This window comes from Ruegeria sp. CDSC045, assembly GCF_059610725.1.
The window spans coordinates 229,724-339,492 of sequence record NZ_JBXWOE010000002.1 but is presented as its reverse complement, the minus strand read 5'-3'; the positions used below and the strand labels follow the sequence as shown (position 1 = coordinate 339,492).

124 protein-coding genes (1 of these 124 cut by a window edge) are annotated in these 109,769 nt (G+C 57.9%); 58 read left to right on the top strand and 66 right to left on the bottom strand.

Translation table 11 applies throughout. The features are described 5' to 3' along the window. Positions 1-84: 84 nt before the first annotated feature. Positions 85-291 carry a 30S ribosomal protein S21 gene (gene rpsU, locus AC2FH6_RS06860; protein ID WP_005614280.1) on the bottom strand — a complete coding sequence of 69 codons (207 nt, stop codon included), beginning with the start codon at positions 289-291 and terminating at the stop codon, positions 85-87. A gap of 111 nt (positions 292-402) precedes the next feature. On the opposite strand from rpsU, the gene AC2FH6_RS06855 reads away from it, so the two are divergent. Then, positions 403-1,095: a COQ9 family protein gene (locus AC2FH6_RS06855; protein WP_496701815.1), complete on the top strand. Its 693-nt coding sequence runs from the start codon at positions 403-405 to the stop codon at positions 1,093-1,095. A 62-nt stretch (positions 1,096-1,157) separates the two neighbouring features. Beyond that, positions 1,158-2,144 carry an NAD(P)H-quinone oxidoreductase gene (locus tag AC2FH6_RS06850; protein ID WP_496700990.1) on the top strand — a complete coding sequence of 329 codons (987 nt, stop codon included), beginning with the start codon at positions 1,158-1,160 and terminating at the stop codon, positions 2,142-2,144. Between the two features lie 9 nt (positions 2,145-2,153). Here AC2FH6_RS06850 and AC2FH6_RS06845 read toward each other — a convergent pair whose 3' ends face one another. Then, entirely contained in the window at positions 2,154-3,011 is an 858-nt protein-coding gene (locus AC2FH6_RS06845) for a DUF2189 domain-containing protein (protein ID WP_496689066.1), read from the bottom strand. A gap of 195 nt (positions 3,012-3,206) precedes the next feature. Here AC2FH6_RS06845 and AC2FH6_RS06840 point away from each other — a divergent pair, with 195 nt between their 5' ends. After that, complete coding sequence (locus tag AC2FH6_RS06840; protein WP_496701813.1) at positions 3,207-4,190, top strand: quinone oxidoreductase family protein; 984 nt, start codon at positions 3,207-3,209, stop codon at positions 4,188-4,190. Positions 4,191-4,234: 44 nt separating this feature from the next. Here AC2FH6_RS06840 and AC2FH6_RS06835 read toward each other — a convergent pair whose 3' ends face one another. The 10 genes from AC2FH6_RS06835 to AC2FH6_RS06790 form a co-directional block, all read right to left on the bottom strand. Further along, positions 4,235-4,768, bottom strand: a complete 534-nt coding sequence (locus tag AC2FH6_RS06835; protein ID WP_496701811.1) for an outer membrane protein — start codon at positions 4,766-4,768, stop codon at positions 4,235-4,237. Between the two features lie 261 nt (positions 4,769-5,029). Further along, positions 5,030-5,506: a YHS domain-containing (seleno)protein gene (locus AC2FH6_RS06830; protein WP_142635340.1), complete on the bottom strand. Its 477-nt coding sequence runs from the start codon at positions 5,504-5,506 to the stop codon at positions 5,030-5,032. Between the two features lie 216 nt (positions 5,507-5,722). Continuing rightward, positions 5,723-6,559 carry a fatty acid desaturase gene (locus AC2FH6_RS06825; protein WP_496701809.1) on the bottom strand — a complete coding sequence of 279 codons (837 nt, stop codon included), beginning with the start codon at positions 6,557-6,559 and terminating at the stop codon, positions 5,723-5,725. A 65-nt stretch (positions 6,560-6,624) separates the two neighbouring features. After that, positions 6,625-7,167 carry a GbsR/MarR family transcriptional regulator gene (locus tag AC2FH6_RS06820; protein WP_496689062.1) on the bottom strand — a complete coding sequence of 181 codons (543 nt, stop codon included), beginning with the start codon at positions 7,165-7,167 and terminating at the stop codon, positions 6,625-6,627. An 81-nt stretch (positions 7,168-7,248) separates the two neighbouring features. Further along, positions 7,249-7,857 (bottom strand): glycerol-3-phosphate 1-O-acyltransferase PlsY, encoded by a 609-nt coding sequence (gene plsY, locus AC2FH6_RS06815; protein WP_142635346.1) that lies wholly within the window; start codon positions 7,855-7,857, stop codon positions 7,249-7,251. Next, entirely contained in the window at positions 7,857-9,137 is a 1,281-nt protein-coding gene (pyrC, locus tag AC2FH6_RS06810; RefSeq protein WP_496701807.1) for a dihydroorotase, read from the bottom strand. Before pyrC ends, plsY begins: the two co-directional genes overlap by 1 nt. Next, entirely contained in the window at positions 9,134-9,520 is a 387-nt protein-coding gene (locus AC2FH6_RS06805; RefSeq protein WP_142635350.1) for a hypothetical protein, read from the bottom strand. Before AC2FH6_RS06805 ends, pyrC begins: the two co-directional genes overlap by 4 nt. Further along, the gene (locus tag AC2FH6_RS06800) at positions 9,505-10,023 is read right to left on the bottom strand and encodes a hypothetical protein (RefSeq protein ID WP_496701805.1); all 519 of its coding nucleotides are present in this window, start codon (positions 10,021-10,023) and stop codon (positions 9,505-9,507) included. Before AC2FH6_RS06800 ends, AC2FH6_RS06805 begins: the two co-directional genes overlap by 16 nt. Further along, on the bottom strand, positions 10,020-10,955 hold the full coding sequence (locus tag AC2FH6_RS06795) for an aspartate carbamoyltransferase catalytic subunit (RefSeq protein WP_142635354.1): 936 nt from the start codon (positions 10,953-10,955) through the stop codon (positions 10,020-10,022). Before AC2FH6_RS06795 ends, AC2FH6_RS06800 begins: the two co-directional genes overlap by 4 nt. A 74-nt stretch (positions 10,956-11,029) precedes the next feature. Beyond that, positions 11,030-11,689, bottom strand: a complete 660-nt coding sequence (locus AC2FH6_RS06790; protein WP_496701803.1) for a scavenger receptor class F, member 2 — start codon at positions 11,687-11,689, stop codon at positions 11,030-11,032. Positions 11,690-11,729: 40 nt separating this feature from the next. On the opposite strand from AC2FH6_RS06790, the gene AC2FH6_RS06785 reads away from it, so the two are divergent. The 6 genes from AC2FH6_RS06785 to AC2FH6_RS06760 all read left to right on the top strand — a co-directional run bounded on the left by AC2FH6_RS06785 (position 11,730) and on the right by AC2FH6_RS06760 (position 19,222). Further along, positions 11,730-12,494 (top strand): uracil-DNA glycosylase, encoded by a 765-nt coding sequence (locus AC2FH6_RS06785; protein WP_496701865.1) that lies wholly within the window; start codon positions 11,730-11,732, stop codon positions 12,492-12,494. Continuing rightward, positions 12,494-13,090: a metallophosphoesterase family protein gene (locus tag AC2FH6_RS06780; RefSeq protein WP_271948518.1), complete on the top strand. Its 597-nt coding sequence runs from the start codon at positions 12,494-12,496 to the stop codon at positions 13,088-13,090. The genes AC2FH6_RS06785 and AC2FH6_RS06780 overlap by 1 nt, the downstream gene beginning before the upstream one ends. Beyond that, positions 13,090-13,710 carry a LysE family translocator gene (locus AC2FH6_RS06775; RefSeq protein ID WP_496701801.1) on the top strand — a complete coding sequence of 207 codons (621 nt, stop codon included), beginning with the start codon at positions 13,090-13,092 and terminating at the stop codon, positions 13,708-13,710. The genes AC2FH6_RS06780 and AC2FH6_RS06775 overlap by 1 nt, the downstream gene beginning before the upstream one ends. 6 nt (positions 13,711-13,716) lie before the next feature. Continuing rightward, entirely contained in the window at positions 13,717-14,259 is a 543-nt protein-coding gene (moaB, locus tag AC2FH6_RS06770; RefSeq protein WP_496691833.1) for a molybdenum cofactor biosynthesis protein B, read from the top strand. 104 nt (positions 14,260-14,363) lie between these two features. After that, entirely contained in the window at positions 14,364-15,818 is a 1,455-nt protein-coding gene (locus tag AC2FH6_RS06765; RefSeq protein WP_496701799.1) for an efflux RND transporter periplasmic adaptor subunit, read from the top strand. A 5-nt stretch (positions 15,819-15,823) separates the two neighbouring features. Beyond that, positions 15,824-19,222: an efflux RND transporter permease subunit gene (locus AC2FH6_RS06760; protein ID WP_496701797.1), complete on the top strand. Its 3,399-nt coding sequence runs from the start codon at positions 15,824-15,826 to the stop codon at positions 19,220-19,222. On the opposite strand, the gene AC2FH6_RS06755 is transcribed toward AC2FH6_RS06760, so the two are convergent. Beyond that, complete coding sequence (locus tag AC2FH6_RS06755; RefSeq protein WP_282027236.1) at positions 19,219-19,638, bottom strand: NUDIX hydrolase; 420 nt, start codon at positions 19,636-19,638, stop codon at positions 19,219-19,221. The two genes, AC2FH6_RS06760 and AC2FH6_RS06755, sit on opposite strands and share 4 nt — an antisense overlap. Positions 19,639-19,642: 4 nt before the next feature. Continuing rightward, a complete protein-coding gene (locus AC2FH6_RS06750) occupies positions 19,643-20,455 on the bottom strand; it encodes a protein-disulfide reductase DsbD domain-containing protein (RefSeq protein ID WP_496701795.1) in 813 nt (270 codons plus the stop codon). Between the two features lie 145 nt (positions 20,456-20,600). Between AC2FH6_RS06750 and AC2FH6_RS06745 the strand changes: the two genes are divergently transcribed. Next, positions 20,601-21,155 (top strand): YqgE/AlgH family protein, encoded by a 555-nt coding sequence (locus AC2FH6_RS06745; RefSeq protein WP_496700966.1) that lies wholly within the window; start codon positions 20,601-20,603, stop codon positions 21,153-21,155. Here AC2FH6_RS06745 and AC2FH6_RS06740 read toward each other — a convergent pair whose 3' ends face one another. Next, positions 21,156-22,106: an L-threonylcarbamoyladenylate synthase gene (locus tag AC2FH6_RS06740; RefSeq protein WP_496701792.1), complete on the bottom strand. Its 951-nt coding sequence runs from the start codon at positions 22,104-22,106 to the stop codon at positions 21,156-21,158. Positions 22,107-22,244: 138 nt separating this feature from the next. On the opposite strand from AC2FH6_RS06740, the gene AC2FH6_RS06735 reads away from it, so the two are divergent. From AC2FH6_RS06735 to AC2FH6_RS06705, 7 genes are all read left to right on the top strand, one after another. Next, the gene (locus tag AC2FH6_RS06735) at positions 22,245-23,951 is read left to right on the top strand and encodes an acyl-CoA dehydrogenase (protein ID WP_496701790.1); all 1,707 of its coding nucleotides are present in this window, start codon (positions 22,245-22,247) and stop codon (positions 23,949-23,951) included. Next, on the top strand, positions 23,951-24,997 hold the full coding sequence (locus tag AC2FH6_RS06730) for an MBL fold metallo-hydrolase (protein WP_496700961.1): 1,047 nt from the start codon (positions 23,951-23,953) through the stop codon (positions 24,995-24,997). The genes AC2FH6_RS06735 and AC2FH6_RS06730 overlap by 1 nt, the downstream gene beginning before the upstream one ends. Positions 24,998-25,002: 5 nt before the next feature. Beyond that, positions 25,003-25,452 carry a DUF6173 family protein gene (locus tag AC2FH6_RS06725; RefSeq protein WP_496691825.1) on the top strand — a complete coding sequence of 150 codons (450 nt, stop codon included), beginning with the start codon at positions 25,003-25,005 and terminating at the stop codon, positions 25,450-25,452. 63 nt (positions 25,453-25,515) lie between these two features. Continuing rightward, complete coding sequence (locus tag AC2FH6_RS06720) at positions 25,516-27,354, top strand: glycerophosphodiester phosphodiesterase family protein (protein WP_496701788.1); 1,839 nt, start codon at positions 25,516-25,518, stop codon at positions 27,352-27,354. Next, the gene (locus AC2FH6_RS06715) at positions 27,341-27,901 is read left to right on the top strand and encodes a hypothetical protein (RefSeq protein ID WP_496691823.1); all 561 of its coding nucleotides are present in this window, start codon (positions 27,341-27,343) and stop codon (positions 27,899-27,901) included. The genes AC2FH6_RS06720 and AC2FH6_RS06715 overlap by 14 nt, the downstream gene beginning before the upstream one ends. Before the next feature lie 68 nt (positions 27,902-27,969). Next, positions 27,970-28,104: an aa3-type cytochrome c oxidase subunit IV gene (locus AC2FH6_RS06710; RefSeq protein WP_142635378.1), complete on the top strand. Its 135-nt coding sequence runs from the start codon at positions 27,970-27,972 to the stop codon at positions 28,102-28,104. A 21-nt stretch (positions 28,105-28,125) separates the two neighbouring features. Then, the gene (locus AC2FH6_RS06705) at positions 28,126-28,758 is read left to right on the top strand and encodes a hypothetical protein (RefSeq protein WP_271948503.1); all 633 of its coding nucleotides are present in this window, start codon (positions 28,126-28,128) and stop codon (positions 28,756-28,758) included. Here the strand turns inward: AC2FH6_RS06705 and AC2FH6_RS06700 are convergent. Together AC2FH6_RS06700 and AC2FH6_RS06695 are read right to left on the bottom strand one after the other, a co-directional pair. Further along, a complete protein-coding gene (locus AC2FH6_RS06700) occupies positions 28,747-29,079 on the bottom strand; it encodes an AzlD domain-containing protein (protein ID WP_142635382.1) in 333 nt (110 codons plus the stop codon). The genes AC2FH6_RS06705 and AC2FH6_RS06700 overlap by 12 nt on opposite strands. Beyond that, positions 29,076-29,786, bottom strand: coding sequence for an AzlC family ABC transporter permease (locus tag AC2FH6_RS06695; protein WP_142635384.1), 711 nt, complete (start codon positions 29,784-29,786; stop codon positions 29,076-29,078). The genes AC2FH6_RS06700 and AC2FH6_RS06695 overlap by 4 nt, the downstream gene beginning before the upstream one ends. Positions 29,787-29,835: 49 nt before the next feature. Between AC2FH6_RS06695 and AC2FH6_RS06690 the strand changes: the two genes are divergently transcribed. From AC2FH6_RS06690 to AC2FH6_RS06670, 5 genes are read left to right on the top strand one after another with little or no spacing between them, the layout of a single operon-like run. Then, the gene (locus tag AC2FH6_RS06690) at positions 29,836-30,723 is read left to right on the top strand and encodes a formate dehydrogenase accessory sulfurtransferase FdhD (protein ID WP_496701047.1); all 888 of its coding nucleotides are present in this window, start codon (positions 29,836-29,838) and stop codon (positions 30,721-30,723) included. Next, positions 30,720-31,256, top strand: coding sequence for a hypothetical protein (locus tag AC2FH6_RS06685; protein WP_496701786.1), 537 nt, complete (start codon positions 30,720-30,722; stop codon positions 31,254-31,256). Before AC2FH6_RS06690 ends, AC2FH6_RS06685 begins: the two co-directional genes overlap by 4 nt. Continuing rightward, entirely contained in the window at positions 31,253-31,897 is a 645-nt protein-coding gene (gene mobA, locus AC2FH6_RS06680) for a molybdenum cofactor guanylyltransferase MobA (RefSeq protein WP_496701784.1), read from the top strand. Before AC2FH6_RS06685 ends, mobA begins: the two co-directional genes overlap by 4 nt. After that, positions 31,894-32,385, top strand: coding sequence for a molybdopterin-guanine dinucleotide biosynthesis protein B (gene mobB, locus AC2FH6_RS06675; protein WP_271948498.1), 492 nt, complete (start codon positions 31,894-31,896; stop codon positions 32,383-32,385). The genes mobA and mobB overlap by 4 nt, the downstream gene beginning before the upstream one ends. Further along, entirely contained in the window at positions 32,382-33,647 is a 1,266-nt protein-coding gene (locus AC2FH6_RS06670) for a molybdenum cofactor synthesis domain-containing protein (protein WP_496701782.1), read from the top strand. The genes mobB and AC2FH6_RS06670 overlap by 4 nt, the downstream gene beginning before the upstream one ends. Here AC2FH6_RS06670 and AC2FH6_RS06665 read toward each other — a convergent pair. The 3 genes from AC2FH6_RS06665 to AC2FH6_RS06655 all read right to left on the bottom strand — a co-directional run bounded on the left by AC2FH6_RS06665 (position 33,644) and on the right by AC2FH6_RS06655 (position 35,743). Then, positions 33,644-34,636, bottom strand: a complete 993-nt coding sequence (locus AC2FH6_RS06665; protein ID WP_142635394.1) for a hypothetical protein — start codon at positions 34,634-34,636, stop codon at positions 33,644-33,646. The genes AC2FH6_RS06670 and AC2FH6_RS06665 overlap by 4 nt on opposite strands. A gap of 17 nt (positions 34,637-34,653) precedes the next feature. Continuing rightward, on the bottom strand, positions 34,654-35,124 hold the full coding sequence (greA, locus tag AC2FH6_RS06660; protein WP_142635396.1) for a transcription elongation factor GreA: 471 nt from the start codon (positions 35,122-35,124) through the stop codon (positions 34,654-34,656). A 238-nt stretch (positions 35,125-35,362) separates the two neighbouring features. Beyond that, positions 35,363-35,743, bottom strand: coding sequence for a VOC family protein (locus AC2FH6_RS06655; protein WP_142635398.1), 381 nt, complete (start codon positions 35,741-35,743; stop codon positions 35,363-35,365). Positions 35,744-35,829: 86 nt separating this feature from the next. Between AC2FH6_RS06655 and soxR the strand changes: the two genes are divergently transcribed. From soxR to AC2FH6_RS06635, 4 genes are all read left to right on the top strand, one after another. Further along, positions 35,830-36,285 (top strand): redox-sensitive transcriptional activator SoxR, encoded by a 456-nt coding sequence (soxR, locus tag AC2FH6_RS06650; RefSeq protein ID WP_142635400.1) that lies wholly within the window; start codon positions 35,830-35,832, stop codon positions 36,283-36,285. 136 nt (positions 36,286-36,421) lie between these two features. Then, positions 36,422-38,068, top strand: a complete 1,647-nt coding sequence (locus AC2FH6_RS06645; RefSeq protein ID WP_496701780.1) for an electron transfer flavoprotein-ubiquinone oxidoreductase — start codon at positions 36,422-36,424, stop codon at positions 38,066-38,068. Positions 38,069-38,075: 7 nt separating this feature from the next. Further along, complete coding sequence (locus tag AC2FH6_RS06640; RefSeq protein ID WP_496701778.1) at positions 38,076-39,884, top strand: tetratricopeptide repeat protein; 1,809 nt, start codon at positions 38,076-38,078, stop codon at positions 39,882-39,884. Next, positions 39,874-40,695, top strand: a complete 822-nt coding sequence (locus tag AC2FH6_RS06635; protein WP_496701776.1) for a 4-(cytidine 5'-diphospho)-2-C-methyl-D-erythritol kinase — start codon at positions 39,874-39,876, stop codon at positions 40,693-40,695. Before AC2FH6_RS06640 ends, AC2FH6_RS06635 begins: the two co-directional genes overlap by 11 nt. On the opposite strand, the gene AC2FH6_RS06630 is transcribed toward AC2FH6_RS06635, so the two are convergent. Next, on the bottom strand, positions 40,688-41,686 hold the full coding sequence (locus AC2FH6_RS06630; RefSeq protein ID WP_496701774.1) for a polyprenyl synthetase family protein: 999 nt from the start codon (positions 41,684-41,686) through the stop codon (positions 40,688-40,690). The genes AC2FH6_RS06635 and AC2FH6_RS06630 overlap by 8 nt on opposite strands. 56 nt (positions 41,687-41,742) lie before the next feature. On the opposite strand from AC2FH6_RS06630, the gene AC2FH6_RS06625 reads away from it, so the two are divergent. The 3 genes from AC2FH6_RS06625 (at position 41,743) to AC2FH6_RS06615 (ending at position 43,014) form a co-directional block, all read left to right on the top strand. Continuing rightward, the gene (locus AC2FH6_RS06625; RefSeq protein ID WP_142635410.1) at positions 41,743-41,958 is read left to right on the top strand and encodes a putative signal transducing protein; all 216 of its coding nucleotides are present in this window, start codon (positions 41,743-41,745) and stop codon (positions 41,956-41,958) included. Further along, positions 41,955-42,728 (top strand): tRNA1(Val) (adenine(37)-N6)-methyltransferase, encoded by a 774-nt coding sequence (locus AC2FH6_RS06620; RefSeq protein WP_496701772.1) that lies wholly within the window; start codon positions 41,955-41,957, stop codon positions 42,726-42,728. Before AC2FH6_RS06625 ends, AC2FH6_RS06620 begins: the two co-directional genes overlap by 4 nt. A gap of 121 nt (positions 42,729-42,849) precedes the next feature. Further along, complete coding sequence (locus AC2FH6_RS06615) at positions 42,850-43,014, top strand: YdcH family protein (protein ID WP_142635414.1); 165 nt, start codon at positions 42,850-42,852, stop codon at positions 43,012-43,014. On the opposite strand, the gene yddG is transcribed toward AC2FH6_RS06615, so the two are convergent. The 11 genes from yddG to AC2FH6_RS06560 all read right to left on the bottom strand — a co-directional run bounded on the left by yddG (position 43,011) and on the right by AC2FH6_RS06560 (position 51,374). After that, positions 43,011-43,877, bottom strand: a complete 867-nt coding sequence (gene yddG, locus AC2FH6_RS06610) for an aromatic amino acid exporter YddG (protein WP_496701771.1) — start codon at positions 43,875-43,877, stop codon at positions 43,011-43,013. The genes AC2FH6_RS06615 and yddG overlap by 4 nt on opposite strands. Next, positions 43,874-44,821 (bottom strand): transcriptional regulator GcvA, encoded by a 948-nt coding sequence (locus tag AC2FH6_RS06605; RefSeq protein WP_142635418.1) that lies wholly within the window; start codon positions 44,819-44,821, stop codon positions 43,874-43,876. The genes yddG and AC2FH6_RS06605 overlap by 4 nt, the downstream gene beginning before the upstream one ends. A 301-nt stretch (positions 44,822-45,122) precedes the next feature. Beyond that, complete coding sequence (gene phbB / locus AC2FH6_RS06600; protein WP_271948478.1) at positions 45,123-45,845, bottom strand: acetoacetyl-CoA reductase; 723 nt, start codon at positions 45,843-45,845, stop codon at positions 45,123-45,125. Between the two features lie 113 nt (positions 45,846-45,958). Further along, the gene (locus tag AC2FH6_RS06595; RefSeq protein ID WP_496701769.1) at positions 45,959-46,345 is read right to left on the bottom strand and encodes a hypothetical protein; all 387 of its coding nucleotides are present in this window, start codon (positions 46,343-46,345) and stop codon (positions 45,959-45,961) included. A gap of 7 nt (positions 46,346-46,352) precedes the next feature. Then, complete coding sequence (locus tag AC2FH6_RS06590) at positions 46,353-47,528, bottom strand: acetyl-CoA C-acetyltransferase (RefSeq protein WP_142635424.1); 1,176 nt, start codon at positions 47,526-47,528, stop codon at positions 46,353-46,355. A 179-nt stretch (positions 47,529-47,707) separates the two neighbouring features. Continuing rightward, positions 47,708-48,541, bottom strand: a complete 834-nt coding sequence (locus tag AC2FH6_RS06585; RefSeq protein ID WP_496701767.1) for an EAL domain-containing protein — start codon at positions 48,539-48,541, stop codon at positions 47,708-47,710. 85 nt (positions 48,542-48,626) lie between these two features. Continuing rightward, positions 48,627-48,815 (bottom strand): hypothetical protein, encoded by a 189-nt coding sequence (locus AC2FH6_RS06580; RefSeq protein WP_496691815.1) that lies wholly within the window; start codon positions 48,813-48,815, stop codon positions 48,627-48,629. Between the two features lie 88 nt (positions 48,816-48,903). Beyond that, positions 48,904-49,875: a sterol desaturase family protein gene (locus AC2FH6_RS06575; protein ID WP_271948469.1), complete on the bottom strand. Its 972-nt coding sequence runs from the start codon at positions 49,873-49,875 to the stop codon at positions 48,904-48,906. Next, positions 49,872-50,258 (bottom strand): hypothetical protein, encoded by a 387-nt coding sequence (locus AC2FH6_RS06570; RefSeq protein WP_271948467.1) that lies wholly within the window; start codon positions 50,256-50,258, stop codon positions 49,872-49,874. Before AC2FH6_RS06570 ends, AC2FH6_RS06575 begins: the two co-directional genes overlap by 4 nt. Before the next feature lie 117 nt (positions 50,259-50,375). Then, positions 50,376-50,741 carry a dihydrodipicolinate reductase gene (locus tag AC2FH6_RS06565; RefSeq protein ID WP_496701765.1) on the bottom strand — a complete coding sequence of 122 codons (366 nt, stop codon included), beginning with the start codon at positions 50,739-50,741 and terminating at the stop codon, positions 50,376-50,378. Positions 50,742-50,807: 66 nt separating this feature from the next. Beyond that, positions 50,808-51,374, bottom strand: a complete 567-nt coding sequence (locus AC2FH6_RS06560; protein ID WP_271948463.1) for a TlpA disulfide reductase family protein — start codon at positions 51,372-51,374, stop codon at positions 50,808-50,810. A 21-nt stretch (positions 51,375-51,395) separates the two neighbouring features. Between AC2FH6_RS06560 and argH the strand changes: the two genes are divergently transcribed. The 5 genes from argH (at position 51,396) to AC2FH6_RS06535 (ending at position 57,110) form a co-directional block, all read left to right on the top strand. Next, positions 51,396-52,784, top strand: coding sequence for an argininosuccinate lyase (gene argH / locus AC2FH6_RS06555; RefSeq protein ID WP_496701763.1), 1,389 nt, complete (start codon positions 51,396-51,398; stop codon positions 52,782-52,784). Then, positions 52,784-52,966, top strand: a complete 183-nt coding sequence (locus AC2FH6_RS06550; protein WP_496700927.1) for an argininosuccinate lyase — start codon at positions 52,784-52,786, stop codon at positions 52,964-52,966. The genes argH and AC2FH6_RS06550 overlap by 1 nt, the downstream gene beginning before the upstream one ends. An 82-nt stretch (positions 52,967-53,048) precedes the next feature. Continuing rightward, positions 53,049-53,204 (top strand): hypothetical protein, encoded by a 156-nt coding sequence (locus tag AC2FH6_RS06545; RefSeq protein WP_185956656.1) that lies wholly within the window; start codon positions 53,049-53,051, stop codon positions 53,202-53,204. Positions 53,205-53,269: 65 nt separating this feature from the next. Beyond that, a complete protein-coding gene (gene lysA / locus AC2FH6_RS06540; RefSeq protein ID WP_496701761.1) occupies positions 53,270-54,535 on the top strand; it encodes a diaminopimelate decarboxylase in 1,266 nt (421 codons plus the stop codon). Positions 54,536-54,572: 37 nt separating this feature from the next. Next, on the top strand, positions 54,573-57,110 hold the full coding sequence (locus AC2FH6_RS06535) for a TIGR02302 family protein (RefSeq protein WP_496701759.1): 2,538 nt from the start codon (positions 54,573-54,575) through the stop codon (positions 57,108-57,110). Here AC2FH6_RS06535 and AC2FH6_RS06530 read toward each other — a convergent pair whose 3' ends face one another. Next, entirely contained in the window at positions 57,111-57,845 is a 735-nt protein-coding gene (locus AC2FH6_RS06530) for a zinc-ribbon domain-containing protein (RefSeq protein WP_496691808.1), read from the bottom strand. A 182-nt stretch (positions 57,846-58,027) separates the two neighbouring features. Between AC2FH6_RS06530 and AC2FH6_RS06525 the strand changes: the two genes are divergently transcribed. The 5 genes from AC2FH6_RS06525 to AC2FH6_RS06505 all read left to right on the top strand — a co-directional run bounded on the left by AC2FH6_RS06525 (position 58,028) and on the right by AC2FH6_RS06505 (position 62,080). Continuing rightward, entirely contained in the window at positions 58,028-58,705 is a 678-nt protein-coding gene (locus AC2FH6_RS06525; RefSeq protein ID WP_142635446.1) for a cell division ATP-binding protein FtsE, read from the top strand. Next, positions 58,702-59,604, top strand: coding sequence for a cell division protein FtsX (locus AC2FH6_RS06520; protein WP_496691807.1), 903 nt, complete (start codon positions 58,702-58,704; stop codon positions 59,602-59,604). The genes AC2FH6_RS06525 and AC2FH6_RS06520 overlap by 4 nt, the downstream gene beginning before the upstream one ends. Next, on the top strand, positions 59,604-60,344 hold the full coding sequence (locus AC2FH6_RS06515; RefSeq protein ID WP_496701757.1) for a lysophospholipid acyltransferase family protein: 741 nt from the start codon (positions 59,604-59,606) through the stop codon (positions 60,342-60,344). Before AC2FH6_RS06520 ends, AC2FH6_RS06515 begins: the two co-directional genes overlap by 1 nt. After that, complete coding sequence (locus AC2FH6_RS06510; protein WP_496700916.1) at positions 60,331-60,936, top strand: pyridoxamine 5'-phosphate oxidase family protein; 606 nt, start codon at positions 60,331-60,333, stop codon at positions 60,934-60,936. Before AC2FH6_RS06515 ends, AC2FH6_RS06510 begins: the two co-directional genes overlap by 14 nt. Before the next feature lie 91 nt (positions 60,937-61,027). Further along, positions 61,028-62,080, top strand: a complete 1,053-nt coding sequence (locus AC2FH6_RS06505) for a sterol desaturase family protein (protein ID WP_271948450.1) — start codon at positions 61,028-61,030, stop codon at positions 62,078-62,080. A 102-nt stretch (positions 62,081-62,182) separates the two neighbouring features. Here the strand turns inward: AC2FH6_RS06505 and AC2FH6_RS06500 are convergent, their stop codons facing one another. Next, a complete protein-coding gene (locus AC2FH6_RS06500; RefSeq protein ID WP_142635456.1) occupies positions 62,183-62,776 on the bottom strand; it encodes an NAD(P)H-dependent oxidoreductase in 594 nt (197 codons plus the stop codon). Positions 62,777-62,875: 99 nt separating this feature from the next. On the opposite strand from AC2FH6_RS06500, the gene AC2FH6_RS06495 reads away from it, so the two are divergent. Then, on the top strand, positions 62,876-63,454 hold the full coding sequence (locus AC2FH6_RS06495; RefSeq protein ID WP_496701755.1) for a TetR/AcrR family transcriptional regulator: 579 nt from the start codon (positions 62,876-62,878) through the stop codon (positions 63,452-63,454). A gap of 17 nt (positions 63,455-63,471) precedes the next feature. Here the strand turns inward: AC2FH6_RS06495 and lpdA are convergent, their stop codons facing one another. The 13 genes from lpdA to mdh form a co-directional block, all read right to left on the bottom strand. Continuing rightward, positions 63,472-64,860, bottom strand: a complete 1,389-nt coding sequence (gene lpdA / locus AC2FH6_RS06490; RefSeq protein ID WP_496701753.1) for a dihydrolipoyl dehydrogenase — start codon at positions 64,858-64,860, stop codon at positions 63,472-63,474. An 84-nt stretch (positions 64,861-64,944) separates the two neighbouring features. Further along, complete coding sequence (locus AC2FH6_RS06485; protein WP_496700912.1) at positions 64,945-65,334, bottom strand: MAPEG family protein; 390 nt, start codon at positions 65,332-65,334, stop codon at positions 64,945-64,947. A gap of 43 nt (positions 65,335-65,377) precedes the next feature. Next, complete coding sequence (locus AC2FH6_RS06480; RefSeq protein WP_142635953.1) at positions 65,378-65,647, bottom strand: hypothetical protein; 270 nt, start codon at positions 65,645-65,647, stop codon at positions 65,378-65,380. A gap of 2 nt (positions 65,648-65,649) precedes the next feature. Next, positions 65,650-67,152 (bottom strand): 2-oxoglutarate dehydrogenase complex dihydrolipoyllysine-residue succinyltransferase, encoded by a 1,503-nt coding sequence (odhB, locus tag AC2FH6_RS06475; RefSeq protein WP_496693571.1) that lies wholly within the window; start codon positions 67,150-67,152, stop codon positions 65,650-65,652. 2 nt (positions 67,153-67,154) lie between these two features. Further along, positions 67,155-70,112: a 2-oxoglutarate dehydrogenase E1 component gene (locus tag AC2FH6_RS06470; protein ID WP_496701751.1), complete on the bottom strand. Its 2,958-nt coding sequence runs from the start codon at positions 70,110-70,112 to the stop codon at positions 67,155-67,157. A gap of 37 nt (positions 70,113-70,149) precedes the next feature. Then, positions 70,150-70,848: a sulfotransferase family 2 domain-containing protein gene (locus AC2FH6_RS06465; protein ID WP_142635468.1), complete on the bottom strand. Its 699-nt coding sequence runs from the start codon at positions 70,846-70,848 to the stop codon at positions 70,150-70,152. A gap of 57 nt (positions 70,849-70,905) precedes the next feature. After that, positions 70,906-71,448, bottom strand: coding sequence for a DUF805 domain-containing protein (locus AC2FH6_RS06460; protein ID WP_142635955.1), 543 nt, complete (start codon positions 71,446-71,448; stop codon positions 70,906-70,908). 10 nt (positions 71,449-71,458) lie between these two features. Continuing rightward, positions 71,459-71,851 (bottom strand): hypothetical protein, encoded by a 393-nt coding sequence (locus tag AC2FH6_RS06455; protein WP_282021640.1) that lies wholly within the window; start codon positions 71,849-71,851, stop codon positions 71,459-71,461. Between the two features lie 48 nt (positions 71,852-71,899). Continuing rightward, the gene (gene sucD, locus AC2FH6_RS06450) at positions 71,900-72,781 is read right to left on the bottom strand and encodes a succinate--CoA ligase subunit alpha (protein ID WP_496691799.1); all 882 of its coding nucleotides are present in this window, start codon (positions 72,779-72,781) and stop codon (positions 71,900-71,902) included. 72 nt (positions 72,782-72,853) lie between these two features. After that, a complete protein-coding gene (locus AC2FH6_RS06445) occupies positions 72,854-73,102 on the bottom strand; it encodes a hypothetical protein (RefSeq protein WP_496701749.1) in 249 nt (82 codons plus the stop codon). Between the two features lie 214 nt (positions 73,103-73,316). Continuing rightward, entirely contained in the window at positions 73,317-74,510 is a 1,194-nt protein-coding gene (gene sucC / locus AC2FH6_RS06440) for an ADP-forming succinate--CoA ligase subunit beta (protein WP_496688984.1), read from the bottom strand. Between the two features lie 215 nt (positions 74,511-74,725). Next, positions 74,726-75,574 carry a putative nucleotide-diphospho-sugar transferase gene (locus AC2FH6_RS06435; protein ID WP_271948429.1) on the bottom strand — a complete coding sequence of 283 codons (849 nt, stop codon included), beginning with the start codon at positions 75,572-75,574 and terminating at the stop codon, positions 74,726-74,728. A 69-nt stretch (positions 75,575-75,643) separates the two neighbouring features. Then, positions 75,644-76,606, bottom strand: coding sequence for a malate dehydrogenase (gene mdh, locus AC2FH6_RS06430; RefSeq protein WP_142635480.1), 963 nt, complete (start codon positions 76,604-76,606; stop codon positions 75,644-75,646). A gap of 161 nt (positions 76,607-76,767) precedes the next feature. Here mdh and AC2FH6_RS06425 point away from each other — a divergent pair, with 161 nt between their 5' ends. Continuing rightward, complete coding sequence (locus AC2FH6_RS06425) at positions 76,768-77,523, top strand: sulfite exporter TauE/SafE family protein (protein WP_496700902.1); 756 nt, start codon at positions 76,768-76,770, stop codon at positions 77,521-77,523. Here the strand turns inward: AC2FH6_RS06425 and AC2FH6_RS06420 are convergent. After that, on the bottom strand, positions 77,520-77,819 hold the full coding sequence (locus tag AC2FH6_RS06420) for a hypothetical protein (RefSeq protein ID WP_271948426.1): 300 nt from the start codon (positions 77,817-77,819) through the stop codon (positions 77,520-77,522). The two genes, AC2FH6_RS06425 and AC2FH6_RS06420, sit on opposite strands and share 4 nt — an antisense overlap. Before the next feature lie 171 nt (positions 77,820-77,990). On the opposite strand from AC2FH6_RS06420, the gene AC2FH6_RS06415 reads away from it, so the two are divergent. From AC2FH6_RS06415 to sdhA, 8 genes are all read left to right on the top strand, one after another. Further along, the gene (locus AC2FH6_RS06415; protein WP_496700898.1) at positions 77,991-78,848 is read left to right on the top strand and encodes an HpcH/HpaI aldolase/citrate lyase family protein; all 858 of its coding nucleotides are present in this window, start codon (positions 77,991-77,993) and stop codon (positions 78,846-78,848) included. Between the two features lie 6 nt (positions 78,849-78,854). Next, positions 78,855-79,409 (top strand): NnrU family protein, encoded by a 555-nt coding sequence (locus tag AC2FH6_RS06410; RefSeq protein WP_496688977.1) that lies wholly within the window; start codon positions 78,855-78,857, stop codon positions 79,407-79,409. A 12-nt stretch (positions 79,410-79,421) separates the two neighbouring features. Beyond that, positions 79,422-79,628: a DUF1737 domain-containing protein gene (locus AC2FH6_RS06405; protein ID WP_142635490.1), complete on the top strand. Its 207-nt coding sequence runs from the start codon at positions 79,422-79,424 to the stop codon at positions 79,626-79,628. Further along, entirely contained in the window at positions 79,628-80,656 is a 1,029-nt protein-coding gene (locus AC2FH6_RS06400) for a MaoC family dehydratase (protein ID WP_496701747.1), read from the top strand. Before AC2FH6_RS06405 ends, AC2FH6_RS06400 begins: the two co-directional genes overlap by 1 nt. A gap of 50 nt (positions 80,657-80,706) precedes the next feature. Next, positions 80,707-81,369, top strand: a complete 663-nt coding sequence (locus AC2FH6_RS06395) for a DUF1194 domain-containing protein (RefSeq protein WP_142635494.1) — start codon at positions 80,707-80,709, stop codon at positions 81,367-81,369. A 199-nt stretch (positions 81,370-81,568) separates the two neighbouring features. Next, positions 81,569-81,952, top strand: a complete 384-nt coding sequence (gene sdhC, locus AC2FH6_RS06390) for a succinate dehydrogenase, cytochrome b556 subunit (protein WP_142635496.1) — start codon at positions 81,569-81,571, stop codon at positions 81,950-81,952. A gap of 11 nt (positions 81,953-81,963) precedes the next feature. Next, complete coding sequence (locus tag AC2FH6_RS06385; protein ID WP_142635498.1) at positions 81,964-82,335, top strand: succinate dehydrogenase, hydrophobic membrane anchor protein; 372 nt, start codon at positions 81,964-81,966, stop codon at positions 82,333-82,335. A gap of 25 nt (positions 82,336-82,360) precedes the next feature. After that, the gene (sdhA, locus tag AC2FH6_RS06380; protein ID WP_496701746.1) at positions 82,361-84,169 is read left to right on the top strand and encodes a succinate dehydrogenase flavoprotein subunit; all 1,809 of its coding nucleotides are present in this window, start codon (positions 82,361-82,363) and stop codon (positions 84,167-84,169) included. Positions 84,170-84,247: 78 nt separating this feature from the next. Here sdhA and AC2FH6_RS06375 read toward each other — a convergent pair whose 3' ends face one another. Next, positions 84,248-85,114: an FkbM family methyltransferase gene (locus AC2FH6_RS06375; RefSeq protein ID WP_496701744.1), complete on the bottom strand. Its 867-nt coding sequence runs from the start codon at positions 85,112-85,114 to the stop codon at positions 84,248-84,250. Further along, positions 85,107-86,174 (bottom strand): glycosyltransferase family 4 protein, encoded by a 1,068-nt coding sequence (locus AC2FH6_RS06370; protein ID WP_496701742.1) that lies wholly within the window; start codon positions 86,172-86,174, stop codon positions 85,107-85,109. Before AC2FH6_RS06370 ends, AC2FH6_RS06375 begins: the two co-directional genes overlap by 8 nt. Positions 86,175-86,332: 158 nt before the next feature. Here AC2FH6_RS06370 and AC2FH6_RS06365 point away from each other — a divergent pair, with 158 nt between their 5' ends. Beyond that, positions 86,333-87,112, top strand: coding sequence for a succinate dehydrogenase iron-sulfur subunit (locus tag AC2FH6_RS06365; protein WP_142635506.1), 780 nt, complete (start codon positions 86,333-86,335; stop codon positions 87,110-87,112). Between the two features lie 136 nt (positions 87,113-87,248). Next, positions 87,249-87,389 (top strand): hypothetical protein, encoded by a 141-nt coding sequence (locus tag AC2FH6_RS06360; protein WP_185956642.1) that lies wholly within the window; start codon positions 87,249-87,251, stop codon positions 87,387-87,389. A gap of 287 nt (positions 87,390-87,676) precedes the next feature. On the opposite strand, the gene deoD is transcribed toward AC2FH6_RS06360, so the two are convergent. The 3 genes from deoD to AC2FH6_RS06345 form a co-directional block, all read right to left on the bottom strand. Further along, positions 87,677-88,387 (bottom strand): purine-nucleoside phosphorylase, encoded by a 711-nt coding sequence (gene deoD / locus AC2FH6_RS06355; protein ID WP_496701740.1) that lies wholly within the window; start codon positions 88,385-88,387, stop codon positions 87,677-87,679. A 17-nt stretch (positions 88,388-88,404) separates the two neighbouring features. Beyond that, positions 88,405-88,722 carry an H-NS histone family protein gene (locus tag AC2FH6_RS06350; RefSeq protein WP_281995213.1) on the bottom strand — a complete coding sequence of 106 codons (318 nt, stop codon included), beginning with the start codon at positions 88,720-88,722 and terminating at the stop codon, positions 88,405-88,407. Between the two features lie 125 nt (positions 88,723-88,847). Beyond that, positions 88,848-90,830, bottom strand: a complete 1,983-nt coding sequence (locus AC2FH6_RS06345) for a protein meaA (RefSeq protein WP_496701863.1) — start codon at positions 90,828-90,830, stop codon at positions 88,848-88,850. A 129-nt stretch (positions 90,831-90,959) separates the two neighbouring features. Between AC2FH6_RS06345 and AC2FH6_RS06340 the strand changes: the two genes are divergently transcribed. The 6 genes from AC2FH6_RS06340 to AC2FH6_RS06315 all read left to right on the top strand — a co-directional run bounded on the left by AC2FH6_RS06340 (position 90,960) and on the right by AC2FH6_RS06315 (position 97,871). Beyond that, the gene (locus tag AC2FH6_RS06340) at positions 90,960-92,345 is read left to right on the top strand and encodes a 1-acyl-sn-glycerol-3-phosphate acyltransferase (RefSeq protein WP_142635515.1); all 1,386 of its coding nucleotides are present in this window, start codon (positions 90,960-90,962) and stop codon (positions 92,343-92,345) included. A gap of 115 nt (positions 92,346-92,460) precedes the next feature. Continuing rightward, positions 92,461-93,747, top strand: coding sequence for a crotonyl-CoA carboxylase/reductase (gene ccrA, locus AC2FH6_RS06335; protein WP_142635517.1), 1,287 nt, complete (start codon positions 92,461-92,463; stop codon positions 93,745-93,747). Between the two features lie 364 nt (positions 93,748-94,111). After that, on the top strand, positions 94,112-94,831 hold the full coding sequence (locus tag AC2FH6_RS06330) for a helix-turn-helix transcriptional regulator (RefSeq protein ID WP_496701739.1): 720 nt from the start codon (positions 94,112-94,114) through the stop codon (positions 94,829-94,831). 82 nt (positions 94,832-94,913) lie between these two features. Beyond that, positions 94,914-95,552, top strand: a complete 639-nt coding sequence (locus tag AC2FH6_RS06325; RefSeq protein WP_282021634.1) for an acyl-homoserine-lactone synthase — start codon at positions 94,914-94,916, stop codon at positions 95,550-95,552. A gap of 61 nt (positions 95,553-95,613) precedes the next feature. Then, positions 95,614-97,146, top strand: coding sequence for an ATP-dependent DNA helicase (locus tag AC2FH6_RS06320; RefSeq protein WP_142635525.1), 1,533 nt, complete (start codon positions 95,614-95,616; stop codon positions 97,144-97,146). Beyond that, positions 97,143-97,871 carry an SDR family oxidoreductase gene (locus AC2FH6_RS06315; RefSeq protein ID WP_282021633.1) on the top strand — a complete coding sequence of 243 codons (729 nt, stop codon included), beginning with the start codon at positions 97,143-97,145 and terminating at the stop codon, positions 97,869-97,871. Before AC2FH6_RS06320 ends, AC2FH6_RS06315 begins: the two co-directional genes overlap by 4 nt. 4 nt (positions 97,872-97,875) lie before the next feature. On the opposite strand, the gene AC2FH6_RS06310 is transcribed toward AC2FH6_RS06315, so the two are convergent. From AC2FH6_RS06310 to trpS, 13 genes are all read right to left on the bottom strand, one after another. Then, entirely contained in the window at positions 97,876-98,643 is a 768-nt protein-coding gene (locus AC2FH6_RS06310) for a TIGR02186 family protein (RefSeq protein ID WP_282021632.1), read from the bottom strand. 2 nt (positions 98,644-98,645) lie between these two features. Beyond that, complete coding sequence (locus AC2FH6_RS06305; RefSeq protein WP_142635531.1) at positions 98,646-99,566, bottom strand: sulfite exporter TauE/SafE family protein; 921 nt, start codon at positions 99,564-99,566, stop codon at positions 98,646-98,648. A 356-nt stretch (positions 99,567-99,922) separates the two neighbouring features. Then, positions 99,923-100,891, bottom strand: a complete 969-nt coding sequence (locus AC2FH6_RS06300; RefSeq protein ID WP_142635533.1) for an ABC transporter permease — start codon at positions 100,889-100,891, stop codon at positions 99,923-99,925. A gap of 3 nt (positions 100,892-100,894) precedes the next feature. Then, positions 100,895-101,986 (bottom strand): ABC transporter permease, encoded by a 1,092-nt coding sequence (locus tag AC2FH6_RS06295; RefSeq protein ID WP_142635535.1) that lies wholly within the window; start codon positions 101,984-101,986, stop codon positions 100,895-100,897. Position 101,987: 1 nt separating this feature from the next. Continuing rightward, positions 101,988-103,517, bottom strand: coding sequence for an ABC transporter ATP-binding protein (locus AC2FH6_RS06290; protein ID WP_496701737.1), 1,530 nt, complete (start codon positions 103,515-103,517; stop codon positions 101,988-101,990). Between the two features lie 92 nt (positions 103,518-103,609). Then, positions 103,610-104,608, bottom strand: a complete 999-nt coding sequence (locus tag AC2FH6_RS06285; RefSeq protein ID WP_142635539.1) for a BMP family lipoprotein — start codon at positions 104,606-104,608, stop codon at positions 103,610-103,612. A gap of 159 nt (positions 104,609-104,767) precedes the next feature. Then, positions 104,768-105,181, bottom strand: a complete 414-nt coding sequence (locus AC2FH6_RS06280) for a GNAT family N-acetyltransferase (RefSeq protein WP_282021630.1) — start codon at positions 105,179-105,181, stop codon at positions 104,768-104,770. Then, complete coding sequence (tsaB, locus tag AC2FH6_RS06275) at positions 105,178-105,765, bottom strand: tRNA (adenosine(37)-N6)-threonylcarbamoyltransferase complex dimerization subunit type 1 TsaB (protein ID WP_496700869.1); 588 nt, start codon at positions 105,763-105,765, stop codon at positions 105,178-105,180. Before tsaB ends, AC2FH6_RS06280 begins: the two co-directional genes overlap by 4 nt. Next, entirely contained in the window at positions 105,755-106,318 is a 564-nt protein-coding gene (locus AC2FH6_RS06270) for a NifU family protein (RefSeq protein WP_271948391.1), read from the bottom strand. The genes tsaB and AC2FH6_RS06270 overlap by 11 nt, the downstream gene beginning before the upstream one ends. A 75-nt stretch (positions 106,319-106,393) precedes the next feature. Continuing rightward, positions 106,394-106,981, bottom strand: a complete 588-nt coding sequence (locus tag AC2FH6_RS06265; RefSeq protein ID WP_496701734.1) for a 2-hydroxychromene-2-carboxylate isomerase — start codon at positions 106,979-106,981, stop codon at positions 106,394-106,396. Between the two features lie 10 nt (positions 106,982-106,991). Next, positions 106,992-107,447, bottom strand: coding sequence for a universal stress protein (locus tag AC2FH6_RS06260; RefSeq protein WP_142635548.1), 456 nt, complete (start codon positions 107,445-107,447; stop codon positions 106,992-106,994). A 60-nt stretch (positions 107,448-107,507) separates the two neighbouring features. Then, positions 107,508-108,371, bottom strand: a complete 864-nt coding sequence (locus tag AC2FH6_RS06255; protein ID WP_496701732.1) for a branched-chain amino acid aminotransferase — start codon at positions 108,369-108,371, stop codon at positions 107,508-107,510. Between the two features lie 60 nt (positions 108,372-108,431). Continuing rightward, positions 108,432-109,460 carry a tryptophan--tRNA ligase gene (gene trpS / locus AC2FH6_RS06250; RefSeq protein ID WP_142635552.1) on the bottom strand — a complete coding sequence of 343 codons (1,029 nt, stop codon included), beginning with the start codon at positions 109,458-109,460 and terminating at the stop codon, positions 108,432-108,434. A gap of 86 nt (positions 109,461-109,546) precedes the next feature. On the opposite strand from trpS, the gene AC2FH6_RS06245 reads away from it, so the two are divergent. After that, a protein-coding gene (locus tag AC2FH6_RS06245; RefSeq protein WP_281995206.1) for a rhomboid family intramembrane serine protease crosses the window boundary here: on the top strand, positions 109,547-109,769 show its 5' portion. Its footprint extends 464 nt past the window's final position; the window shows 223 of its 687 coding nt (coding positions 1-223); the start codon lies at positions 109,547-109,549; its stop codon lies off the right edge, out of view.

Below are 109,769 nucleotides of genomic sequence, written 5' to 3'. Positions count from 1 at the left end.
ACGTCACCCTGAAAACGACAAACCCCCGGGCGATGCCTCGGGGGTCGTCAAATAGTGTCATCCAAAACTGGACGAGGAAGGTGCTTAGAGCAAACCTTCGCGCTGTGCTTTCTTACGTGCCAGTTTACGGGCACGGCGGATCGCTTCAGCTTTCTCGCGCGCTTTTTTCTCGGACGGTTTCTCGAAATGTTGCTTAAGCTTCATCTCGCGGAACACGCCTTCGCGCTGCAGCTTTTTCTTCAGGGCACGAAGCGCCTGATCGACGTTATTGTCGCGAACACTAACCTGCATGTGGTTGTCACCACCTTTCTAGATAGAGTTGCAAGGAAATTGCAGGAATTGGCCGTATAGCAAAGCACCTCTATCTTGTCTAGTACTGGTCCTGATAACCGGAGAACCGCCATGACCACCACCTATGAAGACGCCAAGCAGCAGCTTTTGGATGCGATGCTGACACATGTTCCCTTCGATGGCTGGTCGGAAACCAGCTTTCGCGCGGCGATTGAAGAATGTGGAATGGATGACGTTCTGGTGCGGGCGATTTGTCCGCGTGGTGCCGTTGACCTGGCGTTGGCATTTCATGCGCGCGGGGACGCAGTGATGGCAGATCGCCTTAAAACTGAGGATTTGGGCGATATCAAATTCCGTGACCGGATCGCCGCTGCCATCCGGTTCCGGCTGCAGGCCGTGCCGGATAAGGAACTCGTGCGCCGGGGTATGACCATGTTTTCGCTGCCAAGCCACGCGGCTGATGGCGCAAGGGCAGTATGGCAAACCTGTGATCTGATCTGGGACACGTTGGGAGATACGTCGGACGACGTGAACTGGTACACCAAGCGGGCGACATTGTCGGGGGTCTATTCCTCGACCCTGTTGTTCTGGTTGGGGGACGATTCGCCCGGGAATCAGAAAACGTGGGAGTTTCTGGACCGTCGTATCGACAATGTCATGCAGTTCGAAAAGCTTAAGGGGCAGGTGAGGGACAATCCTCTGTTCAGACCGTTTCTTGCTGTTCCGAATTGGCTGGCCGGGCAGGTGAAGGCTCCGACTAAAACCCACGGCACGCTTCCCGGATTCCTGACACCGCGCAAGTAGTCCTCTTGCTACTGGGCCTTGACGTTTCAGCCTGCTAGGCATTGGCCAAAGGAGATCTACCCATGACTCAGATGATGCGCGCCATTGAAATCACCGAACCCGGCGGTCCGGATGTTCTGCAACTGACAGAACGCCCGATGCCCCATGCATTGGCCGGTCAAGTGATCCTCAAAGTCGCCTATGCGGGGGTGAACCGCCCGGATGCTCTGCAGCGCGCCGGTGCCTATAATCCACCTCCGGGTGCCAGTGATCTGCCGGGTCTTGAGGCCGCGGGTGAGGTCGTGGCCGTCGGGGCGGGGGTCGAAGACCTATCTGTTGGCGATCAGGTCTGTGCTTTGCTGCCGGGCGGCGGCTATGCCGAATATGTGGCCACACCTGCGGCACATTGTTTGCCGGTGCCAGCGGGGATGGGCCTGAAAGAAGCCGCCTGCCTGCCAGAGACCTTCTTTACCGTCTGGTCCAACGTCTTTATGCGCGGCAGCCTGAAGGCCGGTGAGCGGTTTCTGGTGCATGGTGGTTCCAGTGGTATCGGCACAACGGCGATTCAGCTGGCGAACGCCTTTGGAGCGCGGGTTTTTGCTACTGCAGGCTCGGCTGAAAAATGTGAGGCCTGTGAAAAGCTGGGTGCCGAACAGGCGATCAACTACCGTGACGCGGATTTCGTAGCCGCGATGCGGGCCGAGGGCGGGGCGAATCTGATACTGGACATGGTGGGCGGCGACTATATCCCACGCAACGTCAAGGCGCTGGCCGAGGATGGGCGGCTGGTGCAGATAGCCTTCCTTCAGGGGCCCGTGGTCGAGCTGAATTTTGCGCTTATGATGGTCAAACGGCTGACCTTGACTGGCAGTACCCTGCGCCCGCAAAGCGATCTGGCCAAGGCAAAAATCGCTTCGGATCTGCACGAAGCGGTCTGGCCCTTGCTCGAGGCGGGAAAAGTTGCCCCTGTTATGGATAGTGAGTTTGATCTGGCTGATGCGGCGGCGGCCCATGCCCGGATGGAAAGCTCTGGCCATATTGGCAAGATTGTTCTGAAAGTTGCGGGATAAAGCTGTGTTTCAGGCCACGGCACGCCGATAGAGATGCCAGGTGGCGTGGCCCAGTACCGGCATCACGACGATCAGGCCCAGCAACATCGGGATCGCTCCGATGACCAGCAGCGCAGCAACGATGAATCCCCAGCTCAGGATGACGCCCGGATTGTGACGCAACACCCGTACGGATGTCACCACGGCGACCGGAACGCCCACTTTGCGGTCCAGCAGCAGCGGAAAGCTGACGACGCTGATTGCCAGGGCGACGAGGGCAAACAGAAACCCAACAGCGTTCCCGAACAAGATCATGGTCCATCCAGCGGCGGTGGTGAACACTTGGGTTAGAAAGGCACCCAGCGACGCGGGCAGGTCAGGGCCGAGTGTCTGAACATAGATGCTCTGCGCGACCATCAGCCAGACCAGAAACAGCATGACCATGTAAAACGCCAAAGCCAGAATTGCACCCAGGGAAGGGGACCGGAACACGCCAAACGCATCCAGCCATCCAGCCTCGCCACCTTGTTCTCGTTTGCGGCTGATTTCGTACAGGCCAAGGGCGGCTACCGGACCCACAAGCGCAAAACCACCAACCAGCGGTGCCAGCAGTGGAACCATGTTTGTGTTCAGCCCAATTCCGAACATCAGAAAACCTGCGATCGGATAGATGAGCACCACGAAAATCGCATCGGCCCTTGTATCCAGAAAATCGCTGTATCCTGCCCTCAGGCAGGCCCAAAGATCATCCATCGTCAGCGTACGAACCACTGGCAGGTGTCGTGTATCCGCGCTGCCGATATGGCTGATATTTTCAGCTAGGTGATCCCCGGTTGCACCTATGTTCCGTGCCGCCCAGGTGATCGGATTGCCAATCGTTTTGTCCATTGCCGTCCCCTCCTGCATTGCGATGTTGCGCAGCGGGGTCAATCCGGCGACTTGTTGCTTTTGGCCGGACCAGCCAGCAACGCCTTGGGCATAGTATAGCACAAATTTTCGCGTTTGGGTTGCGCCTCGCGTAATCGTGTCGATTGCCCTGCGTCACAGGCATGTTAGCTTGGCCTGAGGCTAGAGGAGGACAACATGCAGAAAACGGCACGAACCGTCGTCATCCATGAACACGGCGGCCCCGAGGTTCTGAAAATCGAAGATCGCCCACTTGGTGAACCCGGCCCCGGTGAGGTTCGTATTCGTCATCATGCCTGCGGGCTGAATTTCATTGATGTATATCAGCGCACTGGGCTGTATCCGCTGGATCTGCCTCAGGCTTTGGGCATGGAGGCCGCTGGCGTGATCGAAGCCGTTGGGGAAGGTGTAACGCATCTGGAACCCGGGCAGCGCGCGGCCTATGCTGCCTCTCCGCCCGGAGCCTATTGCGAGGCACGGGTCATGCCCGCCGCACAGGTGTGCCCGCTTCCGGATGGAATTTCTTTTGATGCGGCGGCCGCGATGATGCTCAAGGGGATGACAGTCGAATATCTGTTTCATCGCACCACACCGCTGAAACGCGGGGATACCGTGCTGTTTCATGCAGCTGCCGGGGGTGTTGGCTTGATTGCCTGCCAATGGGCCAAATCCGAGGGGATCACGTTGATCGGTACTGCCGGAACCGATGAAAAATGCAGTTTGGCGCAGTTCAATGGTGCCGCGCATTGCATCAATTACCGGACCGAGAACTTTGCCGAGCGCGTCGCGCAGATCACCAAGGGCAAAGGCGTAGACGCGGTGATGGATTCCATCGGGTCGGACACGTTTGACGGATCGCTCGACAGCCTGAAACCGCTTGGCATTATGATCTCGTTCGGCAATGCCTCTGGCCCGGTGCCTCTGATCGACATTGGCATTCTGGCCAAGAAAGGATCGCTCAAGATAACGCGGCCAACGCTCTTCACACATATTTCGGACCACGCGGTCTGTCAGGCCATGGCGCGGCGCCTGTTCAACAAGGTCGAAGGCGGCGAGGTCAAAATCCACATTGATCAGAGGTTCCCGCTGGATCAGGTGGCCGAGGCCCATCGCGCACTTGAGGCGCGCCAAACCACAGGCAGCACTGTTCTTGAGCTGTAAATGAAAGGAACCCGGCGTTTGTGCCGGGTTCCGTCACTGTTTTCTTAGAACCGGTAGGTGGCGCGGGCCTGGATTGTGGTCGCGTCCACATCAATTCCGGTCGAATCGAAATCGTTGAATTCGTGATACAGGATTTCGCCTCCAACGCTGACATTGGGGGCGACAATCTGTTCATACCCAGCGCCGATGAACCAACCATCGTCACTGCCAAGATTGTCCGTACTCGCCTCGGCATAGCCCCCGATACCATATAGCAGCCCCACCGGAGTCACTTTGTATCCGGCGCGTGCTTTCAGACGCCAAACATCTTCGACCTCGACGCCGGGGGTCAGTTCAATGCTGGTCCAGTCATAGTCAAAGCCGCCACCGACAACCCAATCCCCCAGATCATAATCATATCCCAACACGATACCGCCAATCGCGCCATCACCGTCGACGCCCGAAACATTGGTGTCGATATCGGCATAGCCGACCTGAAGGCCGCCGTAAAAGCCCGTCCAGTTACCCGAGGATTGCGCCGAGGCGCCTCCGGCCGCAATAGAGGCGATAAAGGCCGCAATAATAAATCTACCTGTCATTCTGTTAACCTTTCTTTCGAATTGGTCTTCAGCAAACCTGTGCTGCTCATTTGTACGTGGTATTGCCAGGGCCCGGTCTGACGACCGGATCGCTGTTTTTTGGCTGTTTCCGTACCTGATCTCTGTGCCGCCGCTTCGGGGCACTGGCCCACGTTTTTTGGGCTCGTTCCTGCTTGAACAACTAGGGTGAAAAATGGCGGTTTCAAATGGTAATCGGCGGCAGGGTGAACTGCCGCCGATCCGGTGTTTTTCTTGGGCGGATTATTGCGCCTGCAATTCCGAAGGGCTCTTGTCGGCGATATCTTTCCAGTTGGTGTCGGCGCGCTCGTTAAAGCCGGGGATGTCGCCTTCCCAACGTTCCTGAATATCTGCGGACAGATTCAGGTACAGCTTGTTGTCGACGATTCTCCAGTAGTTCGGGTCGCCGTCAAACTTGAAGCCCATCGCGGTGCCGAATGCGCAATAGCCACCATATGCAGGCAGGTAGGCATCGGGGTTTTCTTCAAACGCGACTTTGTTTTCTTCCGAGGCAAAGCGGTACAAGGCTTCGTTGTGCAGCGCAGTGATGCGGTAATCGCCCTTGGTGGCTTCGCCAGCGGTGAAGTAAGCGACCGGGTCATAGCCCTGCAGCGCCAGACCGGTCGAACTTGCGTTCAGTTCGACGCCTGCAGCCAGGGTTGAGCTTGCGATGGCAACAGACAGCGCGACGCCGCCGATAAGGGATTTGATCTTGTTCATTGTTTTCACCTTTCGTGAATCGGACTGCCGGGGGATTCCGTAATTGAGTCTGGGCAACCCTGATTGTTTTGTTCCGTGCGGTCGGTAATTGGCCGCCACGACCCCGAAGTGGGCAGCGTATTGATCACGTTCAAAACAACTAAAGGTGATTGTGTGCTGGCAAACGGATCCTGTGCGTTTCCGCTCAGGATCCTTGGGTGCGCGTACCAGCAAGGATTAGGGTTCAACCCGGAACCGGCGGGGTTCCAGCCAGCCGATGACCGGCTTGCGACTTGCGGCATATCCCGCAACCGAACGTTCCAGCCGATCCGCAAGAACGGGCAACCGGCTGACAGGAACCTTCGGGAACAGATGATGTTCGCGGTGGTAGAACATCAGATAGGCCAGCCGCGCCAGCACCCCGCGCTGACTGCGCGCGGCAACGCCACTGTCATGCGTGCCCTGATGGGTTATCCAGACCGCAAACAGGGCGGCAAGGCATTGGGCTGTGCTCATCGCAGCCACGTGCAGTAGCAGGGTTTGCGATCCGCTCAGCACAGCAGTGGCGATCACGGCAAGCACCAGCCCCCAGTCGATCAGGATGCGGCGACGGGCCTTGGCCTTGGCGACCCGCCAGGCCGCACGGTTGATGTCGAAGGGAAACCGGGGTCCGTATACCAAGACCTGCGCCAGGGTCATGTGCCCGCAATTCCCCTCGCAATCGCCCGGACCCATGGCGTGTTTGTGATGCAGCAGGTGGCATTGGCAGAAAGCGTGATTAGAACCCAACATAAGCGCGCTGAGCACATGCATCACCAAGGAATCCTGCCGCCGCGACAGCCCGAGATTGCCATGGATCGCTTCGTGGTTCAGGCGCAGGGCGCACAGAAAGAACAGAAAGCTGGCCATAGCACCAAGTGGCCAGAGGGCAGTACTGTAGAGCGTCAGAGAAAGCAGCAGCCAAGGCAGCGGTAGCATCAGTTCCTTGATCTTGTCCCAGCGGTTCAGGGGAACCAGGTCGGCCCATTGGATGCCTTTCGGGGCGCGTTCGGGCGGGCGTTTGGGCTGGATCATGTCATGCTCCTTATTACATCATATTCTGAGATTTCTGTATTGAGAGAAATTTGAGGGTAAAATTTTTAGGGCGACTTGTCCCCTTGTCCCTTGGGCAGCAGCCGGGCGATGCGTCCGCCAAGTTTGACGATTGCCAGTTGAACGCGGCGAGGTAGACGGTTTACATCGACATACCAGTCGTCGAACATTTGCATGGTTTCTAGCGTCTCATCAATCCGCTGGCGCACTTTGGGCGAGGTGCCGTCGCTCTGGGCCTCTTGGGCAACGATACGCAGTGCGGCCAGAGTGGGCGCATATTCACGTTCGCGGCGGCCTTCGACCACAGCTTTGGTCAGGTCAAACATGTCCCGGATCGAATGAAAGTGATCGCGCCGGTCACCCAGGTTTCGGCTGGCTTTGATCAGCTTCCAGCCTTGCAGTTCCTTCAGCCCGGTCGAGACGTTCGAGCGGGCCAGCCCGAGCGTTTCACAGATCTCATCCGCAGTCATCGGTTCGGGCGAGATGTGCAATAGCGCATGGATTTGCGCGACCGAGCGGTTTACACCCCACTTGGTACCCATTTCCCCCCAATGGAGGATAAAGTCGCGCATGGATTCAGTAAGGTGCATGATTGTATCCAGTAATTTCTGTAATGACAGAAATTACAGATAGAAATGATTCGATCAAGAACCAATTAACTCAGGCGGATATCAGGTCTTGGACCCGATCCTGGGTTCGGTGCCAGCTTTGATGCGCGAAATATTGGCGGCATGGCGCCAGTACACAAGCAATGTCAGGACGATTCCCAGAATAAACGTCGACCCGTCACTCAAAACCATGACCCAGGTTGTAGACAGGGACGCTGCTGCAAGGGCCCCAAGCGACGAAATCCGCCAGATGGCAGCGGCCACCAGCCAAGTTATGCAGCAGGCAATGCCCACGCCCCAGTCAAGCGCTAGCCAGAGGCCCAGAAAGGTCGCGACACCCTTGCCACCTTTGAAGCCCAACCAGACTGGAAAACAGTGGCCCAGAAACGCGGCCAATGCGGCGACCTGTACGGCGTCTTCCCCGGCCATGGCACGGGCGAGCAAGACGGCAGCGGCCCCTTTCCCGGCGTCAAAGATCAGAGTCAGCGCGGCGGCGGCCTTGTTACCGGTGCGAAGTACATTGGTCGCCCCAATATTGCCCGACCCGATATCGCGCAGATTTCCCAGTCCCATCACCTTGGCGATGATCATGCCAAAGGGGATCGACCCCATCAGGTATCCAATCGCGGCCCAGAGGATCAGCTGGGTCATCGTACTGTCGATCAGGGGCATCAGGGTCTCCGGTATACTTCTTGGCCTGCCACAAAGGTTGCGGTGACCTTACCTTGCATCCTCTGGCCGTCAAATGGCGTATTCTGCGATTTGGATCTAAGCGTGAACCGGTCCAGCACAAAGGGCACATCCGGGTCGAACAGAACTAGGTCGGCCGGCGCGCCCTCAGACAAGCGACCGCTGTCCAGACCCAGTCGTTTAGCTGGGTTCAGAGCCATCGCGCGGAACAGAGTCGGCAAGTCCAGTTGATCAGAATGGTACAGGCGCAAAGCCGCAGGCAGCAAAGTCTCCAGCGCCACCGCGCCCGAGGCCGCCTCTTCAAACGGGAGGCGTTTGCTTTCTTCGTCCTGTGGCGTGTGCATGGAACTGATCGTGTCGATCAGACCTGCCCGCAACGCTTCGATGACAGCCTGCCGGTCATCTTCCGACCGCAGCGGAGGTTTGACCTTGAAGAAGGTGCGATAGTCGGCCACGTCCAGCTCATTCAGCGTCAGATGGTGGATCGAGGTGCCAGCAGTGATGTCCAGCCCGTTCCGCTTGGCCCGTTCCAGCGCGGGCAGGGCGCGGGCGGTGGTAATCTGATCGGCGTGATAGGCCGCACCGGTCATTTCCAGCAACGCAATGTCGCGGTCCAGCCCCATTCGCTCGGCCATTGGGGAAACGGCGGGCAATCCGCGCAAGGCGGCGAATTTGCCGCTGGTGGCGGCGGCGCCAGCGCTCAGCCCCGGTTCCTGAGGGTGGGCGATCACCAGCGCACCGCAGGATTTCGCATAGGTCAGCGCGCGGGTGAACACTTTGGTATCTGCAATAACATGATCACAGTCGGTAAAGGCGACGGCACCGGCATCCAGCAGAAATCCGATCTCGGTCATCTCGCGCCCCTCGCGCCCTTTGGTCAGGGCCGCCATGGGCAGCACGTTGACCGGGGCATCCGCCTGTGCGCGCCGGGTCGCAAATTCCAGCGTTTCCGGCGTGTCCACGGCGGGTAAGGTATCGGGGCGCGTCACGATCGTGGTCACACCCCCTGCCGCCGCCGCCAGGCCTGCGGATTTATAGCTTTCCTTGTGCCGCTCGCCCGGCTCGCAAACCTTGACGCCGAGATCGACGATGCCCGGTGCCAGGCAATGCCCGCCGCAGTCGATGACCTGCGCGTCAATCGACGGGGCCGCACCTTCGCCCTTGGCCACGATACGGCCATCAGCCACATGCACCCATCCCGGTGCGTCCGCGCCAGTTTCGGGGTCGATCAGGCGGGCGTTGGTGAAGATCAGATTGCTCATGCCATGGCCCTTTCAATAGCGGTTTTGGTAGCGGCGGGATCTGCCTGATACTTGATCAGGTGCTTGTCCCCGCCTTTTGTAACGATTTGAACAAAGCTACCCATGGTTTTGACAGCCTCGATCTGGTTCAGCGCCACTTTGCGCGGGCCAGGGCCGGTCAGAGTAGTGTCTGTCATTTCCCATGCGGCCGTCAGCTCTTCTGAGGCCAGATACCACGCACGAATGCCGATTGCAGCAAGGCCCGCAGGCGCGCCGGTCCACACATAGGGATTACCGATCAGCCAAAGGATGATCATGGCCCCTGCCATAGCCGCGGCTGCCATCCACGTGTTGGTGCGGATATAGGCCCCTTTGTCGGGTGGAAAAGTCACAGGATCAGCCATAGGGCACCTCCGATAACCAGAAGGATCAGCAGCACCAGAACCGCAGAGCCCATGCGACGCGGTCTGTCATTTTGCGGTGCGGATTGCGGCGCCGAATACGGTTTCGCGCTTTCCGTCTCAATCCGGCCACCTGCCCAGCTTGTTGCTTCTTCGGTGTAGAGGCCGATCAGGCGCAGCCTGCGGTCGGGGCGCAAAGCGGCTGCACGACCGCGAAATGCGGCGCTGCGGACCACCAGAACCCAGCCGTCAATCGCATCCAGCGCTGTGTGGTCCAGCTGATCTGCGGACACGTCGCAGCCCACGGTCAGATAGCCATAGAGGCCAAGGTCTTCGAGGTCCGAGACGGGAAAGACGTCAACCTGTTCGGGATCCAGCCCCGCTACCCCTAGAATCTGATCGGCGGCTCCGGGTTCGCGCAGAAACTTGGCCTCTTCCGGGCGCATGTCGAGTGCGAACAGGCGGATAACGCCGTGTTCATGGGATGTGACGACCAGATCGCTCATGCGGCCTCGCGCAGATTGCGGGCCAGCAGTTCCATCGCAGCCATGCGGACGGCGACACCCATCTCAACCTGCTCCTGAATGACCGAGCGGTTGATATCATCAGCTAGCGTTCCGTCAATCTCGACCCCGCGGTTCATTGGGCCGGGATGCATTACAATGGCATCGGGTTTGGCCTGCGCCAGTTTGGCGGCATCCAGCCCGTAGCGATGATAGTATTCACGTTCCGAGGGGATGAACCCGCCATCCATCCGCTCTCTCTGAAGGCGCAGCATCATCACGACATCGACGTCTTGAAGGCCTTCGTTCATATCGTCATAGATCTCGGCTCCAAACTCGGCAAATTGGCTGGGGACCAGCGTTGGCGGGCCGATCAGGCGAATGCGGTTTTCCATCTTGCCGAGCAGGATCAAGTTCGACCGCGCCACGCGGGAATGGGCGACGTCGCCGCAGATCGCGATGTTCAACCGGTGCAGGCGACCCTTGGCGCGGCGAATGGTCAACGCATCCAGCAGCGCCTGTGTCGGGTGCTCATGCCGCCCGTCGCCTGCGTTCAGTACGGCGCAATTCACCTTCTGCGCCAACAGATCAACCGCGCCGGAATGCGGGTGCCGCACCACCAGAAGGTCGGGATGCATTGCGTTCAGCGTCATCGCCGTGTCGATCAGCGTCTCACCCTTTTTGATCGAGCTGGCCTGCATTGCCATATTCATCACATCCGCACCCAGCCGCTTGCCTGCCAGTTCGAAACTGGCCTGCGTGCGGGTCGAGTTTTCAAAGAACATGTTGATTTGCGTCAGCCCCGCCAGCACATCCGAGTGCTTGTTCGGTTGCCGGTTCATCTCGACATAGGTCTCGGCCAGATCAAGAATGGCAGTAATATCGGATTGGGACAGGTGCTCGATGCCAAGAAGGTGACGATGGGCGAAACGCATGGGCGGACTCCTGTCTGACAATCGGCCCGCTTATAGAAAGCCGCGCCACGCAAGGCAACCTTGGGATCAAGGCGTTAGGGCAGTTTCTCACACCCACCCTCGGGCAAGCACTGTTCGCCGGGTTTGCACCATTTGCCATAGCCGCAGTCGATCGCCTTAACCGGCACACATCCTTGGTGGTTCGAACATTTGAATCCAGGGCGGCATTGTGATCCGGTTTTCTCGCACAAGAACCAACCGGGCTGTGCGCATCCTCCGCCTGGCAGGCAGGATGATCCGGCCGCACAGGTCAAGCCGTCGTCACAGGTGATGGGGCTGCCGCTGGTGGCTGAATCCGGGTCGAATTCGGGGGTGTTTCGCTGGCATTCCCCGCGCGCGTTGCAAAAGCTGTCGCCGGGGCAGTCCAGACGCGTGGTGCATGCGTTGGCTCCTTTGGGTGCGCAGCGCAACCCGCCTGCCACGCAGCGCTCGAACGGCCCGCAGCTGCGGCCGCCGCCGCAATAGGTGCCGCCCAGCGGGATGCAATGATTGTCGAAACTGCATCTTTGCCCACCGGAACAGCACCGACTGCCACAGGCGAACTGCCCCGCGCGGCACTGATCGTTTCGATCAAACAGCTGCGCCGAAATAGGCCCGCTGACCAAGGCCAGAAGCGCCCAAATTGAGAGGAATCGAAACAGGATCAGCATGATTGCCCCAATGGTCGGTGCGACCGAGCGCGCAATCAAGGGCAATTCGCTTTCCCTCGGTCAAAAGGAGGTTAGATTGAGTGTTATGGAATCGGCTTTGGACTTTCACACAGCGCGGGCTCTGCTGGACTGGCAGATTGAACTGGGCGCGACGGATGCGATCGGGGATATCCCGGTGAACCGCTATACGTTGCCCGACACAGCGCCCAAATCCAAAAAGCCCACAGCGGTACAAACGGCGCCGGAAAAGCCCAAGCCGGTCGATGCGTTGGCGATTGCCGATTCAGTCGCCAAGACAGCTGGTTCGCTGGACCAGTTGCGCGCTGCGATGGATGCGTTTGATCATTGCGAGTTGAAACGTGGCGCGCGCCAGTTGGTGTTTGCCGACGGGACGCCGGGTGCGCGGGTGATGATTATAGGCGAAGCTCCGGGCCGGGATGAAGATCGCGAGGGCAAGCCCTTTGTTGGCCGGGCCGGGCAGTTGCTGGACAGGATGTTGTCCGCGATTGAGCTGAACCGTGCCGAAAACGTCTATATCACCAATGTTCTGCCCTGGCGGCCCCCGCAGAACCGGGATCCCAAGCCCGAAGAGATCGGCATGATGAAGCCGTTTCTGGAGCGCCACGTCGCATTGGCCAAGCCCGAGGTTCTGGTCGTGATGGGCAATATCAGCTGTCAGGCGGTGCTGGGCAAACGCGGTATAACTCGGTTGCGCGGCCAGTGGGATCAGGCTTGGGGGCTGCCGGTCATCCCGATGTTTCACCCTGCTTACTTGCTGCGGCAACAGCCAATGAAACGGCAGGCCTGGGCAGATCTGTTGGAGTTGAAGGCCCGGTTGGAGGGCAAGTGATGCGCATCCTGGCCTTTTCCGACCTGCATATGGCGCGCAGCCGGGCGGTCGAATTGGTTGCCGCCAGCGCCGAGGCGGATCTGGTGATCGGTGCTGGTGATTTCTGCAATATGCGGCAAGGGCTGGATCAGGCGATGGAGATGCTTGCGGGCATTTCGGCCCCTCTGGTCCTAACCCCCGGCAATGCCGAAAGCGTCCAAGAGCTGACAGCGGCTGTGCCCGAAGGTGTCCACGTGCTGCACGGTACCGGGATGACTGTGGACGGGGTGCGCCTGTTTGGTCTGGGATATGGTGTGCCCGTGACGCCTTTTGGCGGTTGGTCCTGCGATCTGACCGAGGCCGAGGCCGCCGAGTTGCTGGATCGGTGCGACGCTGCCGATATTCTGATTACGCATTCTCCGCCCAAAGGGCATGGCGATGTCACGTCGATGGGCGGCGCCGTCGGTTCGGTCGCGGTGCGCGACGCGATCGAGCGGGTGCAGCCGCAGCTTTCTCTGCATGGCCATATCCATGACAGCTGGGGGTATCGCGGGGCAATCGGGCGCACCCAGGTGGCCAATCTGGGGCCCAGACCAAATTGGTTTGAGCTGCATTGATGATCGAAACTCTAACCCTTCTGGCGTTTATCCCGGCTGCGCTCGCTCTGAACCTCACACCCGGAGCTGATATGATGTTCTGCTTTGGGCAGGGCCTGCGCAAAGGCGCACGGCCCGCGCTCGCGGCCAGCGCCGGTATTTCTGCAGGGTCGATGGTGCATGTCCTGCTGGCTGGGCTTGGGTTTGGCGCGGCGGTATCCACGCTGCCCTGGCTGTTTGATGTGATCCGTTGGTTGGGGGTGGCCTATCTGCTGTATCTGGCCTGGCGTTCGATCAAAAACGGTGCTGCGCCGACCGAGGCACCGGCACATAGCGGGAAACTTGCGTTTCGTGATGGGCTGCTGGTCAATCTCACCAATCCAAAGGTCATCCTGTTCGTGCTGGCCTTCATCCCGCAATTTGTGGACCCGGCCTTGGGGCCAATCTTGCCGCAGTTCCTGACCCTTGGCCTTATCATCGCGCTGGGCGGCTTTGTGGTGAACGGGATGGTCGGCATGTTTGCCGGTGGCACGGGCCGAGTCTTGGTCTCGAACCCGCGTGCGTCGCGTTTCATGGGCTGGGTGACCGGAGGGATTTTTACGGCGCTCGCCATTCGGCTTGCGATTATGGAAAGGGCCTGACGTCATATGTCACGCATCGACGAAAGCAAAGAATTCATTCCAGTTCGGATCGCCGTCCTCACTGTCTCGGATACGCGGACGCTGCCCGAGGACAGATCGGGACAGACTTTGGTGGATCGGATTCAGGCGGCGGGCCATTGGGTCGCGGACCGCAAGATCCTTCCGGATGAGCGCGCCCAGATTGCAGAACAGCTGCGCGTGTGGATCGCAGATCCTGAAATAGATGCCGTCATCTCGACCGGGGGTACCGGCCTGACAGGGCGCGACGTTACAGTCGAGGCGCATCGGGATGTCTACGAGAAGGAAATCGACGCATTCGGCACGGTTTTTACAATCCTGTCGATGCAAAAGATCGGCACCTCTGCCGTCCAGTCGCGCGCCACAGGTGGCGTCGCCGGGGGCACCTATCTGTTTGCATTGCCCGGCAGCCCCGGTGCCTGCAAGGATGCCTGGGATGGAATATTGCTAAAACAGTTCGATTATCGTCACCGGCCCTGCAATTTCGTGGAAATTATGCCCAGATTGGACGAACATCTGCGACGGAAGTAAGATGGTTACACGTTCAAATGTGTATTACCGCTTTGTGGCTTGGCATTTTTCGGGGCAAAGCTACCTTCTGAAATGCCAGCCTGATGCGAACGGGGTGATAGTAAATGCGCTTTCTGAGGCAGAGCCTTGCCGGAGTTTTCCTGACGTCCTTGACGTTGGCACTCTTGTTTGTGGCGGTTCAGATGATCGCGGGTGCAGTGCAGGATGTTCTGACGCGCGAGGATGCCGCTCCGCAGGCGCGGGAGCGCATTTTTGCGGTTACTGTCCGGCATGCCGAAGTGGAAACCGTAACGCCTTATCTTGAAGCATTTGGCGAGGTGCAAAGCCGCCGCCGCCTGGAACTGCGTGCAGCGCTTGGTGGCCGTGTGATTTCCTTGTCCGAAGATTTCGAAGATGGCGGTGCTGTCACTGCAGGAGAGGTTCTGGTCGAGCTTGATCCGGCGGATGCACAATCGGCGCTGGATCGCGCCAAGTCGGACCTGCTGGATGCCCAGTTTGAGGAACGCGATGCCGAACGGTCGCTGCTGCTGGCGCAGGATGAGCTGAACTCGGCCGAGGCGCAGGCCGAATTGCGGGGCCGTGCCCTGCAGCGTCAAAAAGACTTGAAAAGCCGGGGAGTGGGCGCGGCGGCATCCGTGGAAGAGGCGGAACTGGCCGAGGCATCGGCACAGCAATCTGTTTTGGCCCGGAGGATCGCGCTGGCACAGGCGGAATCGCGCGTCGATCAGGCAACGACTTTGCTGGCCCGCGCCCGTATCGCGCTTGCCGCTGCCGAACGTGATTTGGAAGACATGACCATCCACGCTCGGTTTGGGGGAACATTGACCGACGTGACTTTGGTTGAGGGTCGCCTGGTGTCAGCCAACGAAAAACTGGCCGAATTGGTTGATCCTAAAGCACTTGAGGTGGCCTTTCGCGTCTCGACCGCGCAATTCGTGCGCCTGCTGGATGCTGAAGGGGATCTGATCAATTCCCCGGTCACTGTATCGCTAGAGGTCACAGGAGCAGATCTTGCGGCACAGGGCCGCATAAGCCGCGATAGCGGCTCGGCCGGAGAAGGGCAAACCGGTCGCCTGCTTTATGCCTTGCTCGAGGATACTTCGGGATTCAAGCCCGGTGATTTCGTGACAGTCTCGGTTCAGGAACAGCCGCTTGAGAACGTGGTGCGCCTGCCGTCCTCGGTTCTGGATTCAGCAGGGACGGTTCTGATTCTGGGCAAGGATGACCGGCTTGAGGTTCTACCAGTGCAGTTGATCCGCCGTCAGGGTGATGAGGTGCTGCTGCGCGGGCGGGGGTTGGAAAGTCGCGAGGTTGTCATTGGTCGAACGCCTCTGCTTGGGGCCGGTGTCCGGGTCAGGCCGCTGCGGGATGAGGCCAGCGCAGGGGGCCAGACGGATATGGTCGAGCTGTCCGAGGAACAGCGTGCCCAGCTGGTGGCGCAGGTCGAAGCCAGTGATGCATTGCCTCAAGATGTCAAAGCCCGCGTGCTGGGCCAACTGGGCGAAGCCAAGGTTCCCGCGTCGTTGGTGCGCAGCATCGAAAACCGAGCCGGAGGTTAGGCGCGATGATGCGCGAAATTCCCGGCGCGGCTGGGGGGATACTCAGCTATTTCACGCGCCACAGGACGGTCGCCAACCTGCTGCTGCTAGTTATGCTGGTGCTGGGCGCAGCTGCCATCCCGAATATGCGGGCGCAGTTCTTTCCCGATGTGATCCTTGAACGGGTGGATGTCAGCGTTAGCTGGGATGGAGCTGGCCCTGAAGATGTCGATAATGGCATCGTTCAGTTGTTGGAGCCGGCCCTTCTGGCCGTTGAAGGCGTATCCAGCACCTCTTCGACTTCGCGCGAGGGCACAGCCCAGATCCGGATGGAGTTCGAGCCGAACTGGGATATGTCTCGCGCGGTCGAAGAGGTCAGAACAGCGGTCGACAGTGTCACCAACCTGCCAGACGACGCTGATGAGCCGACCATCCGACGCGGTGCCTGGCGCGATCGCGTCACGGATGTTGTCGTCACCGGCCCTGTCGATCCTGAACAGCTGGCCAAGTTCACCGATGAGCTGATCAACCGTTTGTTCGCTGTTGGCGTGACCCGCACCACGATCCGGGGCCTCGCCGCGCCGCGCGTTGTAGTCGAGGTGCCCACAGCACAGCTGATCGCCAACGACATCACCCTATCCGAGATCGCCTTAGCCATCGCTGCCGAGGTCAACGCCAATCCGGCAGGGGATGTGACAGGGGCCAATGCGCGCATTCGCACGGGCACCGAAAAGCGCAGCCCGGAAGAGATCGAAGGGATTACGCTGCGCAATTTCACCGATGGCTCAAAGCTGTTGATCGGTGATGTGGCGCAGATCCGGATCGAGGGGGTTACCCGAAACCGCAGCTATTTTGTTGGCAAGAACCCGGCAATGTCCGTCCGTGTGGACCGGTCAAATCTGGGGGACGCGATTGAAATTCAACACACGGTCGAAGATGTCGTCTCGCAGATGCAAGCCAGCCTGCCCGAGGGCGTAAAGGCCGAGCTGATCCGGACACGGGCGCAAGCGATCACCGACCGGCTGGATATTCTGGTCGATAACGGGCTGGTTGGGCTGGGTCTTGTGGTCTGCCTTCTGTTTCTGTTTCTGAATGCGCGGATTGCCTTTTGGGTTGCCGCGGGTATTCCGGTGGCAATGTCGGCGGCGATTGCGTTCATGTATATTGGTGGCCTGTCGATCAACATGGTGTCGTTGTTCGGCTTGATTATCACTCTGGGTATTGTCGTGGATGACGCCATCGTTGTGGGTGAACATGCCGATTTTCGCGCGCGACGGCTGGGTGAGCCACCAATGGTGGCCGCCGAACGCGCCGCACGTCGCATGGCGATGCCGGTCTTTGCTGCGACGCTGACCACGGTTATTGCCTTTTTTGGCCTGACTGCGATTGGTGGACGTTTCGGAGAGTTAATCCGCGATATCCCCTTCACGGTGATAGCGGTATTGATCGCTTCGCTGATCGAATGCTTTCTGATCCTGCCCAACCATATGGCCCACGCGATTGCGCACTCTGCCAAGGAACATTGGTATGACCTGCCGAACCGTGTGGTGAACAAGGGGTTTCGCTGGGTGCGCGATACGCTGTTCCGACCGCTGATCGCCTGGGTAATCTGGGCACGCTATGTGGTGGTGTCGGCGATGATCGTCATTCTGGCCAGCCAGATTTCCCTGTTCATCCGCGGGGACGTGAACTGGCGGTTCTTCAATGCGCCCGAGCGTGGATCGGTTACAGGCAATTTTATCATGGCCGAGGGCGCAGGCCGCGCGGATACGTTGGCCATGATGCACCAACTACAGACCTCGGTAGAGGCGCTTGGCCAACGCTATGAAGAGCGGCACGGGCGCAACCCCATTGATTACGTGCTGGCCGAGATCGGGGGATCCGCGGGCCGTGCACTTTCGGCAGCGGATGGCAAGGACACGGATTTGCTGGGCGGGATTTCGATCGAGTTGATAGATGCCGACCTGCGCCCCTATTCGAGCTTCGAGTTTGTCGGAGAGTTGCAGGAAATGGCGCCAAGCCATCCCAAACTTGAGCTGCTCAGCTTCAGGGGCTGGCGGTCTGGTCCGGGAGGAGATGCGATTGACGTGCAGCTCTACGGCGCCGATGTGAACACGCTTAAAACGGCTTCCGAGGACTTGCAGGTCGCGCTTTCGAAATACCCTGAGGTTTCAGCGCTGGAAGACAATCTGGCCTATGACAAGGAAGAATACATTTTGGATCTGACCGCGCAGGGACAGGCGCTGGGCTTTCGGATCGAAACATTGGGCCGGGTGCTGCGGGACCGTCTGAACGGGATCGAGGCCGCGACCTTTCCTGATGGCCCGCGCAGTGCCGAGATCCGGGTTGAATTGCCTGAAGGAGAACTGACCGCCGATTTCCTGGAACGCACACTGATGCGCACGCCCGATGGAGTCTATGTCCCGTTGGCCGATATCGTTTCGGTTCAGCGTAAATCCGGATTCTCGACCGTGCGGCGTGAAAACGGGCTGCGGGTGATTTCGGTCTATGGCGATATCTCCGAGGATGATCCAACACGCGCGGCCGAGATCGCCCGTGCGATGAGCGAGGAAATTCTGCCCAATATCGCAGCCACACGTCAGGTCGAGTGGACCATGGCAGGTCTGAGCGAGCAGGAAGAAGAGTTTCTGTCCGAAGCCCGTACCGGTCTGATCCTGTGCCTGACGGGCATCTATCTGGTGCTGGCCTGGGTCTTTGCCAGTTGGACCCGACCATTGGTAGTGATGGCGATCATTCCGTTTGGTTTGGTCGGAACCATTTGGGGTCATTATATCTGGGAGGTTCCGCTCAGCATGTTCACGGTCGTTGGCCTGCTTGGGATGACCGGAATCATCATCAACGACTCGATTGTTCTGGTGACGACGATTGACGAGTATCAGCAGACTCGTGGGCTGGTGCCGTCCATCATCGAGGGGACATCGGACAGATTGCGGCCAGTAATGCTTACGACGCTGACCACGGTTCTGGGCCTGACCCCGCTATTGTACGAAGGATCGCAGCAGGCACAGTTCCTCAAACCGACCGTGATCACGCTGGTCTATGGGTTGGCGTTTGGTATGGTGCTGGTATTGCTGCTCGTTCCTGCCCTGCTGGGGATCCTGAACGATCTGTCGCGGCCTATGACGGCCATGCGTCGCGCAATTCGGGCGCCGGATCGTGTGGTGCAGGGGGCGCTTGTTGTCACCGGGTTTGCCTTGATGCTCTGGTTTGCGTTGACGATGATCTGGCCTGCGGTGACCGGGGCTCCACCGGGCCTTGTTTCGGGGCTTTATGCCGGGCCAGAGGGCCCCTCAATCCTGCGGATGGGGTTAGGAGCTTTTACTGCCGGCGCCATGGTGATTCTGGTGGTGAGCATTGTTTTGTCGGGCCTGTTGTACGCCCGTCTCAAAGGACGCACTGCCTAGCCCTGACGCAGGGCGGTTTCCAACAGGTTTGAGACTCGGTCGCTCATGGGCAGTGCGCCTTGTCGGATCAAGTCCAGTGGGAACCAGCGTGCATCCATTGCGTCATCCCCCGCAACCGGTTGCCCGGTCTGATACTGGCAGGCCACGCCAACCAACAGGTAATGAGACAGAACAGCGCCCTGGGCGTCACGGCGTAATAGGTCTAGATTATCCAGATAACGCAACGGTTCGGCGATGACCGAAGTTTCTTCGCGCAGTTCCCGCTGTGCCGCCTGAAGGACGGTTTCGCCCCATTCAACATGACCTCCGGGAAACCCCCATAGCCCCTTATCCGGTTGCTTGCTGCGCTGAACCAGAAGGACGTGCCCGTCATGAATGACGACCGCAAGCGCACCGATTTTCGGAGTTTGCATCATGGGGTCAGCCAGCGCTGCACCCCAGAATTTCCACCGCGTGATTGGCACCCAGAACAGTGATCCGGATCTTTGAGCGATCCAGCGCAAACGGACCGCCCGAGGCGTTGATCACCTCGGATGTGGCGACCAGAGTACCGCCCTGCCGCTTGGTGTCGGTTTGCGAGGCCCACAGCTCGGGGTTGCCGGGCTCGATCACGGCAACCTCGCGGCCACCGGCGGAAGGCATGGTGACGCGCGCCTCGATCTGCATTCCGTCAGATGTCGGGGTCAGGTGACAACGTGAGTTCGCTACTTGGGCCTCTTCGGCGGAATATGGGCGCTTGGCCAGTGCCGCCGCGATCGTCGGGTTGCGCTCTGCTTCGGCGTTCAGGGTGTGATCGAAGCCCAAACGTTCCGGGATACAGACGTCTTTGCAGACCCCCAGATCCACCGTGCCTTTCAGCCGCACGGGTTTGGCCGGGTTCTTCGGCGAAATCTCGACCGGCAGGACCATTTGATTTTCGTATCCAATCGACCGCAGGCCATTCTGGTCAAAGACATCCGGCGCGGGCCATGTGATCGACACGCTGCCGACATTGGTTGATCTTTTCCAGTCGAACTGTGGCGGAATACCCGCATCGCCCGGCGCCCGCCAATAGGTCTTCCAGCCGTCCTGCAGGGTCACCCGCAGCGCCCCAAGATAGGCTCCATTTGCTGTGCGCCCGCCGTCCAGGATATCCAATTCGGCCACCGAGCCGACCACTTGTGCAGATGCCGGTCCAATCGCGCTAACGGTCACGGCAAGGGCGGCTGCCAGAAATGTCTTGTGAATGTTCATACTCTATAAATGCGTGGTCTCGAGGCGAATTCCAAGTCACGTTCGGGTCACTCGAATGAAATCTAGCGAAATCGCCGCTGGTCCCTTGCCAATACCGGGACTGCGGGGGCATTGTTGATGGGAGCTCAGCAAGAGATGTCGTCTTATGGATCTGACCGGTAAACTGTTGATTGCGATGCCTGGGATGGGCGATCCGCGTTTCGATCATTCGGTTGTCTATATTTGCAGCCATGGCGACGATGGCGCGATGGGTCTGATCATCAACAAACCATCGGATTTACGCATAAAGACGCTGCTGGGTCAGTTGAACATCGCTTGCCGTATCCCGATCGTGGGTGAGCGTCTGGTGCATTTCGGCGGCCCGGTCGAGATGTCGCGCGGATTCGTCCTGCACAGCGCCGATTATGACGCGAACCTCCATTCCCTGCAGATTTCGGACGATTTCAGCATGACAGCAACGTTGGACGTGCTTGAAGACCTGGCCTCGGGGCAAGGGCCGCTGAATTCTATGCTGACGCTAGGGTATTCAGGCTGGGGACCCGGGCAGCTTGAGGATGAGATCGCGATGAACGGATGGCTCACAACCGATGCGGATTCGAAGCTGGTGTTCGATGTCCCCGATGATCAGAAATGGGAGGCGGCGCTGGCAACGCTGGGCGTCGATCCTCTGACTTTGTCGGCCAGCGCAGGGCGCGCCTGATCAACTGTCACGTGGCGCTGCGGCCCGGCGCAACCGGTCGTTGATAGCGGCACCCAATCCGTGGTCCGGAATAGGGGACACGGCAATCGGGCGTCCGGTGCTGTTGAGCTTGTGCAAAGCGGCAAACAGATTGGCCGCCGCCTCGGTCAGGTTGCCATCAGCGGACAGGTTCAGGTCGCATTCGACCGGCCCAAATCCCAAGAGAATCTCGTCACCATGTGTAGTCTGCGCGTGCAACCGGACCGCCACGTCCGGGGCGTAATGCGACAGCATCTGTCCGGGTGCTGTTAGCGTGTCGCCCGATTGGTGTAGATGCAATGCCGAGCCGAGAGCTGCCTCGATCTGGTCCAAAGCCACCCCTCCGGGGCGTAGCAGAGCAGGTTCTCCAGCGAGGCCGACAATGGTGGATTCCAGCCCGACACCACAGGGACCGTCATCCAGAATGGCAGCGATGCGCCCGTCCAGACCGGCGCGGACGTGCGCGGCTGTTGTCGGGCTGATCTGTCCCGAAGGGTTGGCCGAGGGCGCAGCGACCGGCCCGTCGAACATCTCGAGAATAGCCCGGGCAGAAGGATGCGCAGGCACCCGAACCGCCAATGTATCCAGCCCGGCAGTGACAAGCGACGATACACCGTGCCCTTCCCGCAGCGGCAGAACCAGAGTCAGCGGGCCGGGCCAGAACGCCTGTGCCAAAGCCTCGGCCTGATCTGACCATTCAACAAACCTGCGCGCGGACTCTACCGATGCGACATGCGCAATCAGAGGGTTGAAACTGGGCCGGCCCTTGGCGGCATAGATGCTGGCGACAGCCTCTCCGTTGCGGGCATCCCCACCCAGCCCATAGACCGTTTCAGTCGGGAAAGCGACCAGCTGTCCCTGCCTCAAAAGATCCGCAGCCTGAGCAATTCCCGCCGGGTCGGCTGACAGTTCGAGTGTACCGTTAGAGATCATTGTGAGTGACGCCGCGTTTTGATTGCTTGTAGCATAAGGATGGGTACGTAATCGTTCAAACCCAGATGAATAACGGCGAGTCAGCGGATTTCCAACCCCGGCGTCGCGGACCGTTCAAGACAGCCCCGAGGTAATATTATGCCCTATCGCGCACCAGTTGCAGATTACGAATTTCTGTTCCGTCATGCGGTTGATTTTGATCGTATTGCAGCGACCGACAAGTTCGCGGAAGCAAGCGAAGACGTCGTAAGCGCCATCCTGACCGAGGCTGGAAAACTCTGCGAAGAAGTCATGGCGCCGCTTCAGCGGAACGGAGACCTAGAGCCCGCGCGTCTGGAAAACGGCGTGTTGCGTACCTCGCCAGGATTTAGCGACGGTTGGAACGCTATTGCCGAGGGGGGCTGGATCGGCATGAGCGCTGATCCCGAATATGGCGGTATGGGGCTGCCGATGACCTTGACCACTGCCGTCAACGAGATGATGTCTGCGGCCTGCCTGTCACTGCAACTGGCGCCGCTGATGACGCAGGGCCAGATCGAAGCACTGGAGCACCACGCAAGTGATGAGCTGAAGAACCTATACCTGCCCAAAATGATCGCTGGTGAATGGTCGGGCACGATGAACCTGACCGAGCCTCAGGCCGGATCGGATGTGGGTGCGCTGACGTCGAAGGCAGAATCGAATGGAGATGGCACCTATTCGGTGTCTGGTCAGAAGATCTTCATTTCCTGGGGTGACAACGATTTTGCTGAAAACGTGTGCCATCTGGTGTTGGCACGCCTGCCCGATGCTGTTCCCGGAACCAAGGGAATATCGCTGTTTCTGGTGCCCAAATACCTGCCGGACGAGAATGGCAATCCGGGTGTGGCCAATGACCTGAAGGTGGTCTCGCTTGAACACAAGATGGGCCTGCATGGTTCGCCGACCTGCGTGATGCAGTATGACGGCGCCAAGGGCTGGCTTGTGGGCAAGGAACATGGCGGAATGGCCGCGATGTTCACCATGATGAACAACGCGCGACTGGGCGTTGGTGGACAGGGTATCGGTGCCGCCGAAGGCGCCTATCAGCATGCGCTGGAATATGCGCTTGAGCGAAAGCAGGGCAAAACGCCCTCGGGGACAATCATCGACCACGCCGATGTGCGCCGGATGTTGATGAGCATGCGTGCGGACACCTTTGCCGCCCGCGCGATCATGCTGGCCAACGCGGCTGCGATCGATATGGCCACAGCAACAGGCGACGCGGACTGGGTCTCGCGCGCGGCCTTGCTGACGCCGATAAACAAGGCCTTCGGTACCGAAACCGGTATGCGGGTTTCGGAAGAAGGCGTGCAGGTCCATGGCGGTATGGGCTTTATCGAGGAGACCGGCGCGGCACAGTTCTATCGCGACGTCCGTGTGACCGCGATTTACGAGGGCACCAACGGCATTCAGGCCATGGACCTTGTCGCACGCAAGATGATGGATGGCGGCGAAGCGGCGTCCCGTTTGCTGGACGAAATCGAGGATCACGCCGAACGTGCGCGTGGGTCGATGCCGGAACTGGCGGGTCCTGTCTGGGAGGCCACGGAAAGCCTGCGTGAAACGACCGAGTGGCTGATATCGCAGTCCGACATGAACACGCGATTTGCTGGCGCCGTGCCCTATCTGAAGGCATTCGCCCGCGTTCTGGGCGGTCACTATCACCTCAAGGCGGCCCTTGCCGAGCCAAACGGCACCCGTTTCAAGCTGGCACGCTTTTATATCAATGCGTTGTTGCCTGAGTTTTCGGGGCTTTTGGTTCAGGCGCAGAACGGTGCAGATGACGTCTTTGCTCTCAGCGCCGAGGAAATGGTAGCTGCCTGATGGACGGTGATACACATTTGACGATCCGCTATCCTTGGCCCGAGGCTCCGGCCCTGGGCGAGGCCGTTGAAATTGCCGAAGGCGTGCTTTGGATGCGGTTGCCGCTGCCTATGGCGCTGGATCACGTCAATATCTATGCGCTGGATGATGGCGACGGATGGACGGTGATCGACACTGGCATGTCCTCGAACAAGACGCGCCGTATTTGGGCGGACCTGATGGCGGGACCGCTGGGGGGCAAACCCGTGACGCGCGTGGTGGTGACCCATCACCATCCCGATCACGTTGGCAATGCCGGTTGGTTTCAATCTGAACACGGGGCCGAGCTGGTCACGTCGCGTACTGCATGGCTGTTTGCACGGATGCTGACGCTGGATGTGCAGGAAAACTGGCCGCAGGAAACGCTGGATTACTACCGAAGCGCCGGGATGGATGCCGATTTCCTTGCCAAAAGGATGACAGAACGGCCCTTCAATTTCTGCGACACGGTCTATCCGATGCCGCTGGGCTTTACCCGGATCAAACAGGGCAGTGTCATTCGTATGGGTGGGCGCGACTGGGATGTTCATATGGGCAATGGCCACGCTCCCGAACATGCAACTTTTTGGAGCCGTGACGATAATCTGGTGATCACGGGCGACCAGGTTCTCAGCTCGATCAGCCCCAATCTGGGCGTCTATGTTACCGAGCCCATGGCGGATCCAGTGGCGGAGTGGATGGAAGCCTGCGAGCGCCTGCAAGACCTGGCGCGCCCGGATCATCTGGCGCTGGGCGGGCATAAACTGCCCTTTACCGGCCTGCCGGTCAGGATGAGGCAGTTGATCGACAACCACCACAGCGCGCTGGACCGTCTGCAGAATTATCTGGATCAGCCCAAAACCGCTGCTGAATGCTTTGTGCCCTTGTTCAAACGCCAGATCGGTGAAGGAGAGTATGGGCTTGCTCTGGTCGAAGCAGTTGCACATCTGAACCATCTCCACCACATTGGTGCTGTTACCCGAACGCGGCGCGCGGACGGGGCGTGGGAGTTTCAGCGCAAAGGGTAGAAGGCATGGACAAGATCGAAACCTCAGCCGAGGCAGCGGAATCAGCAGCATTGCCCCGATGTTACGAGGTGCATGCCAACCCGGATACGAAATCCGGCGCCAAGGATCTGCCCGGCCAGTTGCAAAAGCCCGTAGCCACCAAAAGCTCGGCGCAATGGGCCTATGAACGGTTGATCCTGTATATCCAGAATTTCGAGAATACGCTGGATGCGGATCATGAGGTCGCCATGGGATTTACTGGCGGCGATGCCGGGGTAATGCGGATCGAAGGAATGGGCTATTTCGACCCTGATATCATCACTTTTTACGGCGCAGATGGGTCCGGGGCGCGAACCCAACTCGTGCAGCATGTCAGCCAGTTGAATGTGATGCTGCGAGCGCTGCCCAAGTCGGTCGAGGATAAGCCCGCCAATCGCATCGGATTCCGGCTGGCGGCTGATCTCGAAGAAAACTGATAGCCTGACTTGCAATTCACGTCTGCGCAGCCTTGAATGAATCAATCATTTGGGGGGCGCAACGTGGCCACTTTCTCTGCCGTTACAAAAGCATACAAGGGCGCGTGGGCACGCCGCCGGGTCTTTGTGCCGATCTATGTCGCCGTGCGCCTGTTGCTGATTGCGCTGATTGCGCCGGGCGTGGCGATTGCGGTGAACCTAGCAGTTTCGCTCTCCAGCCAGACCGCCCTGACGGATCAGGATATTGCCGCGTTCATCCTGTCTCCGCTGGGGTTTGCGGTCGCAATCGCAATGCTCAGCCTGTTCCTGCTGGCCGAGGTCTTTGTCTTCTCGGTCATGGCCGGGTCGCTGAGGATGGGCGAAAGCGATCCGTGGCGCGCGGGGAGCGCGGCGATCAAGTTGATCCTGTCGCGCCTGCCTGCGCTGTTTGGATTTGCTGCACGCCTGGTTCTGCGGATCATCCTGTTGATCCTGCCTTTCGCCGCTATCGCTGCTCTGATCGCCTGGTGGACGCTGACCGAGTATGACATCAACTATTACCTGACCTTCCATCCGCCGTCTTTCTGGATCGCCGTTGCGCTGATCGGAGCTGTGGTGCTGGTCATGGCATGGGTGCTGATCCGAAAGCTGTCCGCATGGGCGCTGGGACTGCATCTGGTTCTGTTCGAAAACCTGCCACCGGCTGATGCTTTCCAGGTCAGCGCGGATCGGATGGAGGGCAAGCGCGGGCGGCTCAAGATCGCACTGGTGTTCTGGCTGGGGCTGAGGGCAGTTCTTGCCGCGCTGATCGCTTGGGGCGCGGGATCATTATTCGCGTTGGTGCCCCTGCAGGGGGCAGAGCATCTGCGGCTGGCGCTAGTTTACAGCCTTCTGGTCGCCGGGCTCTGGTCGTTGGCCGGGCTGGTTTTGGCAGCCACCGCGCTGGGAGCACTGGCGGTTTTGCTGGACGGTTTTTTCGAGATCCGGACCTCTGAACCACCACATCCCGCGCCAGGCAATCTGCGCATTGGTCTGCTGAGTGCTGTTGGCATTGCGGCGGTGGCGGTATTGGTCGGGCTCTGGTTCGGTCAATCCCTGCTGGAACGCGTTCAGGCCCCTGACAGGGCCGAGGTGATCGGCCACCGTGGTGCCGCTGCGTTACGGCCGGAAAACACCATGGCCTCGGTTCTGAAGGCGATTGAGGACGGGGCGGACTGGGTTGAAATCGACGTGCAGGAAACGGCGGATGATGAGATAATCGTCGCCCATGATAGCGATTTCATGAAGCTGGCCGGGGTGAACCTGAAGGTCTGGGATGCCACGATGGAAGACGTGGCCGAGATCGATATCGGCAGTTGGTTTGGCCCGGAATACGCAGATGAACGCACGCCAACACTGCGCTACGTACTGGCTGCGGCCAAAGGCAGGGCCAAGGTGATCATCGAGTTGAAATATTACGGTCATGACGTCGATCTGGAAAACCGCGTTGCGGCCTTGGTCGAGGAATTCGGCATGGAGGATGACATCGCCACCATGTCGTTGAAATATCCAACTGTGCAAAAGATGAAGGCACTGCGCCCTGAATGGCGAGCGGGGGTTTTGGCGGCAACCGCTGTGGGCGATCTGTCGGGTCTCGAAGGGGATTTTGTGGCTGTCAACGCCGCCATGGCCACGCCGGGGCTGGTACGTTCGGTGCAGGCCGCGGGCAAGGATATCTATGTCTGGACGGTGAATGACCCGTTGCAAATGTCGGCCATGGCCTCGATGGGGGTGGATGGGCTGATCACGGACCGACCGGCAATGGCCAAAGAAGTCTTGCGTATCCGCGCTGAAATGGGGCCGGCAGAACGTCTGATGCTGTGGCTGGCAACGGTGCTCGGCATGGCCGTTGATACCGATGCGATGCGCGATGAAAGCCCGTAATCTGGCCGTTTCTCTGGCGCTGATCGCGGCGCCAGTCGGGGCGCAGGACTTTATGCGCAGTCTTGAGATGCCCGCCCATCGCGCGCTGATCGCACAGCGGAGCGCTGCGGAATTGACGCCATTTGAAACGGATGGCTGCTCGGGCGGGTTGTCAGCCAGTTGGCGCTTTGTGGCCGACACGTTTCCCAGCTTTCAAGCCCTGTTCGAGGCGCATCCCCCATGGGAGAGTTGCTGTGTCAGCCATGATCGGGCCTATCACCACGCGGGCGGAGGCCTGCGCCCCGAAGACAGTTATGACGCGCGCCTGTCAGCCGATGACAGCCTGAGAGCCTGCGTGCGGCAACACGGGGATGAGAACGCCGAAATTTACGCCGAACGCTATGACATGACTTCGGATCAGATACGATCCGCCCATGCCATAACCGCCGAGGCCATGTATGGCGCGGTGCGATTGGGCGGGGCGCCCTGTTCGGGCCTGCCCTGGCGGTGGGGGTTCGGATATCGCGGGTGTTCGGTCTTTGATTCCGTGTCACCTGCGCCCGAATGACGTGGTGACAGGCCCGGGATTTTCGACTATCCAACGTATCAAACACGCGAATTAGGATTCTGAAAATCATGGCTGAACATAAGCACGGCGAAATGGACATCACCGTTCAAACCAAAACCTTCAACGGTTTCGTAAAAGCGACCACATGGTGCGTGGTGGCGATTGCTTTCCTTTGCCTGTTTCTGGCGGTTTTCGCCGCTTAATCCCGGGCGAGGCTGACCGCCGTGATCAGATTTGTGATTGCCTGCCTGCTGGCAGCAACAGTGGCTGGCTGCGCCGGTTCGCAGCGTCCGCAGGCCGATCAGACCGAAGTTGTGGCCCGTTCCTATCGTGATCCGGGACCATCAACACTGACGCTCTATACCATGATCAGCACCCGGACCGGTTCGGGGGCGCATACCTCGCTGATGATAAGCGGCAGCGAGAGGGTAATCTTTGACCCCGCCGGATCGTTTCGCGCCGATGTAGTGCCGATCCGGAACGATGTTCTGTATGGCATCACGCCGAATGTCGAACGCGCTTATCGCAGCAGCCACGCGCGCGAAACGCATTATGCGCGTATCCAGACGATTCAGGTGACACCACAGCAGGCCGAAATTGCCCTGCAACTGGCCAAGCAGATGGGCCCTGTATCCGAAGCGTTTTGCGCCAACTCGACCTCGCAGCTTTTGCAGCAGGTGCCGGGTTTCGAGCAGATCAATACGACCTTCTACCCGGTCAAGCTGTCCGATCAGTTCGGTGAACTCCCCGGCGTCGTGACCACCGAATACCGCGAGAATGACGATGCTGACCTGCAGGCCGGTTTGGCCTCGAACAATGCGCGCCTGAACCAGTTGGAAGCGGCCTCAACCCAATAGGTACAGCAAGCCATAGAGCGTGCCCGCCCCGGCAAAGATGGCAATGACCACGTTTTTTGTGATGACACCAACCGCCAAAGCAACCGCTGCGGCGGCCATGCGCGGCACGTCGGGCTGACCATCCGTTGCGGTTGGCCAGACCACCAGCGGCGCAATCAGGGCCGGGACGATGGCAACGGCGGTATAGCGCAGATGGCGTAACAACCAGGGTGGCATCGGGCGGTCTCCGACGATGCCTATAAAGGTAAAGCGTAGGGCAAAGCTGCCAATCGCCAAGCCAACGATAATGCTCCACATGGTCACCGGATCAATCTGTGTCATGGCCTATTCCGCTCTAACATCAATTCGGCCTGCGCCCCTGCGATCATCCCGGCGGTCCCGGCGATCAGCAGGCCCAGGTTGAACGGCACGCCTACGGTCAACAGAGCAACGGTTATGGCGACTAAGGCGGCGATGACATGGGCAAGCGTCCTCATCATCGGCCCGATCATTGCCAGGAATGTGATCGGAAGTGCAAAATCCAGCGCCCAGCTTTCTGGAATCTGTGCGCCCAAAACTGCGCCCAGATAAGTTGCCAAAATCCAAAGCGGCGTGATCGGTGTGACCGAGCCAAAGAAATAGGCCATGCGCTGCGGCACGGTCATATCGGGCTCTTTTTCGAACTGTACAATGGAGCAGGCATAGGACTGATCGACCGTCAGATAGGCGGCGCAGGCCCGTTGCCACAGGGGGGCCGCCCCAAGATAAGGTGTCAGTGAGGCCGAATACATTGCCACGCGTAGGTTTACCGCCAGGGCCGATGCCAGAACGATCAGGCTGGGTGTGTTGTCCTGCAACAGCTGCAGGGCGGTGAACTGGGCCGCCCCGGCAAAGACAGCCGCCGAAAAGGCGATTGTCTGGATAATATCCAGCCCAGCCTCGGTCGCAAATACGCCGAAAAGGGTGCCGAACGGAATTGCCACAAAGATAAACGGCGCTCCATCACGAAAACCCTTCCAGAAGTATGACTTGGATGTGGTGTAAGCCATGGCAAATTCCTATGGTATCGCCAACAGCAGTAGCGATCTTGGGAAAGGGTTGCAATTGGCCACGAAACGGGATGCCACCGACTACATCATCGCCCCTGATCCTGGCGCGGTCCGCCTGACCCGTGCGGTCGAAGGCATCGACCAGAATGGCGCGGTCAGCCGGATCTCGGTTGTCGAGGAACGCCCCCTGACGATTTTCCTCAACGCGCAGGAAATCGTGACTGCAATGACAATCGGCGATTACCCTGAATATCTGGCGCTGGGGTTCCTGCGCAATCAGGGGATGCTGTTAGCCGATGATGACATTACCGGCGTGGATTACGATGACGATCTGGAAACCGTGGTGGTGCGCACCGCGCGCGAAACCTCATATGAGGACAAGCTGAAGAAAAAGACCCGAACCAGCGGCTGCGCGGTCGGCACTGTGTTTGGTGACATGATGGAAGGGCTGGAGGACGTGCGCCTGCCGCAGGTTCAGGTCCGCACCTCATGGCTGTATGATCTGGCAGCCAAAATCAACCGAACCCCTTCATTGTATCTTGAGGCTGGTGCAATTCACGGCACGGTCCTGTGTCGGGAAAACCGGCCGTTGGTCTATATGGAGGACGTGGGCCGCCACAACGCGGTCGACAAGATTGCAGGCTGGATGCTGTCCGAAAGTGTAGGGGCCGAAGATAAGATCCTCTACACCACAGGTCGTTTGACCTCGGAAATGGTGATCAAGACCGCGATGATGGGCATCCCGGTGCTGGCGTCACGGTCAGGCTTCACCGCCTGGGGTGTCGAAATCGCGCGTGAGGTTGGCCTGACCCTGATCGGCCGCATGCGGGGGCAGCGGTTCGTGTGTCTTGCGGGCGAGGACCGGTTGGTGCGCGACGTCGACCCGTCGACAGTGGCGGTCGAAGATAAAAAGCATAGACGGAAGAGTGCGGAATGATTTTGGAAGTCTTTGGTTTATCTATTTTATTCGTCGCGACATTGGGCTTGCTGCCATTGATGGTCTATGTGTTCTGGCTCCTTGAGCGGTCGAAACGCGCGATCATTGAGGGTATGGCGCAATTGGACGTCAACCTGCGTAACCGTCTGGGGTGGGCGCCAGAGGAATACATCAGCATTTGGAACATCGCTGCCCCCTTTCGGCTTGGTTGGCAGGCATGGGGGGAGTTGTCTCAAAAACAAGCACTCGTGCTTCAGCGGGTTTTGATGCACGGTCTGCCAGAGTTTGCCAGGATACCAGATGAGGTCAGAAAGGCGGTGCGCACGTATCGGTGCTGTTTTGCTCTTATCTTTGCTGTTGGGGCCGTCTTAGTGTTTTTGCCAGCCCACTATAGCCTGAGTCACAAGGCGGCCGAATTGACGGGGTGGCCTGCAATTATTTGGTTTACAGCATTCGGATTGGCCGTCTGTCCATTGCTTTTCCTGCCCACCCAGAAATTCAGGAAATGGCCCGCGCTTGAGGAGATCAAATGACCCGCCCCCTCGGCATCATCCTCGCAGGAGGCCTTGCCACTCGGATGGGTGGTGGCGACAAAGGCTTGCTGACCGTCGGTGGGCAGAGCCTGCTGTCTCATGTCATTGACCGGTTTGGCCCGCAGGTGGTCGGTCTGGCGCTGAATGCCAATGGTGATCCCGAACGGTTCGCCGAACTGAACCTACCTGTTCTGCCCGACACGATTGAAGGTTTCGCCGGGCCTCTGGCGGGTGTGCTGGCGGGGCTCGATTGGGCAGCAGAACAGGGCGCCGACAGTATCGTCACCGCCGCTGCCGACACGCCGTTTTTTCCGCGCGATCTTGCGGCGCGCCTAATGGATGCTGCTCAAGGACAAACCCATCCGCTGGTGCTGGCGACTACGCCTCGAACCGGGGATGAAGCACTGAAATCCGGCGGCGGCAAACGGGTCAACCGGCATCCGACATTTGGCCTCTGGCCTGTCGCGTTGCGAGATGATTTGCGGGACGCCTTGAATGACGGGCTGCGCAAGGTTGTGCTGTGGACCGATAAACATGATGGGCGTGAGGCGCTGTTTCCGGCTGAGCCGTTTGACCCCTTCTTCAATGTCAACACGCCCGACGATCTGGCGCGGGCGCAAAAGCTGCTGGAGCAGGCATGAAGGTCTATGGCGTCACCGGCTGGAAAAACGCGGGCAAGACCGGCCTGATGGAGCGTTTGGTGGCCGAGATCACCGCGCGTGGCTTTTCGGTTTCGACCGTCAAACATGCCCATCACGCCGTCGATGTCGACCAGCCCGGCACGGACAGTTTCCGCCATCGAGAAGCCGGTGCGTCCGAGGTGCTGTTGGCGTCCGGCAAGCGCATTGCGATGATGCAGGAACTGCGCGGCGCACCCGAGCCGCCTCTCTCTGATCTGCTGGCACGCTTGGCTCCGGTTGATCTTGTGCTGATCGAGGGGTTCAAACGCGAAGCCCACCCCAAGGTCGAGGCGTATCGGGTAGCCGCAGGAAATCCGTTGATTGCGGCCGAGAACGAAACTGTGCGCGCGGTTGCCAGTGACACAGAGCTGAACTTCGACCGTCCGGTTTTTGATCTGGACGACACCGCAGCCATCGCAGGGTTCATTCTGCAAGAGGTAGGATTATGAGCAAACCGGACATTGCCCCACCGCCCCTGCGCAACGATTGTTTTGCCTTGCCTGCGGGCGTGAGCTGGACGCCGGTTGACGAGGCGTTGGCCCTGCTGCGCGACCGCCTTTCGGTCGTGATGGGGGCTGAAACCGTTCCGTTGGCACAAGCCGCAGGTCGGATTTTGGCCGCCGATGTATATGCCCAACGATCGAACCCGCCGCAGGCAAATACGGCGGTAGATGGCTATGGCTTTGCCGGTCCGGTTCCGGATGGGCCGCAGGTGATGCCGCTGCAAGACGGGCGTGCGGCGGCTGGTGTTCCCTTTGATGGTCAGCTTGCGCCCGGCCACGCCATACGGATTCTGACTGGTGCGGCCCTGCCCGATGGGGTGGACACCGTTATTCTGGAAGAGGACGTGACAGTTCAGGATGGGTATATCGCCTTTCGCGGCCCCCTGAAACAGGGTGCCAATACCCGCAATGCGGGCGAAGATGTGGTTGGAGGTGATCTGGCTTTGCCCGCTGGACGCCGGTTGACACCTGCCGATCTGGCCCTTCTCTCCGCGACGGGTGCTGGTGATCTGCTGGTTCGCAAAGCTCTGCGGGTGGCCGTCCTGTCAACGGGGGATGAGCTGGTCGAGGCCGGCGAGGTTGCTGAGCCAAGGCAAATCTACGATGCCAATCGCCCAATGTTGCTGGCTCTGATCCAGCGGATGGGATTCCAGCCACTGGATATGGGCCGCGTTGCCGATGATCGTGAAACCCTGCGCGAGCGGCTGAACGAAGCTGCGAAAGAGGCGGATGTTGTTCTGACTAGCGGCGGCGCGTCGGCAGGGGACGAAGATCATGTCTCCGCTCTGTTGCGGCAGGCCGGAGCGATGCAGGAATGGCGTATTGCCCTGAAACCGGGGCGACCTCTGGCTTTGGGGATTTGGGATGGAGTGCCGGTTTTCGGACTGCCCGGCAATCCAGTAGCGGCATTGGTCTGCACCCTAATCTTTGCCCGCCCGGCGCTGGGCCTGATGGCTGGCGAGGGCTGGCGGGACCCGCGGGGGTTCGATCTGCCTGCCGCCTTTGATAAGCGCAAGAAACCCGGGCGGCGGGAATATCTGCGGGCCCGTATCCGAGACGGAAAAGCCGAAGTTTTCAACTCGGAAGGGTCCGGGCGGATCAGCGGGCTAAGCTGGGCCGAAGGGCTGGTCGAGATCGAAGACGGCGCGCGCCACATCCAACCGGGTGATCTTGTCCGGTTCATCCCCTATGGAAGTTTCGGAATCTAGTCGAAGGTTCCGGCCACACGCCCCAGCAACATGAAGGCCCGCGCGGTTCTTGTATCACCCAAAGCGGTCAGCTCTGCATCGCTGGCACGGGGTTCAAACTCGATGATCATGTGATCGAACCGGCGTAGAAAGTGATGGGCGGCGTCCCGGAAAATGGGATCCTGCTTCATCCGGGCCGAAGTCAGCGCCAGCGAGGAGCGGTCGCGAATGCCGCCCAAGGCCGCGACAGCCCGTCCGCGCCCACCCTGCGCAAATTGCCGCCAGATCTCGGGGCGGGCCATGTCAGGGCGCAGGTCATCCATATAGATGCCCTCTTGGCTAAGCAGAGTCAGCACGTCCTGAGAGGCCTGTACAAGCTTGGCTGTCTTGCGGTCCTTGAGCGCCAGCCGTAGGGCATCAAAGCCTTCGGTATCTTCCTGTGTTTCCGGAAAATTCAGCGCACGGATAAAGATGTCGGTGCCAAGCGGGGGCACGATATCCCCAGCTTGTGTACCCAGTTCCAGCGAAGTCTGATCGCCGTTCCCCACGGCTGTCGGTTGCTGTGCGGGTTCCCTGCGCTTGGTTGAAAACGTGGCCAGCGCGCTTTCGGCTTTCTTGGCCGTTTCCGCGATCTGATCCAGCTTTTTGGATACGGCTGGCTCATAGGTGCTGGAAGATCGCTGTTGCTGAGCGATATATGCGTTTCGGATGGCGTCAATCGAGGTTTGTAGTCGTGCGCTTTCCTCGCGCATGATCCGGCTGGCGCGCATGGCCATTGCCGCGACCCAGATCATCGCTACCGGCATGAAGACCGCCAGCAAGGTCACGACAAAGCCTCCGCCGTCGACCTCGTCGGGCAGCACCAGAAAAACAACCGAGACGATCAGCCAGATCACGCTGAGGGCGACGGCTGCAATTTCGATCTCGGTTATCGAAGGCTTGGTTGGCCTATCATATATGCCCAGTGAGGTTGGCCGATTGGCTTCCTGCTCTGGCGTGGGCTCGGACATTGGGAACGCTCCGGGGCTCAGGCGTAGGTGATACTCAGGACTTCATAAGAACGTACACCGCCAGGTGTGCGTACTTCGACACTGTCGCCTTCGTCCTTTCCAATCAGGGCGCGGGCAATAGGGGATTTGATGTTCAGCAGGCCGGCTTCGATATTGGCCTCATATTCCCCTACAATCTGCCAGGTCTTTTCCTCGTCAGTGTCTTCGTCAACAAGCGTGACCTTGGCGCCAAATTTGATAGCACCGGACAGTTTGGCAGGGTCGATCACATCGGTCAGTGAAAGGATGCCTTCCAACTCTTTGATGCGGCCTTCGATAAAACCCTGCTTTTCCCGGGCCGAATGATATTCGGCGTTTTCTTTCAGGTCACCCAGTTCCCTGGCCGAGGCGATGGCTTCGATAATAGCTGGCCGCTCGACGGATTTTAGGTTCTTGAGTTCGGCCTGAAGCGCAGCATTGCCCGCAGGCGTCATGGGAATTTTTTCCATATTCTTGTCGTCCACGCTGAAATTGTAACGCCCCGCCGCATGGAACCAGCGTCGGGGCGATTTGATGGGTTGGCAAATACCTGACCCAAATGATGCGTGAAATGCAAGAGGTCAAAGAAGACAGCAAGCTGGATTTGCGACTTAACGCCGTTGGATTGGGCGCCGTGGGCACCTGTTACGCTGTCCAAACAGCTGACCGCGCTGCCTTTTCCAGGTGGTTGAGGCCATCCAGAGTGTTTCAAGCATATTGTACCACCTCAAACTCGATGCCGTTCTCATCATCGAAATAGAACCGCCTGCCGGGCTCGTAATCTGCATGCGACTTGGGGGTGAAACCTGCTTTGACCACCTTGTCTTCGGTTGCGTCGATGTCTTCGACCAGAACGCCGACATGATTCAGCCCCCCGATGATGTCATAGCTGCTTTCACCCGAGGGTTTGGGATCGCTGGGTGCATAAAGCGCCAGGTAGGTATGTGCGCTACCGACATGCACGGTATAGCCACCCGCGATTGCAGGGCCTTCCCAGCGGGTTTTCCAACCGAAGACGTCCTGCATCCATTTTGCCGAAGCTTGCGGGTCGCGGACGGTGAAATTGGTGTGTTCAAGTGTCGCCATCATGGGATCTCCTATTCAATTTGAGGCTTGTCCCGACTCACCGTAATTTCTAAACCTAACTTTAGGTCAAGGAATTTTTTGAGGGCGAGATGGCGATTTCAGAGGGGCTGGCAATAGGCGCTTTGGCCCAGCGCACCGGGCTGGCGGTTTCAGCGATCCGATATTACGAGGCGCAGGGTCTGATCGCCCCATGGCGCAATGCGGGTGGGCAGAGGCGATATCAGCGCGCCGACATAAGACGGTTGAGTTTTGTGATGATAGCGCAGCAATTCGGACTAACCCTGCCCGAAATCCGAGAAGTCCTGTCCGGCTTGCCCGGAAATCGTACACCAACGCCGCAGGATTGGAAAAACATCAGCAAGGATCTGCGGTCGCATCTGGATCAGCGAATCGATACGTTGATGCGCCTGCGTGACAATCTGGACGGATGCATTGGCTGTGGGTGCCTTAGTTTGCCCAAATGTGCTCTTTACAATCCTGATGACCGTGCCAAATCCAAGGGAAGTGGCCCCAGATACCTGATGGGTGACACTCCGGACACGTGATCTGCCGCATAGCGGCATAGTTACGCCGTGTTTCGATTGACCTGTGGCTTTCCCAGCATGTAATCAGCCGTGAAACAAAATTGCGCCGACCGTGCGTTAGATGCGCCAATTCGGAAAGTTAGCGAAGGAGCCCGCAATGGCCGAGATTGAACGCGAAGCGATGGAATATGACGTGGTGATCGTGGGCGCCGGCCCCGCGGGACTGTCGGCGGCCATCCGTCTGAAACAGCTGGATGCCGATTTGAACGTCGTCGTTCTGGAAAAGGGCTCGGAGGTGGGTGCGCATATCTTGTCAGGTGCGGTGCTGGACCCGTGCGGCCTGGATGCGCTGATACCGGACTGGAAGGAAAAAGGTGCGCCGCTGAACACGCCGGTCACCGAAGATAACTTCTATATGCTGGGTGAGGCCGGAAAAATCCGCATTCCGAACTTCCCGATGCCGCCGCTGATGAACAACCACGGCAACTATATCGTGTCGATGGGCAATGTCTGCCGCTGGATGGCTGAACAGGCCGAAGAGCTGGGCGTGGAAATCTTCCCCGGCATGGCCTGTTCCGAGCTGGTCTATGGCGACAATGGCGAAGTCAAAGGCGTTGTTGCCGGTATCTTCGGCCTTGAGGCCGATGGCTCCTACGGCCCGAACACCGAGCCGGGCATGGAGCTGCACGGCAAATATGTCTTCTTGTCCGAAGGTGTGCGCGGGTCGCTGTCCAAGGAAGTGATCGCGAAATACGATCTGCAAGCCGGAAAAGAAGTCCAGAAATACGGCGTCGGCATGAAAGAGATCTGGGAGATCGACCCGGCCAAGCACAAGGAAGGCACCGTCACCCATACGATGGGCTGGCCCCTGGGCAGCAACGCGGGCGGCGGGTCGTTCATCTATCACCTGGAAAACAATCAGGTCTATGTCGGGTTTGTGGTTCACCTGAATTACAAGAACCCGCACCTGTACCCCTATATGGAATTCCAGCGCTTTAAGCATCATCCGATGGTGGCCGAGCTGCTGAAAGGCGGCAAGCGCGTGGCTTATGGCGCTCGTGCGATTACTGAGGGTGGATATCAATCGATGCCCAAGCTGGTCGCGCCAGGCGTGGCGCTGCTGGGCTGTTCGGCGGGCATGGTCAATGTGCCGCGCATCAAGGGCAACCACAACGCGATGCTGTCCGGCAAAGCTGCGGCCGAGGCGGCATTTGATGCCATCAAAGCCGAGCGTTCGGGCGATGAATTGACTGTCTATGAAGCAGATGTTCGCGAAGGTGCCATCGGAAAAGACCTCAAGAAAGTGCGCAATGTCAAACCGATGTGGTCAAAGTGGGGTCTGATGCCCTCGCTGGCGCTGGGCGGTTTGGACATGTGGACAAACACTCTGGGCTTTTCGCTGTTTGGCACTCTGGGCCACGGCAAGAACGACGCGGAATCGACTGAAGAAGCCAGTAAACATAAACCGATCGACTATCCAAAGCCGGATGGCACGCTGTCCTTCGACCGCCTGACCAACGTCTCGTTCGCGATGACGAACCACGAGGAAAGTCAGCCTTGCCATCTAAAACTGTCGGACCCGGCGATTCCGGTCAGTGTCAATCTGCCCGAATTCGACGAACCGGCGCAGCGCTATTGCCCGGCGGGCGTGTATGAGATGGTCGAGGATGAAAATGGTCCGCGATTCGTGATCAACTTTCAGAACTGCGTTCACTGCAAGACCTGCGACATCAAAGATCCCAGCCAGAATATCACCTGGACCACGCCACAGGGAGGGGATGGTCCGAACTATCCCAATATGTAAGCGAAAAATGGGCAATGGCGGCGTCGTGAAGGCTCTGCCATTGCCTCTTTCTGGTCAAAGCCCTAGCTTATTGCGCAACCGACAATCGCAAGGCAGGAATTTGGTGACTTTTCTCATTCGTCGCACAGCGCTAGCTGTGCTGTTTACCACGTCATTCGCCATTCCGGCTTATGCCGACACTGGGTTCGGTGCGTATCTTGCCGGGCGTCAGGCGATTTTTCAGGACGACTATACGGCGGCTGAGAAATACTTTGCGCAAGCATTGCGCGCAGATCCTCAAAACGACCGGTTGCTGGAGAATGTCGTCGTTGCGCGCTTGTCGCTGGGCGAGGTTAAGCGCGCTTTGCCGATTGCCCAAACCATCGAAGAGTTGGGCCTGCCCAACCAGCCCGCGAAAATGGCGATTGCCGCTAATCTGGTGGCTGAAGGCAAGCTGGATGAACTGCTGGCCCGCGACCCCGAAACGCAAGGCGTCGGGCCGCTGGTTGACGGGTTAATATTGGGCTGGGCCCATATGGGCCAGGGCGCGATGACCAGCGCGCTGGAGCAGTTTGACCAAGTTGCAGCGCAGGAAGGTCTGCGCGAGTTCGCGCTTTACCACAAAGCTTTGGCACTGGCCTCAGTCGGAGACTTTGAAAGCGCCGAGGCAGTCTTTGCGGCCGATAACGGTGTTGTGGCGCGATTTACCCGCCGCGCAGCGCTGGCACGGACCGAGGTTCTGTCGCAGCTGGACCGCAATGAGGATGCGCTGCAGTTTCTGGATGACGTGTTCGAGTCGGGCTCTGATCCCTCGATTGAAGGGTACGAAGCGCGTCTGAGCGCTGGCGAAACGCTGCCCTTTACTCATGTCCGCACATCGCAGGACGGTATCGCAGAAGTGTTCTTTTCCGTGGGAGCCGCGCTCAGCAGTGAGGCGGCTGAGAATTACGTCCTGCTTTATGCGCAGGTCGCAGCTTTTCTGCGCCCGGATCACGTGGACGCAATCTTGTTGAGTGCCGAACTTTTGGACGAGTTGGAGCAATACGATCTTGCCGTCGAGGCCTATCGCAAAGTGCCCGCGAGCAGCAGTGACTATCACGCTGCTGAACTGGGCCGGGCCGAGGTGCTTGTCACGGCAGGCAAAACCGATGCGGCGGAAGAAGTCTTGCAGACCCTTGCGACGCAGAGACCGGATCTGCCAAGTGTTCACGTGGCGCTGGCTGATTTGCAAAGACGTGAAGAAAACTATGCTGCGGCTGTCGAAACCTATGGCACAGCGATTGAATTGATTGATGCTGATGGTGGCGGTAACTGGTTCCTGCACTACGCCCGTGGTATCTCGTACGAGCGACTAAAGCAGTGGGACAATGCTGAGGCCGATTTCCGCCGTGCGCTAGAACTTAACCCCGACCAACCGCAGGTCCTGAATTATCTGGGTTATTCGCTTGTAGAACGGCGCGAAAATCTGGACGAAGCGCTTGGCATGATCGAACGCGCCGTCGCCGCGCGCCCTGGTAGCGGCTATATCGTCGACAGCTTGGGATGGGTTCTGTTTCGACTGGGCCGCTATGAAGAGGCGGTCGAGCATATGGAGCGTGCCGTCGAGCTGATGCCGGTAGACCCAGTGGTGAATGATCACCTGGGTGACGTTTACTGGGCCGTGGGCCGCGCACGCGAAGCCGAGTTCCAGTGGAAGCGGGCATTGTCTTTCATTGACCTCGAAGACGCCGATGGTGAGGCCGACCCCGAGCGTATTCGTCGCAAGATCGAGGTCGGGCTGGACGAGGTTCTGATCGAAGAAGGTGCCGCGCCGCTGAAGGTCGCCAATGAAGGCTAAGGCTTTCGCGCCCGCCAAGATCAACCTTACCTTGCACGTCACCGGCCAGCGCGTGGACGGCTATCACCTGTTGGATTCGCTCGTGGTGTTTGCCGATCTGGGCGATACGCTGCATTTCACCGCAGGTGAGGCGCTGTCGATCTCTGTCACCGGCGAACATGCGGCGGGTGTGCCAAGCGATAGTCGCAATCTGGTGTGGAAAGCCGCCGAGGCTGCAGGCTGGACTGGGCATATTGACCTGAACAAAGTGCTGCCGCATGGGGGCGGGATCGGCGGCGGTTCTTCCGATGCCGCCGCAACCTTGCGGATGATAGAAGATGAGGGTGGGCACGTCCCGCCAGAAACAGCACTGCGCCTGGGTGCGGATGTCCCTGTCTGCTTGGCAGCCAGATCAAGCCGTATGCGCGGGATCGGAGAGTGTCTGAACCCGGTCACCCTCCCACATCTATCAGCCTTGCTGGTCAACCCGGGTGTAGAGGTTCCAACGCCTGCGATATTCGCGGCTTTGGAATGCAGGGAAAACCTGCCCATGGCAGAGGATATCCCGGTATTTGAGGGGCCTCAGGATTGTGCCGAATGGCTGGGGAAACAGCGAAACGACCTGGAAGGTCCAACCACATTGCTGGCCCCCGAAGTCGCGCAGGTGCTGGATGCGCTGAGCGATACAAAAGCGGCGTTGTTGGCGCGCATGTCGGGGTCAGGATCGACCTGTTTCGCGCTGTATCCGACGATGAAAGCTGCCCATTTCGCCGCCTATGAGATTGGAGCAGCCCATCCCGACTGGTGGTGCCGTGCGGTTCAGCTTAACTAAGGCGCGCGACAACGAAGTCTGCCAAATCGCTCAGCAGGGTGCGGATCTCATGGTCGGGCAGGATGCGTAGCGACGCCTTAGCCTTGTTGGCCCAGCCAAGCGCATCTTTTCGCGTCGCCGCAAGCGTGCCGTATTTGCCCATAAGGCCAAGAGCGGTTTCGAGATCACCGCTTTCCTGACGACCCTTACCGATGGTGCGCTGCCAGAAGGCGCGTTCTTCGGGGGTGGCCTGCGCCACCGCCTTGATCACTGGCAGCGTCAGCTTACGCTCGCGAAAGTCGTCGCCGACATTCTTGCCGGTCGCTTTGCTGTCACCCTGATAATCCAGCAGGTCATCAGCGATCTGGAAGGCAATCCCCAGCGCATCGCCATAATCGAAGAGCGCCTTGACCTGGGCCTCTGACGCTTGGGCGATGACCCCGCCCACCTCGGTTGCGGCTGAGAACAAGGCTGCGGTCTTGCCGCGCACAACCTGAAGATAGATGGCCTCATCCGTGCCCAGATCGGTTGCAGCAGTCATCTGTAGCACTTCGCCCTCGGCGATTGTTGCAGACGCATTGGCAAGGATGTCCAGAACCCTAAGAGACCCGGTCTCGACCATAAGCTGGAAGCTGCGTGAGAACAGGTAATCCCCAACCAGAACGCTGGATTTGTTGTCCCAAAGCAGATTCGCTGTTGGCCGTCCGCGCCTTTGTGCGCTTTCGTCAACAACATCGTCATGCAACAGGGTCGCGGTGTGGATGAACTCAACCGTTGCCGCCAGACGCAAATGATGGTCCCCGGCATAGTCGAACAGCCGCGCCGCGGCCAGTGTCAGCATCGGACGCAGGCGCTTGCCACCCGCTTCGACCAAATGTGCGGTGACTTCGGGAATGCGAGGCGCGTGTTCTGAGGCCATGCGCGTGCGTATCAGGTCATTGACCGCGTCCATTTCACCCGAAAGAATCTCGGCCAGCCGCTCATGCGGTTTTGAGACTGTGCTGATGTTCATCACACTCCTGATACAAGGCTCGACTTCCGCCTCACCTTGCCCTTACATCCATCCCCATGAAAGAACTTTTGCGCAGCACTGATCCGACGATCCTGGCCTTTGCATCCGCCCTACTTCAGGGCGAGGATATAGACTGCTTTCAGATGGACGTAAATATGAGCATCCTAGAAGGCGGCATCGGTATTTTCCCGCGTCGCCTTATGGTGCGGACCGATGATTTGACCCGCGCTGAACGGGTGATGCGCGACAACGAGATCCCGCTGGGCCGATGACGCAATTCACTGACCCAGAGCTAAGTTTGAACGACTTTCTGAATGGGCGCGTTCGGCTTTGGCAGCCCCTGTCCGGCTATCGCGCCGGGGTCGATCCTGTCTTGCTGGCGGCAGCGGTGCCGGCCAAGGCTGGGCAATCCGTGCTGGAGCTGGGATGTGGCGCTGGTGCCGCCATCTTGTGCCTGATGGCGCGCGTGCCGGGATTGAACGCCACGGGTGTTGAGCTGCAATCGCCCTATGCCGATCTGGCCACCCGCAACGCGGATCAGAATGCGCAGGCGCTGACAGTGGTGCAGGCCGATCTGAGCAAACTGCCCGCTGAACTGAAACAACAGCAGTTCGATCATGTGATTGCGAATCCGCCCTATTACTTGGCCGGTGCCCACAGCCCTGCGGCGGACTCGGGTCGCGGAATTGCCTTGGGCGAGGATACACCGTTGCGCGATTGGTTCGATTGTGCGGCAAAGCGCCTTGCACCGCGGGGCTATCTGCACATGATCCAAAAGGCCGATCGGTTGCCAGACATGCTGTCAGCCTGTGCGGGGCGGCTTGGCTCAGTCGAGGTTCTGCCTCTGGCCGCGCGGGCTGGTCGGAAGGCTGAATTGATGATCCTTAGGGCCAGAAAAGGCGGTCGGACTGCGTTTCAACTGCATGCCTCGCTGATTTTGCACAAGGGTGTGCGCCACGAAAAAGACGGCGAAAGCTATACCTCTCAGATATCGTCCGTTTTGCGCGACGCTGCTGCGCTGAACGGGTTTTCGGATCAATAGGCGCCAACCAGCCGAATTTGTCAGATTTATTATAGAATCTGTGCGTCTGCAGCGTGACAGGCTGGAAACGATGTGCTCAACTTCCTACGTTATTCAGAGACACCAATGAAGGAGTATCGCCATGAGCGTGAGCGCACATCTGACGGAACTGAAGAAGAAGCACGAAACTCTCGGTCTCGAAGTAGAACAAGCCCAGCGCGCGCCAGGCATCGACGATCTCCATATCGCTCAACTCAAGAAACAGAAGCTAAGGCTTAAGGAAGAGATAGAGCGACTTTCCAGTTAACTTTTAAGGCTGGCGCGCGCGGCTATGGCCGCGCCGCCGGTGACCAGGATGGCTGCGATTGCCAGACCCCAGGATGGGGCTGCGATCCCGGCAACCACCAAAACGACGGTAGACAACAGGGGCGCTGCATAAGAGGCGGTGCCAAGAATCTGAATGTCGCCTTGTTTGACCCCGATGTCCCAGACATAGAACGCCAGACCAACAGGCCCCAGCCCAAGTGCCGCGATCGAAGCCCAGCTAAAGGCCGTGCCCGGCCAAACAGTTTCTTCGATGGCTAGATGCAGACCACCCGAGGCGATGGCGGTAAAGATGCAGAACACAGCGACAGAGCTTGTGGGGGTATCCCCAAGACGACGGGACATAACGGAATAGCCCGACCATGTCAGAGCGCACAGCAGCGCCAGCCCGTAACCGGGTAGGTGGCTGGCCTGAAATCCTGCGCCACCACCCCCGGCGATGATCACAGCGGCCCCAGCAAAGCCCAGGCAGGCTCCGATCAGGTGCCCTGCACGCAGATGCTCGCCCGGTAGCAAACCTGAAAACAGCACAATCAACAGGGGCCAGAGATAGGCAATCAGCCCGGCCTCGGCTGCAGGGGCCATGCGCAGGGCCGAGAAGTAGAGTGTGTGATAGCCAAACAACCCGATGGTGCCAAACAGATAGGTGGTCCAACGCACGGTCCGCAACTGCCCCAGCCCGCCATTGGCCCAGGCCCAGACTAGCCCCAGCGTACCCCCGATCGAGAAGCAGATCGTATTCAGCAACAGCGCAGGAACGGGGGCTGAGCCGACGGTGAACAGGGCAAGAAGGGACCAGAGTAAAACGGCGACAAAACCGATAGTAGTGGCGCGGTTTCGGGTCATGCGGCTGACAGGTCCTCGACTGGAATGATGTCGAACTCATCGGATATATGTGCGGTCTTTTCAATCTCGGCCAGAAACCAATCCCGAAACGCCGCAATCTGAGGGCGGTTCTCGGCCCCCGAGAGGCACAGGAAGCGAAAGCGCCCCTTTGTTTCGATGGCGGTCTTGAAAGGTGCGACCAGCGTGCCTTCGGTCAGATCTTTCAGGATCATGGCCCGGCGGCCAAGCGCGACGCCAACGCCCGCAACAGCCGCGTCAATTGCGTGATCGGCGTTCGAAAACTCGGCACCATGGGTCGGGGTATGTGCGATGCCCACGGCCCTGAACCAGGCGGGCCAATCACTGGGTGGGGTCAGAAAGCGGATCGAGGCGTCATGGATCAACGGTGCATCCCGCAGGCTTTCCGGCGTGGTGAACTGGCGGGCGAGCTCGGGCGTCATGACCGGCGTCAGCCATTCCCGGCGCACTGGCACGGAATACAGCCCCTTATCCGCACCTTCGCCAAATCGGATGGCCACATCCACATCATCCCGTTCAAGGTCGATGATGCGTAACGTGGCCGAGAATTTCAGATCTATTTCGGGATGTGCGCGGGCAAATTCGTACAGGCGGGGCGCCAGCCATTTGGCCGTCAGGGCAGGGCCCGCTGTGACGGTCAGGCTAGTGTCGTCACCCTGTCTGCTCACGGCGCGCCATGCGGCTTGTAACGTGGCAAATCCATCCGCGGCGCCCGGGGCCAGGGTGCGCCCAGCCTCTGTCAGCTCCACCGCGCGGTTCAGGCGGTGAAACAGAGGGCGGCCCAAATGCTCCTCAAGGGATTTGATCTGAAAGGACAGGGCCGCAGGCGTTACATGCAGCTCTGCCGCGGCTTTGGCAAAAGACATGTGCCGGGCGGCGGCATCAAAGGCACGCAAAGCGGTCAAGGGCGGCAGGTAGTCGCTCATAGTATAGAAATTTTTAACTGAATGTTCAAAAAAGCTCGTTTGCGGCTTTGTCAACTAGAGTTCATATTGCTCATAAGTCAAGGGAAACTGTTTTGAACTGAGAGGCTGCCATGATTGAGATGACAACAAATCCAGCTGCACAATCGGCGATTCTGCGCGCGCATGAGGCGCGGGGCAAAGCGGTTCTGAATGTGTTGAAGTGGATTTTCGGTTCCCGCTGATCGCAGCGCGCGCGGTCTTACGGGATAAAAGAAGGGCCGGTTCTGCTTAGAACCGGCCCGCTTGCATTTTGGCAGCCAACTTAGGCGAAGAACTGAGCACCATTGGCCGAGATGGTCGATCCGTTGATGAATTGCGAGTCTTCAGAGGCCAGGAAAGCAACGCAGCGTGCGATCTCTTCCGGTTCGCCCAGTCGGCCCGCCGGAATCTGGCTGATAATGGAATCACGAACCTTCTCGGGGACAGCCATGACCATTTCGGTTGCGATATAGCCAGGGCAGATAGCGTTGGCGGTGATGCCCGCGCGCGCGCCTTCCTGCGCCAGCGACTTCACGATTCCCAGATCGCCCGCCTTCGTTGCGGCATAGTTCACCTGAGCGAACTGACCCTTTTGACCGTTGATCGAGCTGATGACGATGACACGGCCAAACTTGCGCTCACGCATGCCAGGCCAAACCGGGTGAACGGTGTTGAATACGCCGGTTAGGTTGGTGTCGATCACCTGATGCCACTGCTCGGGTGTCATTTTGTGGAATGGGGCGTCCTTGGTGATGCCGGCATTGGCAACAACGATGTCGATCGGGCCAATCTCGGCTTCGACCTTTTCGATGCCCGCTTTGGATTCGTCATAATCCGCAACGTTCCATTTGTAGGTGGCGATTCCGGTCTCGTCGGTGAAATTCGCGGCGGCTTCGTCGTTCCCCGCGTAGGTGGCTGCAACATTGTACCCTTCGGCCTTAAGCGCCTTGGAAATTGCTGCGCCAATGCCGCGGGAACCGCCGGTGACGAGTGCTGTTCGTGCCATTTAGGAATCCTCCAATTTAAGTCGTCTTGGTAATGCTGTTACTATTCCGAACCAACCAGCGCAACAATATTGCGCAGGCAAGTTGCCGCAGCGCTGGGGTTTTTGGTTTCGCCTCAGGGTAGTGTGAGGCCACGATCTTTACCCAATGCACGGCAATAGTCGATCCAGTCCTTATTTTCGTTCAGCAGAGCCAAATTGCCAAAGCGAACGTGCCATGTCTCGGACAATCGAACCTGCGCGGTCTGGATGTGTTTGTAGGGGTTCTTAATGCCTTCCATTGCGGCCTGATCACGAGCTTCCACAACGAATAACGCCGCGCTGGCAAGCGCGGCGTCTGTGGTTGTTTGGTCCTTGTTCCGGCGTGCTCTCAGCTCGGCCAGCTCTGTAAAGATGATGCTGCACTCCGTCAGGCTGGTCGAAAGCGGTTGACGGTTCTGTGCGTCTGCGACCCCTGCTAAGCAAATCACAAGGGCCGAAATAAGAGTGGGCCGAGAAGGCATTGTTATATCAGTCGCGCTCGACACATAGGGCAACGCCCATGCCGCCACCGATGCACAGAGTCGCCAGACCTTTTTTCGCGTCCCGCCGCTTCATTTCGAACAACAGAGTGTTCAGAACGCGGCAACCCGAGGCGCCGATCGGGTGGCCGATGGCAATGGCGCCGCCATTGACGTTCACAATGGACGGGTCCCAGCCCATGTCTTTGTTCACGGCACAGGCTTGTGCGGCAAAGGCTTCGTTGGCTTCGATCAGATCCAGATCGTCAACCGACCAGCCCGCCTTTTCCAGCGCCTTGCGCGAGGCATAGATCGGGCCGACGCCCATAATCGACGGGTCCAGACCAGCGGTAGCATAAGATGCAATCCGCGCCAGAGGTTCAATCCCGCGCTTTTCGGCATTTGCCGCCGACATCAGCAGGGTCGCAGCCGCGCCGTCGTTCAGGCCCGAGGCATTGGCGGCGGTGACCGATCCGTCCTTAGCAAAAGCCGGGCGCAGTTTGGCCATGGCTTCCATGGTTGCGCCGTGGCGGATGTATTCGTCCTTGTCCATCACGATGTCACCCTTGCGGGTCTTGATGGTAAAGGGGGTGATCTCATCGGCGAATTTGCCTGCCTTCTGCGCAGCTTCGGCCTTGTTCTGGCTTGCGACGGCGAATTCATCCTGCATATCGCGGCTGATTTGCCACTTTTCAGCAACGTTTTCGGCGGTTTGACCCATGTGATACCCGTTGAACGCATCCCACAGTCCATCGCGGATCATTGTGTCGATATACTTCATGTCGCCCATCTTTTGGCCGGCGCGCAGAGCGGCGGCATGGGGCGACAGGGTCATGTTCTCTTGCCCGCCAGCAGCGACGATATCAGCATCGCCCAGTTGGATATGCTGTGCGCCCAGTGCCACGGCGCGCAGGCCGGATCCGCAGACCTGGTTGATGCCCCAGGCCGCGCTTTCCTGCGGCAGACCGGCGTTGATATGCGCCTGACGCGCCGGGTTCTGACCCTGGGCTGCGGTCAGAACCTGACCCAAAATTGTCTCGCTGACTTCGCCTTTTTCGATTCCGGCGCGTTCGACTACGGCTTCAAGAACGGCTGTGCCCAAATCATGGGCTGCGGTGTTCGCGAACGAACCACCAAAGCTGCCGACGCCTGTACGTGCGGCGGATGCGATAACTACATTGGTCATTATGATCAGTCCTTTACCGACATGGTCCGGCGGAATGTCTGACGGCGCAGGTCGAGAGGTTCCCCCCGCAACAAGAGCGCCCCGTAATCCCCCGCTCAAGTATCACTGCAATAGCGCAATGCTGCATTTGCAGCAACGGGCAGCTTGTCTCAGGACCCAAGGTCCCTAGTTTTTTGGGGTTAACCCGCCGATTTCTGTTCGTTTTCCGTTTTCCAGGGCGCAGAAACCGTAGGTGCGCCGAACAGAAATCCTTGCAGACAATCGACACCATTGGCCACCAAAAACTCAGCATCCGCTTTGGTTTCGACCGATTCGGCCGTGACCAGAATCTCAAATTCCCTTGCAACTGCGATCAGGGCACGAACCAGCGCCTGATTATCCGGGTTTTCACTGATGCCGCGGATGAACTGGCCATCAATCTTGGCGGCATCAAAAAGAAACTCGCGGAAATGGCGGAAGCAGAAATTGCTGGCACCAAAATCATCCAGCGCAAATGCAACGCCACGTGGTTGCAACCGGTCCATGAAATCGACCACGAGTTCCGGCACGGTCATGGCCGAACTTTCGGAAATTTCAAGGATCAGCCTTTCACCGATACTGGCATCTTTTTTCATGAACCGGTCAAGAACACGCGACCAACGTCCATATCCGATCGACCGTGCGGACATATTGATCGACATGCGGATGTCCGAGGTGCGCGCCAATGTGCGCAGGCCCATCTCAAGCGCGATGCAGTCCAATTCGCGGCCAATCGGGGTGTTTTCAAGCTGAGGCATAAATTCGCGTGCCGGGATGACACGACCGGTTTCATCCAGCACCCGGATGAAGCCCTCGTAGAAGGCGATACCATGTGGCGCGTTAGCCTGCATGACCGGTTGAAAGGCCAGTTTGCACTGTTTGTGTTTGACAGCATCCGTAGCCATCTGGATCGTTGAGTTGTCGCGCGACAGCACGGCCGCGTTTAACGGGCTGTCTGATCCTTCGGGTAAATCTGCCAGTTTCCTGTCCCGCATGATCGAAATCGCTTCCCTACCGTCGTCGGTCAGGATCCAATTTCAGGGCAAAGATGTGAATCTGCGGTTAATGGAAATGAAAATGTCAGCGGGCTGCGTCCAGAACACGTCCTAGAGATCTAGCGGCACCAATAACTGCGCCTGTAAATCCCAGCACCATCATGGCCAGTCCAAATGCGATCAGCGTTGCGGTCCCGGCGGCCAGCGCTGTCAGCATTGCGAGAAGCAGTCCTATCAGTCCTAAAACTGTGGAAAATGTTGTCCAACGGGTCATGATAATCTCCGGTCACTCGTAATGCACATCGTTTGGATATGTGCAGGCTGAGCTAATTTTCAAGAAAATCAGCACGTGACCGGCGGATTCAAGCTTGTTTTGCCTCGGATTTGTGCGTTTCGGTCTCAAAATGCTCAAATCCGGGCGTCCCTCGATCCCTGGGATTGCGCGAGATATGCTTGGCTTTGATCTGCTCCGAGCTATCCCGGCTCCCGTCATGGCTGTAACCGGGTGGGGCAAAGCAATAGGCCAACCGCTGGCGCAAAGTTAGCCCCGATTGCGTGGCATCCTGCCAGATTCCGACCCATTCGTGAAAGGCGACGCGCAACGGGTTGAAGGTTCCGATATTGTGAACCAACCCATAGTCGACTTTGTCATCGATCTGCTCTGGCACAAAGGTGCCGAACATTTTGTCCCAGATGATGAACACGCCGGCATAGTTGCAATCCAGATAGCGCGCGTTGCGGCCATGATGGGCGCGGTGGTGGCTGGGGGTGTTCATAACCGCCTCGAACCAGCGGGGCATCTTGCCGATGGCCTCGGTGTGAATCCAGAACTGATAGATCAGGTTCAGACCGCCGACAAACAGAACCATTGCCGGATGAAACCCCAGCAGGATCAGCGGCGCGCGCACGACCATCATGAAGGTGAATGTATAAGTCCAGGTCTGACGCAACGCCGTGGTCAGGTTGTAATGCTGAGAGCTATGATGGTTCACATGGCTGGCCCAGACCCAACGGATGCGATGCCCGAACCGATGCACCCAATAGTAACGCAAATCGTCCAGCAAAAAGCACAGGATAATCACCGGGATCGAGGTGCCCAGGTTCAGCGGAGTAATCTGCCACAACCACATAAAGAACCCGTAGGCGATGAAACCCAGCAGAAACCCCGAGGCAATATTGCCCGCGCCCATGATCAGCGAGGTGACCGCATCCCGCGTTTCATAGCGCCCGCCCCGGCCTTTGAAAGCGATCCAGACGAACTCGGCCAGAATTGCGGCGATAAAGAACGGGACTGCCCATTGCACGGCATCGGGAAAGGAAATCTGGTCGGTCATGCGGGCTCCATCAAGTGTCGCCAGTGGGCGCGTTCGATGTCATCGAGGTGGATGCGGGTTGAGGGGGTTCCGAAATCATGAAACTGAACTTCGAATCCGTCCGGATGCTCGATCCAGTCATAATCCTGCAGGTGGCGGGCCACGGTATCCGCGCCGAACGACCACAAAAGGCCCGAACCGGTTGTGGTTCGGATCAGCGCGGAACGTTGGTCATGCGCTACGGTTACATCTGCGATCACGTCATCTGGGAAATGGCGAGACCATTGCGCGCGCGCCAGATCAGGTGTCAGGGCAAACTGCCGCGAACGGCCCGTCAGATGCAGCAGAATAGTAATTCCGCCGATCCCCCCAACGACCAGAACCAACAATATCTCCAGCGGCATGACTTCCTCCTGACCCACAAACTGCAAAGCGGAGGCTTGGCTGTCAAAGGTGGCGTCGCGTAAGCTGAAATTCGACCTGAAGCACCGGTTGGGAATCACGCTACCCGTGCAAAGAGGTCAGTTGGTAATCGTATAGGTCCCCCCGGAATCACCCTTGCCCTTGTTGCGGGTAAAGGTCACCTGGTTCCCTTCTATCGTTACTTTCTGGCAATCCTGCGGGATCTGATTTCCGCCAACAACAAGCGTTCGGCACCAAAAACGTTTGTTCCAGATCCACGCGCCCGAGAATTTGACCTTGTCGCTGGTTTGCCCGGAAATCTTCCCGTCGGGTGAAATAAGCACCCAGGTGCCGCCATCCACCAGTTTCTTACCGGTGACAGCATTCAGAAAATCTTGTTCTTTCTTGATGTCTTTGGCCTCGGCAACCAATGCCGAGCCCAAAACCAGACAGGCAGCAATGGCCAGAGTGAATACGTTCTTCATAAAGAAAGCCTCCTCGCTACAACGACGGGGAGGCTATCATAAATTCAGGACTTCAGGAAAACGACCTTAGCTTTCTTCCGCGACCAGTGCCGCAATAATCGCCTTGGCACTGTCTGAATTCCACTCGGCATCCCCGATCAGGCGGGCGACTTCATTGCCATCGGGGTCAAGAATGACCGTGATTGGCAGGGCAATGACACCGAACTCACGTGCCACAGCCGAGCCTGGATCTTGATGGCGCGGCAGGTTCTCGATGTTGTTTTCCTCGAAAAACTTCTTGATCCCCGCGGGTGAGTTGCGCCCGGTGGCCAATGTCAGGACTTCGAATTTGTCACCCCCGAATTCCGCCTGCAACTCGGCGATCTGAGGCATTTCCTTGCGGCACGGTGCGCACCATGTGGCCCAAAAGTTCAGCAGAACGTATTTGCCCTGATAGTCGGCAAGCGTTGCGGTGCCACCGTCATCTTCCAACTGAAATTCGACCAAGGTGTGCGGTTTGGGCTCTTTGTGCAGGATCAACCGCTTCAGGGTGCCTTCGCGCAGCGGACCCAGAGTTTCCGCATCTGTGGCCAAAGCCGCGTTTGCACCTAGCGCAAGGGCCATATAAAGGGGGATCAGACGAAATAGGCGCATATCAACTCCGGGTTTTCTTACATGACCGATCAATCTTCGAACCAGATGTGGGGCGGCCGCTTTGCCGCCGGTCCAGACGCGATCATGGAGGCAATCAATGCCTCGATCGGGTTCGATCAGCGGATGGCAGCCCAGGACATTGCAGGCTCGCGCGCCCATGCCGCCATGTTGGCTGCCACAGGCGTTATAACTGATAGTGATGCTGAAGCTATTCGGGAAGGGCTGCTCACCGTATTGTCAGAAATCCAGAACGGCGCGTTTCAGTTCTCGACAGCTCTGGAAGACATCCACATGAACGTCGAGGCGCGCCTGAAAGAGATCATTGGCGAACCTGCGGGCCGTTTGCACACAGGCCGGTCGCGCAATGACCAGGTGGCGACCGATTTCAAATTGTGGGTGCGTGATCAGTTCGATGCCGCCGATGCCGGTCTGCTGGCCCTAATCCGCGCGCTTTTGGCGCAGGCAGAGGCCGGGGCGGACTGGGTCATGCCGGGCTTTACCCATCTGCAAACCGCCCAGCCTGTGACCTGGGGTCATCACATGATGGCTTATGTCGAAATGTTCGGGCGTGATCTGTCCCGCGTCCGCGATGCCCGCGCGCGGATGAACGAATCCCCACTGGGGGCTGCCGCGCTGGCTGGAACCTCGTTCCCTATTGATCGGGTCATGACCGCCGAGGCGCTGGGCTTTGACCGTCCCACTGCCAATTCGCTGGACGCCGTCAGTGACCGCGATTTTGCGCTGGAATTTCTGTCAACTGCTTCGATCTGTGCAATGCACCTGTCGCGCTTTGCCGAAGAACTGGTGATCTGGTCTTCTGCCCAGTTCCGCTTTGTCACCCTGTCTGACCGTTTTTCGACTGGCTCGTCTATCATGCCGCAAAAGAAGAACCCGGATGCGGCAGAACTGATCCGTGCCAAGGTCGGGCGCATTTATGGCGCCAACACCGCGCTGATGATGGTGATGAAGGGCTTGCCGCTGGCCTATTCCAAGGACATGCAGGAAGACAAGGAACAGGTTTTTGACGCTGCCGATAACTGGATGCTGGCGCTGGCAGCGATGGAAGGCATGGTCAAGGATATGACCGCCAACCGCGAAAGCCTGGCTGCGGCTGCAGGGTCGGGTTTTTCGACCGCGACTGATCTGGCCGACTGGCTGGTGCGCGTTCTGGGCCTGCCGTTCCGCGATGCCCATCACGTCACCGGATCGCTGGTTGCGATGGCCGAGAGCAAGGGCTGCGATCTGCCGGACCTGACGCTTGCGGATATGCAAACAGTGCATGCGGAGATCACCGATGACGTCTTTTCTGTCCTTACGGTGCAAAATTCGGTAAACTCGCGCCAGTCTTACGGCGGCACGGCACCGGATCAGGTGCGGGCTCAGGTCAAGCGATGGAAGGCGTTGGTGTAATGCGAATTCTGACTGCGGCTCTGTTTGTGCTGGCAGGGGTAACCCTGGCCGGATGCGGTGCGGATGGCGAACCGATCCAACCAACGATGAGCGCCAATATCGGCGTCGGCACCAGCGGCGCCTATGTCGGGGGCGGCGTTGGCCTGCAACGCGGCCCCCTGAGCGTTTTTCTCGGGCGGTAGTGTTTCCCGAGTTGCAGTTTCAGCACTCAGTTCCCATTTCAGGCCGATCAATGACGCTCGGCCGTAAACCTTGGAAAAAGAAATGAATATGAAGATTCTAGGCCTGTTCTTTGGCCTCGCCATTCTTGCGGCTTGCGACCCATCCTATAAACCGCGACCCGATCCCGAACCCCAATCCGGCGGATCTGGAATTTCGATATCCGGTTATGGGCGGGTCGGCGTTTCGCATATTGAATGACGCGACACCCCTGTTTGCGTAGAATCCATTGATCCGCCGGGGCATTTTGGTCTAAGCGCGTCTTTATGGATCACTTTCTTTACCGCGACGGCGCGCTTTACGCCGAGGATGTCCCGATCTCCGAAATCGCAGCTGCGGTTGGGACACCCTTTTACGTCTATTCGACGGCGACGCTGCTGCGTCATTTCCAGCTGTTCGATGAGGCGTTGGACGGGACCGACCACCTCGTATGTTATGCGATGAAGGCCGCCAGCAATCAGGCAATCCTGAAGACGCTTGCCGAGGCAGGCGCGGGGATGGACGTTGTTTCGGGTGGGGAATACCTGCGGGCCAAAGCTGCCGGAGTGCCCGGCGGTAAGATCGTGTTTTCGGGCGTTGGCAAAACAGCCGAAGAAATTCGCACCGCTCTGACCGGTGGCATTCGTCAGTTCAACGTGGAATCCGAACCCGAGATGGAGGTGATCAACGCCGTTGCGCTTGATTTGGGCGTCGTTGCTCCGATCACCGTTAGGGTAAATCCGGATGTGGACGCCAAGACCCACGCCAAAATCGCCACCGGAAAATCCGAGAATAAATTCGGCATTCCGATCGCCCGCGCGTCAGAAGTCTATGCCCATGCTGCCAGCCTGCCCGGGCTGGAGGTCATTGGCATCGACGTCCATATCGGCTCGCAACTGACCGAGCTAGAGCCTTTTGCATTGGCCTATCAGAAGGTTGCTGAGCTGACTGAGACGCTGCGCAATGAGGGTCACAATATTCGCCGCCTTGATCTGGGTGGGGGGCTGGGCATTCCCTATGCGCGCTCGAACGACGCGCCGCCGCTGCCTTTGGAATACGGTGCGCTGATCAAAGACACTCTGGGTCATCTGGGATGCGAAATCGAAATAGAGCCGGGCCGCCTAATTGCCGGTAATGCTGGTTTGATGGTCAGCAAAGTGATTTATGTGAAATCCGGCGAGGGCCGGGATTTCCTGATCCTCGACGGTGCCATGAACGACCTGATCCGCCCGGCCATGTACGAAGCCTATCACGATATCGTACCGGTGATCGAACCCGTGCCGGGCACGGAACAGCAACCCTATGATATCGTCGGTCCGGTTTGCGAAAGCGGCGATACATTTGCCAAGCAACGGCAGATGCCGCCACTGGGTGCTGGTGATCTGGTCGCCTTTCGCAGCGCAGGGGCCTATGGCGCGGTCATGTCCAGCGAATACAACACGCGGCCCCTGATACCTGAAGTTCTGGTGCACGGAGATCAATTTGCCGTAATTCGTGAACGTCCGAGCTTTGACGAAATCATAAACCGCGATACCATACCCGAGTGGCTCTGACGCAATAGACGCGCGGGCCGGTGAACGGAGGCCCGACTTGACCGCAAGAGAAACCTTGCCGATCCCCAGATTGTCTTTGCTGCTAACGCAGGTGGGGATGCTAAGCGAGCAGGTTTGGCGGTCTTTCTGGCCGTTTTTCTCAATTTCCATGGCGCTGTTGGCCGCACTGATGCTCGGACTGCAGGACCATGTCGGGGTGGAAACCGTTTGGGTCACGGGGTCGGCGGCGTTGTTTGGGCTGTTGGTTGCACTGATCCACGGCGCGCGGCGGTTCCGTATCCCGACACGAAACGAAGCGTTGATCCGGATGGATGAGACCCTGCCAGGGCGTCCTATCCAGGCTCTGATGGATGAACAGGCCATCGGCGCGATGGATGCTGATTCTGTGGCCCTGTGGCGGGCTCATCAGGCGCGTATGGCGGAACGTGCCGCACAGGCTGCGCCGGTAAAGCCCGATCTCCGACTGGCCGACCGCGACCCCTATGCTCTGCGGTTCATAGCTTTGCTGGCGCTGGTGATTGCCGTGCTTTTCGGCTCATTTTGGCGCATAGGATCCGTGACAGAGATGACACCGGGTGCAGCTGTTGCCGGGCAGGGACCAAGTTGGGAAGGCTGGGTCGAGCCGCCACGCTATACCGGCTTGCCAACGCTCTATCTGGCGGATCAATCCGACCCGACACTTTCGGTCCCGCAAGGCAGCCGCATCACATTGCGATTCTACGGCGAGGTCGGTGCGCACAGCTTGACCGAAACCTCGACACCGCTGGGCACGGAAGCGGTCACCGACCCTGAACAGGAATTTGTCGTCGAACGTTCGGGCCAAATGACGATAGACGGGCCTTCCGGGCGCGATTGGGCGTTGGAAGTGATCGCAGATACGTCTCCACTGATCACCGTGTCGGACGTTGCCAAATCCGAAGCAGGCGGCCAGATGAAACTGCCCTTTGCGGCGAAAGATGATTACGGTGTGATAGCAGGCTCTGCCCTGATCGAACTGGATCTGGATGCAATTGATCGCCGCTATGGTCTGATGGCGATTCCAGAACCGCGTGAGGTGATCGAGGTTGAGTTACCGATGCCCATTACAGGCGACCGGGCCGATTTCACCGAGAATCTGATCGAGGATTTCTCACAACATCCCTGGGCGCATCTGCCAGTAAAGATCACTTTGATGGCGCGTGATGCTGCCGATCAGCAAGGGCAGTCTGAACCCTATACAACAGCACTTCCGGCGCGTCGGTTCTTTGATCCGCTGGCGGCTGCGATCGTTGAACAGCGGCGCGATCTGCTGTGGTCACGGGACAACGCGAAACGGGTATCTCAGATTCTGCGGGCGGTATCGTATCTGCCCGAGGACCTGTTCCGCTCGGATACGGCCTATTTACGCCTGCGGGTGACACTTCGGCGGCTTGAGACATTTACCGAATACGGGTTGAAGCCGACGCAGCAGGAAGAAATCGCGGCCTCACTATGGAAGCTGGCCGTATTGATCGAGGACGGCACGCTTGCCGACGCTCTTGAGCGGATGCGCCGGGCGCAGGAGCGCCTGACGGAGGCGATGCAGAACGGGGCAAGCGACGAAGAGATCGCTGAGCTGATGCAAGAGCTGCGCGAGGCCACCCAGGACTATCTGCAACAGTTACAGCGGTTGGCAGAGCAGAACGGCGAAGAAGGTCAGCAGGGGCAAGACGGTGAATCCTTGCAAATGACGCAGGATGATCTGCAACGGATGATGGATCGAATTCAGGATCTGATGGAGCAGGGCCGTATGGCCGAGGCGCAGCAGGCGCTGGAGGAATTCCAGCAGATGATGGAGAACATGCGCGTCACGCAAGGTCAGGGTCAAGGTCAGCAATCCGAAGGCCAACAGGCGATGGAGGGTTTGGCAGAGACATTGCGCGATCAACAGGGGCTGAGCGATCAGGCTTTCCGCGATCTGCAAGAGCAGTTCAATCCCGGTGCGCAGACTGGTGAAAACCAGGGCAATCAGGGCCGCAATGGCGGTCAGGGCCGTGGTCAGAGCCACGAAGGCCAGGGCGGACAGGGGCAGGGTTCGGACCAGGCTGATGAAGGTCAGCAGGGTCAGGGTTCGCTGGCCGATCGTCAACAGGCCCTGCGCGATGAGCTGGGCCGCCAGCAACAAAACCTGCCCGGTGCCGGTACTCCGGAAGGCGAAGCCGCCCGTGATGCGCTTGGGCGCGCTGGCCGCGCCATGGATGAGGCTGAGCAGGCTCTGCGGAATGACGAGCTGGCCGATGCTATCGACAACCAGTCCGAAGCGATGGATGCGCTGCGGGAAGGGATGCGCTCGTTAGGTGAGGCCTTGGCCCAGAACCAGCAGAATCAACCAGGTCAAGGCAGCCAGGAAGGCGACATGCAGGCCAACAACCGCGATCCACTGGGCCGCAACCCTGGGGCAAACGGGTCGATGTCAACCGATGAGAGCCTGCTGCAGGGTGAGGACGTTTATCGCCGTGCGCGCGAGTTGCTGGACGAAATTCGCCGCCGGACCGGTGAATCCGAACGCCCCGAGATTGAATTGGAATATCTCAAGCGCCTGCTTGAACGGTTCTGATCAGTTCTGAGAAGCGCCAGCCTGGGTATCCAGCCAAAGCCGGGCTTGATCCACCAAAGACACATAAGGTTTGAGAACTGCATCCGCCTGAGGAACAGCCTCACTGATTTGCGGAGCATTGCCGTAGATCAGGAACAGGATCACACCAAGTATCAAGATCAGAGCGAACCCACGCAGAAAGCCGCCGGATTTGGGGGGCGCAGGCGCTGATGCCTCAGGCGCATCTGCAGAGGCGTCGCCGCGGAATCCGGAATTGATCGTTTCGACATCGGGCAGGGCGTCACCTTGCCCGGAATCTTTAGCGGTTTCTGTAGCTGTCAGTTCCTTGACCGCCTGTTCGGGGTCTGGTTCCGGCTCGGAAGGTGGATCAAGAGCAAGATCAGGCTGGCTTTCAAGACTGCTGCCTTCCTGGGCCCGCAATTCGGCTTCGCGTGCGGCTTCTTCCTTCAGTATATCGGCGACCGAAGGATCCACATTGCTGACCGGCGCACCATCCTTTGGTGTGGCTTCGGGCTCGGGCTCGGTCTGGTCGGCGGTTTCTGGCTCCGCCGGTGGAACAGCCTTATCCTCGGCAGTCGTTTCATCTGCAGGTTGCTCAACGGTTGGATCCGCCGGATGTTTGGCCTGGAACCACGTTTTCTCGCAATTCGAACACTGAACATCGCGGCCTTCCTCTGGAATGACCTCGTCTGGCACCTCGTATTGGGCACTGCAGTTGGGACAAGTAAGACGCATGCTGCCTCCGGGCCGGGGGTTGGCCTGATAATAGTTTTTTTAAGAATGATATTCCGTTAGAACCAAACAGCAAAGCGCGTTTTCGGTTTCGCGGGCCAAGTGTCACCATTTGGACCCGGTACGGGCATTGAAACCTGAACCGCGCTGGGGCAAGAAGAGCGGCACAAAAATTGGGGGCCCCCGTGATCGAGCTGGACCATGTCAGCTACACCTATGGTGGAGGTGAATTGCTGAGCGACGTATCGCTTAAGCTTCAACCGGGGTCGTTTCATTTCCTGACCGGGCCGTCCGGTGCTGGCAAAACAACCCTGTTAAAGCTCTGCTATGGCGCATTGCTGCCCACATCGGGAAGGCTGAGCGTGTTCGATCAGGATATCGCCCGCCTTAACCGCGATCAGATGGCCCTGATGCGCCGCCGGATAGGTGTGGTGCATCAGGATTGCCGGTTTCTGGATCACATGACTTTGGCCGAGAATGTCGCTTTGCCGTTGATGGTATCCGGTAAGGCGGAAATTGCCGAGCAAACAGATCTGTCAGATCTGTTAAACTGGGTCGGGCTGGGTGCGCGTCTTGACGCGCTGCCACCAGAGCTGTCAGGCGGTGAACGCCAGCGTGCGGCGCTGGCCCGTGCGGTGATGCTGTCGCCGGATGTCGTGCTGGCCGATGAGCCGACGGGCAATGTGGATTGGGAAATGTCTCAGCGACTTTTGCGCCTGCTGGTCGAGTTGAACAAGATGGGCAAGACAGTCTTGATTGCGACCCATGATCTTAGCCTGATCCGTGCGGCGAAAAGCCAGGTGCAGGCGCGTGTTTTGCGCATCTCGCAGCGCCAAATTCAACTGGCGGGGGCGGATCTATGAACGTGGAAACTTTCCGCAACCTGTTGAAACGTGATGGTCGTGCCGACCGAGTTGTTCCGCCCACTGGCTATACTGCACATCTCACACTGTTCGTGTCCGGTGCGATGGGCTTTCTTGCGGTGTTCGCGCTGGCTCTGTCATTGGCGTCGGGGCGAGTGGCAGACCGCTGGGCAAGCGAACTTGCCGGCGCTGCCACGGTGCGGATCAATGCCCCGGCCGACCAGATGGCCGCCCAGACTGAAACCGCGCTGACGGTGTTGTCGCAAACACCCGGTGTCGCCTCTGCCCGGGCGTTGACCATCGAGGAGCAGATTGCGCTGTTGTCGCCTTGGTTTGGCCCGGATTTGCCACTGGACACGCTGCCCGTGCCGCAGTTGATCGAAATTTTCGAAGGTGAGCCAGGTCTGGATGCAGCAGGATTGCGCCTGCGTCTTGGGGCCGAGGTGCCCGGAGCCGTACTGGACGACCACTCGCGCTGGCGCGAACCTTTGGTTGATGCGGCCCGCTCGCTCTGGAGGCTTGGCTGGGTCTCAATCCTTCTGATTGGCGGAGCGACCGCCGCCATGATCACATTGGCGGCCAATGCGTCGCTGGCAGCCAACGCGCAGATTATCGAAGTGCTGCGTCTTGTCGGGGCCCGGGATCGATTTATTGCCAATGCGTTTGTTCGCCGCTTCACCTACCGCGCATTTTTTGGTGCGATGGTTGGTGTGCTGTTCGGAATGACAGGTGTGTTGTTGCTGCCCGAGGCATCGTCGGACGAGGGCGGCTTTCTGACGGGCCTGGGCTTTCAGGGGGCAGGGTGGCTGTTGCCAGCCCTCATCCCGGTACTGGGTGCTGCGGTGGCCTTTCTAGCCACATGGACTGCGGCAAACCGCAAATTGAAGGAGCTTTCGTAATGGCCACTCCAATTCAATGGATCCGCTCACTGGTCTTCATGATCGTGATCTACGTGTGGATGCTGGTCCTTGGCCTCGTGTTTGCTCCTTACGCCATGTTTGCAAAGCGCGGAGCGTTACATGCATGCAAGACCTATGCGCGCACAACCATGTGGCTGGCGCGTTGGATGGTTGGTATTCGATGCGAAGTTCGCGGGACTGTGCCAGTGGACGAGGTGGTCATCGGGGCCAAACACCAGTCTTTCCTCGATATCATCATGATCTTTAGCGCGATTCCTCATGGCAAGTTCATTATGAAGCGCGAATTACTGTGGACGCCAGTCATTGGGCTTTACGCCAGCCGCCTGGGGTGCATCCCGGTCAATCGCGGCAAGAAGGGCGCTGCTGTGGCCAAGATGGTCCAGGATGTGGCAAAGGAATTTACAGAACCTGGCCAGTTGGTGATCTATCCGCAGGGCACCCGTGTCGCGCCAGGCGTTCACAAACCGTATAAGGTTGGAACTGCCGTCCTGTACGAAGGCTTGGGAATCCCTTGCGTACCTGTTGCAACAAATGCCGGAGTGTTCTGGCCCCGAAGCGGCGTGATGCGCAAACCCGGCCTTGCGATCGTCGACTTCCTTGATCCGATAGAACCCGGCGTCGAACGTGCGCGCTTTCTGGACCGATTGGAAGATGTGATCGAGACGCGCTCGAACGCTTTGATGACAGAAGTGGGGTTTGATCCTGATGCAGTTCATTGACGATATCGAAACGCTCGAGGGACATTACGGCGCACCGGGCGCCCCATCATTGCGTAAAGTAGCGCACCGGTTGACGCCTCTGTACCGGCAATGGGTCATGGCTTCGCGGCTATGCGTACTCAGTACGGTTGGGCCCGAAGGGGTCGATGGCAGCCCACGTGGCGATGATGGTTCGGTGGTTCTGGAACTGGATCCAAAGACATTGGCGATGCCCGACTGGCGCGGAAACAACCGGCTGGATAGCTTGCGCAATATCGTGCGCGATCCGCGTGTGTCCTTGATGTTCATGGTCCCAGGGTCGAACAATGTTGTGCGCGTCAACGGGTCGGCCCGACTGACAGCGGACCAAGACCTTCGAACCCGGTTCGAAAAACAAGGCAGGCTTCCGGCCACCGTGATCGTCATCGACATTACAGAGGTCTACACTCAGTGTGCCCGTGCGCTGATGCGTGCGCGGACTTGGAGCAGCGGGGACGAAGCCGCCATATTGCCGACAATGGGTGAAATCCTGGCCGAAGCGTCAGACGGCGAGGAAGGTGGCACGCAATATGATGAGGCCTGGGGGCAACGCGCCGCAAAAACGATGTGGTAGCCTGTTTACTTATCAAGGTTTGGTCAAAGAATCGTCACACGGGTAGGTAAGTAGAGAACCGTGAGGCAAATACAGGTTACAGGAGCCGTCAATGGAGCAGCTTAGTTCAGTTTGGGATTCTTTCCTGAACCACGCCCGCTATGTGTTTACGTCTCCTTTGGATCCCACGAACCGGATTTTCTATGTTTATGTTGGCAGTTCTCTGCTGATTGCCTTCGCCATCTATGCCGTGAAGCGCAGAAACGCGTCACATGTCGACGGTGAGAGCAGCTTTCTGGGGTTTCTGTTTCCCCGCAAGGTCTGGGACCACCCTTCGGCATGGCTCGATATCCGCTATTTCTTTTTCCACAAACTGATCGGGCATTTTCTGATATTGGGTCTGCTCGCCGGATCAGCTGCCTTGTCCTATCAATGGGCAAGCGGTGGGCTTGACCCCAATAACTCACCCCGGGCAGAGCCCTTGGTTGGCTGGTTGGGGGCTTTGGCTACCTTCACCTACATGCTCATTCTATTCCTGATTATGGATTTCATCGGCTACGCAGCCCATTACCTGCAGCACAAGGTCCCGCTGTTGTGGCAATTTCACAAAGTTCATCACAGCGCCGAGGTGATGCACCCGTTGTCGAATTTTCGCGAACATCCGATAGACAATATCCTCTACAATGTTGCGATTGGGTTTGGTGCCGGCGCAGTAACCGGGTTTGCGTTTCGACTGTTAGGGTACCAGCCGAACATGCCGGCATTGCTGGGCGTGCCGGTGCTGATGTTCTTGTTCAATGTCGGAGGTTATAATCTGCGACATTCCCATATCTGGTTGCGTTGGCCGGGTGTGTGGTCGAAAGTTTTTCCCTCGCCTGCGCATCACCACGTGCATCACAGTTGCCACCCGGACCATCTGGACAAAAACTTCGCCTTCATGTTTCCGTTCTGGGATGTGTTGTTCGGCACCTACATCATGCCCGAGGATAACAGGGACGTGAAATTCGGCGTGACCGAGAAGGACAAGGGTCACGAGATGGACACCTGCATGAAGCTCTATTTCCTGCCGTTCAGAGATGCGTGGCGTATTCTGAACAAGAAACGGCGGCCATCGTCTTACCAAGCGCCCGATGCAGATGCCGCCAGTCGCCATTCGGTCAAATAGCGAGCATCTGCGGTGGTTGCCGGCCTGACGTGATCCGCTGATCGCCTGTGCCCGGCAACGCCTTGGCGGTGGTTTCGGCTGGGCATAGTGACGCAAACGCCCTCAAGCCGCGGCGGCTCCGATCTTGGCGATCTTGCTGACCCAGCGGTCCACGTGACCCGGTTTGGGATAACTTGCCCCGGCAAAATAGGTGAACCGGGTCGGCTTGAAGCCAACAAATCCCAATATCTGATCGCGTACCTGGCGGATCAGGGCCTGGCGATAGATCAGGCGCATGAACCAACCCGGCGTATCTGATGTCAGAATGACGCGCGCGGTGCGTCCGCTCAGCATCGGGGCGGGCAATCCAATCTTGGTGGTGTTTCGCGTGTCAAAGGTGCGTCCGGGGATGAACATCCGGTCGATCAGACCTTTGAGCTTTGCGGGCAATCCGCCCCACCACATTGGCGTGGTCAAGACCAGGTGCTCGCTCCATTCGAAATCTTGCAATACCTGCTCAAGAACCGGTTCTAGCGGTTTGAAATCGTGATAATTGCCCTGGCCAAAATCAAAGTCGAACTGCATCTCGCTTAGATGGACCAGACGCACGTCATGTCCCTTGCCTCGGGCGGCGTCGGCATAAGTTTCGGCAAAGGTCCGCGACAGGCTGCTATCGGCGGGGTGTCCGTCGAGGACAAGTATTTTCTTCGGTTGCATGGGGCTCTCCTGAAAATGACCGTGGTCACTTATAGAATCAGAAAGTGACCGCGGTCAATAAAAATTTGACCATGGTCAAAAAACATGCGAGCTAACCATATGCAAAAATCACCCCAGAAACGAACTCTCAAAACTCGGGCCCGGCTTTTGGCGGCTGCCGAGGCGCTCATTGAAAACAGCGGATACGAGGCGCTGAGGGTAGAAGAGGTCGTCCAGAGCGCTGGCGTCGCCAAAGGGACGTTCTTCGCGCATTTTCGCGACAAGGATGCCTTGATGGAGCTTCTGATCGCAGATCGGCTGAATGCCTGCCTCGATCAGGCCGAGGCTGGGACCGCGCCCAAATCGGTGAATGATATCATGACCGCCCTGCAACCGGTTCACAGCTTCATGACATCCGAACGGTATGTCTTTGACTTGTTGATAAGATATTCGGGGGCGACGGCTATCGCCGATATCGGACCGATCGCATTTTGCTTTGAGCGCTACTTCCGTGTGGTCATGATGTGGCTTGACGCTGCGGATGTCCGACAGGACATTCCGACCGAGCTGTTGGCCGAAGGTGTTCAGGCCTTTGCCATTCAGGCCATGTCCCTGAAGTTCTGCGCCTTGCACGCCTCGACCGGTTTTACCGACCGGTTGAGGGTCTATCTGGATGCATGGTTGACCCCGGCGACCTAGTCACCGGGGTCCTTTTGTTAGCTGTGAATTGGCCCGTCACCGCAGGCCAGGGCCGCCTCACGCACCGCTTCGGAATATGTCGGATGCGCGTGACAGGTCAGCGCCAGATCTTCGGCCGAGGCGCCGAATTCCATCGCCACGCAGACCTCGTGAATCAAATCACCCGCAGCCGGGCCAATGATATGCGCGCCCAGAATGCGGTCGGTTTCCTTGTCTGCCAGAATCTTGACGAAACCATCCGAGGCAAAGTTCGCCTTGGCGCGGCCATTGCCCATGAACATGAACTTTCCGACCTTATAGGCACGGCCCTGTTCTTTGAGCGTCGCCTCGGTCTCGCCGACATTGGCGACCTCGGGCCAGGTGTAGATCACGCCCGGAATGACGCCATAGTTCACATGCCCATGCTTGCCCGCAACCTGTTCGGCGGCGGCCATGCCCTCGTCTTCGGCCTTATGCGCCAGCATCGGGCCTTCAGTCACGTCGCCGATGGCATAGACGCCCGGCACGTTAGTCTGCCAATCGGCGCCTACCTTGATCTGACCGCGGGGTGTCATTTCAACACCCAAAGCGTCCAGCCCCAAACCATCCGAGAACGGTTTGCGCCCAGTAGCGACAAGGACGGTATCGGCGTCAATCACATGCTCGCTGTCATCCTTCAGCAGCTTATAAGTCACCTTGGCCTTGGTCTTGGTGGTTTCGGTCTTTTGCACCGCAGCACCCATAACAAAGTTCAGGCCCTGTTTCTTGAGGATGCGCTGGAAGGTTTTCTGAACCTCAGGGTCCATCCCCGGGGTGATTTCCTTGAGGAATTCGATCACCGTGACTTCGGAACCCAGACGGCTGTAGACCGAGCCCAGTTCCAGCCCGATCACGCCTGCGCCGATGACAACCATCTTCTTCGGAATCTTGCCCAGCGCCAGCGCGCCGGTTGAGGTCACGACGACCTTTTCATCCACCTCAACACCAGGCAGCGCGGAAGGCTCGGACCCGGACGCGATGATGATGTTCTTGGCTTCGTGAACCTCATCACCGACCTTGACCTGCCCAGCGGCCGGGATCGAACCCCAGCCTTTCAGCCAGTCGATCTTGTTCTTCTTGAACAGGAATTCGATGCCCTTGGTGTTGCCGTCAATGACTTCGTCCTTATAGGCCTGCATCTGCTTCCAATCGACTGAAGGGCTTTTGCCCTTGAGGCCCATCTTGGCAAAGTTATGCTCGGCCTCGTGCAGCTGATGGCTGGCATGCAGCAACGCCTTAGACGGGATGCAGCCCACGTTCAGGCAGGTGCCGCCCAGCGTCTCACGCCCTTCGACCACGGCGGTTTTCAACCCCAGCTGCGCGCAGCGGATGGCGCAGACATAGCCGCCGGGGCCTGCTCCGATTACGATGACGTCATAGTTTGCCATTTGTCCGGTCCTTGTATTTGGTGGGGTCGGATACGCTTGTCTGCGCAATGCACCCCCATTGAATAATCTATGCGGCAGCTCGAATCAAAACACAGCTGCCAACAGCATTGCAGTGGTCGCCAGCAGCCCGATCATCCAGATCACCGTACGCCATGGTGTCCAGCCAAATGCATAGGCCGGAACATAGGAAGCGCGTGCGATCAGGTAGACCCAACTACAGGCGGCAGTAAAAGCGCTGGATTGCCCCGAGGCCGTAATGACCAAAGATGCGATAGCGAACAAAACCAACCCTTCGGAATGGTTGCTAAGCGCCCGGTGCAGTCGTCCCATTGCAGCAGGTTTGTCAAACGGGGTATCACGAGGTCCCAACGCGTGCAGCACATCGACCTTGCCGTGGCCAGAGATCAAATAGGCGACAAATTGAGCGACCCAAAGAAGGGCTGCCAGCGACAAGACGGTCAATTCCGTGGTCATTCAGCTTGTTTCCTCGCACTAGGAACGGATGCGATAAATCGGTTTAAACTGGCGTCAGAAGCTTCACCTGAATATGCGCGATCCCGCCGCGTTCGTGATGCATGGCCAATTCCTCGGAATCAAAGAAACTCAGGGCCTTTTCAAGATCAACCACCTCAAACATTGCAACCGCATGATCACGCTGATCGGGGTCTTTCCAGATGTGGAGGTCGCGGATACCCGCGGCCTCTCGCATTGGCTTGTCTTCGCGAAACACTTTCAGCCAGACATCGAAATCGGCAACGTCAGCCTGCCAGAGTACATGAGTTGCCATGGTCACAGATCCATCAGCAGACGACGTGGGTCTTCCAGCGCCTCTTTCACGCGCACTAGGAAGGTCACAGCACCTTTGCCGTCCACGATCCGGTGGTCATAGGACAGAGCCAGATACATCATCGGGCGGATCTTGACCTCACCGTTGATGGCCATCGGACGGTCCTGAATCTTGTGCATACCAAGAATACCCGACTGCGGCGGGTTCAGGATCGGCGAGGACATCAGCGAGCCATAGACGCCGCCGTTCGAAATGGTGAAGGTGCCGCCCTGCATCTCTTCCATGCTCAGCTTGCCGTCACGGGCGCGCCTGCCCTTTTCGGCGATTGCCTTTTCGATCGCGGCAAATGACATCGAATCCGCATCACGGATGACCGGAACAACAAGACCGGTCGGCGTGCCTGCGGCGACACCCATATGCACAAAGTTCTTATAGACAATGTCGGTGCCATCAATCTCGGCATTCACTTCGGGCACTTCTTTCAGTGCATGACAGCAGGCCTTGGTGAAGAAGGACATAAAGCCCAGACGGACGCCGTGCTTCTTCTCGAACTGGTCTTTGTACTGGTTGCGCAGGGCCATCACCTCGGTCATGTCCACCTCATTATAGGTGGTCAGCATGGCGGCGGTGTTCTGGCTGTCTTTCAGGCGTTTGGCGATGGTCTGGCGCAGGCGTGTCATGCGCACACGTTCCTCGCGGCTGGCATCCTGTGCAGCAACGGGTGCGCGTGGCGCCTGGATCGCAGGTGCGGGTGCCGCGACAGCGGGCGCTGGGGCCGCGACTGCCTTGGCCACATCTTCCTTCATGATACGTCCGTCGCGTCCGGTTCCCGTGACCTGATCGGCGGACAGGCCAGCCTGGGCCATGGCTTTTTCGGCCGAGGGTGCATTGGCCACATCTTTGCCGCCAACGGAATCACTTCCGCTTGCAGGTGCAACCGCTGCCGGAGCGGCTACTGCCCCTGCTGCTGAACCCGAGATCACCGCCAGCTTGGCAGCGGCGTCTACAGTTGCGCCTTCAGGGGCAACGATTTCTGCCAGAACACCCGCCGCAGGAGCGGGAACCTCGACCGAGACCTTGTCGGTTTCCAGCTCACACAGCATCTCGTCCTGTGCGACGCTGTCACCGACCTGTTTGAACCAGGTCGAGACCGTCGCTTCGGTCACGGATTCGCCCAACGTGGGCACCATCACATCAACGCTGCCGCCCGAGGCTGCCGGTGCTGCGGCAGGCGCAGGTGCGGCGGCTGGGGCCGGGGCGGCGCCTTCTCCGGCGACGATTGTCGCCAGCAGGGCATCAACACCAACGGTTTCGCCTTCGGCGGCGACAACCTCACCCATCACGCCAGCGGCTGGCGAGGGGACCTCGACCGTGACCTTATCGGTCTCAAGCTCGCACAGCATTTCATCGACGGCGACCGCGTCACCGGGCTTCTTGAACCAGGTGGCGACGGTGGCTTCGGTAACGGATTCGCCCAGCGTGGGAACACGAACTTCAATGGACATCATTACTTTCCTTCAATGCTCAGCGCTTCGTTCACCAGCGCTTCTTGTTGGGCTTTATGTTGGCTGGCCAGACCTGTCGCAGGTGAGGCCGAGGTGGCGCGGCCGACATAGACCGGGCGGGTATGTTTGGCGCCGATCCGGGTCAGGACCCATTCGATATTGGGTTCGATAAAGGACCATGCACCCTGGTTCTTGGGCTCTTCCTGACACCAGATGATTTCGGCTCCCTTGAACCGTTCCAGTTCATTGATCAGCGAATGCGCGGGGAACGGATAGTACTGTTCGATCCGCATCAGATAGACATCGTCGATACCGCGCGCGTCACGCTCTTCCAGCAGGTCGAAATAGACCTTGCCGGAACACATCACGACCCGCTTGATTTTGTCATCCTTGACCAGGGTTGTGTCCGAGTTACCCTTTTGCGCGTCGTCCCACAGCACCCGGTGGAAGCTGGAGCCGGTGGTGAAATCCTCGGCCGTGCTGATCGCCAGCTTGTGGCGCAGCAGCGATTTCGGTGTCACCAGGATCAGAGGCTTGCGGAAGGTTCTGTGCAACTGACGGCGCAGGATGTGGAAGTAGTTCGCAGGCGTCGTGCAGTTGGCCACGATCCAGTTGTCCTGACCACACATCTGCAGAAAGCGTTCCAGACGCGAGGAAGAGTGTTCAGGCCCTTGCCCTTCGAACCCGTGCGGCAGCAGGGTCACCAGACCGGACATGCGCAGCCATTTGCTTTCGCCCGAGCTGATGAACTGATCGAACATGATCTGCGCACCGTTGGCGAAATCGCCGAACTGCGCCTCCCACAGGGTCAGAGCGTTGGGTTCAGCCAGGGAAAAGCCGTATTCAAAGCCCAGAACCGCGTATTCCGACAGCATCGAGTCGATCACCTCATATTGTGATTGACCAGCCCGGATGTTGTTCAGTGGATAGTACCGCTCTTCAGTTTCCTGATTGATAAAGCCGGAATGACGCTGGCTGAACGTACCGCGCGTCGCGTCCTGTCCCGACAGGCGAACTGGATAGCCTTCGGTCAGCAATGATCCAAAGGCCAGTGCCTCACCCGTGGCCCAGTCAAAGCCTTTGCCGCTTTCGAACATTTGCTTTTTGTGATCCAGCAGGCGGCCGACAGTTTTATGGAGCGCAAATCCTTCGGGGGCCCGGGTTAGCGATGCGCCAACCTCGGCCAGGGTTTCCGGTGCAATCGCAGTATCGCCGCGAACATATTCGTCTTTGTTCTTATCCAGATGCGCCCAACGCCCGTCCAGCCAGTCGGCCTTGTTGGGCTTATAGTCTTTGCCGGCTTCGAACTCATCATTCAGATGGGCCTGGAAGGCGGCTTTCATATCTTCGATCTCGCCTTCGGGGATCAACCCGTCCTTGACCAGCCGTTCCGTGTATATTGATAGCGTGGTCTTATGGGTCTTGATCTTCTTGTACATGATCGGGTTGGTGAACATGGGCTCGTCGCCCTCGTTATGCCCGAACCGGCGATAGCAGAATATATCCAGAACCACGTCCTTGTGGAACTTCTGGCGAAACTCGGTCGCAACCTTGGCTGCGTGTACCACCGCCTCGGGGTCGTCGCCATTCACGTGGAAGATCGGGGCTTCAACCATCAGTGCGATATCCGTGGGATAAGGGCTGGAGCGCGAGAAATGCGGTGCGGTTGTAAAGCCGATCTGGTTGTTCACCACGATATGCATGGTGCCGCCGGTCCTGTGACCGCGCAGGCCGGACAGGCCGAATCCTTCGGCAACGACACCCTGACCGGCAAAGGCCGCATCGCCATGCAGTAGAATGGCCATGACTCTGGTCCGGTCGGTGTCGTTCAACTGATCCTGCTTGGCGCGGACCTTGCCCAGAACAACAGGGTTCACCGCCTCAAGGTGGCTTGGGTTAGCGGTCAATGACAGGTGTACGCTGTTGCCGTCAAATTCGCGGTCGCTTGAGGCGCCCAGGTGGTATTTTACATCGCCCGAGCCATCCACGTCCTCAGGCTTGAAGCTGCCCCCTTGGAATTCGTTAAAGATGGCGCGGTATGGCTTGGCCATTACATTCGCTAGAATGTTCAGACGTCCGCGGTGTGGCATGCCGATGACAATATCGCTCAGGCCTAGGGCCCCGCCGCGTTTGATGATCTGTTCCATCGCGGGGATCAGTGCTTCGCCGCCGTCCAGACCAAAGCGCTTGGTGCCCATGTATTTCACGTGCAGGAACTTTTCGAACCCTTCGGCCTCGACCATCTTGTTCAGGATGGCCTTGCGGCCCTCTTTGGTGAACGCGATTTCCTTGCCATAGCCTTCGATCCGCTCTTTCAGCCAGGCGGCCTCTTCCGGGTTCGAAATATGCATGTATTGCAGCGCGAAGGTGCCGCAATAGGTGCGTTTCACGATCTCGACGATCTGGCGCATGCTGGCCATCTGCAGGCCCAGCACGTTGTCGATAAAGATCGGGCGATCCATATCGGCATCGGTAAACCCATAAGTCTTGGGGTCCAATTCCGGATGCGTGCTGGCAGCCCGCATGCCCAACGGGTCCAGATCGGCGGCCAGATGACCCCGAATACGATAGGCCCGGATCAGCATCAGCGCCCGCAGACTGTCCAGAACTGCGCGCTTAATCTGGTCTTCGCTGACGGCAACACCTTTGTCGGCGGCTTTTTCCTTGATCTTCTTACCCGCCGCCTTGGCGTCGATCTCGGCCCATTCGCCAGTCAACGCACCGGTCAGATCATCCGTCGGCATCGGCGGCCAGTCGGACCGCGCCCACGAAGGCCCCTCGGCCTCGCGCTGGACATCAGGCGAGGCGTCGCCCATGGCCTTGAAGAACTCGGCCCAGGCGGCATCCACCGCGCCGGGGTTCTTGGAATACTGGGCGTAGAGCTGCTCCAGATATTCGGCGTTATGCCCCTGCATAAAGCTTGAGGCGTGGAAGGCAGAGTTGGGCGTATGTTCGGTCATTGTAGGACCTCAAATGCGATTTCGGATTTGGTAGGATTTAGTTTTGCGGATCTTCGGGGTAGTTTCCGGCCTCGAATACCCAGGTCATTCTTCGTCGAACGATGTCTATCGTATCTGCGTCGAAATAATCGGGCACCGGAATGCCTTTTCGTCGTTCGGCCATCGACTTTTCGTGCGGCAATTCAAAGCTGTCTTCCGGCAGCCCAAAGGATCGATAAATCTCTTTCAGATCTGACTGCAGGTTTTCCTTGCGGACGAACTTGTCCACGATCAGCTTGTTGTTGATCGAGACTATCTCCCAGTTATTGCCCCAGGCCTTTGACCGGATGAACTCTTTGAACTGAGCAATTTCGGTCTGCGGGTCTTCCGAGGGCAATCCTTGCTGATGTTTCCGAAAGTGGTAGTCGGATACAGCACGATCGAATGGATTTCGTACGTTGGCGATCTTTGTATAGGAATCAAAGGTCTTTGCCCCAAGATTGGCTCGAACCTGTTTCGCAGGCATATGGTTGCGCCATGCGTATTTGCGCCAGAACTGCCATTTTGGCCGGACCAAACTTGCAGTTTTCCCACGAGCACCGACAATACCGTATTTCGATACGCGGATTTGCCCATTTTCAAGCCGCGGAAGACCGGGTTCTTCGCATAAAGGCTGAAGCGCTATCTCGGTAGAGGTTCCCGCAGTCTTCGTCGTCTTGAGATAGATGAATTTGTGCTCATGGCAAACCAAAACCATGTCAGATGGCCTTTCTGGCCACAGGGGCCGCTTGTAGAGAGTTTACGCTCAGCAGGTTCATTGAGGGACCTCTGAAGGATTGGGACCGTATTGGTTGGTGCCTGGCTGGCTGGGGCGGGTCAGCCACCATAGGACCAGGAGGGGCGACACAAACAGAACGATAAATGTCGGAATGACGATCAGCAGCGTGGCGCGGGTGAACAGGATGTCCAGATTGCCGCCATGCTGGAAATGCGAGGCGAGGCCGATGCCAAAGACCAGTACGGCCCCGGCGCCAAAGAACAGCAGGATTGGCAGCAGCGCATACAGCCCGCTGCGCCCGGTATCATGCATCCGCCGCCATGCGACGGCCAGATGCGGGAAGAACACGATTAGACCAACAATACCCTGCACAGGCTGCGAAGACGTGACGGACACGGATCTGGACGTCTCGGTTTCAGTCACAGCGACTTGCGTGAAGAACTGCGCGTCGATAATCCCGGCGATGATGCTCCAGATCATGATGAACAGGAAAAAGAACCAATATTCAGACCGCGAGGCGCGACCCGAGAAGGTGAAGAACTTGGCGAAGCAGGTGCGGATGGCGTCGGAGAAGGTCATATCTGGTCAATCACCCAACTATTCCATTACAGGAAAAAGATACGATAAGAGCGTTCCGCGTACCTCGATTGGCAGTGAAAACAGCGCTGTCGCTGCCAACCAATCCGCAAACATAACCAACGCGTTTCACGATCACATCCTTGGTGGAGTCTTTACTTGCTCGAAAGCGAAACTGGTACTTCTGGCTTCCGGACAATTTGAGTTCGGAAAACCCTCTTTCTTTGGCGATGTAGTGAGTCTCGCAAGCCTCGTCCCGGATGAATTGTCCCTCGCTTGTCCAGCCGATAAGAACGCTACAAACTTTTGCTTCGGCTTGCTCTGATGCAGAGAATGCTAAAGTTACTGCTAAAAGCAGAGACCAAAAATACGCCAAAGGCGAGAAGGGCGGGCGTTTTTCGCCCACCCTCTTTTCGGGCGTAGCCCTCAGAGCGTATGCCCGGAGAGCAATCACTTACCCAATCGCTTCCAGCACAGCCTCACCCAGCTGCGCCGGGCTTTCGGCCACGACGATACCGGCGGCGCGCATGGCTTCGATCTTGTCCTCAGCACCGCCTTTGCCGCCGGCGACAATCGCGCCCGCGTGGCCCATGCGGCGGCCCGGAGGGGCCGTGCGGCCTGCGATGAAACCCGCCGTGGGCTTCTTGCGGCCCTTCTTGGCCTCATCCGCCAGGAACTGCGCGGCTTCTTCCTCGGCCGAGCCACCGATCTCACCGATCATGATGATCGATTCGGTTTCGTCATCGGCCAGGAACCATTCCAGCACGTCGATATGCTCGGTCCCTTTGATCGGGTCGCCGCCGATGCCCACACAGGTGGACTGGCCCAGGCCTACGTCTGTTGTCTGTTTCACAGCTTCATAAGTAAGCGTACCCGAGCGGGAAACGACACCCACGCTCCCGCGTTTGTGAATGTGGCCGGGCATGATGCCGATCTTGCAGGCGTCGGGCGTGATCACACCGGGGCAGTTCGGCCCGATCAGGCGCGAGCTTGAGCCTTCCAGAGCGCGCTTGACCTTCATCATGTCCAGAACCGGGATGCCTTCGGTGATGCAGACGATCACTTCCATCTCGGCATCAATCGCTTCGAGGATCGAGTCCGCCGCGAAGGGCGGCGGCACATAGATCACGCTGGCATTGGCCTCTGTCACATGCTTGGCCTCGTGGACCGAGTTGAACACGGGCAGGTCAAGGTGGGTCATCCCGCCTTTGCCGGGGGTCACACCGCCGACCATCTTGGTGCCATAGGCGATGGCCTGTTCAGAGTGGAATGTGCCCTGCGAGCCGGTAAAGCCCTGACAGATCACTTTGGTATTTTCGTCGATGAGGACTGCCATTTGGCGTTCTCCTATTTTTACCATTGATGGGTCAGGTGACCCTTAAGGTATTGGTTGTAGGCTCACGCCCATTCAAACTTTGATCCGTGCGCTGAAGTAGTGTTCGCCGCCGATTACACCCACGTACCGGATGCTGATCGGACCCAAGTCGCTTTGCAAAGCGTTAAAAGTCCCATTGACCGTTGATGGATTTTCGTTGGACACAAACACAATTGAGCAGGCAGTATCGGTCAGTTTGACCGAAAGATCTTGTTTCTGATGAAAGTATGTCGTCGTTTTCGAGTTCTGGACAAATCCATTTGCCGCCGCTGCGTCTTCCAAAGCACTGCGTCCCAATTCTGCCTGACCACACAGCGCGCGGAAATACGCCGTAGCTTGTCCGGCCGAGACCGGATTGGCGCCTGGACCCGCGTTTGATGACCGCTTGATTTCTGGCGGGTTCGACGGCGACGTGCTCTCAGTTGTTGTTTGACAGGCGGCCAAGCTAAGCAGTGCGCCTGCAAACAACAGTGGCTTACTGAAAAGACCCACGAATTTACCCCTTAACCGCCTTCACGATCTTCTCGGCACCGTCTTTCAGGTTGTCCGCCGCGATTACGTCCAGGCCAGAGGTGTTGATGATCTCTTTGCCCTTCTCAACGTTCGTGCCTTCCAGACGCACGACTAGCGGAACCTGCAGACCGACCTCTTTCACCGCGGCGACAACGCCCTCGGCGATGACGTCACAGCGCATGATACCGCCGAAGATGTTGACCAGAATGCCTTTGACTTGCGGGTCCGAGGTGATGATCTTGAACGCTTCGGTGACTTTCTCTTTGGTGGCGCCGCCGCCGACGTCGAGGAAGTTGGCAGGTTCGGCCCCATACAGCTTGATGATGTCCATCGTCGCCATGGCCAGACCGGCACCGTTGACCATGCACCCAATCTCACCATCCAGTGCGATATAGTTCAGGTCGTATTTCGACGCTTCCAGTTCCTTGGGGTCTTCCTCGGTCGTGTCGCGCAGTTCTGAAATATCCGGATGGCGATACATCGCGTTGCCGTCAAAACTGACCTTGGCGTCCAGCACCTTGAGGTCGCCGCTGTCGGAGACGATCAGCGGGTTGATCTCCAGCATTTCCATGTCCTTCTCGACGAAGGCGGCATAGAGCTGGCTCATCAGTTTGACGCATTGTTTGACCTGTGCGCCCTGCAGGCCCAGCGAGAATGCGATGCGGCGGCCGTGATAGGCCTGATATCCGGTGGCTGGGTCAACCGAGAAGGACAAGATTTTCTCAGGCGTGGCTGCGGCCACCTCTTCGATATCCATGCCGCCTTCGGTCGAGCAGACGAATGAAATGCGGCTGGTCTGGCGGTCTACCAACAGGGCCAGGTACAGTTCGCGTTCGATGCCGGAACCGGCCTCGATATAGATGCGGTTGACCTGTTTGCCCGCAGGACCGGTCTGATGCGTGACCAACGTGCGGCCTAGCATCTTTTTGGCTTCCTCGGCGGCCTCTTCAACCGATTTGGTCAGACGGACGCCGCCTTTTTCCCCGGCATCGGATTCCTTGAAAGACCCCTTGCCGCGGCCGCCCGCGTGGATCTGCGCTTTGACGACCCAAAGAGGTCCGTCCAACTCACCGGCTGCGGTTTTAGCTTCCTCGGCGCGCAGGACCGCGCGACCGTCGGAAACCGGGGCGCCATAGCTGCGAAGAAGCGCTTTGGCCTGATATTCGTGAATGTTCATCGAAACTGTCCCGTCTGACTACGATTGACCGATATAGGCGTGTCTAAGGGGTAAGTTTAAAGGCTTTTTTGATGTTGAGTAGGTTTTTCACGAAGATTTTCATTATTTGTGATCACAGCATTTCAGGGTGTGATCACAAAACTTGAGTCGGTATTGAGCGTTGATTCGTCGGGAAATTCACCCAATAGAATATGACTTTTCAAGCTAGCGCTAACCTATCCGCGTCTGAGGCGGACGATACCCTTTTTCACAGACATCACCAGTTTGCGCAGTTTGCCCAACAAGCCTTTGTCAACCAGTGGTCGGACTTTTTTCGACGCGCCGGGCGTGAGCTGTGCGTCGGCTTCGATAAGGCTGTTGATATGACGTTCGAGATCGGGCCCTACCAAACCGGCGACAGTTCTAGCGCTGTCCAGCCGCTTGTCATGACGGCTGTGAAATTTGTAGTGATGCAGCAGGCGCGGGGCGCTGTGCAGAAAACCAAACATCTCGGCCTGACGATAATCGAGGAAGTTGTACTCGGGTGGCAGAACTGCCAGTCGCAACGCGCTGGCAAACAGCTTTTCGCGGATTAGCGCCTGATCTGAGGTCAGGTTTTCCGAGATGATAGTCTCTTGTACATCTCGCAGGAAATCCAGCACTGCGTCCGAAGTGCGAATGCCAACCAGCCCACCATTGAGATGGGGAAATGCGTTGGGCAGCGGAGTTTTCCAAACACGTTGCGCATGGGCCGAGTTGCGCAATGGGTCATGGACCATCGCGATATCAAACTGCTCCAAGACGGTGAAGATATCCGACATATCTGCCAGACAGCGCACATCGGCATCCAAATAGACCGTCTTTTCGAACCGGGACCGCACAAGGCTTTCGAACTTGGGTCGGAACCAGCTTTTGTCCAGCATGTGGATTTGGTCAAACACTTCTGTTCCCGGGATGTTTTCGAGGTCGGTGAACAGGTCGACCGGTACATCCGGCATGGCGACCTTTAACGACCGAGCCGCTGCCACCGCTGTTTCGATGTAATCCTTACCGCTTGCGGCAATCACAAATCCCTGGGGCGACATGGCAATCTTCCAAAAAATGACCCGGCCCACCAAAGGTGAGCCGGGCACTGTTTAACGGTATTAGGCGGATCAGGCCAGAGAGCTGTCGATGCCTTTACACGCTTCGATCAAACCCTTCACGGCGTTGACCGAGTTGTCGAAACCGGCCTGCTCTTCTTCGTTGAGCTTGATGTTGACGATACGCTCGATACCGCCTGCGCCGATCACGGTGGGTACGCCGACATACATGCCTTCGACACCCAGCTCTCCGTCGCAATAAGCGGCGCAGGGCAGGACGCGTTTCTGGTCTTTCAGATAGGCTTCGGCCATTTCGATTGCCGATGTGGCAGGCGCATAGAAAGCCGAACCTGTTTTCAGCAGGCCAACGATTTCAGCCCCGCCGTCTCGGGTACGCTGCACGATTGCGTCCAGTTTCTCTTGTGTGGTCCAGCCCATCTCGACCAGATCGGGAAGCGGGATGCCCGCAACGGTAGAATAACGAACCGAAGGAACCATGGTGTCGCCGTGGCCACCCAGAACGAAGGCAGTGACGTCGCGCATGGACACGTTGAACTCTTCCGACAGGAAATGGGCAAAACGGCCCGAGTCCAGAACGCCCGCCATGCCGCAGACCTTGTTGTGCGGCATGCCCGAGAATTCACGCAGAGCCCAGACCATCGCGTCCAGTGGGTTGGTGATGCAGATGACAAAAGCATCGGGCGCGTTGGCGGCGATGCCTTCACCGACCGACTTCATGACTTTCAGGTTGATGCCCAGCAGGTCATCACGGCTCATGCCTGGCTTGCGTGGGACACCTGCGGTGACGATGCAAACGTCGGCGCCTGCGATGTCCTCATAGGACTGGGTGCCTTTCAGCTTGGCGTCGAACCCTTCGGAAGGGCCGGATTCTGCGATATCCAGCGCCTTGCCTTCCGGAGTGCCTTCGGCGATGTCGAACAGCACGACGTCACCGAGTTCCTTCATTGCTGCGAGGTGGGCGAGCGTGCCGCCGATCTGACCTGCGCCGATCAGCGCGATCTTGGGTCTGGCCATTTGGAAAATCTCCGGTCGGTATTGAAATCGCGGTTTTGCTAGTCCTAAAACCGGCGCTGCGCAAGCCTTCTGCGGCGCGGCATGCCACCGCATACCGTTTGCATGTCTCCTACCGATTGCGCTAAACCGCCTGTGACTCATGCATATTTACGGGACACCGCATGTTCGAGATGGACCTGATGTTTTTTGCCGTGGCGATCCCTGCTGTGATCTTCGCCGGCATCTCGAAGGGTGGGTTTGGCTCGGGGGTGGCGTTTGCCGCATCATCGATTCTGGCACTGATCCTGACACCGGGACAGGCGCTTGCACTGATGTTGCCAATTCTGATGGTAATCGACGTCGCTACGCTGGGCCCCTATTGGAAACGCTGGAGCTGGCCGGATTCACGCCTGCTGATCGTGGGGGCAGTGCCGGGTGTGGCAGTGGGCGCCTGGCTGTATCGCGCCACGAATGACGACCTTCTGCGCCTGCTGATCGGAGGAATTTCAGTGGGGTTCGTGATCTGGCATGTGGCCCAGAGAAAGGGCTGGATCCGCGGCTTTGCCAATCGTCTGCCGCCATTTGCGGGAATTTTTGCGGGGTTGGTCGCCGGGTTCACCAGCTTTGTCAGTCATGCGGGCGGCCCACCCGCCGCCGTCTATCTGATCTCGCAGCGTCTGTCGAAAACCGAGTTTCAGGCGAGCACCGTGCTGGTCTTCTGGGTCATCAATGTCGCTAAATTCATTCCGTATGCCTATCTGGGTCTGTTCACATGGCACACTGCGCTGGCCGACTTGTTGCTGGCTCCATTTGCCGTGCTTGGTGCATGGCTGGGTGTGCGCGCGCATTTCATGATATCCGAACGCTTGTTCTTCGGTATTGCCTACGTTTTGCTGATGCTGACCGGAACAAAACTGATCTGGGAGGCCCTGAGCTAGACATTGGGCGGCAGTGCTTCGGCCATATCTTCGTAGGACTGGCCCGAAGCCACAAGGCAGGTCATTCCATCCGGTAATGTCACCGTAATAGTCCAGCTTCCGCTTTGATCAGAGGCAAAGACTTCCATCACCGCACCTTGTCGGGCGATGCCAATGCTCTTACGCGTTTCGCCATAAGTCTCGGCCAGTCGAGTTATGACCTCGTCGCGGGGGGCGCAGCTTTGAGCCTGCACCTGCTGGGCGGCCAGAACCATGATACCCAGCCCCATTGTCATATTGAACAGCGTCTTGCTCATCGGTGAACCCTTTTGATTGCGATCTGCCAAGACGGTGACCGTTGCAGACCGAAATACGGTTAAAGGAACGCACGTTGCGTCGTTAATGCTGCGGTGCGGCAAGTTTGCGCTTGAACTTTCCTGCAGAAAATGCCCCATTCTGCGCAACATTATTTCAAGAGGCCGAAGCCAATGGACTCCCGTCAGCGACCCTACCGTTCCGTATTGTACATTCCCGGTTCCAAAGACCGGGCGTTGGACAAGGCCCGCAACCTGCCTGTTGATGCGGTTATTTTTGACCTCGAAGATGCGGTCGCGGCGGACGAAAAAAACAACGCGCGCGAAACGCTGGGGGCTGCCTTGGCTGCTGGCGGTTATGGGGCGCGGGTCAAGATCGTACGAATCAATGGCCTAGATACCGAATGGGGCCTGGCCGATGCCCAAGCCGTGCGGGACATGGACGTGGATGTGGTTTTGCTGCCCAAAGTGAATTCTGCTGCAGATGTGGATGCATTGGCCGCAATAACCGGTGATCTGCCGATATGGGCCATGATGGAGACGCCGCGCGGGATGCTGAACGCCGCCGAAATTGCCGCGCATCCGCAGATGGCGGGCTTCGTCATGGGCACCAACGATCTGGCCAAGGAATTGCAGACACGGTTCCGCCGAGACCGCCTGCCGTTGCAGACGTCGCTGGGCCTGTGCCTGTTAGCCGCAAAAGCCGAGGGGCTGATCATCGTCGATGGCGTCTATAACGCCTTCAAGGACAGCGAAGGCCTGGCGGCCGAATGCGCGCAGGGCCGCGATATGGGCTTTGACGGCAAGACCCTGATCCATCCCGCACAGGTCGATGTCACCAACGACGCCTTCGCCCCATCGGATGAGGAAATCGATCTGGCCCGCCGCCAGATCACCGCGTTTGAAGAGACCGAAGCACAAGGGCAGGGCGTCGCGGTCGTCGATGGCAAGATCGTGGAAAACCTGCACGTTGCAACCGCCCGTGAAATTCTGGCAAAAGCAGAGGCGATTTCAGCTTTGCAAGCGGGGTAAGCCAGCATGGGCTTTGTTCTTCTGATTCTTGGTGTGGCGCTCTGGTGGGCTGCACATCTGTTCAAACGCGTGATGCCGGACCAGCGCGCGGCGATGGGCAAAGGCGGTGCGGGCGCGGTGGCGCTGGCGCTGCTGGCGTCAATCCTGTTGATGATCTTCGGTTATCGCATGACCGATTTCATCCCAATCTGGTCGCCGCCGACCTTTCTGATCCACGTCAACAACCTGTTGGTGCTGATCGCCATCTATATGATGAGCCCCGCAGGCCAAAAGGGTCGTCTGCTGAACAAGCTGCGTCACCCGATGCTGGGCGGCATGAAGCTCTGGGCCTTTGCGCATTTGCTGGTCAATGGTGATCTGGCCTCAATCGTCCTGTTCGGCGGCTTGCTGGCCTGGGCGGTGGTCGAAGTGATCGTGATCAACAAATCCGAGCCGGACTGGACACCGGGCGAGCCGGGCACTTACGGCAAGGATGCGATGTTCTTTGTCGCGTCGATCGTTCTGCTGGGCATTATCGGCTATATTCACGGGTTGGTCGGCCCGTCGCCGTTTGGTTCATAAAGGTTTGACAACATGGCAACACTCTATCGTCTGCTGACCGAGGAAGACACCGCAGCCTTCTGTCACAAAGTGTCGGACGCGCTGGCAAAAGGGTGGGAGCTGTATGGCGACCCGTCCTATGCCTTTGACACTGCAAACAACGTGATGCGTTGTGCGCAGGCCGTGACCAAAGAGGTTGCGACCGACTATTCCCCTGAAATGAAACTGGGACAGCAATAATGGCAAAAACCAATCCGGGCCGTTTCTTCGAGGATTATTCTGTAGGGCAAGTGCTGCACCACGCGGTGCCTCGCACCGTGACCGATGGCGAACGGGCGTTGTATCATGCGCTCTATCCGGCGCGTCATGCTCTGTATTCCTCGGATGAGTTCGCCCGGAATTGTGGCCTGCCGCAAAGCCCGATCGATGATCTGGCGGCGTTTCACGTGGTGTTTGGCAAGACTGTCCCTGATGTATCGCTGAATGCAGTGGCCAATCTGGGCTATGCTGAGGGGCGTTGGTTGAAGCCGGTTTATCCCGGCGATACGCTGCGGTCGGAATCCGAAGTGATTGGGGTCAAGCAGAACTCGAACGGAAAAACCGGTGTGGTGTGGGTGCGAACCCGTGGCCTGAACCAGCGCGATGAGGTGGTTATTGAGTATGTCCGCTGGGTGATGGTGCGCAAATCGAACCCTGACGCGCCCGCCCCGGACACGGTGGTGCCCGAGTTGAAACAGGTGCTGGAGCCACAGGATCTGGTAGTGCCACAAGGGCTGAACTTTTCCTCCTATGAATTTGTTCCGGCCGGTGAGGCGCATCGGTGGGGCGATTACGCGATTGGTGAAAAGATTGATCATGTGGACGGTGTCACCGTGGAAGAAGCCGAGCATATGCTGGCCACGCGGCTTTGGCAGAACACCGCCAAGGTTCATTTCGATCTGACCTTCCGTCCCGAAGGCCGTCTTATCTATGGCGGGCACGTGATCTCGATGGCGCGGACCCTGTCGTTCAATGGATTGGCAAATGCGCAGATGATCGTCGGGTTGAACGGTGGCGCCCATGCCAACCCTTGCTTCTCAGGCGATACCATTAAGGCCTGGTCTGAGGTGCTGGACAAAGCCGAAACCGGCATCCCCGGCGTTGGGGCGGTCCGGTTGCGGCTGGTCGCCACGAAGGGTGGAGAGCCATTCGAGTTGAAAAATGACGATGGCCGATATCTGCCCAACGTTCTGTTGGACCTCGACTACTGGGCTTTGATGCCAGTCTGACCCCACATTCATTTGAACGCAGCCTGAAATATTCGTGCTAGGCTGTGACCATGTCTCTGCTTCGCTCTTTCGTCGCCTGTTTCTTTCTGGCCCCGACCGCCGAGGCGTGTGATCTTGCTTTGGCTCTGGCCGTTGATGTCTCGGGATCGGTGGATTCGAACGAATACCGCATACAAATGGACGGCCTGGCCGCTGGATTGCGTGACCCCATCGTCTCCGAGGCGCTGGTGCGCGGGAATGCGCGGTTGATGCTGGTCCAATGGACCGGAGCCTCTCGTCAGAAGGTGACGATCCCCTGGACACATATGGATAGCTTTGAAGCCATAGACAGTTTCGCCAGACAGGTGGCTGCGGATGCCAGAGTCTGGCGCAATTTTTCGACTGCAATCGGTGAGGCGCTTGAGACTACAATGTCCAGTTTCAGCGAGGTAACCGAATGCAAACGGCACTTGATTGATATCTCGGGTGATGGGGTTTCCAACGAAGGGGTTGAACCGTCCGAGATTCACGATGTGTTGCGTGGGAAAGGTGTCACGGTAAATGCCATCGCCATCGAGGAAAGCGAACCCGACTTGACGGCCTATTTCTTTGAGAACGTCATTGTAGGTGAGGGAGCGTTTGTCGTTTCGGCGGCCGGGTTCGAGGATTATCCGGCCCGCATCCGAAAGAAACTGTTGCGGGAAGTGACCCAGCAAACGGCCGGTCTGAAATAAGTGTGGCAGGGATTCGGAGCTGCAGGCGCTAACATCTGTTTCGTCTTATTTGATTTGTGATCACAAGAATATTTTGTGTGATCACTTTATCGCTTAATCTGTCATTTTGCGCGAATTCTGAGCTTTTTTGCAGCTGCAGCACGTGACAGTGTCGCAAAAACCAGTAAAACCTTCGGAAGCCAACCGAAAAGGAGCCGCCATGAGCGATGTAAATCGGGGCAACCGCCCGCTCTCACCGCATATCCGCATCTACCGCCCACAGATGACGTCTCTGTCGTCGATCATGGTTCGGATGACTGGATTGGCCGTGTTCGCAATCGCAGCACTTGTGGTGTGGTGGCTGTTGGCGGCGGCAACCTCTGAGGCGGCCTTTGCAGGCATAGACGGATTTCTGCGCAGCTGGTTCGGTGATCTTGTCATGACCGGAGCGGCCTGGGGTTTGTGGTACCACACATTGGGCCGGTTGCGTCATGTCTTTTGGGATTTCGGCTACTGTCTGGATGTCGATCTCTCTGAAAAGCTGGGATGGGGCATGTTCGTTGGTGCCACGATCCTGACCATCATCACCGTTCTTGTGGTTTAAGGAGACGTTCGATGCGATACCTGACTGACCGTAAACGCGCCGAGGGTCTGGGAGCGGGCAAATCCGGAACCCAAACACATTGGAACACAATGGTCCGGGCCATGATCCTGACTGTTCTGATTCCTCTCTTCATCTTCACATTTGGTGCGGGTCTGGGCGGAACCTACGAAGAGGTTCTAGCTTATTTCAGTCGCCCCTTCCCGGCGATCGTATGCGCGCTGACACTGATCGTTGCCCTGTTGCAGCTGATGTACGAAGCGCAGGAGGCCATCGAAGACTATATCCATGGTGTCGCCGAAAAAGTGACGCTGGTTGCGATGTGGGCGTTTGGCTACACGCTGATGGTTGCAGGGCTGTTCGCCCTGGTGAAACTCGCCCTGTGATGATGCGCGGTAAGGAATAAGAACAATGACAGCAGCATATGAATACGAAACCCACGAATACGACGTCGTTGTCGTAGGCGCAGGTGGTGCAGGTCTTCGCGCAACGCTGGGTATGGCGGAACAGGGTCTGCGTACGGCATGCGTGACCAAGGTGTTCCCGACCCGCTCGCACACGGTTGCCGCACAGGGCGGCATCGCGGCGTCGCTGTCGAATATGGGTCCTGACCACTGGCAGTGGCATATGTACGACACGGTCAAGGGCTCGGACTGGCTGGGCGACACCGACGCGATGGAGTATCTGGCCCGCGAAGCGCCAAAGGCGGTGTACGAGCTGGAGCATTACGGCGTGCCCTTCAGCCGGACCGAAGAAGGCAAGATTTATCAGCGTCCCTTTGGTGGCCACACCACCGAATTTGGCGAAGGCCCCGCCGTGCAGCGGACCTGTGCCGCCGCTGACCGGACCGGCCACGCGATCCTGCACACGCTCTATGGTCAGTCGTTGAAAAACAATGCTGAGTTCTACATCGAATATTTTGCCATCGATCTGATCATGTCCGACGACGGACAGTGTCAGGGCGTTGTCTGCTGGAAGCTGGACGATGGCACCATGCATGTGTTCAACGCCAAGATGGTGGTGCTGGCGACCGGCGGCTATGGCCGGGCGTATTTCAGCGCCACTTCGGCCCATACCTGTACCGGTGACGGTGGCGGTATGGTGGCCCGCGCGGGTCTGGCGCTGCAGGATATGGAGTTCGTTCAATTTCACCCGACCGGCATCTACGGCTCGGGCTGTCTGATCACCGAAGGTGCGCGGGGTGAGGGCGGGTACCTGACCAATTCCGAAGGCGAACGGTTCATGGAGCGCTATGCGCCTCAGTACAAAGACCTGGCACCGCGCGACTATGTCTCGCGCTCGATGACCATGGAAATCCGCGAAGGACGTGGTGTGGGTGCAGAGGGCGACCACATCCACCTGAACCTTAGCCACTTGCCTGCCGAGGCTTTGGCCGAGCGTCTGCCGGGTATTTCCGAAAGCGCCAAGATCTTTGCCGGTGTGGACGTGACCAAAGAGCCGATCCCGGTTCTGCCAACCGTGCATTACAACATGGGCGGTATCCCAACTAATTATTGGGGTGAGGTTCTGAACCCCACCGCCAAGGACCCCACCGCTGTGGTCCCGGGCCTGATGGCTGTGGGTGAGGCTGGCTGCGCCTCGGTCCATGGGGCGAACCGTTTGGGCTCAAACTCGCTGATCGATCTGGTGGTCTTTGGCCGCGCGGCGGCGATCCGGGCCGGCAAGGTTGTGGATGCCGATAGCGCCAACCCGGTTCTGAACCAAGGGTCGGTCGACAAAGCCTTTGATCGTTTTGACGACGTCCGTAACGCCAGCGGAGCGATCCCGACTGCCGATCTGCGGCTTGAGATGCAAAAGACCATGCAGGCTGACGCGGCCGTTTTCCGCACCGCCAAAACCATGGCCGAAGGCGTTGAAAAGATGACGGCGATTGCCGCCAAAATGGACGACCTGAAAGTCACCGACCGCTCGCTGGTCTGGAACAGCGATCTGATGGAAACGCTGGAACTGACCAACCTGATGCCAAGTGCGCTGGCCACCATCGTCGGTGCCGAAGCGCGCAAGGAAAGCCGTGGTGCCCATGCGCATGAGGATTTCAGCGAACGCGACGACAAAAACTGGCGCGTTCACACGGTGTCCCGCGTAGACGGTAATAAGGTTAACCTCAGCTATCGCCCGGTGATCGTCGATCCGCTGAGCACCGAAGCAGAAGGCGGAATCAGCCTGAAGAAAATCGCGCCCAAGGCGCGGACTTTCTGATGTGATTGGGCAGTCCGCGACCAACCACCGGACTGCTCAAGTTCTATGGGTAAGTAATATCTGTACTTAGCCAATCGGCTATGGCGAGATGAATGTTTCAATGTACTCATTCACATCGGCTTCAGAGATTTCCTGACGCTGTGCCAATATGTCGAGAATTTTCAGGCTGACATCTGTGAACCCAAAAACACCTTCGGTTAGAATTGCCAGTCGCTTTAGCATCTGGCTATTCAGCTCTGCAGGATCAGACAAGTCCCTGAGATAGATAATGTCCCCGTCCAGCATTTGTGTCGATTCAAAGTCCGAAAGAACTCCCGACCATTTCGATATGACCAGCCTGTTCTCGATATGCGCAAAACTATGGGGCAAAAACCCCAACTTTCTGAGAAATGTGTCAACCTCGCCAAAACCTGGCTGATTCTCGTACAATGGAAAAAACGATACTTCGGTCTGTATGGCGGCGACATTTTTCAGCGTGTTTTCCGCCGAGGTAAACACCGAAAGTTCGGCACCCTGAATGTCAATTTTCAGAAAATCCACTGGACCCAAACCTGCGATATCATCCAGCCGCTGGGTTTGCAGCTCCATACTGCCAATTTGCCTTGCAGCTTTGCGTAGGCCGCGCAGGTAAAAAAGTGTTTTTTCCCTTATTTTCAGCAAGGATGTCAAACCCGAGCCCTTGTAGATATTCAACAAGGCCGGTTTGCCGTCTCCGACTGCAAAGTTGAAATACTCTTCATTTGCACCTTTATTGCGGACGACCTCTTTCATCGTATTTTCCTGAGGTTCGAAACCGACGACATTGCAATATTTGTTCTTAAGTAGGTCACGGTAAGGGGCGTCATGGCGCATTGGATTGGCGCCAATATCGGCAATGCGTACAATACTGGTCAAATCCAGAAGATCGTACAAAGCAGAAATGCGGGCGCTGAAAAGATTATCCATTTCTTAGAACCGTAAGCGCTTCGGCCAACTTGCGGCTGATCCGCTCTGGCGCGCGTTCCTGAGCGAATTCGAAGCACGCCCTACGTTTTTCAGCGAGTTCTGAATCGGACATTTCCATCACCTTCATCATCATGCGGATCAGTCCTCGAGGGTTTTGTGCCGGATACAGTAGATCATGACAGGATTCCGGGGTCGTCTGCCGGTGGGGTTCAATGTCCGGGGCGACAACTGGCAAGCCAAAGGTCATGGCAAGCATTGCGGTTCCAGAGGTGAAGGTTTGTGTAGATGGCAAAACATAGGCGTGAGCTTGGGAAAAAACACTCGGAATAGCCTCATCTTCTACGCGTTCGCCTATCACGGTTACGTTTGAAATGGCGTCCAGCCGTCGTACCAATCGCCGACTGGGCCGGAAGACTCGGCCGACCACTGACATATGAAAGTCGAAACCCCTGTTGGTTAGCTTCCGGATGGCGAAATGAAGCCGGTCCAACTCGCGGTTTCCGCGCATCGCGCCAAAGGTCAAAAAATGGGTCTGATCGCGTGGTTGCATCAGGCGCGCAAGCGTGATTTCGGCGCTTTCATAAACTCCTAGATAGCTTGGGTGAGGGATCAGGCAAATCTTATTTGGTTCCGCGTCATATTGGGCGATCATATGTTGTCGCGCATTTGGGGTATGGACATGGATCATATCGACCAGCTCTGCCAACTTGCGTCGCGCCGCGTGAAATCCATCGTTGCCCTCACGCGCTGAATGCGCGGCGCGATTGTGAATGGTCCAGATGACGCGACCACCGTTTGATTTATACAGCTCAAGTCCCGACACGGCATCTTGAAACAGAGCGTTGTTCGCGGGATCTTCACCATCCTTGATCGGAAACAGCCTGTCATCCCATTGGATATGCAGGATTCCGTGTTCGGTCTGAAACTCTGGTTTCGCAATCTCTGCAAAGTTCAGCTGTTTCATTGCAGCTAGAGAAAACTCTGGCTCGCATGCGCTGTACATCATGTTTTGATAGGGGTTTTTGGTGCCATAGGGAATATTCAATACTCGTGTCTGCATACGGCACTCAGCTTTTGCTTTCTCGGGTGCAGACTCCATGCACATAAGCTCAATGTAAAGGTGAAATCACCCATCTTTATTGACTGTTTTCAAGGCTAAATGGTTGGCTTTCGCACTTGCAGCGTGTATCTATACACGGGAATTTAGCGAGGTCGGAAATGGTACAACTCACCCTGCCAAAAAATTCTCGGATTACCACCGGAAAGACATGGCCCAAGCCAGAGGGCGCGACGAATGTGCGCAAGTTCCAGATCTATCGCTGGAATCCTGACGACGGTCAAAATCCCCGGGTGGATACCTATTTCGTCGATATGGACAGCTGCGGTCCGATGATTTTGGATGCGCTGATCAAGATCAAGAATGAGATCGACCCAACCTTGACCTTCCGCCGGTCTTGTCGCGAGGGCATTTGTGGGTCCTGTGCGATGAATATCGACGGGATCAACACGCTGGCCTGTATCTATGGCATGGATGAGATCAAGGGCGATGTGAAAATCTATCCTTTGCCCCATATGCCTGTGGTCAAGGACCTGATTCCGGACCTGACCCATTTCTATGCCCAGCACGCCAGCATCATGCCCTGGCTAGAAACCAAGACTAACCGGCCTGCGAAAGAGTGGAAGCAATCCATTGAAGACCGCAAAAAGCTGGATGGTCTTTATGAATGTGTGATGTGCGCCAGCTGCTCGACTTCGTGCCCAAGTTATTGGTGGAATGGCGACCGCTATCTTGGCCCGGCGGCTCTACTGCATGCATATCGTTGGATCATTGACAGCCGAGATGAGGCAACTGGTGAGCGCCTGGATGAGTTGGAAGATCCGTTCAAGCTGTATCGTTGCCACACGATCATGAACTGCGCCAAAACCTGCCCGAAGGGTCTGAACCCTGCAAAGGCAATCGCCGAGATCAAAAAGATGATGGTCGAACGCACGGTGTGAGGCGGACTTGATCCATGTGCCTGCTGTGTTGCAGCAGGTGCAATTCCCATTTGCAAGAATATGTGGTGTGAACGCCTGCAGCCTGTCCTATGTTTGGCTCAGGGAGGAGTGATTATGTCACAATGGGATCACTCCGATGAGAACCAAAACCAACTCCGCTGATGCCGCCGAAGCCCTGGAATTGCTGGAACAGGCATGGGCCTATTATACGCCAGAAACGGTAATCCCCACTTCAGAGCGGATGCCAGAGCTGTTCGAATACGCAAATGCTGCCTGACCTGCGATTGCAGGGCTTGAAAACAACCGACTGATCAGCAAAGCAGGAGAATGCCTGTTATTCTTCTGCTTCTTGCTGCCGCCGTATTCGCCTATTTTCTGTGGCGCGCCCGCACTTCGTCACTGACACGTGAATGCCGCTGGCGCCAGCACCGAAAAGAAGGGCAATGGGTCTGTTCGTTTTGCGGTGCTCAGACCGATGGGGCGGAAAGCCCCAAGCAGTGTTTAAAGGGATCGACCGGTAGATAGCCGATGCGGGACAGGGTCGACCCTGCCCCAACCCGTTTGCTAAGCTTTTGGAAACGCCGCCTGAAGTGCGATCTCAACCATGTCGCCAAAGCTGCTTTCACGTTCGGACGATGGCAGAGCTTCTCCTGTCAGCAAGTGGTCGGAAACGGTCAGCACGGCAAGGGCCCGGCACTTGTGGCGCGCGGCCAGGATGTAAAGTTCGGCGGCTTCCATTTCGACGCCCAGAATGCCGTGACGCACCATCTGTTCGTTCAGATCGGGACGTTCATCGTAGAATACATCCGAGGAATAAATCCCGCCAACATGAGTTGGTGTTCCTATGTTTGCCGCAGCCTGAAGGGCGGCCTGCAACAGGCTCCAATCCGCGCAAGGTGCAAAGTTGAGCTCTTTCATGATCCCCCGAGACGGCGTGCTGAGCGTGGTCGAAGTCATAGCCAAAATGACATCACGAATGTTCACACTGTCCTGCATCCCGCCACATGACCCTATACGGATCAAAGTTCTGGCGCCAAAATCGCGGATCAATTCATTCACGTAAATTGACAGCGAGGGCATTCCCATACCGCTGCCTTGAATCGTGACCGGATTACCTTTCCAAGTTCCGGTGAAGCCCAACATGCCACGCACGTCATTCACCAGTTTGGCGTTATCCAGAAAAGTTTCTGCAGCCCATTTTGCCCGGTAAGGATCACCGGGTAAAAGAACTGTTTCAGCGATTTCGCCTTTTTCGGCGCCTATATGAATCGTCATTTCGTTATCAATTCCATTCAGATTTCCATATCCGAAATATCCGCTCCGGCTTTCAAAGCTTCGTGTACCCAATGCGGCTTGCGACCGCGTCCCGACCAGGTTTGATCGTGGTTGGATGGATTTCGGTATTTTGCTTTTGTTTTCGATATCTTAAGAGATTTCGAGGACCCATCAGAAAGTTCGGAAAGGGAAAACCCAAATTCCGCTGCGGCTTTCTGAGCGGCTTTCAAAGCCTCTTTCCTATCACGTCTTTCGGCTGCTTTCAGCGCCACATCTACATTGGCACGCAATTCCAACAGTTCATTGCGCGTCATCTTTTCGAGATTCATTCCCATTTACATTCCCCTGATGTTACCGAATTACAATGTCCCCGAAGAGTCACCGTAGTTCTAAAAGCATCCATTATCTATCCCTTTCGCGAAGGCGATAGATACGGGGAAAATGGGTGGCAAATCGGCGGTTATTCAGCGGCCAGGTTTTGCGGATCAACCAAGGAAACTATGTCGCCCATGATTGCATTCAACTCGAAGTTTTTTGGCGTGTAGATTTTGGCCACACCCATCGCTTTGAGCTTTTCAGCATCGTCATCAGGGATAATGCCACCGACAACAACAGGAACACCGTTCAGGCCCGCCTCGCGCAGACGGTTCAGAACGTCCTGAACCAACGGTATGTGACTGCCGGACAGAATCGACAGGCCGATCACATGGGCTTTGTCCTCGATTGCGGCGGCCACAATTTCCTCGGGTGTCAGACGGATGCCGTCATAGCTGATGTCCATACCGCAATCGCGGGCGCGGAAGGCGATCTGTTCAGCGCCATTTGAATGGCCGTCCAGACCGGGTTTCCCGACCAGGAATTTCAGGCGACGTCCCAGCTTGTCACTGACCGCGTCAACGGCCGAGCGCAAGTCCTCCAGCCCTTCGGTTTTGTTTGAGACCGAGCCGGAAACGCCGGTCGGGCCGCGATATGTGCCATAGACTTTGCGCATCTCTTCGGCCCATTCGCCGGTGGTGACGCCAGCCTTGGCGGCGACGATTGACGGCTCCATTACATTCGCACCGGATTGTGCGGCCTCACGCAAAGCGGCCAGCGCTGCTGCAACTGCCGCGCCATCCCGTTCGGTGCGCCATTCGTTCAGGCGGTTGATCTGTTCCTGCTCTACTGCCGGATCAACGACCATGATGCCGCCGTCTTCGGTTTCCAGGGGTGAGGGCTCGCCCTCGACCCATTTGTTCACGCCGACCACAATGGTCTCGTTGCGCTCGATCCGGTTGAGGCGCTCTGCGTTGGAATCGACTAAACGGGACTTCATGTATTCGATCGAAGCGACAGCACCCCCCATCGAATCCAGGTTCGCCAGTTCGGCCCGCGCGCCCTGTTTCAATTCTTCGACTTTGGCGTCTACGGCCGGGTTGCCGTCGAACAGATCGCCATATTCCAGCAGGTCGGTTTCATAGGCAAGAATCTGTTGCATCCGCATCGACCACTGCTGATCCCACGGGCGGGGCAGGCCAAGGGCCTCGTTCCATGCTGGCAGTTGTACCGCACGGGCACGGGCCTTTTTCGACAAGGTAACCGCCAGCATTTCGATCAGGATACGGTAGACGTTGTTTTCCGGTTGCTGCTCGGTCAGGCCCAGTGAGTTCACCTGCACACCATAGCGGAAGCGGCGGAATTTCGGGTTTTCAACGTCATAACGTTGTTGCAGGATTTCATCCCAAAGATCCACAAAGGCGCGCATTTTGCACATTTCGGTGACAAAGCGGATGCCGGCATTCACAAAGAACGAAATCCGTCCGCACAATGCTGGGAAATCCTCGGCTGGGACGCGCGGGCGCAGCTCATCCAAGACGGCGATGGCTGTGGCCAGCGCATAGGCCAGCTCTTGTTCCGGCGTCGCGCCGGCCTCTTGCAGGTGATAGGAACACACATTCATCGGGTTCCATTTCGGCACATTGGAATAGCAATACTCGGCCACATCCGCGATCATCTTCAGCGACGGTTTCGGCGGGCACACATAGGTGCCGCGGCTCAGGTATTCCTTGATCAGATCGTTCTGAACCGTGCCCTGCAGTTTCGACACGTCCGCGCCCTGTTCCTCGGCAACCGCTATATAGAGCGCTAGCAACCAAGGAGCCGTGGCGTTTATCGTCATCGACGTGTTCATCTGTTCCAACGGGATCTGGTCGAACAAAACCCGCATGTCGCCCAGATGGCCGATCGGTACACCCACTTTACCAACCTCGCCGCGTGCCAGCGTGTGATCGCTGTCATAGCCGGTTTGCGTCGGCAGATCGAAGGCCACTGACAGACCCGTCTGACCCTTGGCCAGATTCCCGCGATACAGCGCGTTGGACGCTTTGGCGGTGGAATGACCGGCATAGGTTCGGATGAGCCAGGGGCGATCTTTCTGCGTCTGCGTCATAACTGGGCCTCGTATTGCGGGTGGGCAAGAAAATTACGTTCATGGGTTCTAAAGCGCAATTTTCGGGACATGTCAATTCGCTGCGTCGCGGCATTTCCGGTTGTGCCGATTGTGGGATGCAGCGATTGGTGGCAGGGTGCATTTATGACACAGACCGTGGAACTTCCGCTTTGGCTGTTTTTGTTGATCCTGGTATTTGCCGCGGTCACACTGGCCTCGCATTTTCTGTTTCCGTCTGTGCGGTGGTTTTTTCGCCGTAGGTTGGAGCGCGCAGTCAAACGCCTGAACACGCGCCTGCAGCGCCCGATACAGCCGTTCAAGCTGGCCCGACGCCACGATATGATTCAACGTCTGATCTATGATCCTCAGGTAGGGCAGGCCGTGCAGCAGCACGCACGTGAAGAAGGCATTCCCGAAGCGGTCGCCTTTGAGCAGGCCCAGCGGTATGCGCGCGAGATCGTGCCTTCTTTTTCCGCCGTTGCCTATTTCAGTATCGCCATCCGGTTGGCGCGGATTCTGAGCAACGCCTTTTATGATGTACGGCTTAGTTATCAGGATGAAGATGCCCTGAAAGATATTGATCCAAATGCGACAGTTGTTTTTGTGATGAACCACCGCAGCAACATGGATTATGTGCTGGTCACCTATCTGGCGGCCCAGCAATCGGCTTTGTCTTATGCTGTTGGCGAATGGGCGCGTGTTTGGCCGCTCAGTCGGTTGATTCGTGCGATGGGGGCCTATTTTATTCGCCGCAAGTCCGGCAGCGAACTCTATCGTCAGGTATTGGCCTGCTATGTCCGGCATGCCACCGATGCCGGTGTTACACAGGCCATGTTCCCTGAAGGCGGGCTGAGCCTGACGGGGGCCATGGCACGCCCCAAGCTGGGGCTTTTGAAATACATAATCGATGGTGCCAGGGTGGATGGGGCGGATGTGGTGTTTGTTCCCGTTGCGCTAAACTATGACCGGGTTCTTGAAGATACGATCCTGACCAAGGCCGCACTTGGCAATCAAAGGCAATTTCGTGCCCGAATCGGGGTTATAACTGGGTGGATGTTGAAACAGATAGGCAGGCGTTTGACCGGTCGCTACCAGCGGTTTGGATTTGCTGGAGTGCGATATGGTCACCCTATCTCATTGAAGGAATTCCGCACCGCCCATGACGATGTGATGACTGATCTCGCGCGCGAACTCATGCAACGGATCAAAGAAGCGATTCCGCAGGCGCCTGTTCCTGCAGCGTGCTGGCTGGTTCGCACCAAAGGAGAAATGCCCGAAGACGAGCTTAAAAGCTTGATCACCGGGTTTTTGCAACGTGACGGAACTTTGGGTGATCAGGATGAGTCCGCGGTTTCAGCTGCCTTGGATCAGCTGGTCGAACGCAGAATTCTGAAACGAGAAGGTGGGAAAATATCTCAATCCGGGCAAAGGGTTGATCTGCTCGACTACTATGCAGCCTCAGCCCCGATTGGCGACGGCTGGCCTGATGCTGCGGCAGCGAAAGAAGTTTCTGCAGGCGCTGGGTCATAAAATTACAAAAATGATGCAAAATCTATTGCATTATTTCCTTCAGGCCAATATCTCATCATCCAACGCAAGCGCTTCTGCATCGCGGCAAACAGGAATGAGAAATAAGGAGGCCAACATGGCTCTGGACACCGACAGCGGTATCGCAACTTACGACGCGCCGGAAAAAGACCTCTATGAAATGGGTGAAATCCCTCCGATGGGGTTTGTGCCTAAGAAAATGTATGCATGGGCAATCCGTAAGGAACGCCACGGGGAACCGGATACTGCGATGGTCCAGGAAGTCGTGGATGTACCAGAGCTGGACAGCCACGAGGTGTTGGTTCTGGTGATGGCGGCGGGCGTTAACTATAACGGCGTCTGGGCATCCCTGGGCAAGCCGATTTCGCCCTTCGACGGCCACAAGGCCCCGTATCATATCGCCGGTTCTGACGCTTCAGGGATCGTATGGGCCGTGGGTTCGAAAGTAACGCGCTGGAAAGTGGGCGACGAGGTTGTCATTCACTGCAACCAGGACGATGGCGACGACGAACATTGTAATGGTGGCGATCCGATGTATTCGGACAGCCAGCGGATCTGGGGTTATGAAACGCCGGATGGGTCTTTTGCACAGTTCACCAATGTTCAAGCCCAGCAGTTGATGCCGCGCCCCAAGCACCTGACCTGGGAAGAAAGCGCTTGCTATACTCTGACGCTGGCGACCGCGTATCGGATGCTGTTCGGGCACGAGCCGCATGATCTGAAGCCGGGCCAGAACGTTCTGGTCTGGGGTGCCTCGGGCGGCCTGGGCTCTTATGCGATCCAGCTGATCAATACCGCAGGCGCCAACGCGATCGGCGTGATCTCAGACGAAAGCAAGCGTGACTTTGTTATGGGGCTGGGCGCCAAGGGCGTGCTGAATCGTAAAGACTTTAACTGCTGGGGTCAGTTGCCCACAGTAAACACACCGGAATATGCGGACTGGTTCAAAGAGGCGCGCAAATTCGGCAAGGCGATCTGGGAAATCACCGGCAAAGGCAAGAATGTCGACATGGTGTTTGAACATCCCGGCGAAAGCACATTTCCGGTGTCGACCTTTGTCGTGAAAAAAGGTGGTATGGTTGTGATCTGCGCCGGTACCACCGGCTATAACCTGACTTTCGACGTTCGCTATATGTGGATGCATCAGAAACGCCTGCAAGGTTCGCATTTTGCGCATCTCAAGCAGGCTGCTGCCGCGAACCAACTGATGGTCGAACGCCGTCTGGATCCCTGCATGTCCGAAGTGTTCGCCTGGGGTGAATTGCCAGACGCGCATATGAAGATGATGCGGAATGAGCATAAACCAGGCAACATGTCGGTTCTGGTTCAGGCGCCGCAGACGGGCTTGCGCACGCTTGAAGAGGTTCTAGACGCAAAAGGCTGAGCCCCCAAAAAAAAGAATATTAGCACCCGCGAATCGCATCGAGCGAGCGCGGGTGTATCTATTTCGAGGCATAAGGAAATAATTACAGTGGGTTACAGAATCGTGACCCGCTAGTTTTGGGGAGTAGAAACCAGTGAATAGGCTTAAAATCATCTCACATGTTATGGTTGTGTTAACCCTTCGTTAACCGTTTCGGAGAGACTTTAGATGGCGCATAATGAGTGGATACTGGACGTTTTGTCGGACCTCAACGCCTTCGCTGTTGAAAACGGTTTGACCGCACTAGCCGAGCAGCTTGATGATACCAAGTTGATCGCAGCGGCCGAGATTGCGTCCATGCAGGATAAGGCACAGGCGCCCGCGAATGGGAACACAACTCGACATGAGTCAGGTCCTAGAGGACTTGGAAAGCACCAACACGCTTGACGAGTTGGGCGATGTAGCCGTTCGATTGCGCGACCGGCTGCAGGTTGAACATCTTATCTATCATTGGGTTGATGGTGCCGGGGATCAATACGGCTATACAACTTACCCGGACGCTTGGGCCGAGCGATACCGTGAGCGGAGTTATCACCGCATAGATCCGGTGATCCTGGGGTGTTTCCAACGGTTCCACCCGGTTGACTGGAAATTGCTGGACTGGTCTGGAAAAGTGGCGAAAGCCTTTTTGCAAGATGCCCTTGAACATGGAGTTGGCAATCAGGGTTATTCGATCCCCATCCGGGGGCCGAACGGCCAGTTTGCCTTATTCACAGTGAATCACTCATGTGATGATGAGAAATGGAAGTCCTTCATCGAGGCCCATGGCCGCGAGCTGATTTTGATCGCGCATTACTTTAACCGAAAGGCTCTGGAGTTCGAAACCGACAGGCAGCCGGATACGACCCGGGGCCTGTCGCCTCGTGAGACGGATGCCATGACCTTGCTGGCGCTTGGATACAGCCGGGCACAAGTCGCGCACTCGCTGTCAATCTCGGAACATACGCTGCGTGTCTATATTGAAAGTGCGCGTGCCAAGCTTGGGGCGCAGAACACAACCCATGCCATCGCAACAGCACTCAGCCGTGGATTAATAGTGGTTTAACAAGCGCGCGCGCCAAAAACGGGAAATTAACCACGACTTTGTACCCCCTTCGTTCCTGCACAGGACGACAAGGGGAAAAGTCATGTTGCGCTATTTGTTTGCCGACGAACTACATAAGTTTCCGAATTTGGCCCAAGGGATGTTCCGGGATCGAGCGGATCAGTTCAAAACACGGCTGGGCTGGGATGTTCACGTGGACGAAAAAGGAGAAGAGCGGGATCAGTATGATGACCTGAATCCACTCTATGTCATCTGGGAAGAAGAGGATGGCAGCCATGGGGGCTCGATGCGGGTTTTGCCGACGACAGGACCTGTCATGGTGAATGAGGTGTTTGGGCATCTGACAGGAGGTAAGCCTGTCCACAGCCCGCTGATCTGGGAGGTGACGCGGTTCTGCCTGTCACGAACGGCCAGTGCCCATACTGCCGGTGCCATCATGCTGAGCGGCGGCGAAATCATGGAAGGGTTCGGACTGACCCATATTGCAGGCGTCTTTGATGCGCGCATGATTCGGATCTACCGTCTGATCGGATCGTCTCCAGTCGTTCTGGGGTCACAAGGGAAAGGGCGTGATCAGATTTCGGTTGGGCTTTGGCCCTATTCGGCCGAGGATTGCAATCGGGTGGCTGAACGGGCGGGCATCCCACGTGAGCTGTCCAGGATGTGGTTCAAAGCCGCGTTTGGCACTGTCCGGCAACACCGGTTTGCCCTGTCCGCCTGACGGGGTCTGAAAGCCAATTCCATATCTGGCGATAGCTGGCGTGGCCCTGTAGGGTCGCGCCATGTCTATACCCACAGTAACCTTTTCTGACGATCAAGCCGCCGCCTATGACAGCATTTCCGAGATGCTGAAATCTGCTGGTGTGGACCTGGATGATGATGCCCTGCTGAAAATGCCCGGCAATGGCGAATCCGGGGTGATGGCCGTGATCGGCAAGGCAGGTTCAGGGAAAACGCTACTGCTGGCAGAGCTTTACAAAGCATTGGCTGACGCGGGTCTTCAGATTGTTTCCGGTGATTTCGAAAGCCGCAAAGCGCGCGAGAAACGCAGCTTGGCCATTCTTGCGCCAACGAACAAGGCCGCTAGTGTTTTGCGCCTGCGGGGTGTGCCTGCGACCACGATCCACCGCATCCTCTATACGCCGGTATATGACCCGGAATATGAACGCATTGCCGAATGGCTGGCGGGCAACGATGAACGCCCCGAGGTTGAAGGGCTGACTGACGAAGCCCTGGACCGGGCGGCCGCTTTTTATCAGAACAACAAGTCGATCCCCGGCGCGCTGGCCGCTGCGGGCCTTCGTGGGTCCGACTTTATCACCGGCTGGAAGCGTCGGGAGGAGCCGCTGGACATAGGCTTTGTAGATGAGGCCTCAATGCTGGATGACCGGCAGTTCGAAGACCTGAAAGAGATCTTTCCGACCCTGTTGCTTTTTGGCGATCCGGCGCAGCTCGCCCCGGTCAATCAGTCCGGCAGCATGGTATTTGAGACGCTGCCCGAGCCGCGAAAGCAGGTATTGCACAGGGTCCACAGGCAGACGGCAGACAACCCGATCCTGGACCTCGCGCATGCGCTGGCCGACCCTCAGATGGGGTTTGAGGATTTTGAACGGCTCGTCGAACAGACCGCCCGACAGGATGACCGTGTTGTTTGGGGGCAGCGTGTTGAAGTTGACCTGATGGCCCGCAGCCCGGTTCTGGTCTGGCGAAATGCCACCCGAATTCGCTTGATTCAGGCCTTCCGCAATGTTCACGCGGCACCCGACACCGAGCTTCTGGCGGGAGAGCCGCTGATTTGCGATGGAATCGAACTGCCGCTGAAGCACCGCAAGAAAAGGCTGGATCTTGAGGCGCGCGGGCTAATCAAGGGTGCTCAGGTCATCTATCTGGGGCCAGGACGAAAACCGGGGTTTTCGCGCCTGCATGTGATGGGGGCCGAGGATCCTCAGGTCAGTGCAGCGTCGATTGTCAAAATCGAAATGCCTGATGAGGAAGAACCGTTTATTCCATTTGCAGCGCGTATGGGGGCAACCTTTTTGCATGGCGCAGCAGTGACCATTCACAAGGCGCAGGGGTCGCAGTGGGACACGGTACAGGTGTTTGCGCCGGATATATATGCGGCTGCCCGGATGGGGCGAACCGAGGCTGGGCAACCTTTGTGGAAACGTCTGGCTTATGTTGCGATCACGCGGGCGCAAGAAAGGTTGATTTGGGTGGTGCGCAACAGGCTGGCCAAGCCCACTTATCCGCTGCGCGTGGATGATTTGCGCGCGGCTCCGGCGGCGACGCTGACCCTGGAGGCGGAAGAGATATGAAATCCATCATCATCACAGGCGCCAGTTCAGGCATCGGACGGGCAACTGCCGAGCTGTTTTTGGCCGAGGGCTGGGCGGTTGGGCTGCTGGCGCGCAGCGCGGATGTGCTGAACGAATTGGCTGAAAGGCACAAGAATGCGATCCCCCTGGTGACCGATGTTACCGACCCCACCGCTGTTTCGGGTGCTTTCGAGACATTCCAGAATGAGGCGGGACGTCTTGACGTATTATTCAATAATGCCGGAATCTTTGCCCCCGGCGGCACGATAGACGAAATCCAGTTGGAGGATTGGTACCAGAGCGTCAGCGTGAACCTGAACGGGATGTTCCTAAGCGCGCGCGAAGCCTTTCGCATTATGCGGCATCAGGCCCCTCAAGGGGGAAGGATCATCAATAACGGTTCGATCGCCGCGCATGTACCGCGTCCGAATTCGGTCCATTACACCGCTACGAAACACGCGATAACAGGCCTGACACGCAGCCTATCACTGGACGGGCGCGCCTTTGGTATCGCATGTGGTCAAATCGATATTGGCAACGCGCGAACACAGATGGTGCAAAACCTGGTTGAAAACGCCATCGCGGGAGGGCAGCAGCCCGACCCGACGATGGCTGTTGACGATGCCGCACGTTCTGTACTGCACATGGCGTCTTTGCCTGCAGAGGCAAACGTCCAGTTCATGACCGTCATGGCCACTACGATGCCCTATATCGGGCGTGGATAGGGCTTTAGTTCTCGCGCAATAGTCGGAAGGCTGTGGACGCTCCCCAACCCGCCGCGATGGCAATGACCAAAGACATCAGGCCATACCAGACCGGCTGCTGACGGGACATGTTGTAGAGGAACCGTTCCAGCCCGACCTTCCGCACGTCGATTGTGGTCTCGAACTGGGAAACAACCTCTCGGCCGCGGGTCAGGTATATGCGCGCGAAATAGGCGCCTTCGGTCAAATCGGCTGGCATGTCGATTGAGGTTCGGAACAATGTCTGCTCGTCCACCGCAACCGTATTTTCGCGGATAGAATACAGGCCCTCATCCTCACGGATGCGAACGACGGCCTCGGCAAAATTCTGCGCGCCCCGGATATTCATCGCGGCACCCACTGACCGAATGGCCCGTTCAATCGAGATCCTGTACCGCAGGTCTTCTGTATCTGACAGGATTTCTGTAAGCGGAGCGCTGGTGGCAACCGCATAAAAACTGGGCGCAAGGTCGACCAGGACGCTGTCGGTGTTGACCCAGATACCCAGCCTGCGTTCTTTTCGCCGGACCGTCACCGGGCTAGAGGGGCCTGCAACGGCCACGATAACTTGAAGCGGTGGGCCGGAAGGGATCGGTGTTTCACGTTTTACGGCACCGAAAATAAGAATTTCCGAGCCATCGAAGTTCGCCGTGATTGCAACCCGGTCCTGACTTAGACCAAGTACAACCTGCTCTTCCTCGGCCATAGCCGGGGTGACACAAAACGCAAGCAGCAGGATCAACCGTCGGAGCATGATCAGTGCCCTCCTGCGACGCCAAGCGAATACAGCTCGGAGGGTTCCAGAAGCAGATCCAGCGCCAGTTTGCCACAAACCACCAAGACCAGTGCAGCCAGCAATACGCGCAGCTGCTCGGCAGGCATTCGTGCGCCGATCACCGTTCCGATCTGCGCCCCGATCACGCCGCCGACCAGCAACAACACAGCCAGAACAATGTCGACTGTGTAGTTGGTTGTCGCGTGCAGCATCGTGGTGAACGCTGTTACGAAAATAATCTGGAACAGGGAGGTGCCGACAACGACTTTGGTGGGCATTCCCAGCAGGTAAATCATGGCAGGAACCATGATAAAGCCGCCTCCGACACCCATGATCGCAGAAAGGATACCTACGCTAAGCCCGACCAGGACGGGGGGGATGACCGAGATATAGAGGCCCGATGTACGGAACCGCATTTTGAACGGCATCGCGTGAATCCAGCCGCGCTGACGACGTGCAACAGGGGCGGCGGTGCCCTTTTTGGATTTACGCAGCGCGTTCAGGCTTTCGATGAACATCAAGCTGCCGACGACGCCCAGAAAGACCACGTAACACAGGGTTACGAGCAAATCGACTTGTCCGAGGCTTTTGAGATAGTTGAAGATCACCACCCCGAACGCAGCACCGATCAGTCCCCCGACCAGCAATACCGTGCCCATCTTCAGGTCGACCGTCTTTCGGCGGAAATGGGCCAGAACCCCAGAAAAGGACGAGGCGACAATCTGGTTCGCTTCGGTGGCTACGGCAACTGCTGGTGGGATGCCAATGAAAAACAACAGCGGAGTCATCAGAAACCCGCCGCCGACCCCGAACATCCCTGACAGGATGCCGACCATGCCGCCCAACCCAAGCAGCAGAAAGGCGTTTACGGAAACTTCAGCGATAGGAAGGTAAATTTGCATGAGGTACTAGTAATTAGGGCCAGCTGCGTCGCGCAATGTGACACATTCGACTTCTGGAATTTGTGAAAGGGTTCGTATCTGACGCGCAGAATCACGCCCTTGGCGAGGCAGGGTAGAGCAGGGCTGGCGGCTTGGACCAGTCTGAAACTGTGCATCCGCAGAAGGCGTTTTGACAGGGAGTATCCCCTTAGACCAAGCGCAAGACCTAGCATCCGGCACCCCGGCGAGAAACTCTCTCAAATCAGCTGTCACTGGAAACACATCCATGCCCCTTTAGAGCCGTTGCGGCATGTAAAATCAACTCTACATGCCGCCATGCAGCGAACAGGACTGACGTGTGTTTCAAACTGGACCTATTACCGCTCTTTTACATAGGGTTCGCCACCGGCTTTCGGTGGAACGGCCTTGCCGACAAAGCCGGCCAAAATGACGACGGTCAGGATATATGGCAGCGCATCCATGACCTGCACAGGAATCACCACGCCACCCAGGTCAATATTCTGGAACCGCAACGCAACCGCTTGCAACAGTCCGAACAGCAGGCAAGCCCACATCGCGTGCCATGGCCGCCATTTTGCAAAGATCAGCGCCGCCAGCGCGATGAACCCGCGACCGGCAGTCATTTCCTTGACGAATCCAGCTTGCAGGGCCGTGGCCAGATAGGCACCGGCAATGCCGCAAAGCACGCCACAGATCGCGACGGCCGCAAAACGCAGCCCAACGACAGAAACCCCGGCCGTATCCACAGCGGCTGGGTTTTCACCCACCGCGCGCAGGCGCAGGCCAAAGCGGGTGCGGTACAAAACCCACCAGGTTGTCGGGACCAGAAGGAAAGACACATAGACCAGGATCGAATGGCCGGACAGCAGCTCGGAATAGATTGGCCCAAGAAATGGGACATCACTCACAGCATCCGCAAAAGGGAAGGTGATCGGTTCAAAGCGCCCTCCGCCGAACAGCGAGGGGGTACGTCCGCCCTGTTTGAACCAGCTTTGCGCGATCAGGACCGTCAGCCCCGAGGCCAGAAAGTTGATGGCGACGCCTGAAATCAGCTGGTTGCCCCGAAAGGTGATCGAGGCCACCCCATGCAGGGCGGACAGAACAAGAGAGGCCGCGATCCCGGCCAGCAATCCCAGCCAGACCGATCCAGTCACGGCGGCGACGGCGGCAGAAAAGAAGGCCGCGATCAGCATCTTGCCCTCAAGCCCGATGTCGAAAATACCGGCGCGTTCGGAATACAGACCGGCCAGACATGCCAGCAACAGCGGCGTGGCCAGGCGGACGGTCGAATCGAGGACCTGGATGAGGGTAACGAAAGTATCCATCGTTTAGCCCTCCTTCCGCATGGCAAGGAACAGCTTTTCCAGCGGCATGCGGACCATGTTGTCCAGCGCGCCGGTGAACAGGATCACCAGGGCCTGAATGACCACGATAAGCTCGCGCGGGATCGACGTCCACAGCGCCAGCTCGGCCCCGCCCTGATAGAGGAAACCAAACAGCAGCGCCGCAAGGAACACGCCAAACGGATGGGACCGGCCCATCAGCGCCACGGCGATACCGATAAAGCCAGCGCCCTCGGTCGAGTTCAGAACCAGCCGCTCTGCCTCACCCATCACGTTGTTCGTGGCCATCAGACCAGCCAGCGCGCCCGAGATCAGCATGGCGATGATGGTGATCCGAACCGGAGAAATACCGGCATAGACGGCACCGGTTTCCGAATGCCCATAGGCGCGGATCTCATAACCCAGCCGGGTGCGCCAGATCAGCGCCCAAACGATCACACAGGCCAGGACTGCAACAAAGAATGAGATATTGGCAGGTGCGCCACGGAAGACGACGTTTTCAGCGGTCGAGAACATCGACTGGAACGTCGGCAGGTGTACCGCCTCGGGGAAACGCGCAGTCGCCGGGTCTTGCGAGCCCTGCGGGCGCATGACGTTGACCAGCATATAGTTCAGCAAGGCCGCAGCGATAAAGTTGAACATGATCGTGGTGATCACGATATGGCTGCCGCGTTTGGCCTGCAGATAGGCCGGTATGGCGGCCCAAGCGGCCCCGAACACCATCGATGCGGCACAGGCGGCCAGCAAGGCGATGCTCCAATGCGGCCAGTCGATGTAAAGGCACACCACGGCCACGCCAAGCCCGCCCAGCATCGCCTGACCTTCGCCACCGATATTGAACAGCCGGGCGTGAAAGGCGACCGCCACGGCCAGTCCGGTGAACATGAAATTCGTGGCGTAATACAGCGTATAGCCCCAGCCATAGGTCGATCCCAGCGCGCCGGTGACCATCAGGTTCACCGCTTCGATCGGGTTTTCACCAATGGCGAGGATGACCAGCGCCGACAGGATTGCGGCCAGAAGCAGACTGATCACCGGGATCAGAACGACATCGGCCCATTTGGGCATTTTTTCCATGTTACGCTGCCTCTCCCGCAACACCGGCCATCAACAGGCCAAGTTCTTTTTCATCAGTTTCATGGGGCAGGCGTTCGCCCATGATATGTCCGTCAAACATGACCGCGATTCGATCCGACAGCGAGAATATCTCTTCCAGCTCGACCGAGACCAGCAGGATCGCCTTGCCCTGGTCGCGCAGATCGACGATCTGTTTGTGAATGAATTCGATCGCCCCGATATCCACGCCTCGGGTCGGCTGACCAACCAACAGCAGGTCTGGGTTACGTTCGATTTCACGCGCGACGACGATCTTCTGCTGATTGCCGCCCGAAAAGCTTTTAGCCGACAGCCAGGGGTTCGGCGGGCGCACATCGAATTTTTCGATCTTGGCTTCGGTATCGGCGCGCAGCGCCGCATTATCCATGAAGATGCCGCGTTGATAGGCCGGGTCACGGTGATATCCGAAGGCCACGTTCTCCCAGGCGTGGAAATCCATGATCAGGCCTTCGCGCTGGCGGTCTTCGGGCACATGCGCAATGTGCTGCGCGCGCCGCGCCTGGCCATCTGACCCCGCCCCGCTGAGCGCAAGCGGCGTACCGTTCAGTTTGATCTGGCCCTGGCCCGGGCGCATCCCGCCCAGAACCTCTAGCAGTTCGGATTGGCCATTGCCGGCGACGCCTGCGATGCCCACGATCTCACCAGCGCGCACGTTCAAGTCGATGCCTTTGACACGCTCGACGCCCGCGCTGTCGAAAACACGCAGGTTTTCAATCTCGAGGATGGGCTTACCGGGCTGCGCCGGAACCTTGTCGACCTGCAGCAGAACCTTGCGGCCCACCATCAGCTCGGCCAGTTCTTCGGGGCTGGTCTCGGCGGTTTTCACGGTGGCCGTCATTTGCCCGCGGCGCATGACCGACACGGTGTCGGTGTTTTCCATGATCTCGCGCAGTTTGTGGGTGATCACGATGATCGTCTTCCCCTCGGCCCGCAGCCGGTCGAGGATGCGGAACAACTGATCCGCCTCGGATGGGGTCAGCACGCCGGTTGGTTCGTCCAGAATCAGGATCTCGGCCTTGCGATACAGCGCCTTGAGAATCTCAACCCTTTGCTGCATCCCCACACCGATCTCGTCGATACGCTTGTCGGGGTCAACGAACAGTTCGTATTCTTCTTCCAGCTCTTTCAACTCTTTGCGGGCTTTAGTCAGGGACGGGGCCAACAGCCTTCCATCCTCGGCGCCCAGCACGATGTTTTCCAGAACGGTAAAATTCTCGACCAGTTTGAAATGCTGAAACACCATCCCGATGCCCGAGGCGATCGCGGCCTGGCTGTCAGGGATTTCGGTCTTTTGACCGTTGATCCAAATCTCACCTTTGTCGGCTTTGTAAAAGCCGTAGAGAATGCTCATCAGCGTGGATTTGCCCGCACCGTTTTCACCGATGATCCCATGGATCGTACCGGGGGCGACGCTGATGGAAATGTCTTTGTTGGCCTGAACCGGCCCAAAGGATTTGGATATCCCTTTGAGCTCAATGGCGGGGACGGTCATGTCTTGTCCTCAGTTGCCGAAAGGACTGCCCGGTCATCCCGGTGCAGCAAAGTGGAATCGGGCCGGGAGCATCACCCCCGACCCGCGCGATATCAGAACTGCAGTGCTGGGCAGCTGTCGTTCTCGTAATAGCTGACAACTGAAACATTGCCGTCGATGATGTCCTGACGGGCTTTGTCGACTGCTGCTTTCATATCATCCGAAACCAGCGGAGCGTTGTTGTCGTCGATCGCATAGCCAACGCCGTCTTCGGCCAGACCCATGATATATACGCCGGTCTCAACGTTCTCGCCTGCGCTCATCGCCTCATAAACAGCGACGTCCACGCGCTTTAGCATCGAGGTCAGAACTTTGCCCGGGTGCAGGTGGTTCTGGTTGCTGTCGACACCGATTGACAGGATGCCTTCGTCAGCAGCGGTTTGCAGAACACCAACACCGGTGCCGCCAGCTGCGGCATAGACCACGTCGGCACCCTGGCTGATTTGTGCCTTTGTCAGTTCCGAGCCCTTAACCGGGTCGTTCCATGCCGCAGGCGTTGTGCCGGTCATGTTGGCAACCACGTTGATATCGGGGTTCACCGCCTTGGCACCCTGAGCATAGCCGCAGCCAAAGTGACGGATCAGCGGAACATCCATGCCGCCGATGAAGCCAACGGTTCCGGATTCGGACGCCATCGCAGCCATCATACCAACCAGATACGAGCCTTCGTGTTCAGCGAAACCAACCTGACGCAGGTTGGGCGCGTCCAGCCAGGTTACGTCGACAACAACGAATTTCGTGTCCGGATAGTCGGCAACAACCGCGCTGAGCGGGTCAGCCATACCGAAACCCATGGTGATGATCGGGTTCGAGCCTGCTTCGGCAAAGCGGCGCAGGGCCTGTTCGCGCTGCGCTTCGGACTGCATTTCGATCTCGCGGTAGGTGCCGCCCGTTTCTTCCGCCCAGCGTGAGGCGCCGTTGTGCGCGGCTTCGTTGAACGATTTGTCGAACTTGCCGCCCAGATCAAAGATCAGTGCCGGTTCGGCCAGTGCGGCACCCGCTGTCAGTGCAACCGCCGCTGCGGCGCCCATCAAGGATTTCATCAGGGTCATTTGTTACTCCCGTTTGTTTTTTTCGGTCGGAGCCAAGATAGCCCCGTTTACCCACTGTTAGCGAGCATAACCGTTGTGATGGCGGGAATTAAGGCCGTTTGCAACCGCCGCGGTCAACAGATTTTTGACCATTTGGTCCAAGAAAATTCGCGGCCTGTCTCAGGTTAAATTGCATTCCATGACGATGGCATCAATTTTCTGATTATTTTCAACCGTATAGTAATTCTTGCGCGTGCCGCACACACGATACCCGCAATGCTTGTAAAGTGTAATCGCGGGCTGGTTGGCGATGGAAACATCCAGAATCGCCCGGATAGCGCCCAGTTTTTTGGCAGCCGCGTGCCATTCGACCATACGTTTCCTAGCCAGTCCCTGCCGCTGAACTGTGGGATGGGTGGCAATCGTCAGCAGTTCGGCTTCGTCTGCAATTACCTGGAAAAGGGCAAAGGACTGGGCATCACCTACGATATGGGTAAAGCGATTCTGCAGCAGCTCTGCAAACTCTGTGGCGGTCCAGGGGCGCGATTGTGTGAATGCTGCGGCGTGAGTATTTGCCAGTTCTTCGGGAGTCATCCGTCCAGCAACATCGGAGGTTGGTCCTTGGAGGGCGCCGCATCAGCGGGGCGTATGTAAAGAGGGGCGGGAGCCTCGGTCTTGGTCAACCTTCTTTGTGCAGCCACTCGGGCAATAGCGCAGACCTGAGCCTCGGGGTTGTCGTTGAACGTCAGTGTGCCCAGCGATTTTGCCTGATCAAGCTGGATCAGTGCCGGTTCCATATCAGGCCGCGAAACATAGACCTGATCTCTGGGCGCTCGGATCGCTGGCAACGCATCGCTGTCCAGGACAGCAAGCGCGTCAAAGCCCGATACGCCAATGGCCGGTATCCCCAGACCTAAGGCCAGACCCCGCGCGGCCGAGACCGAGATGCGTATTCCGGTGAAATTACCGGGGCCTATTCCAACGCCGATCGCTGACAGGTCGCGCCATGAGCATTGTTCTGATGACAGCACCTCTTCGAGCAGCGGCATCAGACGTTCGGCTTGTCCCCGCGACATGGGCTCGACACAAGACGCCACAATCCGGTCACCGCGCAACAAAGCGGCCGCGCAATGCGCGGCCGATGTGTCAAACGCCAGAATGAGTGGTTCAGACGGCAACAGGGCGCACCTCGGTCACTTCGGGAATGTAGTGACGCAGCAGGTTTTCGATCCCCATCTTCAACGTCAGGGTCGAGGATGGGCAGCCTGCGCAGGCCCCTTGCATGTGCAGGTAGACAACGCCGCGGTCAAAGCCGTGGAACGTGATGTCGCCGCCGTCCTGTGCAACAGCAGGGCGCACCCGGCTGTCCAGCAGGTCTTTAATCTGATTGACCACTTCGGCGTCCTCGCCGCTGTGTTCAGCATGGCCCGAGCCCGCATTGGCATCCGCACCCATGATCGGCTGGCCGGACTGGTAATGCTCCATCACCGCGCCCAGAATGGCGGGTTTGATGTGATCCCACTGGACGTCGTCCGCTTTGGTCACGGTTACGAAGTCATTGCCGAAAAACACTCCGGTCACGCCACTTACAGCGAAAATGCGGTTGGCCAGCGGCGATTTCTCTGCAGCCTCAGCCGATGGGAAATCTGCAGTGCCCGCTTCCAGCACGGTCTGGCCGGGCAGGAATTTCAGGGTTGCAGGGTTCGGTGTGGATTCGGTCTGGATGAACATGGCGCGGCTCCGTATCTGTTGTCTCTGATATGCGGGTCCGCGAGCTGGAAGTCAAGAATTGGAACGATTCTAAATTTAGGCAGCCAAGCTTATAGCGTCGTCCAACCGATCATCGCCCCAGAACAGCTCATCCCCGACCAGAAAGCTGGGCGCGCCAAAAAGCCCTTTGGCCTGAGCGGTTTCTGTCTGCGCGATAAGCGCTGCTTTGATCGCCGGATTCTGGGTCTGGGACAGCAAATCTGGGGCAAGCCCGGCTGAGTTCAGGCATCCGGCCAGAACAGCCTCATCCGCGATGTTCTGCCCCTGGGCAAATTCGGCGGAATAGACGGCGCGCACAAAGGCGGCTTTTTGCACTCGGTCGTCAATCGCCAGCGTTAACCTTGCCGCTTTCAGGCCGTTCTGCGGAAAAGGATTGGGCCGGATCAAGGGCAGGCCGCGCTGGGCGGTTAGGCGTTCCATATCGCGCCACATGTACCGGCCTTTCGCCGGATACAGATTGAACGGAGAATTATCCCACCCTTGGGCGGCAAAGATCGGGCCCAACAAAAAGGGCTGCCATTCGACCGATACACCATGGCGGGCGGCGACCTCTTCGATACGCATCGCGCTAAGATAAGAATAGGTCGAGGCGAATTCGAACCAGAATTGAATGCTGCGTTGCATCGGTGTGACCTCAGGTAATCGCTTCGAGTTTTTCTTTGCTTAGATCACCGGGAACAATAGTGATTGGGATGGGCAGGCTGCCTGAGTTTTTGGTCAGTTGAGTCACCAATGGGCCAGGTCCCTTTTTGTCGGTGCCTGCACCCAGAACCAGAACGCCGATATCAGGATCGGATTGCACATGCTCGATGATCTGGGCAACGGGCTCGCCTTCGCGGATGGCCAGTTCAGGATCAACGTCTTGCTTGTCGCGCATCCATTTTGCGAAAACTTCAAAATGCGCATGGATACGCTCGCGCGCTTCTTCACGCATGACGGTGGCAACGCCGATCCAATGGTTGAATTCGTCCGGTGGGATTACCGACAGGATTGTTACGCCGCCGCCGGTATGAGCCGCGCGCATAGCCGCGAATCGCATCGCATTCAGGCATTCGCGACTGTCATCCAGAACCACTAGGAACTTGCGCATGGGTGTCCTCATTCATTTCCGGGGATCATGCCCGACTAGGTGCGTGCTGGCAACCAGAGCCTAACGCCCACTGGCGGCCCAGTCCCAATACAAGTCGCGTGCACGCCGGGCGACGGGCCCGACCTGAAACCGGGTGTCCTCCAGCGCGGTCACCGGGGTGATCTTGCTCATGTTGCCAGTCATGAATACCTCGTCGGCCCCGTAGAAATCCTCGAAACTCAGAACCGCCTCATGCACAGCCACGCCGTCGGCCCGCAGGTTTTTGATATGTCGTGCACGGGTGATGCCGGCAAGGAAGGTGCCGTTGGGGACGGGGGTAAAGACCTCGCCGTCGCGGACCATAAAGATATTGGCGGTTGCGGTTTCTGCTACGTTGCCCAATGCGTCAGCCACCAAAGCATTCGAAAACCCGTTCGCACGTACCTCGTTCAGCATCCGTGCATTGTTGGGATACAGACACCCCGCCTTGGCATTCACCACTGCTGATTCCAGTACCGGACGGCGGAATCGGGTCAGTCCCAGCGTGTCCGAGGCGGTCTCAGGGGCCATCGGAATCTCTTCCAGGCAGACAGCAAACCCGGTGCTGTTTTCCTGCGGTACGATCGCTGTCGCATCTCCGTCGATGCCCCAATACATCGGGCGGATATACACGGCCGCGTCGGGCGCATAGGCTTCAAGCCCTTCCAGCACGATCTCGACCATCTGGTCTTTGGTGACGGTCGGGGTCAGCATCAGCGCCTCGGCAGAGCGGTTCACGCGGGCGCAATGGGCATCCAGATCCGGGGTCAGCCCGTTGAAGAACCGCGCGCCGTCAAAGACGGATGATCCCAGCCACGCGCCATGATCCGCAGCGCGCATGATCGGTGCATCCCCATCATGCCATTGCCCGTTGAAATAGGTGCGGATGTTCTTGCCGACTGCCATGACGCCCTCCCAAGCTTTGAGGCAAACCTAGGAAGGCGTTAAGGCAACGTCCAGAGCCAATCAGCCCCGTTTCGCACCAACCATGCCGACGATGTCATAGGTCTGCTGCAGGATCGGGGCTGCAATCGCCCGCGCCTTTTCTGCGCCATTGGCCAGAATGCGATCAATCTCGGCCTCTTCACCCATCAGTCGGGCCATTTCGGTCGAGATCGGAGACAGTTTGGCAACCGCCAGATCGGCCAGCATCGGTTTGAACTCGCCAAATTGCTTGCCGCCAACGTCGGCCAGAACCTGATCCGCCGTCTGATCGCTGAGGGCGGCGTAGATATTCACCAGATTGCGGGCCTCGGGGCGGTTGTCCAAGCCATCGACTTCCGAAGGCAGAGCGTCCGGGTCGGTCTTGGCCTTTCGGATTTTCTTGGCGATCGTGTCGGCATCATCGGTCATGTTGATCCGGGTCATGTCAGAGGGGTCGGATTTGGACATCTTTTTTGACCCATCACGCAAGCTCATGACCCGAGTTGCCGCACCTTTGATGACGGGTTCTGTCAACGGAAAAAAATCGACGCCATAGTCATGATTGAACTTAGTTGCGATGTCTCGGGTTAGTTCCAGGTGTTGCTTTTGGTCATCTCCGACGGGTACATGTGTCGCGTGATATACAAGGATATCTGCGGCCATGAGCGCCGGATAGGCGAATAGGCCCAACGATGCATTCTGTGCGTTCTTGCCAGCCTTATCTTTGAACTGTGTCATGCGCTGCATCCAGCCAAGCCGGGCAACGCAGTTAAAAATCCATGCAAGTTGCGCGTGCTCAGGAACCTGGCTTTGGTTAAACAGGATCGATTTTTCGGGATCTAATCCTGATGCGATATACCCCGCGCACAGCTCACGCGTTGCGTGCTGCAACTCTTTGGGGTCCTGCCAAACGGTGATCGCGTGCAAATCGACCATACAGTAGATTGTCTGATAGTCGGACCCTTGCATCCGGACCCAGTTCCGCAATGCGCCCAAATAGTTGCCAAGGTGCAGGTTACCGGATGGCTGTGCACCGGAAAACACGCGCGGCGTGAACTTGGAATCGGTCATCGAAGGGAACTCCCGTCTGGAAAAATCAGCCCCCGTCGCTTACCCATGAGGCAAAGGGACGTCAACAGCCGCGAAAGGCCCGCCCAATGAGCAGTGAGCATTATACACCCGCCGTGAACCCTCTGCCGCCCGTGGTGGTGGCTTTGTGTGTGTTCATCATGGGGGTTGAACTGGCATTTACTCTAGGTACGCGCGGGATCATTGGGGGGCCAACTGCTGTAGGCTGGCGCCTGGACGCTTTGCAGCACTATTCGTTTTCGCCGGATATCTTCGACTGGATGGTGGAAAACGGGCGCTGGCCGTTCGAGC

Excerpts from the sequence above, each read along its gene's own strand:
- AC2FH6_RS06495 (WP_496701755.1), top strand. The coding sequence starts at position 62,876 with ATGCAAAAATCACCCCAGAAACGAACTCTCAAAACTCGGGCCCGGCTT.
- AC2FH6_RS06470 (WP_496701751.1), bottom strand. The coding sequence starts at position 70,112 with ATGACCGAACATACGCCCAACTCTGCCTTCCACGCCTCAAGCTTTATG.
- AC2FH6_RS06545 (WP_185956656.1), top strand. The coding sequence starts at position 53,049 with ATGAATATGAAGATTCTAGGCCTGTTCTTTGGCCTCGCCATTCTTGCG.
- soxR (WP_142635400.1), top strand. The coding sequence starts at position 35,830 with ATGGCGATTTCAGAGGGGCTGGCAATAGGCGCTTTGGCCCAGCGCACC.
- AC2FH6_RS06595 (WP_496701769.1), bottom strand. The coding sequence starts at position 46,345 with ATGCCTTCTCGGCCCACTCTTATTTCGGCCCTTGTGATTTGCTTAGCA.
- AC2FH6_RS06560 (WP_271948463.1), bottom strand. The coding sequence starts at position 51,374 with ATGCGCCTATTTCGTCTGATCCCCCTTTATATGGCCCTTGCGCTAGGT.
- AC2FH6_RS06710 (WP_142635378.1), top strand. The coding sequence starts at position 27,970 with ATGGCTGAACATAAGCACGGCGAAATGGACATCACCGTTCAAACCAAA.
- AC2FH6_RS06320 (WP_142635525.1), top strand. The coding sequence starts at position 95,614 with ATGTCTATACCCACAGTAACCTTTTCTGACGATCAAGCCGCCGCCTAT.
- plsY (WP_142635346.1), bottom strand. The coding sequence starts at position 7,857 with ATGCCCCTGATCGACAGTACGATGACCCAGCTGATCCTCTGGGCCGCG.
- AC2FH6_RS06760 (WP_496701797.1), top strand. The coding sequence starts at position 15,824 with ATGATGCGCGAAATTCCCGGCGCGGCTGGGGGGATACTCAGCTATTTC.
- AC2FH6_RS06280 (WP_282021630.1), bottom strand. The coding sequence starts at position 105,181 with ATGACTCCCGAAGAACTGGCAAATACTCACGCCGCAGCATTCACACAA.
- AC2FH6_RS06315 (WP_282021633.1), top strand. The coding sequence starts at position 97,143 with ATGAAATCCATCATCATCACAGGCGCCAGTTCAGGCATCGGACGGGCA.
- AC2FH6_RS06625 (WP_142635410.1), top strand. The coding sequence starts at position 41,743 with ATGAAAGAACTTTTGCGCAGCACTGATCCGACGATCCTGGCCTTTGCA.
- AC2FH6_RS06260 (WP_142635548.1), bottom strand. The coding sequence starts at position 107,447 with ATGCGCAAGTTCCTAGTGGTTCTGGATGACAGTCGCGAATGCCTGAAT.
- AC2FH6_RS06500 (WP_142635456.1), bottom strand. The coding sequence starts at position 62,776 with ATGCAACCGAAGAAAATACTTGTCCTCGACGGACACCCCGCCGATAGC.
- AC2FH6_RS06365 (WP_142635506.1), top strand. The coding sequence starts at position 86,333 with ATGGTACAACTCACCCTGCCAAAAAATTCTCGGATTACCACCGGAAAG.
- AC2FH6_RS06850 (WP_496700990.1), top strand. The coding sequence starts at position 1,158 with ATGACTCAGATGATGCGCGCCATTGAAATCACCGAACCCGGCGGTCCG.
- AC2FH6_RS06515 (WP_496701757.1), top strand. The coding sequence starts at position 59,604 with ATGGCCACTCCAATTCAATGGATCCGCTCACTGGTCTTCATGATCGTG.
- AC2FH6_RS06825 (WP_496701809.1), bottom strand. The coding sequence starts at position 6,559 with ATGATCCAGCCCAAACGCCCGCCCGAACGCGCCCCGAAAGGCATCCAA.
- AC2FH6_RS06415 (WP_496700898.1), top strand. The coding sequence starts at position 77,991 with ATGGACTCCCGTCAGCGACCCTACCGTTCCGTATTGTACATTCCCGGT.
- AC2FH6_RS06565 (WP_496701765.1), bottom strand. The coding sequence starts at position 50,741 with ATGAAGAACGTATTCACTCTGGCCATTGCTGCCTGTCTGGTTTTGGGC.
- AC2FH6_RS06520 (WP_496691807.1), top strand. The coding sequence starts at position 58,702 with ATGAACGTGGAAACTTTCCGCAACCTGTTGAAACGTGATGGTCGTGCC.
- AC2FH6_RS06615 (WP_142635414.1), top strand. The coding sequence starts at position 42,850 with ATGAGCGTGAGCGCACATCTGACGGAACTGAAGAAGAAGCACGAAACT.
- AC2FH6_RS06530 (WP_496691808.1), bottom strand. The coding sequence starts at position 57,845 with ATGCGTCTTACTTGTCCCAACTGCAGTGCCCAATACGAGGTGCCAGAC.
- AC2FH6_RS06285 (WP_142635539.1), bottom strand. The coding sequence starts at position 104,608 with ATGACCCTGATGAAATCCTTGATGGGCGCCGCAGCGGCGGTTGCACTG.
- AC2FH6_RS06570 (WP_271948467.1), bottom strand. The coding sequence starts at position 50,258 with ATGCCGCTGGAGATATTGTTGGTTCTGGTCGTTGGGGGGATCGGCGGA.
- AC2FH6_RS06420 (WP_271948426.1), bottom strand. The coding sequence starts at position 77,819 with ATGAGCAAGACGCTGTTCAATATGACAATGGGGCTGGGTATCATGGTT.
- AC2FH6_RS06700 (WP_142635382.1), bottom strand. The coding sequence starts at position 29,079 with ATGACACAGATTGATCCGGTGACCATGTGGAGCATTATCGTTGGCTTG.
- AC2FH6_RS06735 (WP_496701790.1), top strand. The coding sequence starts at position 22,245 with ATGCCCTATCGCGCACCAGTTGCAGATTACGAATTTCTGTTCCGTCAT.
- AC2FH6_RS06730 (WP_496700961.1), top strand. The coding sequence starts at position 23,951 with ATGGACGGTGATACACATTTGACGATCCGCTATCCTTGGCCCGAGGCT.
- mobB (WP_271948498.1), top strand. The coding sequence starts at position 31,894 with ATGAAGGTCTATGGCGTCACCGGCTGGAAAAACGCGGGCAAGACCGGC.
- AC2FH6_RS06805 (WP_142635350.1), bottom strand. The coding sequence starts at position 9,520 with ATGGCTGATCCTGTGACTTTTCCACCCGACAAAGGGGCCTATATCCGC.
- AC2FH6_RS06300 (WP_142635533.1), bottom strand. The coding sequence starts at position 100,891 with ATGGATACTTTCGTTACCCTCATCCAGGTCCTCGATTCGACCGTCCGC.
- AC2FH6_RS06830 (WP_142635340.1), bottom strand. The coding sequence starts at position 5,506 with ATGAACAAGATCAAATCCCTTATCGGCGGCGTCGCGCTGTCTGTTGCC.
- AC2FH6_RS06585 (WP_496701767.1), bottom strand. The coding sequence starts at position 48,541 with ATGCGGGACAGGAAACTGGCAGATTTACCCGAAGGATCAGACAGCCCG.
- AC2FH6_RS06405 (WP_142635490.1), top strand. The coding sequence starts at position 79,422 with ATGGCAACACTCTATCGTCTGCTGACCGAGGAAGACACCGCAGCCTTC.
- AC2FH6_RS06295 (WP_142635535.1), bottom strand. The coding sequence starts at position 101,986 with ATGGAAAAAATGCCCAAATGGGCCGATGTCGTTCTGATCCCGGTGATC.
- AC2FH6_RS06795 (WP_142635354.1), bottom strand. The coding sequence starts at position 10,955 with ATGCGTTTCGCCCATCGTCACCTTCTTGGCATCGAGCACCTGTCCCAA.
- AC2FH6_RS06580 (WP_496691815.1), bottom strand. The coding sequence starts at position 48,815 with ATGACCCGTTGGACAACATTTTCCACAGTTTTAGGACTGATAGGACTG.
- moaB (WP_496691833.1), top strand. The coding sequence starts at position 13,717 with ATGTCACGCATCGACGAAAGCAAAGAATTCATTCCAGTTCGGATCGCC.
- AC2FH6_RS06745 (WP_496700966.1), top strand. The coding sequence starts at position 20,601 with ATGGATCTGACCGGTAAACTGTTGATTGCGATGCCTGGGATGGGCGAT.
- AC2FH6_RS06460 (WP_142635955.1), bottom strand. The coding sequence starts at position 71,448 with ATGACCTTCTCCGACGCCATCCGCACCTGCTTCGCCAAGTTCTTCACC.
- AC2FH6_RS06270 (WP_271948391.1), bottom strand. The coding sequence starts at position 106,318 with ATGTTCATCCAGACCGAATCCACACCGAACCCTGCAACCCTGAAATTC.
- AC2FH6_RS06350 (WP_281995213.1), bottom strand. The coding sequence starts at position 88,722 with ATGGGAATGAATCTCGAAAAGATGACGCGCAATGAACTGTTGGAATTG.
- AC2FH6_RS06325 (WP_282021634.1), top strand. The coding sequence starts at position 94,914 with ATGTTGCGCTATTTGTTTGCCGACGAACTACATAAGTTTCCGAATTTG.
- trpS (WP_142635552.1), bottom strand. The coding sequence starts at position 109,460 with ATGACCGATTCCAAGTTCACGCCGCGCGTGTTTTCCGGTGCACAGCCA.
- AC2FH6_RS06505 (WP_271948450.1), top strand. The coding sequence starts at position 61,028 with ATGGAGCAGCTTAGTTCAGTTTGGGATTCTTTCCTGAACCACGCCCGC.
- ccrA (WP_142635517.1), top strand. The coding sequence starts at position 92,461 with ATGGCTCTGGACACCGACAGCGGTATCGCAACTTACGACGCGCCGGAA.
- AC2FH6_RS06385 (WP_142635498.1), top strand. The coding sequence starts at position 81,964 with ATGCGATACCTGACTGACCGTAAACGCGCCGAGGGTCTGGGAGCGGGC.
- AC2FH6_RS06840 (WP_496701813.1), top strand. The coding sequence starts at position 3,207 with ATGCAGAAAACGGCACGAACCGTCGTCATCCATGAACACGGCGGCCCC.
- AC2FH6_RS06640 (WP_496701778.1), top strand. The coding sequence starts at position 38,076 with ATGGGCAATGGCGGCGTCGTGAAGGCTCTGCCATTGCCTCTTTCTGGT.
- AC2FH6_RS06480 (WP_142635953.1), bottom strand. The coding sequence starts at position 65,647 with ATGGCAACTCATGTACTCTGGCAGGCTGACGTTGCCGATTTCGATGTC.
- AC2FH6_RS06845 (WP_496689066.1), bottom strand. The coding sequence starts at position 3,011 with ATGGACAAAACGATTGGCAATCCGATCACCTGGGCGGCACGGAACATA.
- AC2FH6_RS06590 (WP_142635424.1), bottom strand. The coding sequence starts at position 47,528 with ATGACCAATGTAGTTATCGCATCCGCCGCACGTACAGGCGTCGGCAGC.
- AC2FH6_RS06630 (WP_496701774.1), bottom strand. The coding sequence starts at position 41,686 with ATGAACATCAGCACAGTCTCAAAACCGCATGAGCGGCTGGCCGAGATT.
- AC2FH6_RS06670 (WP_496701782.1), top strand. The coding sequence starts at position 32,382 with ATGAGCAAACCGGACATTGCCCCACCGCCCCTGCGCAACGATTGTTTT.
- AC2FH6_RS06665 (WP_142635394.1), bottom strand. The coding sequence starts at position 34,636 with ATGTCCGAGCCCACGCCAGAGCAGGAAGCCAATCGGCCAACCTCACTG.
- AC2FH6_RS06835 (WP_496701811.1), bottom strand. The coding sequence starts at position 4,768 with ATGACAGGTAGATTTATTATTGCGGCCTTTATCGCCTCTATTGCGGCC.
- AC2FH6_RS06255 (WP_496701732.1), bottom strand. The coding sequence starts at position 108,371 with ATGGCAGTCGGCAAGAACATCCGCACCTATTTCAACGGGCAATGGCAT.
- mobA (WP_496701784.1), top strand. The coding sequence starts at position 31,253 with ATGACCCGCCCCCTCGGCATCATCCTCGCAGGAGGCCTTGCCACTCGG.
- AC2FH6_RS06755 (WP_282027236.1), bottom strand. The coding sequence starts at position 19,638 with ATGATGCAAACTCCGAAAATCGGTGCGCTTGCGGTCGTCATTCATGAC.
- AC2FH6_RS06780 (WP_271948518.1), top strand. The coding sequence starts at position 12,494 with ATGCGCATCCTGGCCTTTTCCGACCTGCATATGGCGCGCAGCCGGGCG.
- AC2FH6_RS06645 (WP_496701780.1), top strand. The coding sequence starts at position 36,422 with ATGGCCGAGATTGAACGCGAAGCGATGGAATATGACGTGGTGATCGTG.
- AC2FH6_RS06305 (WP_142635531.1), bottom strand. The coding sequence starts at position 99,566 with ATGCAAATTTACCTTCCTATCGCTGAAGTTTCCGTAAACGCCTTTCTG.
- AC2FH6_RS06435 (WP_271948429.1), bottom strand. The coding sequence starts at position 75,574 with ATGTCGCCCCAGGGATTTGTGATTGCCGCAAGCGGTAAGGATTACATC.
- sdhA (WP_496701746.1), top strand. The coding sequence starts at position 82,361 with ATGACAGCAGCATATGAATACGAAACCCACGAATACGACGTCGTTGTC.
- yddG (WP_496701771.1), bottom strand. The coding sequence starts at position 43,877 with ATGACCCGAAACCGCGCCACTACTATCGGTTTTGTCGCCGTTTTACTC.
- phbB (WP_271948478.1), bottom strand. The coding sequence starts at position 45,845 with ATGGCACGAACAGCACTCGTCACCGGCGGTTCCCGCGGCATTGGCGCA.
- AC2FH6_RS06290 (WP_496701737.1), bottom strand. The coding sequence starts at position 103,517 with ATGACCGTCCCCGCCATTGAGCTCAAAGGGATATCCAAATCCTTTGGG.
- AC2FH6_RS06605 (WP_142635418.1), bottom strand. The coding sequence starts at position 44,821 with ATGAGCGACTACCTGCCGCCCTTGACCGCTTTGCGTGCCTTTGATGCC.
- AC2FH6_RS06340 (WP_142635515.1), top strand. The coding sequence starts at position 90,960 with ATGACACAGACCGTGGAACTTCCGCTTTGGCTGTTTTTGTTGATCCTG.
- argH (WP_496701763.1), top strand. The coding sequence starts at position 51,396 with ATGACCGATCAATCTTCGAACCAGATGTGGGGCGGCCGCTTTGCCGCC.
- AC2FH6_RS06330 (WP_496701739.1), top strand. The coding sequence starts at position 94,112 with ATGGGAACACAACTCGACATGAGTCAGGTCCTAGAGGACTTGGAAAGC.
- AC2FH6_RS06620 (WP_496701772.1), top strand. The coding sequence starts at position 41,955 with ATGACGCAATTCACTGACCCAGAGCTAAGTTTGAACGACTTTCTGAAT.
- AC2FH6_RS06725 (WP_496691825.1), top strand. The coding sequence starts at position 25,003 with ATGGACAAGATCGAAACCTCAGCCGAGGCAGCGGAATCAGCAGCATTG.
- pyrC (WP_496701807.1), bottom strand. The coding sequence starts at position 9,137 with ATGAGCAATCTGATCTTCACCAACGCCCGCCTGATCGACCCCGAAACT.
- AC2FH6_RS06820 (WP_496689062.1), bottom strand. The coding sequence starts at position 7,167 with ATGCACCTTACTGAATCCATGCGCGACTTTATCCTCCATTGGGGGGAA.
- AC2FH6_RS06375 (WP_496701744.1), bottom strand. The coding sequence starts at position 85,114 with ATGGATAATCTTTTCAGCGCCCGCATTTCTGCTTTGTACGATCTTCTG.
- AC2FH6_RS06465 (WP_142635468.1), bottom strand. The coding sequence starts at position 70,848 with ATGGTTTTGGTTTGCCATGAGCACAAATTCATCTATCTCAAGACGACG.
- AC2FH6_RS06510 (WP_496700916.1), top strand. The coding sequence starts at position 60,331 with ATGCAGTTCATTGACGATATCGAAACGCTCGAGGGACATTACGGCGCA.
- sucD (WP_496691799.1), bottom strand. The coding sequence starts at position 72,781 with ATGGCAGTCCTCATCGACGAAAATACCAAAGTGATCTGTCAGGGCTTT.
- lysA (WP_496701761.1), top strand. The coding sequence starts at position 53,270 with ATGGATCACTTTCTTTACCGCGACGGCGCGCTTTACGCCGAGGATGTC.
- AC2FH6_RS06410 (WP_496688977.1), top strand. The coding sequence starts at position 78,855 with ATGGGCTTTGTTCTTCTGATTCTTGGTGTGGCGCTCTGGTGGGCTGCA.
- AC2FH6_RS06425 (WP_496700902.1), top strand. The coding sequence starts at position 76,768 with ATGTTCGAGATGGACCTGATGTTTTTTGCCGTGGCGATCCCTGCTGTG.
- AC2FH6_RS06855 (WP_496701815.1), top strand. The coding sequence starts at position 403 with ATGACCACCACCTATGAAGACGCCAAGCAGCAGCTTTTGGATGCGATG.
- AC2FH6_RS06695 (WP_142635384.1), bottom strand. The coding sequence starts at position 29,786 with ATGGCTTACACCACATCCAAGTCATACTTCTGGAAGGGTTTTCGTGAT.
- AC2FH6_RS06550 (WP_496700927.1), top strand. The coding sequence starts at position 52,784 with ATGCGAATTCTGACTGCGGCTCTGTTTGTGCTGGCAGGGGTAACCCTG.
- odhB (WP_496693571.1), bottom strand. The coding sequence starts at position 67,152 with ATGTCCATTGAAGTTCGTGTTCCCACGCTGGGCGAATCCGTTACCGAA.
- AC2FH6_RS06750 (WP_496701795.1), bottom strand. The coding sequence starts at position 20,455 with ATGAACATTCACAAGACATTTCTGGCAGCCGCCCTTGCCGTGACCGTT.
- AC2FH6_RS06575 (WP_271948469.1), bottom strand. The coding sequence starts at position 49,875 with ATGACCGACCAGATTTCCTTTCCCGATGCCGTGCAATGGGCAGTCCCG.
- AC2FH6_RS06265 (WP_496701734.1), bottom strand. The coding sequence starts at position 106,981 with ATGCAACGCAGCATTCAATTCTGGTTCGAATTCGCCTCGACCTATTCT.
- AC2FH6_RS06310 (WP_282021632.1), bottom strand. The coding sequence starts at position 98,643 with ATGCTCCGACGGTTGATCCTGCTGCTTGCGTTTTGTGTCACCCCGGCT.
- AC2FH6_RS06785 (WP_496701865.1), top strand. The coding sequence starts at position 11,730 with ATGGAATCGGCTTTGGACTTTCACACAGCGCGGGCTCTGCTGGACTGG.
- AC2FH6_RS06685 (WP_496701786.1), top strand. The coding sequence starts at position 30,720 with ATGATTTTGGAAGTCTTTGGTTTATCTATTTTATTCGTCGCGACATTG.
- AC2FH6_RS06395 (WP_142635494.1), top strand. The coding sequence starts at position 80,707 with ATGTCTCTGCTTCGCTCTTTCGTCGCCTGTTTCTTTCTGGCCCCGACC.
- greA (WP_142635396.1), bottom strand. The coding sequence starts at position 35,124 with ATGGAAAAAATTCCCATGACGCCTGCGGGCAATGCTGCGCTTCAGGCC.
- deoD (WP_496701740.1), bottom strand. The coding sequence starts at position 88,387 with ATGACGATTCATATAGGCGCCGAAAAAGGCGAAATCGCTGAAACAGTT.
- lpdA (WP_496701753.1), bottom strand. The coding sequence starts at position 64,860 with ATGGCAAACTATGACGTCATCGTAATCGGAGCAGGCCCCGGCGGCTAT.
- AC2FH6_RS06800 (WP_496701805.1), bottom strand. The coding sequence starts at position 10,023 with ATGAGCGATCTGGTCGTCACATCCCATGAACACGGCGTTATCCGCCTG.
- sucC (WP_496688984.1), bottom strand. The coding sequence starts at position 74,510 with ATGAACATTCACGAATATCAGGCCAAAGCGCTTCTTCGCAGCTATGGC.
- rpsU (WP_005614280.1), bottom strand. The coding sequence starts at position 291 with ATGCAGGTTAGTGTTCGCGACAATAACGTCGATCAGGCGCTTCGTGCC.
- AC2FH6_RS06360 (WP_185956642.1), top strand. The coding sequence starts at position 87,249 with ATGAGAACCAAAACCAACTCCGCTGATGCCGCCGAAGCCCTGGAATTG.
- AC2FH6_RS06635 (WP_496701776.1), top strand. The coding sequence starts at position 39,874 with ATGAAGGCTAAGGCTTTCGCGCCCGCCAAGATCAACCTTACCTTGCAC.
- AC2FH6_RS06400 (WP_496701747.1), top strand. The coding sequence starts at position 79,628 with ATGGCAAAAACCAATCCGGGCCGTTTCTTCGAGGATTATTCTGTAGGG.
- AC2FH6_RS06370 (WP_496701742.1), bottom strand. The coding sequence starts at position 86,174 with ATGCAGACACGAGTATTGAATATTCCCTATGGCACCAAAAACCCCTAT.
- sdhC (WP_142635496.1), top strand. The coding sequence starts at position 81,569 with ATGAGCGATGTAAATCGGGGCAACCGCCCGCTCTCACCGCATATCCGC.
- AC2FH6_RS06485 (WP_496700912.1), bottom strand. The coding sequence starts at position 65,334 with ATGACCACGGAATTGACCGTCTTGTCGCTGGCAGCCCTTCTTTGGGTC.
- AC2FH6_RS06765 (WP_496701799.1), top strand. The coding sequence starts at position 14,364 with ATGCGCTTTCTGAGGCAGAGCCTTGCCGGAGTTTTCCTGACGTCCTTG.
- AC2FH6_RS06715 (WP_496691823.1), top strand. The coding sequence starts at position 27,341 with ATGAAAGCCCGTAATCTGGCCGTTTCTCTGGCGCTGATCGCGGCGCCA.
- AC2FH6_RS06740 (WP_496701792.1), bottom strand. The coding sequence starts at position 22,106 with ATGATCTCTAACGGTACACTCGAACTGTCAGCCGACCCGGCGGGAATT.
- mdh (WP_142635480.1), bottom strand. The coding sequence starts at position 76,606 with ATGGCCAGACCCAAGATCGCGCTGATCGGCGCAGGTCAGATCGGCGGC.
- AC2FH6_RS06655 (WP_142635398.1), bottom strand. The coding sequence starts at position 35,743 with ATGATGGCGACACTTGAACACACCAATTTCACCGTCCGCGACCCGCAA.
- AC2FH6_RS06775 (WP_496701801.1), top strand. The coding sequence starts at position 13,090 with ATGATCGAAACTCTAACCCTTCTGGCGTTTATCCCGGCTGCGCTCGCT.